Annotated in this window: 78 protein-coding genes and 1 tRNA gene (1 of these 79 only partly in view); 44 read left to right on the top strand and 35 right to left on the bottom strand. The window is 65.2% G+C overall.

What is annotated here, in order from left to right:
• Positions 1-264: 264 nt before the first annotated feature.
• From A5744_RS10415 to A5744_RS10395, 5 genes are all read right to left on the bottom strand, one after another.
• Complete coding sequence (locus tag A5744_RS10415; protein ID WP_076060643.1) at positions 265-2298, bottom strand: cytochrome c oxidase assembly protein; 2034 nt, start codon at positions 2296-2298, stop codon at positions 265-267.
• A gap of 28 nt (positions 2299-2326) precedes the next feature.
• A complete protein-coding gene (locus A5744_RS10410) occupies positions 2327-4693 on the bottom strand; it encodes a glycerol-3-phosphate 1-O-acyltransferase (protein ID WP_076060641.1) in 2367 nt (788 codons plus the stop codon).
• Entirely contained in the window at positions 4690-6384 is a 1695-nt protein-coding gene (locus A5744_RS10405) for an HAD-IB family hydrolase/lysophospholipid acyltransferase family protein (protein WP_076060697.1), read from the bottom strand. The genes A5744_RS10410 and A5744_RS10405 overlap by 4 nt, the downstream gene beginning before the upstream one ends.
• A complete protein-coding gene (locus A5744_RS10400; protein ID WP_076060699.1) occupies positions 6381-7853 on the bottom strand; it encodes a wax ester/triacylglycerol synthase family O-acyltransferase in 1473 nt (490 codons plus the stop codon). Before A5744_RS10400 ends, A5744_RS10405 begins: the two co-directional genes overlap by 4 nt.
• Positions 7854-8002: 149 nt before the next feature.
• Positions 8003-9247 carry an alpha/beta hydrolase gene (locus tag A5744_RS10395; protein WP_076060639.1) on the bottom strand — a complete coding sequence of 415 codons (1245 nt, stop codon included), beginning with the start codon at positions 9245-9247 and terminating at the stop codon, positions 8003-8005.
• Between the two features lie 185 nt (positions 9248-9432).
• On the opposite strand from A5744_RS10395, the gene A5744_RS10390 reads away from it, so the two are divergent.
• The 4 genes from A5744_RS10390 (at position 9433) to A5744_RS10375 (ending at position 12675) form a co-directional block, all read left to right on the top strand.
• Positions 9433-9506: transfer RNA gene (locus tag A5744_RS10390), tRNA-Arg, on the top strand.
• A 221-nt stretch (positions 9507-9727) separates the two neighbouring features.
• Positions 9728-11464 carry an MFS transporter gene (locus A5744_RS10385; protein WP_076060637.1) on the top strand — a complete coding sequence of 579 codons (1737 nt, stop codon included), beginning with the start codon at positions 9728-9730 and terminating at the stop codon, positions 11462-11464.
• Between the two features lie 37 nt (positions 11465-11501).
• Positions 11502-12272 (top strand): enoyl-CoA hydratase, encoded by a 771-nt coding sequence (locus tag A5744_RS10380; protein ID WP_076060636.1) that lies wholly within the window; start codon positions 11502-11504, stop codon positions 12270-12272.
• 112 nt (positions 12273-12384) lie between these two features.
• A complete protein-coding gene (locus A5744_RS10375) occupies positions 12385-12675 on the top strand; it encodes a hypothetical protein (RefSeq protein WP_139331302.1) in 291 nt (96 codons plus the stop codon).
• 9 nt (positions 12676-12684) lie between these two features.
• Here the strand turns inward: A5744_RS10375 and A5744_RS10370 are convergent, their stop codons facing one another.
• The 7 genes from A5744_RS10370 to A5744_RS10340 all read right to left on the bottom strand — a co-directional run bounded on the left by A5744_RS10370 (position 12685) and on the right by A5744_RS10340 (position 18481).
• On the bottom strand, positions 12685-12957 hold the full coding sequence (locus A5744_RS10370; protein ID WP_076060632.1) for a hypothetical protein: 273 nt from the start codon (positions 12955-12957) through the stop codon (positions 12685-12687).
• 39 nt (positions 12958-12996) lie between these two features.
• On the bottom strand, positions 12997-13212 hold the full coding sequence (locus A5744_RS10365; RefSeq protein ID WP_076060630.1) for a hypothetical protein: 216 nt from the start codon (positions 13210-13212) through the stop codon (positions 12997-12999).
• Positions 13213-13233: 21 nt separating this feature from the next.
• Positions 13234-14406 (bottom strand): dihydrolipoamide acetyltransferase family protein, encoded by a 1173-nt coding sequence (locus A5744_RS10360; RefSeq protein WP_076060629.1) that lies wholly within the window; start codon positions 14404-14406, stop codon positions 13234-13236.
• Positions 14403-15458, bottom strand: coding sequence for a 3-methyl-2-oxobutanoate dehydrogenase subunit beta (gene bkdB / locus A5744_RS10355; protein WP_076060627.1), 1056 nt, complete (start codon positions 15456-15458; stop codon positions 14403-14405). Before bkdB ends, A5744_RS10360 begins: the two co-directional genes overlap by 4 nt.
• The gene (gene pdhA / locus A5744_RS10350; RefSeq protein WP_240563011.1) at positions 15455-16537 is read right to left on the bottom strand and encodes a pyruvate dehydrogenase (acetyl-transferring) E1 component subunit alpha; all 1083 of its coding nucleotides are present in this window, start codon (positions 16535-16537) and stop codon (positions 15455-15457) included. Before pdhA ends, bkdB begins: the two co-directional genes overlap by 4 nt.
• A gap of 202 nt (positions 16538-16739) precedes the next feature.
• The gene (locus A5744_RS10345) at positions 16740-17351 is read right to left on the bottom strand and encodes a nitroreductase family protein (protein ID WP_076060696.1); all 612 of its coding nucleotides are present in this window, start codon (positions 17349-17351) and stop codon (positions 16740-16742) included.
• A gap of 44 nt (positions 17352-17395) precedes the next feature.
• Positions 17396-18481, bottom strand: coding sequence for a dihydrodipicolinate reductase (locus A5744_RS10340; RefSeq protein WP_076060694.1), 1086 nt, complete (start codon positions 18479-18481; stop codon positions 17396-17398).
• Positions 18482-18609: 128 nt separating this feature from the next.
• Between A5744_RS10340 and A5744_RS10335 the strand changes: the two genes are divergently transcribed.
• On the top strand, positions 18610-19518 hold the full coding sequence (locus A5744_RS10335; protein ID WP_076060624.1) for an enoyl-CoA hydratase: 909 nt from the start codon (positions 18610-18612) through the stop codon (positions 19516-19518).
• Between the two features lie 100 nt (positions 19519-19618).
• Here the strand turns inward: A5744_RS10335 and A5744_RS10330 are convergent, their stop codons facing one another.
• A complete protein-coding gene (locus A5744_RS10330) occupies positions 19619-20635 on the bottom strand; it encodes an acyl-CoA dehydrogenase (protein ID WP_076060622.1) in 1017 nt (338 codons plus the stop codon).
• 101 nt (positions 20636-20736) lie between these two features.
• On the opposite strand from A5744_RS10330, the gene A5744_RS10325 reads away from it, so the two are divergent.
• Positions 20737-21909, top strand: a complete 1173-nt coding sequence (locus A5744_RS10325) for an acyl-CoA dehydrogenase family protein (protein ID WP_076060620.1) — start codon at positions 20737-20739, stop codon at positions 21907-21909.
• Here A5744_RS10325 and A5744_RS10320 read toward each other — a convergent pair.
• Positions 21898-22686 (bottom strand): TetR/AcrR family transcriptional regulator, encoded by a 789-nt coding sequence (locus A5744_RS10320; protein WP_076060619.1) that lies wholly within the window; start codon positions 22684-22686, stop codon positions 21898-21900. The two genes, A5744_RS10325 and A5744_RS10320, sit on opposite strands and share 12 nt — an antisense overlap.
• 359 nt (positions 22687-23045) lie before the next feature.
• Between A5744_RS10320 and A5744_RS10315 the strand changes: the two genes are divergently transcribed.
• On the top strand, positions 23046-24233 hold the full coding sequence (locus tag A5744_RS10315; protein ID WP_076060617.1) for an amidohydrolase family protein: 1188 nt from the start codon (positions 23046-23048) through the stop codon (positions 24231-24233).
• A 2-nt stretch (positions 24234-24235) separates the two neighbouring features.
• On the opposite strand, the gene A5744_RS10310 is transcribed toward A5744_RS10315, so the two are convergent.
• From A5744_RS10310 to A5744_RS10295, 4 genes are read right to left on the bottom strand one after another with little or no spacing between them, the layout of a single operon-like run.
• Positions 24236-25060 carry an enoyl-CoA hydratase/isomerase family protein gene (locus A5744_RS10310; protein ID WP_076060616.1) on the bottom strand — a complete coding sequence of 275 codons (825 nt, stop codon included), beginning with the start codon at positions 25058-25060 and terminating at the stop codon, positions 24236-24238.
• Entirely contained in the window at positions 25057-26142 is a 1086-nt protein-coding gene (locus tag A5744_RS10305; RefSeq protein WP_076060614.1) for a hydroxyacid dehydrogenase, read from the bottom strand. Before A5744_RS10305 ends, A5744_RS10310 begins: the two co-directional genes overlap by 4 nt.
• A complete protein-coding gene (locus A5744_RS10300; RefSeq protein ID WP_076060613.1) occupies positions 26139-27257 on the bottom strand; it encodes a TauD/TfdA family dioxygenase in 1119 nt (372 codons plus the stop codon). Before A5744_RS10300 ends, A5744_RS10305 begins: the two co-directional genes overlap by 4 nt.
• A 43-nt stretch (positions 27258-27300) precedes the next feature.
• Complete coding sequence (locus A5744_RS10295) at positions 27301-28155, bottom strand: aldolase/citrate lyase family protein (RefSeq protein ID WP_170874460.1); 855 nt, start codon at positions 28153-28155, stop codon at positions 27301-27303.
• Between the two features lie 35 nt (positions 28156-28190).
• Here A5744_RS10295 and A5744_RS10290 point away from each other — a divergent pair, with 35 nt between their 5' ends.
• Both A5744_RS10290 and A5744_RS10285 read left to right on the top strand, forming a co-directional pair.
• Positions 28191-29336 (top strand): acetyl-CoA acetyltransferase, encoded by a 1146-nt coding sequence (locus tag A5744_RS10290; RefSeq protein ID WP_076060611.1) that lies wholly within the window; start codon positions 28191-28193, stop codon positions 29334-29336.
• Entirely contained in the window at positions 29336-29740 is a 405-nt protein-coding gene (locus tag A5744_RS10285; RefSeq protein ID WP_076060609.1) for an OB-fold domain-containing protein, read from the top strand. Before A5744_RS10290 ends, A5744_RS10285 begins: the two co-directional genes overlap by 1 nt.
• Here A5744_RS10285 and A5744_RS10280 read toward each other — a convergent pair.
• The gene (locus A5744_RS10280) at positions 29730-31250 is read right to left on the bottom strand and encodes a class I adenylate-forming enzyme family protein (RefSeq protein WP_083679259.1); all 1521 of its coding nucleotides are present in this window, start codon (positions 31248-31250) and stop codon (positions 29730-29732) included. The two genes, A5744_RS10285 and A5744_RS10280, sit on opposite strands and share 11 nt — an antisense overlap.
• A 109-nt stretch (positions 31251-31359) precedes the next feature.
• Between A5744_RS10280 and A5744_RS10275 the strand changes: the two genes are divergently transcribed.
• Positions 31360-32235 carry an SDR family NAD(P)-dependent oxidoreductase gene (locus A5744_RS10275; RefSeq protein ID WP_076060605.1) on the top strand — a complete coding sequence of 292 codons (876 nt, stop codon included), beginning with the start codon at positions 31360-31362 and terminating at the stop codon, positions 32233-32235.
• Between the two features lie 14 nt (positions 32236-32249).
• On the opposite strand, the gene A5744_RS10270 is transcribed toward A5744_RS10275, so the two are convergent.
• Positions 32250-33086, bottom strand: a complete 837-nt coding sequence (locus tag A5744_RS10270; RefSeq protein WP_076060603.1) for an enoyl-CoA hydratase-related protein — start codon at positions 33084-33086, stop codon at positions 32250-32252.
• 44 nt (positions 33087-33130) lie between these two features.
• On the opposite strand from A5744_RS10270, the gene A5744_RS10265 reads away from it, so the two are divergent.
• The 9 genes from A5744_RS10265 to A5744_RS10225 are packed head-to-tail and all read left to right on the top strand — an operon-like array spanning position 33131 to position 42003.
• Entirely contained in the window at positions 33131-34381 is a 1251-nt protein-coding gene (locus tag A5744_RS10265) for a hypothetical protein (protein WP_076060602.1), read from the top strand.
• 4 nt (positions 34382-34385) lie between these two features.
• On the top strand, positions 34386-35192 hold the full coding sequence (locus A5744_RS10260) for an enoyl-CoA hydratase-related protein (RefSeq protein WP_076060600.1): 807 nt from the start codon (positions 34386-34388) through the stop codon (positions 35190-35192).
• A 6-nt stretch (positions 35193-35198) separates the two neighbouring features.
• Complete coding sequence (locus A5744_RS10255) at positions 35199-36446, top strand: acyl-CoA dehydrogenase family protein (RefSeq protein ID WP_076060598.1); 1248 nt, start codon at positions 35199-35201, stop codon at positions 36444-36446.
• Positions 36443-37258 (top strand): enoyl-CoA hydratase/isomerase family protein, encoded by an 816-nt coding sequence (locus tag A5744_RS10250; protein ID WP_076060691.1) that lies wholly within the window; start codon positions 36443-36445, stop codon positions 37256-37258. The genes A5744_RS10255 and A5744_RS10250 overlap by 4 nt, the downstream gene beginning before the upstream one ends.
• Positions 37255-38055 (top strand): enoyl-CoA hydratase/isomerase family protein, encoded by an 801-nt coding sequence (locus tag A5744_RS10245; RefSeq protein WP_076060597.1) that lies wholly within the window; start codon positions 37255-37257, stop codon positions 38053-38055. Before A5744_RS10250 ends, A5744_RS10245 begins: the two co-directional genes overlap by 4 nt.
• Entirely contained in the window at positions 38052-39503 is a 1452-nt protein-coding gene (locus A5744_RS10240) for a class I adenylate-forming enzyme family protein (RefSeq protein WP_076060595.1), read from the top strand. The genes A5744_RS10245 and A5744_RS10240 overlap by 4 nt, the downstream gene beginning before the upstream one ends.
• Positions 39500-40003, top strand: a complete 504-nt coding sequence (locus A5744_RS10235; RefSeq protein ID WP_076060593.1) for an SDR family oxidoreductase — start codon at positions 39500-39502, stop codon at positions 40001-40003. The genes A5744_RS10240 and A5744_RS10235 overlap by 4 nt, the downstream gene beginning before the upstream one ends.
• The gene (locus A5744_RS10230) at positions 40000-40758 is read left to right on the top strand and encodes an SDR family oxidoreductase (RefSeq protein ID WP_076060592.1); all 759 of its coding nucleotides are present in this window, start codon (positions 40000-40002) and stop codon (positions 40756-40758) included. Before A5744_RS10235 ends, A5744_RS10230 begins: the two co-directional genes overlap by 4 nt.
• Positions 40759-40815: 57 nt before the next feature.
• Positions 40816-42003, top strand: a complete 1188-nt coding sequence (locus tag A5744_RS10225; protein ID WP_076060590.1) for an amidohydrolase family protein — start codon at positions 40816-40818, stop codon at positions 42001-42003.
• Between the two features lie 49 nt (positions 42004-42052).
• Here the strand turns inward: A5744_RS10225 and A5744_RS10220 are convergent, their stop codons facing one another.
• Genes A5744_RS10220 through A5744_RS10205 form a run of 4 tightly spaced genes read right to left on the bottom strand, consistent with a single transcriptional unit; the run spans position 42053 to position 46491 of the window.
• The gene (locus A5744_RS10220; RefSeq protein WP_076060589.1) at positions 42053-43738 is read right to left on the bottom strand and encodes a VWA domain-containing protein; all 1686 of its coding nucleotides are present in this window, start codon (positions 43736-43738) and stop codon (positions 42053-42055) included.
• A 13-nt stretch (positions 43739-43751) separates the two neighbouring features.
• A complete protein-coding gene (locus A5744_RS10215) occupies positions 43752-44582 on the bottom strand; it encodes a CbbQ/NirQ/NorQ/GpvN family protein (protein ID WP_139331300.1) in 831 nt (276 codons plus the stop codon).
• 48 nt (positions 44583-44630) lie between these two features.
• Positions 44631-45839, bottom strand: coding sequence for a cytochrome P450 (locus A5744_RS10210; protein ID WP_076060687.1), 1209 nt, complete (start codon positions 45837-45839; stop codon positions 44631-44633).
• A 49-nt stretch (positions 45840-45888) separates the two neighbouring features.
• Positions 45889-46491: a TetR/AcrR family transcriptional regulator gene (locus A5744_RS10205; RefSeq protein ID WP_076060587.1), complete on the bottom strand. Its 603-nt coding sequence runs from the start codon at positions 46489-46491 to the stop codon at positions 45889-45891.
• Between the two features lie 205 nt (positions 46492-46696).
• Here A5744_RS10205 and A5744_RS10200 point away from each other — a divergent pair, with 205 nt between their 5' ends.
• A complete protein-coding gene (locus A5744_RS10200) occupies positions 46697-47719 on the top strand; it encodes a spirocyclase AveC family protein (RefSeq protein WP_170874459.1) in 1023 nt (340 codons plus the stop codon).
• Complete coding sequence (locus tag A5744_RS10195; RefSeq protein ID WP_170874458.1) at positions 47716-48552, top strand: SDR family NAD(P)-dependent oxidoreductase; 837 nt, start codon at positions 47716-47718, stop codon at positions 48550-48552. The genes A5744_RS10200 and A5744_RS10195 overlap by 4 nt, the downstream gene beginning before the upstream one ends.
• 12 nt (positions 48553-48564) lie before the next feature.
• On the opposite strand, the gene A5744_RS10190 is transcribed toward A5744_RS10195, so the two are convergent.
• The 4 genes from A5744_RS10190 to A5744_RS10175 are packed head-to-tail and all read right to left on the bottom strand — an operon-like array spanning position 48565 to position 53492.
• A complete protein-coding gene (locus tag A5744_RS10190) occupies positions 48565-50124 on the bottom strand; it encodes a class I adenylate-forming enzyme family protein (protein WP_076060584.1) in 1560 nt (519 codons plus the stop codon).
• Positions 50121-51323 carry an acyl-CoA dehydrogenase family protein gene (locus A5744_RS10185; protein ID WP_076060582.1) on the bottom strand — a complete coding sequence of 401 codons (1203 nt, stop codon included), beginning with the start codon at positions 51321-51323 and terminating at the stop codon, positions 50121-50123. The genes A5744_RS10190 and A5744_RS10185 overlap by 4 nt, the downstream gene beginning before the upstream one ends.
• On the bottom strand, positions 51320-52288 hold the full coding sequence (locus tag A5744_RS10180; RefSeq protein ID WP_076060580.1) for an acyl-CoA dehydrogenase family protein: 969 nt from the start codon (positions 52286-52288) through the stop codon (positions 51320-51322). The genes A5744_RS10185 and A5744_RS10180 overlap by 4 nt, the downstream gene beginning before the upstream one ends.
• A gap of 7 nt (positions 52289-52295) precedes the next feature.
• Positions 52296-53492, bottom strand: a complete 1197-nt coding sequence (locus tag A5744_RS10175) for an amidohydrolase family protein (RefSeq protein ID WP_067149734.1) — start codon at positions 53490-53492, stop codon at positions 52296-52298.
• 216 nt (positions 53493-53708) lie between these two features.
• Between A5744_RS10175 and A5744_RS10170 the strand changes: the two genes are divergently transcribed.
• Positions 53709-54824, top strand: coding sequence for an acyl-CoA dehydrogenase family protein (locus tag A5744_RS10170; RefSeq protein WP_076060579.1), 1116 nt, complete (start codon positions 53709-53711; stop codon positions 54822-54824).
• A complete protein-coding gene (locus A5744_RS10165) occupies positions 54821-55723 on the top strand; it encodes a TIGR03619 family F420-dependent LLM class oxidoreductase (protein ID WP_076060577.1) in 903 nt (300 codons plus the stop codon). The genes A5744_RS10170 and A5744_RS10165 overlap by 4 nt, the downstream gene beginning before the upstream one ends.
• A 6-nt stretch (positions 55724-55729) precedes the next feature.
• On the opposite strand, the gene A5744_RS10160 is transcribed toward A5744_RS10165, so the two are convergent.
• Positions 55730-56167, bottom strand: a complete 438-nt coding sequence (locus A5744_RS10160) for a nuclear transport factor 2 family protein (protein ID WP_076060575.1) — start codon at positions 56165-56167, stop codon at positions 55730-55732.
• A gap of 49 nt (positions 56168-56216) precedes the next feature.
• Between A5744_RS10160 and A5744_RS10155 the strand changes: the two genes are divergently transcribed.
• The 3 genes from A5744_RS10155 to A5744_RS10145 all read left to right on the top strand — a co-directional run bounded on the left by A5744_RS10155 (position 56217) and on the right by A5744_RS10145 (position 58592).
• Positions 56217-56846, top strand: a complete 630-nt coding sequence (locus A5744_RS10155; RefSeq protein WP_076060573.1) for a cysteine hydrolase — start codon at positions 56217-56219, stop codon at positions 56844-56846.
• 76 nt (positions 56847-56922) lie between these two features.
• Positions 56923-58116, top strand: coding sequence for an amidohydrolase family protein (locus tag A5744_RS10150; RefSeq protein WP_076060571.1), 1194 nt, complete (start codon positions 56923-56925; stop codon positions 58114-58116).
• Complete coding sequence (locus tag A5744_RS10145; protein WP_076060569.1) at positions 58113-58592, top strand: MaoC family dehydratase; 480 nt, start codon at positions 58113-58115, stop codon at positions 58590-58592. The genes A5744_RS10150 and A5744_RS10145 overlap by 4 nt, the downstream gene beginning before the upstream one ends.
• On the opposite strand, the gene A5744_RS10140 is transcribed toward A5744_RS10145, so the two are convergent.
• Positions 58589-60991, bottom strand: coding sequence for a CoA transferase (locus A5744_RS10140; protein WP_076060567.1), 2403 nt, complete (start codon positions 60989-60991; stop codon positions 58589-58591). The genes A5744_RS10145 and A5744_RS10140 overlap by 4 nt on opposite strands.
• Positions 60988-62448 (bottom strand): aldehyde dehydrogenase family protein, encoded by a 1461-nt coding sequence (locus tag A5744_RS10135; RefSeq protein WP_076060683.1) that lies wholly within the window; start codon positions 62446-62448, stop codon positions 60988-60990. Before A5744_RS10135 ends, A5744_RS10140 begins: the two co-directional genes overlap by 4 nt.
• A 255-nt stretch (positions 62449-62703) precedes the next feature.
• Here A5744_RS10135 and A5744_RS10130 point away from each other — a divergent pair, with 255 nt between their 5' ends.
• From A5744_RS10130 to A5744_RS10095, 8 genes are read left to right on the top strand one after another with little or no spacing between them, the layout of a single operon-like run.
• Positions 62704-63876 carry a cytochrome P450 gene (locus A5744_RS10130; protein ID WP_076060565.1) on the top strand — a complete coding sequence of 391 codons (1173 nt, stop codon included), beginning with the start codon at positions 62704-62706 and terminating at the stop codon, positions 63874-63876.
• Complete coding sequence (locus tag A5744_RS10125) at positions 63876-65078, top strand: acyl-CoA dehydrogenase family protein (RefSeq protein WP_076060564.1); 1203 nt, start codon at positions 63876-63878, stop codon at positions 65076-65078. The genes A5744_RS10130 and A5744_RS10125 overlap by 1 nt, the downstream gene beginning before the upstream one ends.
• Positions 65075-65647 carry a MaoC family dehydratase N-terminal domain-containing protein gene (locus A5744_RS10120; protein ID WP_076060562.1) on the top strand — a complete coding sequence of 191 codons (573 nt, stop codon included), beginning with the start codon at positions 65075-65077 and terminating at the stop codon, positions 65645-65647. The genes A5744_RS10125 and A5744_RS10120 overlap by 4 nt, the downstream gene beginning before the upstream one ends.
• Positions 65647-66060 (top strand): Zn-ribbon domain-containing OB-fold protein, encoded by a 414-nt coding sequence (locus A5744_RS10115; RefSeq protein ID WP_076060560.1) that lies wholly within the window; start codon positions 65647-65649, stop codon positions 66058-66060. The genes A5744_RS10120 and A5744_RS10115 overlap by 1 nt, the downstream gene beginning before the upstream one ends.
• A gap of 21 nt (positions 66061-66081) precedes the next feature.
• Positions 66082-67191 carry an acyl-CoA dehydrogenase family protein gene (locus tag A5744_RS10110; RefSeq protein WP_076060558.1) on the top strand — a complete coding sequence of 370 codons (1110 nt, stop codon included), beginning with the start codon at positions 66082-66084 and terminating at the stop codon, positions 67189-67191.
• Positions 67188-67640, top strand: a complete 453-nt coding sequence (locus A5744_RS10105) for a MaoC family dehydratase (protein WP_076060556.1) — start codon at positions 67188-67190, stop codon at positions 67638-67640. The genes A5744_RS10110 and A5744_RS10105 overlap by 4 nt, the downstream gene beginning before the upstream one ends.
• Entirely contained in the window at positions 67637-68806 is a 1170-nt protein-coding gene (locus tag A5744_RS10100) for a lipid-transfer protein (RefSeq protein ID WP_076060555.1), read from the top strand. The genes A5744_RS10105 and A5744_RS10100 overlap by 4 nt, the downstream gene beginning before the upstream one ends.
• A gap of 23 nt (positions 68807-68829) precedes the next feature.
• Entirely contained in the window at positions 68830-69426 is a 597-nt protein-coding gene (locus A5744_RS10095) for a TetR/AcrR family transcriptional regulator (protein WP_076060553.1), read from the top strand.
• Between the two features lie 11 nt (positions 69427-69437).
• Here the strand turns inward: A5744_RS10095 and A5744_RS10090 are convergent, their stop codons facing one another.
• A complete protein-coding gene (locus A5744_RS10090; RefSeq protein ID WP_076060551.1) occupies positions 69438-70310 on the bottom strand; it encodes a helix-turn-helix domain-containing protein in 873 nt (290 codons plus the stop codon).
• 104 nt (positions 70311-70414) lie between these two features.
• Between A5744_RS10090 and A5744_RS10085 the strand changes: the two genes are divergently transcribed.
• From A5744_RS10085 to A5744_RS10055, 7 genes are all read left to right on the top strand, one after another.
• A complete protein-coding gene (locus tag A5744_RS10085; RefSeq protein WP_076060681.1) occupies positions 70415-71455 on the top strand; it encodes a zinc-binding dehydrogenase in 1041 nt (346 codons plus the stop codon).
• Entirely contained in the window at positions 71455-71862 is a 408-nt protein-coding gene (locus A5744_RS10080) for a nuclear transport factor 2 family protein (protein ID WP_076060550.1), read from the top strand. Before A5744_RS10085 ends, A5744_RS10080 begins: the two co-directional genes overlap by 1 nt.
• Positions 71855-72688, top strand: coding sequence for an SDR family NAD(P)-dependent oxidoreductase (locus tag A5744_RS10075; protein ID WP_076060548.1), 834 nt, complete (start codon positions 71855-71857; stop codon positions 72686-72688). The genes A5744_RS10080 and A5744_RS10075 overlap by 8 nt, the downstream gene beginning before the upstream one ends.
• Before the next feature lie 8 nt (positions 72689-72696).
• Positions 72697-73650, top strand: coding sequence for an LLM class flavin-dependent oxidoreductase (locus A5744_RS10070; protein WP_076060546.1), 954 nt, complete (start codon positions 72697-72699; stop codon positions 73648-73650).
• A 15-nt stretch (positions 73651-73665) separates the two neighbouring features.
• A complete protein-coding gene (locus A5744_RS10065; RefSeq protein WP_076060544.1) occupies positions 73666-74217 on the top strand; it encodes a hypothetical protein in 552 nt (183 codons plus the stop codon).
• 213 nt (positions 74218-74430) lie between these two features.
• Positions 74431-75657 carry a cytochrome P450 gene (locus A5744_RS10060; protein WP_076060542.1) on the top strand — a complete coding sequence of 409 codons (1227 nt, stop codon included), beginning with the start codon at positions 74431-74433 and terminating at the stop codon, positions 75655-75657.
• Positions 75658-75721: 64 nt separating this feature from the next.
• Positions 75722-76831, top strand: coding sequence for a dihydrodipicolinate reductase (locus A5744_RS10055; RefSeq protein ID WP_240563005.1), 1110 nt, complete (start codon positions 75722-75724; stop codon positions 76829-76831).
• Positions 76832-76842: 11 nt separating this feature from the next.
• Here the strand turns inward: A5744_RS10055 and A5744_RS10050 are convergent, their stop codons facing one another.
• Positions 76843-78075, bottom strand: a complete 1233-nt coding sequence (locus tag A5744_RS10050) for a CoA transferase (protein ID WP_076060540.1) — start codon at positions 78073-78075, stop codon at positions 76843-76845.
• A 132-nt stretch (positions 78076-78207) separates the two neighbouring features.
• Entirely contained in the window at positions 78208-78738 is a 531-nt protein-coding gene (locus A5744_RS10045; protein WP_083679257.1) for a nuclear transport factor 2 family protein, read from the bottom strand.
• 115 nt (positions 78739-78853) lie between these two features.
• Here A5744_RS10045 and A5744_RS10040 point away from each other — a divergent pair, with 115 nt between their 5' ends.
• Positions 78854-80467, top strand: coding sequence for a class I adenylate-forming enzyme family protein (locus A5744_RS10040; protein ID WP_076060536.1), 1614 nt, complete (start codon positions 78854-78856; stop codon positions 80465-80467).
• Between the two features lie 67 nt (positions 80468-80534).
• Positions 80535-81614 carry a dihydrodipicolinate reductase gene (locus A5744_RS10035; protein WP_276206963.1) on the top strand — a complete coding sequence of 360 codons (1080 nt, stop codon included), beginning with the start codon at positions 80535-80537 and terminating at the stop codon, positions 81612-81614.
• Here the strand turns inward: A5744_RS10035 and A5744_RS10030 are convergent.
• Positions 81611-82393, bottom strand: coding sequence for an SDR family oxidoreductase (locus A5744_RS10030; RefSeq protein ID WP_076060533.1), 783 nt, complete (start codon positions 82391-82393; stop codon positions 81611-81613). The two genes, A5744_RS10035 and A5744_RS10030, sit on opposite strands and share 4 nt — an antisense overlap.
• An 86-nt stretch (positions 82394-82479) precedes the next feature.
• Here A5744_RS10030 and A5744_RS10025 point away from each other — a divergent pair, with 86 nt between their 5' ends.
• Positions 82480-83204, top strand: partial view of a mycofactocin-coupled SDR family oxidoreductase gene (locus A5744_RS10025; RefSeq protein WP_076060531.1) — the 5' portion only. The gene runs 88 nt beyond the window's last position; only the first 725 of its 813 coding nucleotides appear in the window; the start codon lies at positions 82480-82482; the stop codon falls past the right edge of the window.

Below are 83204 nucleotides of genomic sequence, written 5' to 3'. Positions count from 1 at the left end.
AGAGACAGCCGCGGTGCGCAGCTGAGTGACCGTGGCGACCCGCGCCAACTGCACGTAATGCTCATCAGATCCCGCCCGCCGTCCCGCCATGTCCCGGGCCTCTCGGCGAACGCGCCGACTGGCGGTGGTACGACCCCTTCCAACCCCAACCACCACCCACAAACAACTAGGTCCGCGCGCGGGGCCGGTCGCCTGCCGGCAACACACCGAAACTCAAACGGGCTGGGCCATCAAGGAATTCGGTCGGACCCACACAAAATCCGTCTACCGTGTCTTCGGCGATCCTGGCGTTTCGCGCCGCGCCAGCTCGGCGAGCATCGCGTTGTAGGCGGTCAGGTCGGCGTCGTCGTTGCGTTCGGCCGCGCGGTCCAGCCGCCGCGCGGTGCGCGCATCGCTGCGCGCCCACTGCACCAGCAGCGCGATCATGACGATCACCAGGGGCACTTCCCCTGCCGCCCAAGCGATTCCGCCGCCCAGTCGCTGATCACCCAGCAGATCGGTGTGCCAGGGCAGGCCCAATGACCGGTAATAGGCGGCGCCGAGCACGGTTCGGGTGCCCATCAACTCCACGCCGAAGAACGCGTGCAGCGGGAGCGAGGCGAACACGACGGCCACCTTGGCTATCGGCGGGATCGGCCGCGGCGTCGGGTCCACCCCGATCACGACCCAGTAGAACAAATAGCCGGTGATGAGGAAGTGCAGGTTCATCGCCATATGGCCGGCGTGACTGCTGACCGTGGTGTCGAAGAGGTTCGAGAAGTACAGCCCGTAGAACCCCGCGACGAACAACGCGGTGGCGACCACTGGATTGGTCAGCAGCCGCGAGACCCGGCTGTGCAGCGCGGCCAGGATCCATTCCCGCATTCCCGGCGGATCGCCGCGGCCGGCGGCCGGCAGCGCCCGTAACGCCAGGCTTACCGGCGCGCCGAGCACCAACAGGATCGGAACCAGCATCGACAGGCCCATGTGGGCGACCATGTGCATGCTGAACATGGCGGGCATGTAGCGCCCCACGCCCGACGACGTCACGAACAGCAACACCACGCAGCCGAGCAGCCAGGCCACCATCCGCCCCGGCGGCCACCGATCGCCGCGGCGACGCAGCCGCACCACGGCCGCCACATACAAACCGGCGAGAACTATTGCGGCCGTGCCGAAGATCAGGTCGAAGCGCCAGTCGAACAGGACGCGCGCCAGAGTGGGCGGACCGTCGAGATCGTAGCCGATCTCGGCTTCGGAGATCGACGGCAACCGCGACGGCGGTGGCGGCGGTGGGGTACGCCCCAGCCCGACGGCAACGCCGAAGGTCAGACCGAAAACGACCGCCTCGGTCAGGGCCAGCCGGATCAAGACACGGCGCGCCGGGACCGCGGGACCCGGATCCGCTTGCAGCGCAGCAACTCCGGTGCGTCGCTGGCGCCAACCCACGACACCGAGCACGCACAGCGCGACGAACTTGACGACCACCAGCCGCCCGTACCCGGTGGTGAACAGCTCGGCAGGCGTCACCCGCACCGCGGCGTTGACCAAACCGCTGAGCGCCATCGCCACCCAACACCACAGTGCGATCGCCGAGAAGCGCCGCGCCGCCAGGCCGATGTGTTCACCCGCGCGCAACGCGTGGGTCAACAGCGCCAGCAGCCCGCCGGCCCACAGCGTGGCGGCGACGAGGTGGATCAGCAGGCTGTTGGTGGCCAGGTCGTGTGAGCCGCCCGCCGACGAGTGACCGGTCAGCCCGAGCGGAACCACCGTCAACAACGCCCCGGCGAGCAGCACCGGCGTCCAGGACCAGCGCAGCACCGCCACGCTGGCCAACGTCACCGTTGCGGCCAAGAATGCGGTCCAGCGCCACGCGGACGCGGTGTAGATCAGGTCGGCCAGCCTCCAGATCGTCACCGGGTTGAGGTGCTCGACCAACGGGTGCCCGGACACGTCGGAAATGGTCAGCGGGACCAGCAGGGCCGCACACACCGCCCACACGCCCGATGCGACGGTCCCCAGCCGCAGCGCGCGGTAGCCGCCGGCGTCGAGGACGCCGCTGCCCTGCGGGGGCACCAGAAACGCCGCGAAAAGAAACGATCCGACCGCCAGCGCCGCCGCGATCTCCCCGGCCGCCCGGACGAACGGCAGCCCCACCGTGGTCGCGGGGCCCGGATTGGGCAGACCCGTCAGCGTCAGCGCGTCCGCCAGCGACAGCGCCCCGATTCCGGCCGCCGTGCAGCCGGCCAGCACCGCGACGCCGGCGAGTAGCGGCCACGCCAGCGCGGCGGGCTTGCCGGCGGGCCGGGCAACCGTCATGTACCCAGGGTATGGGCGGGCGCTGCGACTACAGAGGTTGGCTGTCCAGGCGGCCCGACCGGGCCCTGGTCTCGCGGGCGACGAACTGATCGCGCGCGATCCGCCCGACATGATCGGAATCGCGGATGATGTCGCGCAATTCCCGCCGGAACGCGATCCGTCGCTCGGCGAGGTCGGCAGCGGGCGCGATCAGATCCTGGTCGGCGACCACCTGGTAAGCGGTGGCGAACAGCAACGTCGACACCGATTCGCCACTGCGCACCCGGGCCTGCGCCACGTATTGCCGGCCCACCCCCAGCGCCAGCTCCGTCAGTTCCTTCTGGGTGATGTCGGCCGGCGCGTCACGCAACACGTCGGCGACGATCTCATAGGCCTCGAAGAACACCCGCAACATGGCGTCCGCCATCAGCGGGCGTTTGGAGAACAGCATCGCGTCGATCTCGTCACCCCCGGCGGCGACGTGGGCCTCCCAATCGTCGTGCCACGCCATCTCTTCGGCGATGTTGTGCCGAAATGCCGCGGAATCGGCGAAGTAGAAATCGAACTTCAGCAGATCGCGCAACCGCATCGCCTGGGCCCAAAACGCCTCCATGCGATCGCCTTTCGCGCGCCTAGCGTGCGTGAGCGCGAGCTCGACGATCGAGGTCTCCAGGAAGGCATGTATCAGGGAGTTACGGTAGAACGCCGCGGCGTGCTGCTCCTCGGGCGCGATGCGCCACACCGGTTCCCGGCCGCTGTCGACGCGGGTGATCGGGTGACCGTTGGACAATGTGTCGACCGCCGCACGCACCCCGTCGCGGGAGCGCAGCCGCAACAGGCTGGTCGACATCGGGGTCTGCTTGCGCTCCAGGTAGTCCAGCGCATCCTGCAGGGTGTGGTGCAGCTGATCGAGCGTCAACGCCGCGCCCCGGGTGGTCAGCAGCAACGCGCACACCAATCCCGTCGCCGTCACCGGCGTCGCCTGCAAAATCCGCCACGCCACTTCGAACGACATCTTCTGCAGCGCAAGCCGTTTGGCGTCCGGATCCTGGGCCAGCGAGCCGTGCGGCGGACCGAGGTGCTCGCGCATCGATACGGCTTCGGGAAAGCGAACGTAGATCTTCCCGTAGTTGCGTTCGCCCTGCGCCCTGATGAAGTTGTACAGCCACAGGATGCCCTCGGGTGTCTTTTCGCCGCCGCGGGCGTACGCGGCGTATTCGGCGGTCTCGTGTAGCTGGTCGAAGCTGATCGACACTGGCTGCAGCAGGATGTCTTCGCTGCGGCCGTCGAGGTAGGCGTCGGCCACATAGGCCAGCAGACCGAGCTTGGGCGGCAACATCTTTCCGGTGCGCGATCTGGTTCCTTCGATGGACCAGCTCAGGTTGAACCGCTTCTCGGCGATGTAGCCGACATATTCGCGCAGGACGTACTTGTATAGCGGGTTATCGCCGATGTTGCGGCGGATGAAGATGGTGCCGGCACGGCGCAACAGCGGCCCCATCACCCCGAACGACAGGTTGATGCCGGCGAACACATGCACGGGCGGCAGCCGATTCTCCTGCATCGCCACCGGCACCACCGCGCCGTCGATGTAGGACCGGTGCGAGAAGAGCAGTACCGCCGGATGTGCTTCCAGCCCGGTGCGCATCGCCGCGACCTGATACTCGTCGTAGTCGATCTCCGGGTCGAAGCCGCGGCTGAGTGCCCTGCCGAGGACGCCAACCAGGTCGACGGACACCCTGCTCCAGCCGGTGGCGAGTTCGTCGAGCACCCCCGCGGCTTCCTCCACGGTGGCACCCGGGATTTTCTCCAGGCCGGCGCGAAACCGTGTGGACGCCAGGATTTCCGGCTTCACCAACCGCGGAGACTTGTACTGCGGCCCGAGGATTCGGTACTCGGCGCGTTCCATCGCCAAGATCGCGCGGCGGGTGACGAACTGCGCGAAGTCGCGCTTATCCTCACCGACGGTGGTGTCGCGCCACTGCTGTCGGAGTTCGGACACCTTGGCGGGCTCGCCTGCGACCACGCGCGCCCGGTGGGGGGCATCGCGCAGGATGCGTCGTTGCTGACGTTGGTTGGGGTGGTAGGGATCTCGGCCGGGTAGCAACCCGGCCACCTTGGCGATCCTGCCGCGGTCCGCGGGCGGCAGCCAGAACACCCGCACCGGAACGACCAACCGGTCGTCGGCGGATTCGGAGCCGGACTCGAGCTGCTCGGCGAGAGCGGTCAGTGCCGCCGGTGGCGCATCACGCGACGGCAATTTCAGTACGTCGAACCTGGTCTCCGGGTGCCGGGCGCGCTGCTTGCCCAGCCAATCCATCACCAGCTCCCGTTCGACGCCCGTGTGCATGGACGCCAATACCAGCGAGTCCTGCGCGGCCAATACCGCGCTGGTATCTGCGACCGGTTGCGTCACGGCCGCCCTCTGGGACGTGAAGGCTGTTGTACCTCACCGTCTTTGAGAGCGACCTTGGACGCATGCGGCTCAGGCTTGGCCCTACTGGCCGCCTTCTTCGCGGCGGATTTCTTCCCGCTGCTGGTTTTCTTCGCGGTAGCCTTCTTCGCCGGGGCCTTGCGCGCGGCGGATTTGGCGGCCGGCTTGGCTTTTTTTGCCGCCTTCTTCTCCGCGTACAGGTCGACCTCGGGCAGCTCGTCGACGGGCCAATTGGCCAGGGTGTCCAGATAGAGCTGGCGCACCTCGGCGATGCGCTCCGGCAACGTGTCCAATGTCCAGCCATCGACGGGGATCGGCGGGAACACCGCGACGTCGACCGTGCCCGGATTTATCGTTGTCGAGTTTCGGGCCGCGACGATCTCGGCGTTGCGAATCACGATGGGCACGATGGGAATTCCCACCGCTATCGCGATGCGGAAGGGTCCCTTCTTGAAGGGACCGACCTCGGTGGTGTCCACGCGAGTGCCCTCGGGTGCGATCACGATCGAAAGCCCGTTCTTGGCCCGATCTTCGACCGCGTGCATGGTCTCCACCGCGGCGACCGGATCGTCGCGATCGATGAACACCCCGTCGAGCAGCTTGCCAAGCGTGCCCATGATCGGGTCCTTTTCGAGCTCCTTCTTGCCCACGCCGACCCAATTGTCGCGCACCAGCGCCCCGGCGATGACGGGGTCAACCTGGTTGCGGTGGTTGAAGATAAAGACCGCGGGCCGTTGCGCGGTCAGGTTCTCCTTGCCGACGACGTTCAGGTGCACACCCGCGATCGCGAGCGACAACTGGGAAAAAGTGGACGTGAAGAAGTTCACGCCGCGGCGCCGGCTACCGGTCAGCAGACCAATGCCCACCGCGCCGGCCGCGACCGGAAACATCGAACCGAAGCCGGCGAGCGTTCGCACCTGCCGCCGCAGTCCCACGCGACCGCGGCTGTTGAATCTCAGGATCGGCCAGCCGCGACGCTTGGCGACGGCGGCCATCTTGCCCTCGGGGTTCGTCGGCCGCGGATTGCCGACCAGGTACATCAGGGCGACGTCCTCGTCACCGTCGGCGTAGAAGTAGCTGTCTTTGAGGTCGATGTCGTGCTCGGCCGCAAACCGTTGCACCGCAGCGGCTTTGCCCGGGCCCCACAGGATGGGCTTCACTATCCGGCCGGTGAGCAACCCGTCTTCGTTGGTCTCGAACTTGTTGGTCAGCATGTTGGTGATCCCGAGGAAGCGGGCCACCGGATTGACCTGGATGGTCAGCGCCGACGAGCTGAGCACCACGGTGTGGCCGCGGGCGACATGAGCCCGCACCAGCTCGCGCATCTCCGGATAGATCCGCGACTCGATCCGCTGGGCGAAAAGGCGCTCGCCGATCTCCTCGAGGTCGTCGATCAGCCGTCCGGTCAGCGCCGAGCCGGCCTTGCCGATGAGGTCTTCGAACTCGATGCGTCCGAGCGTGTGGCTCAGACCCGCCTGAACCATGCCGAGTAGTTCGCCGACGCCCATGTCGCGGCGCCGCAAGCGCTCCTGGGTGAGGATGACGGCGGTGAACCCGGCAACCAGGGTGCCGTCGAGGTCGAAGAACGCTCCGATCTTCGGGCCGGGCGGACTGGCGAGGATCTCGGCGACCGAGCCGGGCAGCCGCATGTCCCGCTCGTCGGCGGGGCTCATGAGCCGGCCACCGATCGAGGCGCCGACCCGGCCGGCTCGGCGAACGACGCCGGTACGGCGCGCGGTTTCGGGTCGCCGCACAGCGCCAGGATCTCGTCGAAACCGTCGAGCAGGCACCGGGCGAACAACGCCTCGTTTCGCACCGAGGCCCGGTCGTAGCGCACGGTGATCGTGCACCAGCCGCCGCGGGAAATCAGCACGACCATCATCGCCACCCCGGGTAGTGGGCCGATCCCGTACTGCCGCAATATCTTTGCGCCGGCGATGTAGGTGTCCCCCGGATAGACCGGGACGTTGCTGGCCTGCACGTCGGAGCCGATGACCGAACCGGTGATTCCCTCCAGGACCGCCGTCGGCAAGACGCTCAGCACCGGCGCGATGGAACCGATGATGTTCATCGCCGGCTCCTCGCGGCGCTGCGTCATCTGCGCGCGGATCTTCTTCATCCGGGCGACCGGGTCGGCGGTGCCCAACGGGGCCGCCAGGTTGACGCCGGTGAATCGGTTGCCGCCAGCGGTGTCGGCGTCGGCCCGCAGGTTGACGGGCACCGCCATCGGCAGCGTGCTGATCGGGACGCCGAGGGCCTCGTGGTAGCGCCGCAGCGCGCCGGACAGGCCGGCGAGGTAGGCGTCGTTGATCGATCCGCCGCCGCACTTTGCGGCCTTGTGCAGATCGGAGAGCCGGATGTCGATGGCCTCGGTGCGGGTGGCCAGGCTGCGCCGCCGCAGCAGCGGCGAGGGCTCGGCGGCGCGGTTGATCACCCGCATGCCCGACGTGGCGTAGCCCACGATCCCCGAAACCGTGGACACCGGGTCCAAAAGCGCTCGCCCGGTGGCCGATACGGCCCCCGATACCGCACCCAAGACACCGTTCACGATGGCGAAGGGCAAGTGGTTGATGCCTTGCCGCATCAGGTCATTGGGCGTCAGATCCTGCGGAATGGGTTGCGGCGCTGTCGGTCTGGCGGGTGGGTCGCGCTCGAGGTCATAGATCTGCGCGAACATCTCGACGCCGCCGACGCCGTCGGTCACGGCATGGCTGACGTGCAGCAGCGTCGCAGCCTTGCCGTCGGCCAGACCCTCGACCAGGGTGGCGGTCCACAGCGGGCGCGATATGTCCATCGGCGACTGCAGGATCACCTCGGCCAGATCGAATACCTCACGCAGCGTGCCGGGTTCTGACACGCGCACCCTGCGCACATGGAAGTCGAGATTGAAATCGGGATCGACCACCCACCGCGGCGCCGCGGTCGGCAGTGTCGGCACCACAACTTTCTGCCGCAGGCGCAACACCCGTCGTGACGCGTTTTCGAACCGTGACCGGAACCGCTCCCAGTCCGGCGTCGCGTCGAGGAGCTCCAGCGCCATGATTCCCGAGCGGGTCCGGGGGTTCGCCTCCCCCCGGTGCATTAGATAGTCGACCGGTCCAAGTTCGTCGGACAATCCAACCGCCTCGACGGACTCAGCCATGATCGTCAACTCGACGCGCCAACCTTCTCACCGCCGACCAAGCCTCCTGCCTCGGACTTGCCATCCAGTAGCCAACACAACGCTAGTCGGCTCGACGCGCTGGTGAAAGGCGCGACCCCGGCGCGGGGATCGCGTGCGGGTGGCCCGGCTCAGCTGGCCGAAGAAGCCGTCAGCGGCAACGAATCCACGAGCGAGTGGGTGCGCCGCCCGTAGACGACGCCCAGGAAGTCGGCGACGGCGTCGGCGGCCAGCCGTGATCGAACCGTCGGGGTGATGTCGAACGCGTGGTGGGCATTGGCCAGCTCGGCGTAGGCCACCGTCGGCGCCCCGGCCGCACGCAGGGCCGCACAGAACGCGCGGGCCTGGCCGCAGGGAACCAGTTCGTCCTTCTCGCCGTGCAGCAGGAAGAACGGGGGCGCCTCGGCATGCGCGTATGAAATCGGCGATGCCGCCCTGAACTTTTCGGGGGCATCGGCGTAGCGAGCACGCATCACGATCTGCTCGAGGAACGGCATCATCAGCTCATGCATGTTCTCCGTGCTGGTGAAGTCGTAGACGCCGTAATACGGTGCGACCGCCTGCAGCGTCGTGTCGGCATTTTCGAAGCCGGGCTGGAACTCCGGGTCGTTGGGGGTGAGGGCGGCCAACGATGCCAGGTGCGCACCCGCGGACCCGCCGGTGATCGCGATGAAATCGGGGTCGCCGCCGTAGTCGGCGATATTTTCCCGGACCCAGGCGATGGCCCGCTTCACGTCGATGATGTGCGCCGGAAATGTGGACCGCGGACTCCTGCTGTAGTCGATGGAGACGCAGATCCAGCCGAGCTCCACCATCCGGCTCATCAGCGTGTACGCCTGACCGCGTTTGCCGTTGACGGCCCACGCGCCGCCGGGAACCTGGATGAGCACCGGCGCACGGCGCCCCGGGAGAAGATCATGACGCCGCCAGATGTCCAGCAGGTGGCGCCCGCCGGGGCCATAGGAGATGTCGGAAGTGTGCCGCGCGTACTTGCGGTGCGGGCCCGGCATGCGGATCAGCCCGTCGCGGGGCGCGCACTCGGACTGCTCGCAGGTCGGATGGCACACCAGCTCGCGGAAGTCGGGCCCGAAGGACTCCTCGAGCGCGGCGGTGAGCGCTTGATCCGCCCGCTGCGCGGCCCAGCTGGCGCCGACGCGGCCGATGGATGGGCGCGATACGCGAGACAGGGCGTGCCCGGTCACGACGTGCGGGGGAAACTCCGCGGACAGCCAGCCGGCAAACCAGCCAACCGCGAAGGGCGAGCCGCGCAGCAGCAGCGCGCCAGCGCGATAGGTATCTCTGGCATCGGCCGCCAGGCGCAGTGCCTGGGCACCTGCCGACGACCAGCGCGAGGTCAAGTTCATGGCCACGCTCATAGCAACGCCACCCCTCGACGTTATGCACACGCCTCGTTGCGGTTAACGGCTGTTTACCAGCCGATGTTGTGCGTGTGTCGAGGCTCACACCATAACCGATAAGCCCGGCGCGGGAAGACTTTTCGCGTGCGTGGCGGCCAGCTAATCGGATCTGCGGCCCGATTAGATAGACTGACCTGCACATTGCCTCCGTAGCTCAGGTGGATAGAGCAAGGGCCTTCTAATCCCTAGGTCGCACGTTCGAGTCGTGCCGGGGGCACCGGCAAACGCCTTGCCGGGGTTCCAGACAATTCGGCGGTCCGAGTCGCCGGTGTGGTGAACGCGGCATGAAGGCGGTGAGCGGCGCGCTGAGCGCGACGCGGGGGTGCCGCCAGCTAACTCGACCGACAGGTACCGGGAAATCCGGCGGCGCGTGTCAGCCCCTGGGAACACGCGCCCGCACGGCTTCCATTAGTTTGTATGCCTATGCGTTTTGGGTTGATGGGCCCCGCCTCGACGAACCCGACGCTGGCCCCGGCCGAACCGGAGGGTCGTCGCCTCCGATGGGACGTCGACCACCCCCACTACAAGTGGGTCGCGCTGTCGAACACCACGCTCGGCATGCTGCTGGCGATGATCAACGCATCGATCGTGCTGATCTCCTTGCCGTCGATCTTCCGCGGGATCGGATTGGAGCCGCTGGCCCCGTCGAACATCGGCTATCTGCTGTGGATGCTGATGGGCTACCTGGTGGTCACGGCGGTCTTGGTGGTGTTGGTCGGACGACTGGGCGACATGTTCGGCCGGGTGCGCATCTACAACGTGGGCTTCGCGGTGTTTACGTTCGCGGCGATCGCGCTGTCGTTCGACCCTTTCCACGAGGGCGCAGGCGCGATGTGGCTGATCTGCTGGCGCGTAATCCAGGGCATCGGCGGCGCAATCCTCATGGCGTTGTCGGCGGCGATTCTCACCGACGCGTTCCCGAGCAATCAGCGCGGGATGGCACTCGGATTCAACATGGTGGCCGCGGTGGCCGGCTCGTTCCTCGGCCTCCTGCTCGGGGGCCTGCTGGCGGAGTGGGACTGGAAGGCGATCTTCTGGGTCGGTGTGCCGATCGGCGTGCTGGGCACCGTCTGGGGCGTGCGCTCGCTGCACGAGATCGGCGTGCGTACGCCGGGCCCGTTGGACTGGCCCGGCACCGTGACGTTCGCCGTCGGGTTGACCGTCGTCCTGGTTGGTATCACCTACGGCATCCAGCCGTACGGTGGCCGAGCGACGGGCTGGACGAACCCATTGGTTCTGGGCTCGATCGCGGTCGGGCTGCTGTTGCTGGTCGCGTTCTGCGTCATCGAGCTGCGGGCGGCGCAGCCGATGGTCGACATCCGGCTGTTTCGGTCGGCGGGATTCGGGATGGGCAACCTGGCCAACCTCATGGCGTCGAGCGGCCGCGGCGGCCTGCAGTTCATGCTCATCATCTGGTTGCAGGGCATCTGGTTGCCGCTTCGCGGATACAGCTTCGAGTCGACGCCCCTGTGGGCGGGCATCTATATGCTGCCGGCGACGATCGGGTTCCTGATCGCGGCGCCGCTGGCGGGGTGGCTGGCGGATCGGTTCGGCGCGCGGCCGTTCGCGGTCGCCGGGATGCTGCTGATGGCGGCCACGTTCATCGGCCTGGTGCTGATTCCGGTCGATTTCGACTACCCGGTTTTCGCGGTGCTGATTTTCCTCAATGCGCTGGGCGGGGGCATCTTCACCGCGCCCAACACCGCCACGATCATGTCGAGCGTCCCGGCCGACCAACGCGGAGCCGCGTCAGGTGTCCGGGCGACGTTCTTCAACGCCGGTTCGGCGCTGTCGATCGGCGTCTTCTTCTCGCTGATGGTCGTCGGGCTGGCGAACACGCTGCCGCAGGCACTGGACGGCGGGCTGCAGGCCGAGGGTGTGTCGGCAGCGGTGGCGCGGGATGTCGCCGGACTGCCCCCGGTGGGCAGCCTGTTCGCGGCGTTTCTGGGCTACAACCCGATCGCGGAGTTGCTCGCCGGTTCGCATGCACTGCAACAACCCGGGGTCAACGCCGGCGTGCTCACCGGCAAGTCGTTCTTCCCGGCGCTGATCTCGGGGCCATTCCACGCCGGGCTGGTGGTGGTGTTCGTCGCCGCGGCGCTGATGACGTTGACCGGCGCGTTGGCGTCGCTGGTCAGCCCCGGGCGCTACGCCGACGAGGTGGCGGAAATCTAGGAGCGGGCCCGCCGAGGCCGCGACGTAGTCTTTGGCGATGGCCCAGTCCGACCTAGTCCTCTACCGCGTAGACGATCACGTCGCAATCATCACCGTCAACGACCCCGACCGGCGCAACGCGTTCACCGCAGAGATGTCGGCGCTGCTGCGCGGCGCCGTGGAACGGGCCGAAGCCGACGCCGGCGTGCACGCCGTGGTGGTCACCGGGGCCGGCAAGGCATTCTGCGCGGGTGCCGACCTCAGCGCGCTGGGCGCCGCGGGCGGCGGGGCGGCGGAGTCGGGGCTGACGCGGATCTACGACGGCTTCATGGCCGTCGGCAACTGCACGCTCCCCACGATCGCCGCGGTCAACGGCCCCGCCGTCGGGGCCGGGCTCAACTTGGCAATGGCCGCCGACGTGCGCATTGCGGGGCCGGCGGCGTTGTTCGACGCGCGTTTCCAGAAGCTCGGACTGCACCCCGGCGGCGGCGCGACATGGATGCTGCAGCGGGCGGTTGGCCCGCAGGTGGCGCGCGCCGCGCTGCTGTTCGGCATGCGCTTCGACGCCGAATCCGCCGTGCGCCACGGGCTGGCTCTCAGCGTGGCCGACGACCCCGTCGCCGCGGCGCTGGAGCTGGCATCCGGGCCCGCCGGCGCACCGCGCGACGTGGTGCTGGCAACGAAGGCCACGATGCGCGCCACGGCCAGCCCCGGGGCGCTGGACACCGAGCACCACGAACTCGCGATGCGCACCGAACTGGGTCCGCAGGTCTACTCCATCCAGTCACCGGAGTTCGCCGCGCGATTGGCCGCGGCACGCCGCAGATAGCGTTGGGCCCAACCGTCTGTGGTGGGAAATTTTGGGATCGGTAGCAAACCGGCGCGTGTGGACTTGCGAAGACGACACCGAAGAGGTGGCGCACCCGAGCGAAGGAAGCAGCATGATCTACGCCCGCACTCTGAAGCGGCTCATCGCCGGAACGCTGCTGTCCGGCGGTGTCGCGATGGCTGGATTCGGATTGGCCGCAGGGGCAGCGCAGGCCCAGCCGGGCCTTGCGCCGCAGGTTTACTGGTGCCCGAACCAGCCCTGGAACCCGGCATGGGGTGAGAACAAATACTGGAATCAGTGTTGGGACACGGACAACCCGCCGGCGCACCCGCCGCCACCGCCGTTCCACCAGCCGAACTTCAATTGCGGCCTGTTTTGGTGCCCCGTGCCGCCCCACCCGTGACGACGGGGGTCATACCGCGGTAACGCCGTTGGGAGGCACAGACTTTCGCATCCAGAAGTCCCGACAAATCTGGCCCTCCGCTCCGTAATCGGGGCTCGCGTGGCAGTTGCCCTGGTATCCGCGCGCGGGGTCATCGGCCGGGAGCGCGTCGATGCAAGCCTGGTGGGCAGCGGGATCGGTGATGCTGACACAGGGATCGTCGGCGTGTGCTTGTGCCGGTGGAATGAAGAGGGATGCCAGCGCCATCACCGCCACCGCCGACGCGGCCATCAGTGCCTTCATTCGTCCATGCTCTCCTAATTCCCTGATCGCCGGCAGGGTTTACGTGAATAGTTCGGGATGCTCGCGGAGTAACCGCACCTCAGCCGCGGCTACCACCGCCTCCGCCGCCGACACCGCCGCAGCCGCGGCTTCGGCCTCTAACGCTTCGGCGTGGGCGCGCCGCAATTCTCCGCGCCCCAAAAGGGGGCACACGAAGAACAGGCCCAACATGATCCAGCAGATGACGTTGAAGTCTAGTGCGAGTTCGTTTCCCATCGAGTTGCTCGTCCCTGGCAATTAGAGGTCCAGCAGCGCGGTCTGCGGCGACTCGATCAGATCTCTGAGCTCGCAGACGAAATGGGCGGCCTGCGCGCCGTCGGCGACGCGGTGGTCGAACACGCATGTCAGCGTCATCGTCGGACGGACCACTACCTCGTCACCAACGACCACCGGGCGCGGCCTGATCGCTCCCATGCCCAGGATGGCGGCCTCGGGATGGTTGATCACCGGCACGCCGTCGTCGACGCCCAGGGCCCCGAAGTTCGAGACGGTGAACGTCGAGCCGCGCAGCTCGGCGGGCGCCAGCGTGCCGCCGCGCGCGCCGGCGATCAATTCGGCCGTCCGGCTTGCTAATTCGCGGGTGTTCTTGCTTTGGGCATCGGTGATCACCGGAACAAGCAGGCCGCGCTTGGTCGCCACCCCGAAGCCCAGGTGTATGTGACGATGGACACGTACCTGCGGTCCGTCGGGTGCATCGACCCACGTCGAGTTCAGAATCTTGTTGTGGGTCAACGCGACAACCAGCATCCGCAGGGTAAGCACGAACGGCGTGATCTCCTGGTGCACCGCACGGAAACGGTCGCGCAGCCGCAGCAATTCGCTGCAGTCGACACCCACGGCTACCTTTGCGGCCGGAATTTCTTTGTGGGACAACGCCATTCTCTCCGCCATCCGCGCCTGCACGCCGTGTACAGCCCGGATATCGGATTCAGCCTCGGACGCCTTGGCGGCCGACAGCACGTCCCCGCGGGTGATCACCCCGCGGTGCTGGATCGAGGCAAGGTCGACGGAGAGCTCCTTGGCCAGTTTGCGCACCGGAGGAGCGGCGCGCGGCCGGCCCCGTCGGCGGCTGACGTCGATGTCGGCGTCGGCGCCGTAGCCGACCAGCGTGGGCACCGCGGGCTGGCCGTTGGCCGCCGGCGCCTCCCCGCTCGCCGGCACCGTGTCGATCCGGACCAGCACCGCGCCCACGTTGAGCACATCGCCTTCGGCGCCGTGCGTTTCGACGATCCGGCCCGCGTATGGGCTCGGGATCTCCACCTCGGCCTTGGCGGTCTCGACCGAACACAGAACCTGGTTGAGTTCGACTTCGTCGCCGACCGCGACGTTCCAGCATGACACCGTGACCTCTTGGAGTCCCTCGCCAAGGTCGGGCACCCGGAATGACTTGATCCGCTCGTCGGCGCTCATGGCTGCTCCAACACGCGCTCTACGCAGTCCAGCAGCCGGTCGGGGCCCGGCAGCCACAACCTCTCCAGCCGCGCCGGCGGGTAGGGCGTGTCGAATCCGCAGGCGCGCAACACCGGCGCTTCCAGCTCGTAGAACATCTCCTCCTGGATTCGTGCGGCCAAACCGGCGCCGTAGCCCAGGCTGCGTGGCCCCTCGTGCATCACCACGCAGCGTCCGGTGCGATGGATCGATGCGGCGACGGTGTCGAAATCCAAAGGCACCAACGAGCGCAGGTCGATGACCTCCAGGCTCCAACCGTGTTCGCGCTGAGCATCTTCCGCGGTGGCGACGGCGGTATTCACCAGGCTGCCGTAGGTGATGACCGTGACTTCGGTGCCAGGACGGCGCACCATCGCCCGGCCGATCGGGGGTTCGGGCCGATCGAAGTCGACCGCGCCGCGACCCTGATAGCGCCGCTTCGGCTCTAGGTAGATCACCGGATCCGGGCAGGCGATCGCGTGCCGCAGCAGCCAATACGCGTCGGACGGGGTCGACGGGACCACCACCTTCAGACCGGCGGTGTGCGCCCAGTACGACTCCGTGGAGTCCGAATGATGCTCGGCCGCACCGATGCCGCCGAACGACGGTATGCGGACAGTGACCGGCATGTTCACCTCGCCGCGGGTGCGGGTGCGGTACTTCGCCAGGTGGCTGACCACCTGATCGAACGCCGGATAGGAGAAGCCGTCGAACTGGATCTCGGGCACTGGCACGAAGCCGCGCAGGGCCAGTCCGATCGCGATCCCAATCAGCGCGGACTCCGCCAGCGGGGTGTCGAAACAACGGTCCTCACCGAACGTCCGGGCCAGTCCCTCGGTCACCCGGAACACCCCACCCTCGACCGACACGTCTTCGCCGAACACCAGGACCCGATCGTCCGCGGCCATCGCGTCGTGCAGCGCGCGGTTGAGCGCCTGCACCATGGTCAGCTGTTGTGCGCCCAGCGCGACCTCGTCGACGGTCGCCGTCAACGCTTCATCGGGACCGGCCGGACGGTCGGCGAGCTGGGTCATGCGAGCCTCCCCAATTCGGCGCGCAGCTGCTGGCGCTGCGCCTGCAGTCCCGGCGTGATCTCGGCGTAGACGGTGGTGAAGACTTCGTCGATGTCGATGTCGGGCGCGTCGAACACCGCGTCGCGCAGTTCGGCCCGCATTCGCTTCGACCGGGCGGCGACGCGGTCTTCCAGGCGTTCCGACCACAGCCCCTGGCCCTGCAAGTACGTGCGGTAGCGCGGAATCGGGTCCAACGCCTCCCACCGGTCGACTTCTTCCTGCGTCCGGTACCGGCTCGGATCATCGGAGGTGGTGTGCGGGCCAAGCCGGTAGGTGACGGCCTCGATCAACGTCGGGCCGGCCCCGGCCCGGGCGCGGGCGGCGGCTTCGGTCATGACCGCGTAGCACGCCAGCACATCGTTGCCGTCCACCCGGATACCGGGCATCCCATAGCCAATCGCCTTGTGCGCGATCGAAGGTGCGGCGGTCTGTCTGGAGACAGGCACCGAGATCGCCCACTGGTTGTTCTGCACATAAAAGACGCACGGCGTGGTGAACACCGCAGCGAAGTTGAGCGCCTCGTGCACGTCGCCCTCGCTGGTGGCGCCGTCGCCGAGAAAAGCCACCGTCACCGAGTCTTCGCCCAGGCGTTGTGCGGCCATCGCCGCCCCGACGGCGTGCAGCGTCTGGGTACCGATCGGAATCGACATCGGGGCACAGCATTTCTTGGTGAATTCCAGCCCGCCGTGCCAGGTTCCGCGCCATGCGGCCCCGACGTGTCCGGGCGGGATGCCGCGCGCCAGGAACGCGCCCAACTCGCGATACTGGGGAAACAGCCAGTCGGTTTTGCGCAGGCAGGCCGCCGCGCCGACCTGGGCGGCTTCCTGGCCACGGCACGATGCGAACAACGCCAACTGGCCTTGGCGCTTCAGGTTGACGAATTCGGTGTCCAGCTCCCGGGTGACCACCATCGTCTCGTAGAGCCAGCACAGTGTCTCGGCGGGAAGGTCGCGACTGTATCGGCGTTCGGCCGTCGGTGTGCCGTCCGCGGCGAGCAGTTGCACCGGCTCGAGGTCGACGGTCATCGGCATCCGAGACATATCCGCCACAACGCCTCCCTAGCTCAGGGCCGCGTGACGGGTCAGGTCAGCAAACCAGCTGCACGAAAGGCTCCGCTCGCCGCGACACTGGCGCACTCTCCATTATGCGCTTTTGGCCTGTGCGTACCGCTCTGCCGAGAGGCATGTCGCCCGGCGTGTCTCAACGCCGCGGACCGCCCCAATTACCGGACCCGGCGTACCGTCATGCGGTTGTCGGCGGCCACGGCTGATCCCAACGGTCGATCGCCGCCACCGCATCAAGCGGCTTGCGCCGCACCGCGTGGTGCCCACCCTTGGGCCAGCCCACCGTAAGCAGGGTTGCGATCTTCCAGTCGTCAGGAATTCCAATCATTGGCCGCAGCTGGTCCTCGCAAGACCCGTGCCACAGGGTGATCGCCGCACCAAGCCCCTGAGCGCGGGCCGCCAGCAGGAAGTTCTGCACGGCGGGAAAGATCGAACCCCCTTGCTGCAGTTCGGTGGTCCCTCGCTGCGGCTGGACACAGAACAGCACCAGCACGGGCGCCGCGCCACCGACGCGCATGTGCTCAGCCATCGTTCGCAAGACGCGCGATTTGGGGTCATCAGCCCCGTCCTGCGGCATCGAAAACCGATAGAAGTCGGTCATCACGTCCCATGTCTGGTGGGCTGCGGCTGTGACCACGTCGCGCAGGCCATTCGATCTCAGGACGACGAACTTCCACGGCTGCTGATTGCCCCCGGACGGAGCCCAACTCGCCGCGCGCAGGCACGTGTCGATGGCCTCGTCCGAGACAGGTTCGTCGCGATAGCGCCGCACGGCAGACGCGGTTCGCATGACCTCCCACAGGTCCGCTGATGTCCGCGGGACCAGCTGCCCGCTCACGGCGCCGCCGTCGTGGGTAGGACGCCCCGCCATGCCCCACCGCGCACCGGGCCGGTTACCAGGGGTAGGTCCAACGTCGACAACAATCCAGGTGGCGCAGCCATTACCGCGGGAATCGCGTTGAGTTCGCGCATGACGGTCGCGTAGGTCAGGCCGCGCATGTTGTTCCCGCGACCGTGCATCTCTATGTCGACGGAGTAGGTGGGCAGCCCCTCGACGATGACCCGGTAGCCACCATATGGTGACGGATGCCGCGGCCAATCCGGCGCGGAACCTTCTCCCATGCGGGTGACGTGTTCCAGCACCACGCGTTCCTCGCCGCCCACGATGCCGACGAGCCTGAACCGCATACCCCCCACCGTGCCAGGCTCGATCCAGCCCGACGCAACCTCGTACCGCCGCACGGCAAGCCATTTGTCGATGGAAGTGTCGACTCGGTCGAGCGGAAGTCCGACCCCGTCGGCAACGAGGTGGACGATGGGTGCCCACAACGCCGCAAGGCGTTCGGGGTCGAATAGCGGCGCCGGATGGTCCGGCCGGTGTCCGAAGCCCATGAAGTCGAACATGATGTCGGGTTGATTGATCGGGCCGTAGTCGAGTATCTCGAGCATGGTGATGCTGTCGACACGACTGCTGAACCCTGTCATCGTCAGCGCGATCACGTCGTTCGCCCAACCGGGGTCGACACCACTATTGAAGAAGCTGGTGCCGCCCTCCGCGCACGCCGCCGCGAGCAGTTGCACCGTTTCCTTGTCGGCCGCGGGCGGGTAGCACATCGGCACCAGCGAGGTACACACCACATGCTTACCTGCGCGCAGGCAGCGCGCGATGTCCTGCGCCGCTTCGTGGTAGCGATAGTCACCCGTCGCGAAGTAGGCCACCACGTCGGCATCCACCGACAGCGCGGCACCGATATCCCGGGTGGCGATGACGCCGGTTGCGGGCATTCCACACAGGTCGCCGGCGTCCCTACCGGCCTTGGCCTCGCTGTGGACCACCACGCCGGCAAGTTCCAAGCCCGGGTGCGCGATGAGGGCACGCAACGCGCCGACGCCGACCTGGCCCGGACCCCACAGAATCACTCGCGGCTTGCGTTGGCCGTCTGCCATCTGCACCCCTTCCGGTCTTCGCCGACCGACCGTGAGAATATAGCTTCTCATATTGAGATAACACCATTACCACGATGCAGACGAGAGACTGGAGGGCAACGGTGAGCGATTACGAATTCTTGAAGTGGGAAACGCTCGACGACGGGAGGATCGCGCGTATTTCGCTGAACCGTCCCGATCAGCGCAACGCCCAGAATCGCGGCATGCTTGTCGAACTCGATCACGCGTTTGCCCGCGCCGAGGCCGATGACACCGTCCGCGTTGTCATCCTCGCGGGCGAGGGCCCGATGTTCTCGTCGGGTCACGATATCGGTTCCAAGCAGGCGCGCGCCGAGTTCAGCTCGGGCCCGGGCCAACACCCGACCGTGACGATCAACGGCGGGACCCGCGACGGCGCCGAGAGGACCATGCTGCAGGAGTGGCACTACTTCTTCCAAACCAACCTGCGGTGGCGCAACCTGCGCAAGATCACCATCGCCCAGGTGCACGGTGACGTGTTCTCGGCAGGTCTGATGTTGATTTGGGCGTGTGATCTCATCGTCGGAAGCGAAGAGGTGCGCTTCGCCGACGTGGTGGGAACGCGGCTGGGAATGTGCGGGATGGAGTATTTCGGCCATCCCTGGGAGTTCGGGCCGCGGCGCACCAAGGAGCTCATGCTCACCGGCGACGCGATCACGATCGAGGAGGCCTACCGACTTGGCATGGTCAGCAAGATCTTCAAGCGTGGCGAACTCGCCGAGCGCACGCTTGAGCTGGCGCGGCGCATCGCAAAGGTGCCGACCATGGCGGCCCTGCTGATCAAGGAGTCGGTGAACCAGTCCGTTGACAACATGGGTTTTTACAACGCGCTGCAATCGTGTTTCGCGTTGCATCAACTCAACCACTCGCACTGGGCGCAGATTCGAGAGGACAAGGTTCCCACCGCGGGCGAGAAGCAGGGCGTGCCGAATTGGCGGACCGCTCCCCCGGTTGTCCTGGCGGTCAAGGACAAGGTCCGGTCCGACGCGTGACCGATCGCTTCCTCTGACGGCCTGCCTCGATGGTCCGCGTCAGAAAGCGGGGTCACAGTCGTCAGGGTCGGCGTGACTGTGGCTCGACACAGGCTCCGGTTCAGCTGGCGGCCCCGTAGCGTGCGTCGGCTACGCGGTCCAATGCCGCCGCGGGATCGCCGAATACCATTGCCCAGCCCCGGATCCGGCGGTAGTACAACTGGATGTCGCCTTCCATACCAAATCCGTATCCGCCGTGGATATGCAGGCTGCGCCGCGTTGCGTCGCGCGCCGTCTCGTAGGCGAACGCGAAGGACATGGCGGCCAGTTCGCGGACGCGACCGGGCTCGTCGCTGAATGCGCAGGCTGCTTTCAGCCCGAGCAGGCGCGCCCCGTCCGCAGCCGTGGCACTGTCGGCCAGTGGGTGGGACACTGCCTGGAAAGCGCCGATGGCGGTTCCGAAGGCACGTCGTTGTTTGGCATACTCGACGCCGATCTCGATGGCCTTCTTGGCCGCACCCGCCAATGCCACAGCGCTCAGCGCAAGCCATACGTCGAGCGCTTCGGAGAAGAGCGCACTCGCCCGCCCTCCGTCGGCGAGCACGACGAACTCATCACCAATCGTGATGTCCGCCAACGGCATTGATGCAAGATTTTTCACCGCACTGCGATTGTTGCCAATCGGCACCGCCAGCAGCAGTCCCTCAGCGAGGGCGATGACGTGGTCGGCGACGGCACCGGCAGGCACCAGTCCCAGCTTCCCACCGCGCGCGGCGCGGGGCGCGAACGTGACGAGCTGATCGCCCGCGAGAAGAGTGCCCAGCAGCCTTGCGCCAGCCTGTCCGGACTTGGCCAGTACTCGCGCGGCGACGAGCGCTTCGATGACCGGAGCGGAGCCGATCGCGCGGCCGAACTGCTCGGCGATCAGGGCGAGTTCGAGTTCCGATGCACCCCATCCGCCGGCCGACTCGTCTGCCGCCATCTGTACCGTGCCCGTCTCCAGCAGTGCCTTCCACAGCTTGGGGTCAAAACCCGACGGCTCAGCAGCCCGGACACGCTCGGAGTTCGACTCACGCGCAAACAGTGCGGCGAACGATTCCACCAACTGTCTCTGTTCGCTCGTCAAACTCAGGTCCACGATCCTCGATCCCAATGCGGATATGGATACTCTCAGATTTGAGAGTAGCATTATCGATCGCTCAACCACTCGCGCGCCTGACGACAGATTGGCTTGCACAGATGCATTTTCAGCTCGATGCGGACACTGCCACCTACCGCGACGCGGTGCGAGCCCACCTTCAGGACGTGCTGACTCCCGAATTCGAGGAACGCATCTACCGCAGCGGCGTCGCGCACGACGACGAGTTCGCCAAGGGGCTGGTCGAAAAGGGCTACTTCGCGCCTGGCTGGCCGGCGGAGCTCGGCGGGCAGGGCCGCGGCGCATGGGACGAGCAGGTCGTCAAAGAGGAGCTCATGCGGTTTGACGCGCCCGTGTACCTCTCCGAAACGACAAGGATGGTGGCTTCGATCATCCGAGAGATCGGCACCCCGGCGTTGAAGGAACGCATCCTGGCCGGCGCGATCAGCGGCGACATCACCATCGCTCTAGGCTTCACCGAGCCGGAATGCGGGTCGGACGTCGCGGCGGCTGCCACCAAGGCCGTTCGCGATGGCCCGGGAGAAGACGCAGACTGGGTGATCAACGGCTCCAAGATGTTCACCACGAACGGTCACATTGCGGACTTCGTGTTCCTGCTTGCACGCACGAGCCCCGAAAAGCCAAAACATAAGGGCCTGACGATGTTCCTGGTCCCGTGTGACTCCGAAGGCTATGAGGCACAAGCCGTGTGGACGCTTTCCGGCGAGCGCACCAACATCACCTTCTACGGCGACGTCCGCGTCGGCGATGAGTGGCGAATCGGCGAAGTCGACGGGGGCTGGGCGGTGCTTGGGCTGTCCCTGCGCGATGAGCACGCATCCGGTTGGGGGCCACACCTGATCAGGCTGTTGGACCATGCCGAACACTGGGCCGCCGAGACCGTGTCCCACGATGACTCACGCTCCATCGTGAATGCCGACGTCCGGCGCCGGCTCGCTCGAATCGCAATCGAAACCGAGGTGTCGATGCTGTTGCAGCGGCGGTGTGTGTGGATGCTCGAACAGGGCGACATACCGGTGGCCGAGGGATCGATGTCCAAGCTGTTCAGCACCGAGGCGCTCGAACGCGCCAGCCAGGATGTGGTCGAACTCGTCGGCGCGGACGCCTTACGCAGCTATCTCGAGCCGACGGCACCCGAACGTGGGCGGTTCGAACACTCACTCCGCTTCTCGTTGGGCACCACGATCTATGCGGGCACCAGCGAAGTCCACCGCACCATCATCGCGCAGCGTGGGCTCGGCCTACCCCGTTAGCTTCTTTGCCCGGCGGCTCGACGTCGCCCTCGGCGCCGCCTTGCGGGCCGGCCTGGCCTTGATTTCGGCAGCAGGCGGTGTGACCGCCTGCTTGCACCACGCCCACAATTGATCTTCAGTCAGCCTGGAACTCTTGCCGCCCAGGTGGAAAACCCCAATCTGCGCCAGTGCGGTGAGCGTGGTGTTCAGCAACGTGGTCAGCTGGGCTGGGGTCATGTCCGTGCGGACCAGTCCCGCCCGGGCGCACGACGTGATGATCTTTGTCAGCAGCTTCAGATGAGGCTCCCACACCTTGGCGAACGCGTCCGGCCGCTCGATCTCCAGGCTCAGATTGTAGATCGTCATGACTCGGCCGCCGACCGCTTCGGACGACTCCGCGCGGGACAGCACACCGCGGCAGAAGGCCTCGAGTTGCTCCATAGGGCCGTCGGCCGCAGCGACTTCCTGCCGGATGTTCTCGGTGAACTGACTCGTGACGTTCTCGTAAAGCGCCAACAACAGTTCTTCTTTGCCGGCGAAGTGTTGGTAGAACGCCCGCAGGCTCAGATTCGACCTATCGATGAGCGTCTGGATGGTGAAGTCGGCCTTGCCCGACTCTTCCACCAATTCCAGCGCGGTGGCCAGGAACCGCGAACTGCGGGCGAGAGCGCGCGCTCTCGCACTGCTCAGGCGCCGCTCGATCGTGCGCTGCTGCCATGTGCCGGGCAGCTCGGCCTCGGATTCAACCAATTCCAGGCCGGCTTTGGATTCGGTGCCGGCGGGCCTCTTTGCAGACATAGTGCTTAAAGCATACGCGAGCAACATCAATCATGTGGACAGTCTACGTACGCGTGTATGTTGATTGTCACTCTGCGCAAGTGCAAATTTTCAGTCCTCTTGCCGCGCCAGCCGGCAGTCCCAGCGTTCGGCAGAGCAGCTTCCGTGACGACTTGGGGCGCCTCGAGGGGATCCGGGTCGGCACTCGGCATCCCAAGGGCGCATTTGTATTTCAGATCGTCGCGGGCGGTGCACAGGTTACCGGGGATGCCCGGGTATCTCGGAGCAGAATGATGCGGTACCGTGGAAACGGTGATTCTCTTTTCCGAATCAGTGTGCCGCAAACGGAAGCCGCAGGCCATGGTCGAAGGAGCGCAGCGTTGAGTGCAGACATCCTAATCGTCTCGCCGGATGACCACTTGGTGGAGCCGGCCGATCTGTGGACCAGCCGCCTGCCCGAGCGCTACCGGGACATCGGGCCGCGAATCGTTCGCACCCGTGGGCGCATGGATCCGAGCGTGACTTCCGATGTCGCCTTCGTCGAGGACGACGGGGGCCGCGATGCGGACATTTGGCGCTACGAGGATGCAGTCATCCCGATCCCGCTCATCAGCGCGGCTGCCGGCTACGACCTCGACGAGCTCACCACCGATCCGATCACGTACGACGAAATGCGCCCGGGCTGTTACCGTCCGGCGGACCGGCTCGCCGACATGGACATCGCCGGCATCGAGGCCTCGGCATGTTTCCCCAACACCCTTGTCCGCTTCTGCGGTCAACGATTCCTGTACGGCAAGGACAAGGAGCTCGCCAGGCTCTGTGTCGAGGCCTACAACGACTTCCAGATCGACGAGTGGGGAGGCAGCTCGAACGGCCGGCTGATTCCGCTGGGCATCATCCCGCTCTGGGACGTCGAACTCGCCGCGAAAGAGGTCGAAAGAGTCGCCGCCAAGGGCATGCGCGCCGTGTGCTTCTCCGAGCTGCCCTCTCGTCTCGACCTGCCGTCGATCCATAGCGGCTACTGGGACCCGTTCTTCGCTGCCTGCGAGCGAAACCAGGTCGGCATCATGCTGCACATCGGCTCGAGCTCTTCGCTGACAAAGTCCTCTCCGGATTCGCCGCACGTTGTCACCAGCGCACTGATGGCGGTCAATTGCACCATCGCCCTGGTCGATTGGCTGTTCTCCGGCAAGCTCGTTCAGTTTCCCAACCTCAAGCTCGCGTTCGCCGAGGCACAGGCCGGCTGGATCCCCTACTACCTGCAACGAGTCGACGAGGTGTGGGAGGACCGTCGGGCATGGGGCGGTATCCATCCGCTGCTGACGGAACCGCCAAGCAGCCAGGTGCCTGGGCGCGTTTACTTCTCCACCTTCGGCGACCCGGTCGCCTTCCGCATCCTCGATCTCGTCGGGCCCGACCAGCTCATGTTCGAGACGGATTACCCGCACAACGACACCAACTGGCCCCGAAGCCTCGAAGTGGCCAATAAGGCGACGGAAGGCTTGGACGAGGAGACCAAGCGTAAGGTCTTGTCCACCAACGCGAAAAGGTTCTTCGGCCTCACGTAGCGCTACCGTGCCTTCCACTCCGGCTTGCGCTTCTCCAAGAAGGCACGGGGTCCCTCAATGGCATCCTTGGTCAGGGCGACCTTCATGCGGTAGTTCTCGGCGAGCAGTTCCGCCTCGTATATCGGCAGCGTCAGACCCTTGCGCACGGCCATCCGGGATCCCCGGACCGCCAGGGGCGCATTGGAATTCACGATGTCCGCGATTTCCCACGCCCGGGGCATCAATGAGTCGTGCGCGACGACCTCGGTGAAGACACCCAGGTCGTAGGCGCGCTGCGCGTCGAGTTGTTCGTGCTTGCCCATCAAGATCAGACGCATCGCCACGGGCAGCGGCAGGATCCGAGCGAGCCTGACCCCTTCGCGCCCAGAGGTCACGCCGATGCTGACATGAGGGTCCATCAACGTCGCGCGCTCCGACGCGATGGTGATGTCGGCCGTTGTCACCAGGTCCATCCCCGCACCGCAAGCGATGCCGTTGACCGCGCAGATGATCGGCTTGGTCATCTGTAGCCACGGCGGCGTCGCCTCCTGCGGTGCATCCCACTGGCGCATGGAGCTCAGGATCGGTGCGCCCTGGTTGTCGATTCCCGCCGCGTTCTCCATGTCGTGGTCGGCAGCCTTGTTGACGTCCGCTCCGACGCACAATGCCCGGCCGGCACCGGTGACGATCACCGTCCAGATGTCTTGCGATCCCTCGATTTCTTCGTAGGCCATGCCCAATTCGGCGATCATCTCGTCATTGATCGCGTTGAGCACGTCGGGACGGTTGAGGGTCACGCATGCGGTGCGACCCCGAACCTCGACCTCGATCGTTTCATACCGTGTCACCTCGTGTGGCCCTCACTCTCCAAAACCGTTGTGGCGCTGGGGCGAAAGCCGAAAGTGTCGTGGAACCTGTCGCAGTAGTGCGGCCAGACGTCGGGATTGAGCAGGCGCGGCGGCATTCCGCCACTGAAGATGGTTTGCCATTGGGTGGCCGTGGCGACGGCGATGTCGCGGGCGGCCTCGACGGTGATGCCCGCGGTGTGCGGTGTGGCGACGACGTTCTCGAGATGCAAGAGGGGATTGTCCGTGCGCGGCGGCTCTTCGTGAAACACATCGAGGCCCGCGCCCGCGATGCCCCCACTGACGAGCGCATCGAGCAGCGCCGCCTCGTCGTGCACGGGTCCGCGCGCTGTCGTGATGAAGAATGCCGTCGGCTTCATCGCCGCGAACTGGGGCTTGCCGATGAGCCCCTTAGTCTCACTGGTCAACGGGCAGGTCACCTGCACGAAGTCGGAGTGCTCGAGAAGTTCGGCAAGTGGGACGATTTGGACCCCGCGCGCTTGCGCGCTGGCTTCGTCGACGTAGGGGTCGAAGACCAGGACCTTCATGCCGAACGGCGCGCACAACTCAACGAGGCGGCCCCCGATGGCCCCGAGCCCAATGACGCCGAGCGTCTTCCCCAGCAGTTGGCTCCCCCGTAGGACCAACCGGTCGCGGAGCGGACCACCCCGCAGCATCCGGTCGGCGGCCGTGATCTTCTTGGCCAGGTCGAGCATGAAACCCAGAGCATGCTCGGCGACCGCCTCCGCGCCGGGGCCGGAGTTGTTGCACACCGCGATTCCGGCCCGCGTGCACGCATCGACGTCGATGACGTCATACCCGGCGCCGGCCGAGCACACGGCGAGCAGCTTCTCACAACGCCTTACCAACACCGGCCCTGCGAGCCACTGTGCACCATCGGCGTATCCAGCCACGTCGGTCCGGGTGGCGACCTGGTATCCGTGCGCGGATTCCAGTGCGGCCCAACTTTTCTCGTCGACCGCGTTCAGATCGAGCTTGACCAGATCGATATCACCGGCCTCGAGGATGTCTCCGGCGACCGAATCTGTCCACCGCTCATAGACCAGACGCGGACGAACGCTCACGTGTTCTTGACTCTGGGTTTCGCCTGAGCCGCCTTGAACATCTCGGCCAGTTCCGCGTTGACATTCTTATAGTCGTTCCGGGCGATGGTTCCGTCTCGGCCCTCGACGACGTCGTACCCCAGCCGCAGATCCTTGTTCTCCATGTGGAAGTACTCCCTGCCGATCGGCAACCGCCGATCTTCCCGCGGCACCTCCATCCACGCCCGCAGGAAGCAGCGCGCCTTCTTCGGGTCATTGCTGCTGACGAAATCCGATCGCGAATGGCACATCGCGAAGTTATTGGCTACCGCGGCCTCACCGGATTCCAGCCGGAACTCGACCTGCTGCTCGACCAGGATGTTGCGCAGCAGATCCACCGCTTCGGTCTCCTCGGGTGTGAATTCCCGGCCGAGCGCGTGCATGGCGGGCAGGATGCTGCTGTAGGTGAAGTTGATGCAGATCCGTCCGTCGATCTGGGAGAAGACGGGGACATCGTAGGGTGTGACGTCCGGCTGGTCGTCGGGCTGTTCACTGCGCCGATGATGCGGGAAGCCTCGGTAGAGCACCTCGAGCAGATCCGGACGTTCGGCGAGAACCCGATTGTGCGCAGCGGGCCCGCTGGAGAACTGGCTTTCCCCACCCTCAGCGGCCGGATACACACACAACAGCGACAGGATGTCGGCGGCGTCGTTGTGCATTGCCAGTTCTGCGCGGGATTTCGTTCCGCGCGCGGGTTGCACGCCGCCGGGCAGGATCTCCTCCTGGACGCGCACCATCCGGTGCCCGAAGGAGTTGTTCGACACAAGATATCCGAGGTGGGTGCAGAACGCCCAGTAGATACGTTCGAGGTCCTCGATCGAGTGCTGTTCGACGGGGAAGCCGCGTACGCATGCCAGGCCCCTGCCGAACATCAGCTCCCGGTAAAGCCGCGCCAGATCGTCGTCGAGATCGGGGTGCCGGGCATCCTCGGGCGTGATGTCGTCACGGTCCTTGTTGGCGGTCTTGGCCAGGATCGATTCCAGCGCAGCCACATTGCGGGCCGACAGGTCGAACGCGAAGTCTTCCTTGCTCGTGAAGTCGGCGCCTGTCCACGCCATCGAATCGGTGACGGGTTCGGTGTAGATGGCTGTCGGCATCCGGTCCTCCTGATGTCTCGGCTTCGCTTTTCTGCTGTCGGTGTCATTCGTCAAATCGCTTCACAGGGTGACTCACCAGCCCGCGGAGTGCTTGCGCACGGCTTGTGGCCGCCTCGGTCATCATCCCGACATCAGTTCCCGCCGAGATGAATCGCAATCCCAGTCCGACGAACCGATTCAGCAGCTCAAGGGACTTTATTCCGGCCATACCGAGCGCCACGCCGTGACTACGACAAGCCGCCGCCACAGATTCTACTGCACTTTGGAAATGATAATTCTCATACTGGCCGTGGATGCCCATTTCGGCGGTCAGGTCGCTTGGTCCCACAAGGATCATGTCGATGCCGTCGAGCGAGGCGATGGACTCGGCGGCTTCGACGGCCTCCGGGGTTTCGATCATCACAGCCACAACCGTGCGTTGTTCGAGCAGCTCCACCAATTGCGGCGCTGTTCGCGCTTGGTATCCACTGACTGCGTTGGGACCCGAAATGGACCGATGGCCGATCGGCGGAAAACGCGCGGCCGTGACGACAGCTTCCGCCTCTTCTCGCGAATTGATGTGCGGCACAATGACTCCTACCGCCCCTGCATCCAATACCCGCGCTATGACGCTGGGATCGTGGGAGGGGACCCGCACAAGACCGGAAATTCCCGCCCCGAGTGCGCTCACACAGAGCATCTGCGCCGTCTCTAGAGACGTCGGCGTGTGCTCGAGATCCACGTAAACGGCGTCGTACCCGCACGCTGCCGCGACCGCGGGAACGTCCGGGGTACGTGAGTTGAGCAGCGCCAGGCACAGCACCAGCCCTTCTCCTCGCAACGAGATCCGCAGCGTCGGAGTCATAGGCTCACCGTAGCGGACCGAGAATATGGTTTCCATGATTACGTGAACGGCCATTATCAGTCCCGGGGGCGATGTGATAACCATGAGCTATGCCGTCGAACCGCGTCGCCATCGTGGGTGCTGCCCTGTCCGACTGCGGCCGAGTTCCCGATAAGACCGCGATGGCGCTGATGGCCCAGTCGTCGCGGCGGGCGGTCGCCGATGCCGGCCTGACGAAGGAGGACATCGATGGTTTCGGGGGGCACGGGACGTTGCTTCCGCCGGTGGAGGTCAGCGAATACCTGGGCCTGCGGCCCGACTGGGTCGATGCGACCAACGTCGGCGGATCGTCGTGGGAAGTGATGGCCGCTCACGCCGCCGCCGCGATCGCGGCTGGGGAAATCGAGGTCGCACTGTTGACGTACGGCTCCACCGCCCGCTCCGACGTCAAGCGCCGGGTGCGCCAGTCCGCTGCGGCGATGGGCACCGGTGGCGCACTGCAGTACGAGGCGCCCTATGGCGCGACATTGATCGCCAAATACGCCATGGTGGCCAGGCGTCACATGATCGAATTCGGCACCACCGTCGACCAACTGGCTGAGGTCGCCGTCGCCGCCCATGAATGGGCGGCCATGAACGAGAACGCATTTGAGCGCGACCGCATCACCGTGGCCGACGTTGCTGCCGCACCGATGCTGGCCGACCCGTTCACCACCAAGCATGTGTGCCTGCGCACCGACGGCGGCGGCGCTGTCGTGCTCGCCAGCGAGCGCGTGGCCAAGGATTGTGCGAAGGACCCGATTTGGATTCTCGGGGCCGCCGACGCGACCTCACACGTCAGCATGAGCGAATGGGCCGATTTCACGACGTCGGCCGCCGCGCGCTCGGGCCCGCGAGCCTTCGCGCGGGCGGGCATCAGCCCGGCTGACATCGACGTGTGCCAGCTGTACGACTCCTTCACGTCCACCGTGTTGCTGACCGTGGAGGACCTTGGCTTCTGCGCCAAGGGCGAAGGCGGGCCCTTCATCGGGTCCGGTGCGCTTCGCCCGGGTGGGGCGCTCCCGACCAACACGGACGGCGGCGGCCTGGCCTCGTGTCACCCCGGTATGCGGGGAATGTTCCTCATGGTCGAGGCGGTGCGGCAGTTGCGGGGGGAATGCGGGCCGCGGCAGGTCGGCGAGGCCCGCCTGGCGTGTGTCCACGCGATGGGCGGCTTCTTCACCCACAGCGCCACGATGATTCTCGGGAGGCTGTAGTGACGGCTCCAGACCGGCCCACGATCGACGCCGACGGCCAAGCATGGTGGTCGGCAACGCAGGACCGCAGGCTGATGGTCAACGCCTGCCGCTCCTGCGCTCGGACGTCGTTGTACGCGCGGCCGTTCTGTCCACTCTGCTGGAGTGAGGACGTGGAGTTGGTGCCGGCCACCGGACGCGCGCGTCTTTACACGTGGAGCGTCATTCACCAGAATGGCGCACCCTTTGACGCGCGGACGCCCTACGTGCTGGCAATGGTGGATCTCGAGGAGGGACCGCGGCTGATGACGGTCGTGGAGCGTTGCCGCGTCAGTGATCTGCGCGCGGACATGGAATTGGTCCTTGCCTTCCGCGACGACGAGGACGGATTCCTAGTCCCGGTTTTCCATCCGGCTACCGGGTAGTGGCAACTCGGTCGGCCAGGAGCCGCCGGCGCCCCGCCGATCGCGCGTCGAGCTTGGTGCGGTCGACCTTGCCGTTCGCGTTGACGGGAAGCGGCTCGTCCCAGAGCACCAGCTCCTCGGGCAGTTTGTATTTCGGCAGACCCTGCGCGACGAGCGCCCGGGCGACCTCGGCCAGCGAGATCTCGACGTCCGCTTCGAGCACGACCGCCATCGCCAGTCGCTCACCGGTGGTGTCGTCGGCGACGGAGTAGGCGGCACACTCGCGGACTCCGTCCATCCGCGAAACGGCCTCCTCCACTTCGGCGGCCGGAATCTTCAACCCGTTGCGAATCACGATGTCCTTGAGGCGACCGATGATCCGCACCCGCCCGTCGATGACCTCCGCCACGTCGCCGGTGCGGAACCATTCACCCTCGAATCCGTGCTCGTCGTCCGCGGCGTCGGTATACCCGAGAAAAGTGTGCGGGCCCTTGACGCAGCACTCGGTGGGTTCGGCCACGGATCCGACCCGCACATCGACGTCGCCGAGCGCCACTCCGTCGTCCGCGTGACGCACATCTCGGGATTCGGTCCGCAGGCCCGACGTGCTGACCGGGATCTCCGAGGATCCGTAGGCGCGCATGACGACGATGCCGAATTCGTCTTCGACACGTTCGACGATCCGCCGGTCAAGCATCGTGCCGCCCAGATACACCGCGCGTAACGCGACGTCAGCGCCGCGCGCTGCGGCCTCGTCGAGCATTTGGGCCAGCAGCCGGTCGGGGCCCCCGTACCACGTCGCGCCTGAGCTGGTCAGCAAGGCGGAAGTCGCCGACCGATCCCAACGATCCTCGAGAATCACCGGTATCGCGAGCATCGGAGCGATGAACAGCGCTTGCAGCACCCCGGTGACCGACGCCAGCGGACTGATCAGAAAGATCCGGTCGTCCGACCCGAGGCCCGCTGCGGTGATGTAGTTCGCCGACGCCTTGGCCAACGTGCTCAGCGAATGGATCACGCCCTTGGGTCGAGACGTAGTGCCTGAGGTGTAGAGCACGAAGGACGGTTCGTCCGCTGACCGCGCGGGGTGCGGCGGGTCGGCGTCAATTCGGTCGCGGTCACCCAGTTCGATCCAATGACAACCCACGGACAGTTCCGGCTGGTCGATCGCCGTCCAGTTCGGCGCCGCGCCGAACCGCGCCCCGGTGCGGATGAGGATGTCGGCGAGTTGCCTGGGCCCGGCGCTGCGCGGCACGAGCAGCACCACCGCATCGACTCGCAGCGCCGCGTGAACGGCCACCACCGAGTCCACGTCGTTGCCGACCACCAGCACGATCGCGCTGCCCGCAACCACGCCGGAATCGGCCATCGCGAAAGCGGCCGCATCCACCCGCCTGTCCAGTTCGGCGTAGGTCAGTTCGGCGTCGCGATCCGCCACGGCCAGCCGGGTGGCGTGTCGGGCCGCGGCGGATCTCACCACATCGAGCGGTTCCGCCGACCAGAATCCGGCCGCGCGGTACCCGGGTCGCACCCGTTCGGCTCGCCGGCGCGCATGTCGTAACAACTCAGCCGGGCCGGTCATGGCTTTGTCCTCCGATGCAAATGTTCGCTCTCGATTAGGTAAATGTAACCTCTCACCCATGCAGTCAATGACTTTCGACAACCAGGTGGCCATCGTTACCGGAGCCGGCGGCGGACTCGGCCGCTGCCACGCCCTGGAGCTCGCCCGGCGTGGTGCGCGTGTCGTGGTGAACGACCTGGGCAGTTCGGTGGACGGCAGCGGCGCGTCGACGTCGGCGGCTCAAGCGGTGGTCGACGAGATCACAGCCGCGGGGGGCACCGCGATCGCAAACGGCGACTCGGTTGCCACCGAGGAGGGCGGTGCTGCGATCGCGGCGGCGGCGATCGATGCCTTCGGGCGGATCGACGTACTGGTCAACAATGCCGGGATCCTGCGCGACGCCGCGTTCAAGAACATGACCGCCGAGCAGGTGGATGCGGTCATCGCCGTGCACCTGTCCGGCGCCTTCAATGTGACGCGGGCGGTGTGGCCGGTCATGCGGGAGCAGAATTACGGCCGGATCGTTCAGACGACCTCGGGCACCGGCCTTTTCGGCAACTTCGGTCAGGCCAACTATGGCGCGGCGAAAATGGGTCTCGTCGGCATGATGCACGTTCTTGCGATCGAGGGCGCCCGCAACGGCATCGCCGTCAACGCCATTGCGCCCATCGCGCGCACGCGAATGACCGAGGACATCATGGGTGAGGCCGGTAAGAAGATGGACCCCGAACTCGTTACGCCCGTGGTCATCTACCTGGCACACCGCAGCTGCGACCGCACTGCGCACATCTACTCGGTAGGCGCAGGCAAGGTGTCACGGGTGTTCATCGGTGTCACCAAGGGAATCGAGGACACGTCGCTGACTGCGGAGTCGGTGGCGTCGTCGATCGACGAGATCGACGACAGCTCCGCGTTTACCATTCGCGGTGGCCCCCAACGGGTTGAGCAGGGTTGAGCAGGGTTGAGCATTCAGATTCCCTGGAACCGTGGGGGGCGCCGCTCGGCGAACGACCGCAGGCCCTCTTGCAGGTCAGCGGTCCGCGACACCACCTCCTGCGCCCAGGCTTCCTGTTCGAAGGCGCGATCGCGCCCGGACTCCGATGAAACGGACAACAACCGCTTGGTGAGCGCCAGCATCACGGTCGGCCCAGCAGCGAGGCGTCCAGCGATTTCTTCCGCCGTGGCGTCGGTTTCGTCGGCTGCGGTCACCCGGTTGACAAGTCCGAGCCTTTCGCAGGTGACAGCGTCGACAGGCTCGCCGAGCATCAGCAGTTCGGTCGCCTTGCGCAGCCCCACAATTCTGGTCAGCAAGTGAATGGCGCCCGAATCCGGCAGGATCCCGCGGTGCACGAACGCCTCGACAAGCTTTGCCTCCGTTGACATGACGACGAGGTCGCACGCCAGGACCAGGCTGGCCCCGGCGCCCGCGGCGGTGCCCTTGACCGCGGCGACCACGGGTTTGTCGCAATCCAATACCGACGCCACCAACCGCTGCCAGCCCTGCTGGAGCATGCGAGCGATGTCGCCGGGCCGTTTCTCGGCGACGGGTTTCGATTGTGCAACTGCGTCCCCCGTCTGCGGCGCCAAGCCCGCGCCGGTGCAGAAGTGCCGGTCACCCGTGGCGCCCAACAGCACGGCGCGGATCGCGGGATCGTCGTTCGCTCGCGTGAATGCCTCCGTGAGCGCGTCACGCGCCAAGGGCGACAGCGAGTTTCCGACATCGGCGCGGTCGATGGTGATTCGTTGCACCCCGCCGTCGGTGACGCCTACCACGATGCCTGATCGTTCTTCACTCATCTGACTCATCCCTGCGTTAACGGCGTTTCCGCTTTTCGGGTATCTTAATTTCCATGCCGGCGACGGGTCAGATTACCGACGAGGGACTGGCCCGGTTGCGCTCTACCATCGGTATCGCCGTTCCACACACCCAGCCGCCGCACTACTACCGCCCGAACGAGGACTGCTTCCGCCACGTGGCGGAGAGCTACGGCGACGCCAACCCGCTGTGGGCTGATCCGGAGTACGCCGCCAAATCCATCTGGGGTGAGTCCATCGCGCCGCCGGCGCTCGTGGGGGGCGACACGCTGATCGGTGAGGACGAGGTGACCACGCTCTCCGACGAGGACCGAGCGCTGACCAAAGGCGACCCGCTGCGCGGCGTCCACGCCTTCTACGCCTCCTCCGGACGGGAATGGTGGGCGCCGCTGCGGGCGAATCATCGGGTCTTCCGGCGCAACGCTCTGGTTGCGGCGCTGGACAAGAGCAGCGAATTCGCCGAGCGCGCCGTGCACGAATGGTCGGCGCAGGTGTTCCGCGACGACGAGGGCCTCATTCTGGGTGCGCAGTACCGCAACATGATCCGCACCGAGCGCGGCAAGGCCCGCGGACGCAAGAAGTACGAGACCGTCGAACTGAAGTCGTGGACGCCGGACGAGATCGCCGATTTGGACGAAAGATACGCGCGCGAGTCGCCGCGCGGCGCCGAACCGCGATGGTGGGAGGACGTCGATGAGGGCGACGACGTCGGCCCCTTGACCAAAGGCCCGCTGACGGTAACCGACATGGTCTGCTGGCACGTCGGCATGGGCACCGGGATGTATGGCGTACGGCCCCTGCGGCTGGCGTGGCGCAACAGGCAACGCATTCCCCGTTTCTACACGCCCAACGAACACGGTGTCCCCGATGTGCAGCAGCGCGTGCACTGGGAACCGGACGCGGCCCGCAATGCGGGCAACCCCACCACCTTCGACTACGGCCGCATGCGCGAGACCTGGCTGATCCACCTGTGCACGGACTGGATGGGCGACGACGCCTGGCTGTGGAAGCTCGACTGCGAGTTTCGGCTCTTCAACTACGTCAGCGACCTGCACACGATCACCGGCAAAGTGGTACGCAAATATCTCGCCGAGGGCGACCGGCCCGCCGTCGACCTCGAACTTGCGGCGACGAACCACCGTGGCCAGGTCACGGCTCCCGGACACGCCACGATCCTGTTGCCGAGCCGCGAACGCGGCCCCGTCCGGCTACCTGATCCGCCGGGCGGCGCGACCAACCTCGCCGACCTGCTGACCGCGGTGTCGGCAGGGTTCGCCGAGCGCTGAGGCCATGAGTTACGACAGCGTGCCCGGCCTCGGCGCCGAACAACACGGTCAGGTCCTGCACCTGAACTTCGACCGTGCCGAGCGCCGTAACGCGGTCAACGACGTGATGCTCGACGCGATGATCGCGCATTTGGTCGCGGCCGGCACCGACGAGTCCGTGCGTGTCATCCGGGTCGATGCCCAAGGACCGGACTTCTGCGCAGGCTCCGACCTGATCGCCAACAACAGTCGCTCGGAGCGTAAGCCGCGGGTGGGCAGCACACAGCGGAGGCTGCCGAACAAGGCCAACCGGCTCATCCCATTGATGCTCGAGACGCAGGTGCCCATCGTGTGCGTGGTGCGAGGCTGGGCCGCCGGCCTCGGATTCCACATCGCACTGGCTTCCGACTTCTGCGTCGCCGCCGAGGACGCGCGGTTCTGGGAACCTTTCATGGCACGCGGTTTCACGCCGGACAGCGGCGCCGCCTGGCTGCTGCCCCGCGTCATCGGCATGGTCCGCACCCGGCAACTCTTGATGCTCGGCAACGAGATCTCCGGAACCACCGCGGCCGAGTGGGGAATCATTCACGCCGCGGCCCCCGCCGACGAATTGGACGCGGTCGCAAGCGAACTGATCACCGGCCTCGGCGACGCACCCACAGTGGCGCTGGGCCTCACCAAGTGGCTGCTGCACAGTGGCAACGGGCTCGACCTCGACCGTCACCTGCAGAACGAGGCGATGGCGCTCGAGTTGTCGAGCCGCAGTGAGGATTTCAAAGAGGGTTTGGCGGCATTCCGCGACAAGCGCGAGGCGAAGTTCCAAGGGCGCTAGAGGACCATGACACCGCTGCCGATCACCGAGGCCACCAGCACCGCAGACGCCGTCGCGGCCGTCGAGCGATGGGTCGACGCCGAGGTACCGGTCTCCTGGCGCACAGCAGCCGCCGACAGCCCCGCCGCCCTCCGGGAGGTGCGGAGTCCCGCGGAGTACCGGCAGTGGTACCCGGTCTTCGCCGCATCCGGCCTCGTCGTGCCGACCTGGGCGCGCGAATACGGCGGTCTGGGAATCGGCAACGAGGTGGCCCGGGCGATCGATCAGGTGCTGCGTCCGCTGCGGTTGTCCCGGCTGAATCCGTTGGGGCTGAACAACGCTGCCGCAGCGTTGTTCAGCCACGGCACCGAAGAGCAGCGGCTGCGTTTCCTGCCGCCGATCGTGCGCAACGAGGAAAAGTGGTGTCAGCTCTTCAGCGAGCCGGGCGCCGGGTCCGACCTCGCCTCGTTGGCGACGCGAGCCGTCCGGGACGGCGATGAGTGGGTGATCTCGGGCCAGAAGGTCTGGACCACGTGGGCCGACGAGGCCGACTTCGCGATCCTGCTCGCCAGAACCGACCCAGAGGCACCCAAGCACAAAGGCATTACGTACTTCCTGCTCGATATGCATCAAGTCGGCGTCGAGGTGCGTCCTCTGCGCCAGATCACCGGCGAGGCGGAGTTCAACGAGGTCTTCATCGACAATGCGCGGATCCCTGACGCGCACCGCGTGGGCGATGTCAACGACGGGTGGCGTGTCAGCGCATCTACGTTGTCCAGTGAGCGGCAGATGGTTTCGGGTTCCGGGTCGGGAGGCATGGGCCGCCTGGGCGGCTCCGGCGCCGACCGCCTGATAGCTCTGGCGCGCGAGACCGGCCGATGGCACGACCCGGTCGTCCGGAACAAGGTCATGCGGTTGTGGGCCCAGGAGCAGATCCGCGGCTGGACCAATGACCGTGTCCGCGCGGCACTTTCGGCCGGTCAGTCGCCGGGAGCCGCGTCCTCGATCGGCAAAGTGCACCAGGCCACCCTGAACCAGCAAATCCAGGACCTCATGGTGGATCTGCTGGGCACCGACGCGGTCGCCTGGCCGGCCACCGACGATCCGGACGCCCTCCCGCGGGACGTCCACGGAATGATGCGCAGCCTCGCCAACGGCACCGAGGGCGGCACCACCGACATCAACAAGAACATCCTGGGCGAGCGGGTGCTCGGGTTGCCCAAGGAACCGGACCCATGGAAGGGCAAGCCCTGGAAGGAAATTCCGCGCTCGTGAACAACTATCAGCGCCTGGTGGTGGAGAAATCTGATGGTGTCGGTTGGCTGATCCTGAACAGGCCGGACGCGGGCAACGCCTTCGACTCGTTGATGCTCGACGAGCTCGAATCCGCCTGGGCCGACCTCGAGGCCGACCCCACCGTCCGCGTGATCGTCAACACCGCCAACGGCAAGGCCTTCTGCACCGGAATGGATGTGGTGCAGGTGGCGCGCGACAAGGCGGCAATGCGCAGGCATTCACGCCGGACCCGGGACGCCGAGCTGAAGATCTCGTCGTGGCAGTGCGGGGTGTGGAAGCCGGTGATCGCGGCGGTCAACGGTGTTTGCGCGGGCGGCGGACTGCACCTGGTGGCCGACGCCGACATCGTGATCGCCGCCGAGCAGGCCTCTTTCGTCGACCCGCACGTATCGCTCGGCCAAGCCGTCGCCTACGAGGCGATCACCCTGCTTCGCAAGTCCCCGATGGAGGCAATCACCCGAATGGCGTTGAGCGGCAAGGGCGAACGCATCTCGGCGCAACGCGCCTACGAGTTGGGCATCTTGTCCGAGGTGGTAGCCGCCGATCAGCTGCGCACGGCGGCCCGGCGGCTCGCCGCCGCGATCGCCACGAATTCGCCGACCGCGATGCGCGCCACCAAGAAGGCACTGTGGCACTCCCTGGAGGTCGGAATGACGCAGGCCCGCACCGATGCCTCCGACGAGATCTGGCGACTGCGCAATCACCCCGACCACAGCGAGGGCGCCAGGGCGTGGCGCGAAAAGCGCCGGCCGCAATGGCAACCGCTGCCGGACGCGGTGGAGGTTTCATGACCTACCAGAGACTGATCGTTGAGCGACGCGGGCCCGTCGGCTGGATCATCAACGACCGGCCGGACCGCCTCAACGCCTACGACGTGGTGATGCGAGAGGAATTTCCCAAAGCGTGGGCGCAGTTGAACGCTGACCCCGACGTTCGGGTCATCGTGCACACCGGTAACGGGCGGGCCTTCCAGGTGGGCGCCGACGTCGCGGAGCTCGACGGCGAGGCCGTGCTGCAGTTCCAAGAGACCATGCGCACGCTGGACCTGAACCTGACGGCGTGGCACTGCAACGTCGACAAGCCGGTCATCACCGCCGTCAACGGGGTGTGCGCCGGCGGCGGGCTGCACTGGGTGGCCGACGCCGACGTCGTCATCGCGTCATCGGACGCCAGCTTCGTGGATCCGCACGTATCGATCGGTCAGGTCAGCGCGCTCGAAACCATCACGCTGATGCGCAAGATGCCCGCCGAGGCCGTACTGCGGATGGCTCTGGTGGGCAGCCATGAACGGCTCAGCGCCCAGCGTGCATACCAGCTCGGCATGATCAGCCAGGTCGTCGACCCGCCCGAAAAGCTGCGCGAGGTCGCCCAGGAGCTGGGCGAAAAGATCGCCAAGAACTCGCCCGCCGCGATGCGCGCCACCAAGCGGGCGCTGTGGGGCGCACTCGAATACGGCCTGACGGATGCCTGCCGTGAGGGGGCTAAGCACCTGACATCGATGTGGGGGCATCCGGATCAAAACGAAGGCCCGCTTGCCTTCGCGGACAGGCGAACTCCGAACTGGGCTCCGCTAGAGGGTGATTCGTGAGCCTCGCGGAGCTGCTGGACGGCCTGCCTGAAGTCGCAGTACATACGCTCGGCGCTGAGGTGTCACGCGACGAGCTGGCCGCCAGCGCTGACCGGCTCGGCACGCTGCTCGCCGAATGCGGACTGACGACGGGACAAGTGGTCGCCGCGATGCTGCCCAACGACCCGACCACCATCGCCGCGCTGTTCGGCGTGTGGCGTGCCCGTGGCGTGTACACACCGCTGAATCCCAGGGCGGCCGACGCCGAGATCGTGACCCAGTTGGAGACGTTGCAGCCCGTTGCCGTCATCACTACTCCCGCACTTGCGCAACGGTTCTCGGCGTTCCACCTGCCGGTCATCACCGGCGACGCGCTGGCGTGGGCGATTGCCGCCTCCGCGACGCAAGTCGCCGATGCGCGGTCCTATGATGACGATGTTGCGCTGCTGCAGTTCACGTCGGGCACCACCGGCCCGCCGAAGCCGGTGCCGCTCCGGCACAGCACGGTGCTCGATCTGATCGATCGGCTACTCGAGAAACTCCGTGGCGCGAAACCCGCTGGGGACAAGCCTAAGCGGTCGCCCATGCCGAATCTGGTGCCGTTGTCGTTGTCGCTGTGGGCCGGCATCTATCAGGTCCTGTTCGCATTCCGGGCCGGCTCGGGCGTTGTTCTGATGGACCGTTTCTCCCCCAGCGACTTCGCCGCCCTCGTCCGGCGACACCAACTGCGATCCACAGTGCTGCCGCCCGCGGCGCTAACCATGGTGCTGCACGACGATTCGGTCACGGACCTGTCGCCGCTCAAGATCGTGCGGTCCATCACCGCTCCCCTGTCGCCCGTTCAGGCGGCCCGGTTCCGGGACAAATTCGGTGTGATCGTGCTGAACTCCTACGGCCAGACCGAGCTCGGGGGCGAGGTGGTGGGCTGGTCGGCCGCCGACGCCCGCGAGTGGGGCGAGACCAAACTCGGCTCCGTCGGCCGACCCCTGCCCGGCATCCACGTGATGATCGCCGACGACGAGGTGCTGGTCCGCACGCCCACTACCGCCGCCCGCAAGATCGATCCGGCATTCCTGGACCGGCTCACGGATGACGGCTGGTTCCACACCGGTGACCTCGGCTGGTTCGACGACGACGGCTTCCTGTGGCTCGACGGCCGGGTGTCGGACATGATCAACCGGGGTGGGCTCAAGGTGTTTCCTGGGACCGTCGAGGACGTCCTGCTCAGCGCCGACGGTGTCCGCGAGGCCGCGGTGGTGGGGATTCCCGACGAGCGACTCGGCGAAGTTCCATGGGCCTTCGTCGCGCGCACCGACGACGAGCTGTCCGAGGATGGATTGATTGCGTGGTGCCGCGACCGCCTCACGCCTTATCGCGTACCCGTGCGCGTGGTGTTCGTCGAGCAGCTTCCACGCAACGATGTCGGCAAGGTTGTCAAGCGCGAACTGGCAGCGCTGGCCGGCGCGTGACCACAATCGTCGTGGGCGGTCCCGCCGTAGCGCTGTCGAGGGCGCTCGTCGACGAGGTCGGCAGCGTGACCGTCATCGACCGAATCGCAGACGCCGACGACACGATGTGGCACGCACTGGTCGCGCTTCAGACCGCACACTCATCGATGGCGGCACAAGGGGGACGGATCGTCCTGATTCTGCCGACGATCGGCACGGCAGGCGCGGCCGGGCTGGTGGGCTACACGACCGCGATCGAAGGCATCCGAGCGATGGCCAAATCCGCTGCGCGTCAATGGGGATCCGAGGGGATCGCGGTCAACATGGTCGCCGCACCCGTGCGGATCTTCGCGCCCACCCTGGCAATTTCCGACGCACATCTGAGCGCGCCGGCGTTCCAGGACGACAGCACGCTGATCCACTCCATCGTGGCGACGGCGAGATTCCTCCTCCGACGCGACATCAAACACCTTGCCGGCCAAACCGTCATCGTTGACGGCGGCTCGGTGATGCTGCCGTGAGCCTCGACGGCCACACCGTGCTGGTGACCGGCGCAGGGGGTGGCGTCGGGCGGGGTATCGCGATGGCCCTGGCGGCCGAGGGCGCGCACGTCCTCGTCGCCTCCCGGTCCGAGGCGGGGCGCAACGTCGCCGACGAAATCGCCGCGCGAGGACATCGCGCGACGTGGACCCGCTGCGACGTGACCGTACCCGAACAGGTCGCTGACGCCGTGCGCATCGCCCTGGCAGTCACCGGGTGTCTCGACGCGGTAGTGCACAACGCGACGAGCAACAGTTCCAGCCGACCGCATCGGCTCCAGGAGGTAAGCCGCTCGCTGTGGGACGACCACTACTCGGTGTCCGTCGGCGGCGCCCAACACTGCGCCGCCGCGGCGTTCGACGCGCTCAAGGCGCGCGGCGGCACCTTCTTGGTGATGACGTCACCCGCCGGTATCGAGGGCAGCGCGACGCTTCCCCTATATGCGACGATGAAGGGCGCTCTTCGCGGTTTCGCCAAGAGCCTGGCCCGCGAGTGGGCACCCCACGGGATCACGGTCAATGTGGTTTCACCACTTGCCTATTCGCCTGCGATGACGGCCGCGATCGAAGCCGAACCGGCGATGGAGCAGCGCCTTTCACGGCGGGTACCGCTCGGACGAATCGGTGATCCCGAGCGCGATATCGGATCGGCCGTCGCGTTCTTGGTCGGCCCCGCAGCGCGCTATATCACCGGACAGACCCTCGGTGTCGACGGTGGCCACTTCATGAACCTCTAGGCCAGGCCACGAACGAATACGGCTGTTTGCTATGTTTGAGAACACATATTCTCTCGCATGTTGGAGGCGAAAGTGAGCAAGACATTGGAAGTCTGGGACGCCGACAACCACATGTACGAGACGATCGATGCCTACACGCGCTATCTGCCGGAGAAATACTCCGAAGCACTGCAGTTCGTCGACGTCAACGGTCGCAAAAAGCTGCAGATCCTCGGCGTCATCACCGAGACAATTCCGAACCCGACCTACGAGGTGATCCCCACTCCCGGCGCGTGGGCCGACTACTACCGCGGGATCAACCCGGAGGGTAAGACTCTGCGGGAGCTTGCCGAGCCGATCCGCTGTCCGGACGAGTTCCGGCGTCCCGACCTGCGCCTGGCGTTGATGGACCGCCAGGGGGTTGACGGCGCACTGATGTTCCCGACCACGGCGGGCATGCTCGAGGAACGGACCAAGGGCGACGCCGAACTCACCCACGCGGTTACCCACGCCTTCAACCGCTGGCTGCTTGACGACTGGACGTTCAACTTCGAGGACCGCATCTTCCCGGTCCCGGCGATCTCGCTCAACGATCCCGCTAAGGGCGTCGCAGAACTCGAGTGGTGCCTGGAACACGGGGCGAGGACGGTGCTGATCCGGCCGGCGCCGGTACCGAGGGAAGACGGCACGTCCCGCTCGCCGGCGCTACCCGAGTTCGACGACTTCTGGAGGCTGGTTGAGTCATCGGGTATCTCGGTCCAGATGCACAACTCCGACTCCGGTTATGACCGCTATCTCTCCGACTGGGAGGACGGCAACGAGTTCCAGGGCTTCCAGCTGACGAAGTTTCGTGGCTTCATCTACGAGGAGAGCCGCCATATCTTCGACACGCTGGCGGCGTTTATCGCACACGGCGTGTTCGAGCGGTTTCCGGGCCTGCGCATCGGCGTGGTCGAGAACGGCGGGTCGTGGGCGAATCGTCTGATGGAAGCGTTCGATCGGGTGTACCGCAAGAAGCCGCGCGATTTCACCGAGCACCCGGGGGATGTCTTCCGCAGGCACGTGTGGGTGAACCCCTTCCACGAGGAGGACATGTCGCACCTGATCGACATTCTCGGTGCGGATCGGGTGATGTTCGGGTCGGACTACCCGCATCCCGAGGGATTGGCCGCGCCCGCGGACTTCGTCAAGGAACTCGAGAGCCTCCCGGCGGCCACCACAGCACGAGTGATGGGCGGCAACCTCAAGGAGCTGATCGGGGTGTAACCGGGTTCGGCTAAAGCGCTTCAGATACGGCCGGGCGAGGCCGACCGACTCATCCCATCGCCCTGCTCGCGCTTATCAGTGCGCTGTGGATCATCCCGGCAAGGGGCAAGCGAAGATCGCCTATCGCGCGAGCTCGAACGCGCGGCACAGGCCCGAAGACACGGTCGAGAGCACCCTCACTTGTATCGGCTCCGACAGTGACGCACAACGTTGCGATCCCTCGTGTGTTCGCCTCGCGCAATGCGCGCCGGGTGTCGGCTTCGGCGTAACCGCCCTCGTAGGCACTGTCGTAGGCGACACCGTCAGACACCAGGATGAGGACTCGTCGCGCCGCGCCGCCATCCTCATCGATGATGTCGCTCGAGCGCCGTACCACGGCACCTAGTCTCGTGAAACCACAAGGTTCACAAGCGTGTAGCCGACGCCGCGCCGACTCATCCCAGGGCCTGCCGAACGGCAGGATGCGCACTAACTCAACGTTGCGCCGGTCCTGCGAGCGGAAACCGCATAATGCCAGCCGCGCGCCTACCGCGTAAAGGGCATCCGAAATCACTTCTGCCAGTTCGACCTGCCGTCGATGCGTCGATATGCCTGAGGCCGTCGACGACACTGATCCCGACATATCGACGAGCACCATGACGGCAAGGCCCGGACGGCGCGGACGCGGCGCCATCCATACCCGGTCGTCAAACTGGCCCGTCGCCACGAAGTTCGCTCTGGCGTCGAGTGCCGCCTCGACGTCGACCTCGTCGCCGTCATGCCGTCGTCTGCTCGGGGCCGGAGTCAGCACCACCCGCGCCAACCGGCGCCGCAGCTCGGCATCGGCCAACTGCGGCCACGTACTTGAGGTGCTCTCGTCTTTCGCATCGATGTCGTAGACGGTGCAGTGGTCGGGTCGCATCGTCCGACGCTCAATGTCGAACTCGGGATACAGGCGCGATTTGCCGCGTCCGCTTGCCGCCAACCACCCCGGCAGTGGGGAGCGCTCCAGCGACTTGTTCGCTGTGCGCCACACCGTGGCCCCCGGATCACCCGCACGGCGTCGCGCCCTAGAACGCGCCTTCGGCGACGACTCCGGAGACGTCGAGCCCGCCGATCCGCGACGCTTGCGTCGCAGCTTGCGCAACAGCCAGTTCTCGTCGATGTCGGCCGCGAGTTCGGCGATGATTTTCGTCAGCTCCGCCGCCGCGGGGTTGACGTCGGCAGTGTGCGGGGCCGCCAACTCATCATCCGTTTCGCTGGCCGCCAGCTCATGGTGCGCGTTTTCGGCGACCTCTCTTGCGGGCACGGTCGGCGACAGGCGACCGAACCACACCGGGGGCTCGGGCAGCAGCTCGCGGGCCCGGGCCCGCCGCAGGGACTCCTGAGCGCTGCTCGATGAGGGCCAGTCAGCGCCCAACGACGACGCGAGGTCGGCCAACCCGGGCAATTTTGCTGAGCGGTCACGCAACGCGCGCGGTACCTCAAGCGCGACGTAGCGCTCGGCGATCCGGTTACGTCTACCGTGATGCCGTAATCCCGCGGCCCACGCGGTCCGCAGGCTGTCGGCTCCGGCGAGTGCAGCCTGGGCTAGCACCGAGGCGCGCACCTCGGATTCCGCCGTGTTCGAACACAGAATGATCTGGCGGGCTGTGGTATGCGTGGGCAATGTGCTGTCGCTGATCTCCAGCCACTCACCTGCCACCACCGCGGCGACCAGTTCGAGGTCACGATGGGGGGTGCTCGCGAGAGGCATGGCCGACGCTGCTCTACGAGAGAGCGGGGATAAAACTGTCGACGAGTTGCACCAAGGCCGCGGTGAGCGACACATCATCGGTCAGCGGTTCTGCGATGGCTGCGCGGCAGGCCGCCCTTGGTTCCAGACCGGAGACGATCAGATCAGCGGCGCTCACCAAGGTCCGGGTCGAGGCGACCTCACGAAGGCCTGGCACGTCCACGGATCGAACGGCCTGCCCGAGTGCGATCAACTGCTCCAGCAACGTGCCGTCGAGGGTGGTTTCGTGCCGAACTATCTCGGTTTCGATCTCTGGCGGCGGAAAGTCCAAACTGATGCCTACCATCCGCTGACGAGTGGAATCCTTCAGATCCTTGATTGCATTCTGATAGCCCGGGTTGTAGGACACCACCAGCATGAAACCGTCTGGTGCTTTTAGTTGTTGGCCCAATCGATCGAGCGGAAGAATTCGCCGGTAGTCGGTCAACGGATGGATCACCACGGTCACGTCCTGCCGTGCCTCCACGATCTCGTCGAGATATGCCACTGCGCCCTCACGCACGGCCCGGGTCAAAGGCCCATCGACCCAGACGGTTTCGGAGCCCTGTAAGAGATGCCTGCCGACGAGGTCGGCGGCAGTCAGATCCTCATGGCAGGCAACAGTGTGAACACCGATCCCGAGCTGAGCGGCCATCGCCTCCACAAAGCGAGTCTTGCCGCATCCTGTCGGGCCCTTGATCAGAACAGGGCGGCACGCAGCGTGTGCGGCGAGAAAGACTTCACGCTCGTCACCCACCTCGTAGTAGTACGGAACGCGGTGTGAAAAGGTCGAATCCGCCAGGCTGACTGCTCTGGTGTTGCTCAACTAACTGCTCCCTAGGCTCGGTTCATCGTCGAACGGACCTTTCGTCTCTCAGCCAAATAAGACCGGCAACGCGTTCGGGGAGCGGAATATCTGCCCTCGGATGTGCGGGTCGTGGCCGCCGGGGTCCAGCCGCAGATTCGGCAACCGGTCCATCAAGAGATTTACCGCCGTCCGCATCTCCAGCCGTGCTAGGTGCATGCCGAGGCACACGTGGGGGCCGGATCCAAAACCAATGTGTGCGCGCGCTTGCCGCAAGAGGTTGAACATGTCGGGTTCTTCGTAGCGATCCTCTTGCCGGTTAGCGGCACCGAGCATCGGCATCAGTTGCGATCCAGCGGGAATCGGAACACCACCCAACTCGGTGTCCCGCGTCGCCACCCTGGTGATGGCCAACAGCGGCGCCTCCCAGCGCACGGCCTCCTCGATCGCCTGCGGCATCAGCGACCGATCCGCCCGCAAGATTTCGAGCTGGCTGGGATTGGATAACAGCCCGAAAAGCATGTTTCCCAGCGCGCGGTATGTCGTCTCGATTCCCGCGGGTAGGAGCAACCGCATGAACGAGAAAATCTCGTCGTCGGTGAGGCGCTCGCCATCGATCTCTGCAGCCGCCAGGCTGCTGATCAGATCCTCACAAGGTTCTCGACGGCGCGCTGCCAGGATGGGCTTCGCGTACTCGGTGAGCGCCGCGGCCGAGGCACGTCCACGTTCGGGCGCCACCATGAAACTAAGGACGTCGATTGACCAGCGTTGAAACTGGTGGAAGTCTTCCTCGGGTAGGCCGAGTAAGCCGGAGATGATTCGGGTCGGGAAGTCGAAAGTAAATTCCTTCACCAGATCGGCGCGTCCGCGATCGACGAACCGGTCGATCAGGTCATTGCCGATCGCCACCACGAGTTCGTCTTCCCAGCGCTTCAAAGCCTTCTGGGAGAACGCTTTTGAGACTAGGGAGCGAAGCCGGCCATGATACGGCTCATCCATACCGAGCATCACACGTTGCCCGAGGACCTCGCCGAAGGCCGCGATGACCGCTGATGACGAGTACGTCTCACCGTCGCGTAGCACCTGCACAATCTCCTCGTGCCGGTAGACGATGAACATCGGCGCGGATTGGTCGACCGCCAGCCCAGGCATGTCGATGCGCTGAATCGGATTTTTTCGCCGTTGCTCTGCCAGCTCGGCATAGGGATCACGGATATCGCCGGATACGGCATCGTCAAACGCCATCGCCTCCAGGCTGCCGTCCTCGGTCTGTTCCATGCGTGCCTCCATAGCGAATGAGCTTTATGCCCGGTTGGGGATCCTGTGCTTAACGGATGCGCAGACCCGCGACAAGGGTGTTCAGCGCCGCGCTGACTTCGGCTCGTGCAGCGGCCGGATCATCGCTTTTGGCAACGATGATCGCCGCTTCGTCGACGAGCGCCAGTAGCAACTGCGCAAGCGCCGGCACCGATTGCGGCTCAATGGCTCCCTCGGCGATCGCGTGCTCGAGGCCGTCAGATATGGCGTCGAGGCCGCGGCGCGTCTGCATCATGCGCCAACGATCGGCACCGAACACTGCGGGACCGTCGATGAGGATGATCTGTTGCACGGCAGCAATATTGGCAGCACCGGCAAGGAAGCTGAGCAGACCGTGCCGCAGCCGGTCCAGACTGTCGCCCCGGTCGTCGATTAGAGCGTCCGAGATCACCATGAATTCGGACACGACCTCACAGAAGACCTCTTCGAAAAGAGCTTGCTTGCTTTCAAAGTGGTGATAAAGCGCCCCACGTGTGCCGACGCCAGAGCCAGTGACAATGTCTTCGATGCTTGTTCCGTGATAACCGCGTTCAACGAACAGGTTTCGTGCGGTGTCGAGAATCGCCGCCCGGGTGGCCGCCGCTCGATCTTCTCGTGCTCGACTTTTATACATGGTAGCGGTATGTTAACCCACCTACTAGCAGTATGTGAAATCGGCCCGCCAGAGAGGTTCGCTCATGACAGCCACTAATACGGTGCTGGCGCACGGGAAGGGAACACATCCCCGACCATCGGGTGACCCAAGTAGCCCAATATCGGCGCCATGCACGAGCGCCTTGGTAACAACCGTGGTCACGGTCGTAATTCTGTTCGGTTGGATGCTCAGCTTCGCCACTCGCGATGCCGGCGACCGGATCCGTCGACCGGGCCACAATGATCCGACGGAGTTCTCCGTCCAGCCACTCTTCGGGTGGCATTTCTGGCCCTATCTGTTTGAAGTCGGCGCCGTCGTCATGTTCGGAGGAGGATTGATCATCCTCACTGTGCAATCGATCAAGGCCGGCAAGATCACGATGGGCCTGCTGTTCTTCATCGCCGGCAACGCGTTGGTTTGGCTTGATCCATGGGGTAACTGGGGGCCGTACGCCACATACGACTCGCGGCTGCTGCATTGGCCCGAAACCTGGTGGTGGGCCGCTGTTTCGCCGACAGTGGAGCCAGTCTTCAACTTCATCGGCTATTACGCGTTTTACATCGGACCGTCGGCCTTGTCTATCCTGCTGCTCAAACGAGTCATCGGGCCGCGTTTCTCCTCTACCGCTTTCGTGCACCGGCACCCACTGATCTCACTGACGATTCTGACTGTCATCGTCGGGTTCCTCATCGACGCGATCATCGAGATTTTCTTCGTCATGACCGGTCTGTACGGGTACTCGCAGGTGCCCGCGTTCGGCTCCATCAAGGCTGGTCACCCAGATCAGTTCCCGTTGCTCCTCGAGTCGTTGTCGACAACACTTCCCTTCATCGCCGTCAGCCTGCTGTGGTGGCGCAACGACACCGGCTTGACCGGCGCCGAGCGGCTGGCGAATAAGTTCCGCATCACCCGCGCGACGGGCCGCCTGGGGGTCCTCATGACAATGATCGTGGTGATGAGTTTCGGCTATTTCCTCTACCTGGCACCGTTTTTCATCATCCGCTACTTCAACCTCTCCACCGAAACGGCGCGTCCGTGGCGGTGGTGCCACACCCAGGTCTATGACCCCCAGGGCCGCTTCGAGAAGGCCGGTGAGCAGGGGCCATTCTTCGCAGGAATCTGGTCGCACTGGCCTTCCGGGCAGCCCCACGGACGACTGGTAACCCCGCCGGTTGGCGAGCCGCCCCCTAACGCATGCAAGCCGTGAGCAGCGGCACCAATAGTCGTCGTCGAACCGCCGTCATCACCGGAGCCTCACGCGGGCTTGGTCGGCTCTCGGCCGCCGAGCTGGCCCTCCGTGGTTGGCAGGTCGTTGCCGCCATGCGTTCTCCCGAGCGTGACGGTGCATCGCTGGTCCAAGAAGTCGGCCGGGCAGGCGAGATCGAACTACTCAAGCTGGACTTGGTCGATTCGGCCTCCATCGAAGCCGCGGCCCGCCAACTCGCGGACCGGCCCGTCGACGCGCTGGTGCATATCGCTGGGCTAGCCCCGGCAGCGGCCTTCGAAGACACCTCTCGTGAAGAGCGGGTGAGCACCTTCCAGACCAATCTGCTGGGCCCGATGCACCTGACCGCGTTGCTATTGCCCGGCATGCGTGAACGTGGCATCGGCAGGATCGTCGCGGTCGCGAGCCTGGCGGCCAGGGTCGGTATGCCACTGTCATCGGTCTACGGCGCCAGCAAGGCCGCTCTCGAGAAATGGATTGAGAGCCTCGCTGTCGAGATCCATCAGTTCGGTCTCTCCGCGCACGTACTGGAAGCCGGCATGTTCGACACCGAGATGATCCTGAACAATGATGTGCCGGAGGCGGTTGGCCCGTACGGCCCGATGTACGCCAACTTCTCCGAACGCCGCGCAAGCGTTGTCGCAAGAGCCAGGCCGGCAGCCAAATTCGCGACCGCGCTTGCCGACACGCTGGAGAAGCAATCGCCACCCGTACTCGAGCTTGTCGGCGTCGACGCCGTCGCGGTCTATTACCTGCAACGACTCATTCCTCGCAAGGTGATCACCACAGTGATGAAGCGGGCAGTTGCCCCGTAGAAGCGACTTCGCTCATCCCGCTGACGCGAATCTTTTCCGAAGTTCGTTCTTCAACACCTTTCCAGTGAGGTTTCGCGGTAGGGTGTCCACCAGTTCGAGGCGTTCCGGCGACTTATGCCGACTCAATTCCTTTGCCTGGCAATGCTCCACCAGGGCCGACAGGGTTACCTCACTGCCCGGCGCTGGAACGACAACGGCGCAGACGCGCTCGCCGGTCCGCTCGTCGGGCACTCCGATGACCGCGACGTCGGCTACCGCAGGGTGGCTCGCCAACACGCCCTCGATCTCGAGTGCCGAGATGTTCTCCGCATTGCGGATGATCGCATCCTTGATGCGCCCCGTGACGACGACGTTGCCCTGGTCGTCGATGCGCCCCAGATCGCCTGTGCGAAACCACCCCTCGGCGTCGAATGCTTTGGCGTCCAAGGAGGCATCGACGTAGCCGAGGAAGCATTGCGGGCCCTTGAGCCGCAGCTCCCCCTCCTCCCCGGGCACAACCTGCCGCTCGGATTCGTCGACGACTCGCACCGAAACGCCTGGCACGGGCTTGCCCACGGTATGGTCCAGCAGTTCCGGGGGGCCGTTCGGCGCTTGAGAAGTAGCGACCGGAAATTCGGTCAGGCCCCAGGAATTTGCCACACCGTCCACCGAGAAAGTCTGCCGCACTTGATGGCCCAGCTCCGCGGTGATGGGCGCACCACCGCCGACGCAGCCACGCAAATCGGGATAGAGCGGTTCGTCGCCGTGCTTGGCCTGCGCCGCCATGAAGGCGACGAAGAACGGGGTCGCGCTGCCCAACAGTGTCGGGCGGTGCGTAGCGATGGCGAAGGGGGTCTCCACGGGGTCGAAGGCGTCGAATAGCACCAGCCGCATGCCGGTATGCAGGCCGGCAGCGAGCATGGCCGCTCCCCCGATGTGCGACACCGGAAAAGCGATCGGGTTGACGTCACTACTGGAGGCACCGACGATACCGACGACGCCTGCCGAGCCGGCGATCACCGAGCGGTCGCAGTGCCGCGCGCCTTTCGGTGCCGCCGTCGTGCCCGACGTGTAGTAGATCCAGCGCGGGTCCTCGCCCGAGCGCGGCGGTGGAGGCAGCGCTGCCGGATCACCGGCCGGCAGTCGAAGTGCACCGGTGATGGGCGCATTGTGGTCGATGACCACCACCGACATGGACTGGTCACCGTTGATCTTGTGCGCGAGCGCGGTGTGGTCGAAGTTGCGCCACAATCCGGGCACGATGATGACATCCGTCGCGAGTTGCGTTGTCACAAAACGCAGTTCGCTCTCCCGCCATATCGGCAGAACGGGGTTCTGGACTGCACCAAGGCGCGCCAGCGCCACCATGACGACCATCGTCTCCAGCGTCGTCGGCAGTTGCCACGACACCACCGTCCCCGCACCAATTCCCCGTTGCGCCAGTGCCGCTGCACAGGTCAGCGCGGATTCGCGCAGCTCCCCACACGACAGGGTTCGCCCGTAGTCGTCGACGAGAATCACTCGATCGGGATGCGACCGCGCTGCCGTTTCGACGAGGGACCAGTAGGTCCGCGCGGGTGGGTATGCGGTCATCGGCTCGGCAAGTGCAGTCGGCGCTTGGCCAGAATGTTGCGCATCATCTCCGAACTGCCACCGGATATCGTGTAGGCCCGAGACCACAGCCAGCATTCCCGCAGGCGTTGTTTGGCCTGTTCCACATCAGGATTCGCAGTCCCCACGGCAACCACCGACGCGGCCAGCTCGGCGCCATAGGCCGCGACTCGGTGATATGTCTCCGCGAAGCTCAACTTCGCGATCGATCCGTCGCCCGGCCGTTCGTCGCCCGACGTCAGCCGCTCCACATGGTCGTCGATGAACGCCTTGGCCACTTCGACCTCAACCGCCAGCTCGGCCATCTCTTGGCGGATGTCACCCCACTCCAGCGCGGGCGCGCCGTCGATGAACGCGTGACGCGCCACGGTGACCAGATCGTCGATCAAGAGTTCGAGCAAGATGACGTTGCCGCCGATGCCGAATCGTTCAAAGTCCAGGCCGGCCATGATGATCGACCAACCCTGGCCCACCTCTCCGATCAGGCTCTCCGCACCGAGCCTGACTCCGGTCAGGAAGACCTCATTGACCTCGATCGCGTCGCCGATCGTCCGGATCGGACGAACTTCGACACCGTCCGCCGAGAGTGGCACGGCGAAGACCGACAGGCCGTGGTGGCGCGACGCAGCCGGGTCGGTGCGGATCAGGGCGAGGCCCATGTCGGCCCAGTGCCCGTCCGTGATCCAGGTCTTCTGCCCGTCGATGAGCCAGCTGCCATCGTCCTGCTGCGTTCCGCGGCTGCGCACGGCGGCGATATCGCTGCCGGCGTCGGGCTCGCTGAGCAGCTGGCACCAGATGTGCTCGCTGCGCCGGATCGGCGGCAGCAGCGTTCGCTTCTGTTCTTCAGAACCGAAGTGCAACAAGACGTGTGCCGCCAGGTTGACCTGATCAATGGGCCGTGGTGCGCGAGCACGCAAAATCTCCTCGCTCACGATGCGATCATGCAGCGGGTGGTGATCGCCGCGGCCACCGTGCTCGACCGGCCAGTCCGCACCGACGAAACCCGCCGCGAAGAGGCCGGCGAACCATCTGCGAAGCTGGGCTTCCTCTACGGCAGTTTCGGGCGCCCGGTGGCCTTCGCGTGCTTCGATAGCCGGTGCGTGTTCGGCAATGTGGGCCCTGACCCGCTCCCGGAATTCGGTCAGCTGCGCCTGGGTGGGTCGATTCCCGAAAATGCTCACCAGCCGGATACCTCCGCAACGAGCGCCCGACTCGACCGCGCGGTGCCTATCAAATGGCCGTTGGTGAAGACGCGACGCAGTTCGTGGTGCAGGGGATACTCCCAGGTGAATCCGATGCCGCCCGACAGTTGCATGCACTCGTCAACGGCGGCTGCGGCTTTCGCCGCGACGAACGCGTGCGCGGCCGCCGTCAGCACGGTTGCCCTTTCTTCGGCAGACGCGATTGCCCGCGCCGCCCTCATGACGACGGCGCGCGCTTTGACCTGGAAGACCAGTAGCTCGACGAGCCGGTGCTGAATCGCTTGAAAACTCGCGATAGGCACCCCGAACGCAACGCGCTCCTTGAGGTATGCGGTCAACCGTTCAAGGGTCATCGACACCGCGCCCACGGAATCGGCGGCAACAAGCAGCCGGGCCACGGCGACCAACTGGTCGGCCCGTTCGGGAGATCCGATCAAGGCGCTGGGCGCGTTCGCCACGTCGAGGCGCCATACCGTCCTGGTGACGTCCAGCACGTCTGCGTCCAGCTCGAACCGGTCGCGATCCAGGTCACGTAGCAGGTGAATTCCGTTGCGCCCCAGCAGAAGGACGATGTCAACCGCATCGCCGCGGATGACCCGCGCGGGCCCGTCGAGGACGGCGAAGCCCGCCGCCACGGTGCCGTCGAGCAAGCCGGGCAGCAGTTGATCCCTAACCTCCTCGGGCCCGCAGGCAAGCGCCGCGGCGCCCAGCGTGGTTCCGAACCACGCCGAGCCGTCCTGCGCTCGACCGAGCTCCTCGGCCACCACGCACGCCTCGACCGGACGCCAGCCAGCGCCGCCTATAACCTCATCGACAAGCAGCCCGGTCCAGTCCATCGCCGCAAGGTCCTTGACCGTTCCCCTCTCCCCGCGTTCGGCCAGGAACTGACGCGCCGACGCTCGCAACAGATCGAGGTCGACTTCGGCTGAGTCCCCGTCAGCCATGCCGCGATCAGCTCCGGAAGAGCAGCTGCTCGGCGTTGTCGCGCATGATCCGCCGCTTGGTCGCGTCGTCGAGCGGGTCGAGCAGCTTGGCGAACTCGGCCGGTACGGCCAGGCCTTCGGCGTGCGGGTAATCCGAGCCCATCACCAGGCAGTCGTCGTATCCCATGCTTCCGACGATCGCGGGGATGTCGTCTTCGGGGTACGGCACGACACGGACGTGACGGCGGAAGATCGCCGACGGCCGCTCCGTCAGCTTCCCGCCGATCCATGGACCGTTGCGGCCCATGCCCCGGCTCTTGTCCATGTGCCTGACGAAGAACGGCACCCATTCCGCCCCATGCTCGGCAACGAGGACATTCAGACCCGGGAAGCGACCGAACAGGTTGTCGAAGATGAGCGCGGACAACGTGTCCTCGATCGGGCGCTGGCCGTAGATGTTCATCCACTGCCACGCCGACATGTGCCAGGAGGCGGGGTCGGGGTTCTGTCCCCAGGCGGGCGAGATCGCATTGAAGTACCAAAACGGCATGATGTGGAACACCAGGACGCAGCCGGCCTCCTGTAGGCGTGCGTAAATGGGGTCGAAGTACGGGTCGCCGGGTGATCGACCGTAAGCCGGGCCGGTTGGCAGCAGCACGAACTTCGCCCCCTGCGCGATGATCGCCTCTGTTTCTGCGATCGCGGAATCCAAGTCGCGCAACGACATCAGCGCCGTGGCAAAAATCTTATCTTCGTAGTTGAAACCCCACTCTTCGTCGAACCATCGGTTGAACGAGCGGAGATTGGCATAGAGTGCCGCTGTGTCATCGACGTAGTGTTCGCCGGCCAGGGCCATGCCGCTTGGATAGATGACCATGCGCTCGATGTTCTGCTCCGCCATGACGGCAAGGCGCGCAGCACGCTCGACGAATTCCGGTTGCATGGGTTGCGGCTCGTAGGACTCCTCGGGGTTGCCCGAGCCCATTTGCTTGAGCATCTCCTTGAGGGAGCCGGGCCGGTACGCGACATCAAGACCGAGGCCCCCTTCGCTGTTGAAGGTGGCGACGCGATGCCCGGCAAGGATCACTTCCACGCCGTCCGCCCCGCGCACGGTGGTGATCGCGCGGTCCCGAAACTTTTCCGGCAGATAACGGGTGAACGCGTCCCGTGTCTCGTAGCAGTGGGTGTCGCAGTCAAAGATGCCGTAATCGAGTTTCGTCGTCACCGCGTCGCTCCTTTTGACGAGAATGGATATTCTCTATATTTGAAAAACATACTATCCTGGTCCGGCAATGGCTATGTCGGGGCAGTCGGCGGGTGGCGCCGTGAGTTGGTGGCGCCCGCTCGACCGCGACCGCCCGGACGAGGACGTCACCCATCAAACGCACTGACAGGCAACGGGATCGGTGAGCTGAAATGCGGCTGAACAGGGAGGCCGTCAGTGCCGACAAATGAGGTCGACGACCTTCGTAGCGTCGTGCGCGAGTACCTCAGCGCAATGTCGTCGAGTGAAACCGTACGCAAGCTGATGGCGACGGAGACCGGCTACGACGAGACGTCCTGGCGCCAGATGGCCAGTGAATTGGGCCTGCACGGCATCGGTGTGCCCGAGAAATGGGGCGGCGCGGGCGCCGGTGTGGCCGAACTGGCCATCGTCTTCGAGGAAATGGGGCGGGCGCTGCTGTGCTCCCCTTTTTTCGCCACAGTGGCGCTCGCGACACAGGCCATCCTCGCCAGCGGCGACGACGCGGCGGCGGAACGGTTCGTTCCCGGCTTCGTCGACGGCTCTGCCACCGCGACGGTGATCCTCAACGGCCGACTCGACGCATGGGATCCCGCCGCGGTGACATTGAGGGCTATCCGAGACGGCACCGGATATCGGCTCCATGGCGAGGCACCGCTCGTGATCGATGGTCACACCGCGGACGTCCTCTTCGCGGCCGCCATCACGGAGGGGGGAATCTCGTTGCTGGCGGTGCGCGCCGGGTCCGATGGCCTTCGCCGCACGCCGCTGGCCGGGCTCGACCGCACCCGGAAGGTGGCGCGGGTGGAGTTCGACGCCGTGCGCGCAGAACTGATCGGAACGGACGGTGGCGCCGCCAACTTCCTGGCCCGCACATCGGACCTGGCCCTTATCGCGCTGACGGCCGAGCAGGTCGGCGCTGCCCAGCGCTGCCTCGACATGGCCGTCGACTACGCCAAGAACCGAATTCAGTTCGGCCGGCCGATCGGCAGCTTCCAAGCGATCAAGCACCGGTGCGCGGACATGCTCGTCCAGGTCGAAGGTGCGCGTTCGGCCGAGGGACATGCGGCCGACGTGGCGGGCACCGATGACCTGCCGACAGCCGCGTCAGTCGCGAAAATGGTCTGTTCCGAAGCCTTCCTGCAAGTTGCGCTCGACAACATGCGCATCCACGGCGGCATCGGCTTCACCTGGGAACACGATGCCCACCTGTTCGTCCGTCGCGCCAAGGTCAGTCAGTTGATCTTCGGCGACCCCGACTATCACGCCCAACGCCTGGCCACGCTCGTCTCCGGACCGAAAGGACCCTTGTGACTGTTTCCTTCTCCCTCGAACTACCCACCCAGCGTGTCGAGGCGGTCGACGAGTTCGTGACCGCCGAGGCGATTGCCGACGTCGCGCGAGTGGCTGAGGCAAGCGGGTTCGCCGCAGTCCATGTCACCGACCACCCCGCGCCCGACGCGAAGTGGCTCGACCACGGCGGACACCACGCCCTCGATCCGTTCGTCGCGCTGGCGTTCGCCGCCGCCGCAACTACCGAGCTCAAGTTGCTGACCAATGTCTACATCGCCGCGTACCGCAACCCGTTCCTCGGTGCGAAGTCGATCCAAAGCCTCGCCGCGCTGTCGAAGGGGCGGCTCATCCTCGGCACCGCTGCGGGATACCTGAAGCCCGAATTCAAAGCTCTCGGAATCGATTTCGACAACCGTGGCGCTCTGCTCGACGAGGCGCTCGACGTCCTGGACAAGGTGCTCACCGGTGAGGACATCGCCTACGAAGGGACGTCGGTCGCCGCCCGCGGTGTGCGGCTGCGGCCGCTGCCCGCGACGCCGCCACCGGTGTGGGTCGGCGGCAACAGCAAGCCTGCGGTACGCCGGGCAGTATCACGCGCTCAGGGTTGGGCGCCGTTCAATACGTTTGGGTATGCCGCGGCGTCGCGGACCGCAGAGATCTCGACCATCGACGACTTGGAGCTCGCCATCGACTGGGCCAAGCAGTACGCGGCCGAGATCGGTCGCACCGAACCGCTGGACATCTGCTTCTCGGCCGGAAACATGTTGGACGACAGCAGATCGGCCGACGAACGTCGCGCGACCATCGCACGACTCGAGGCGGCAGGTGTCACCTGGTTGACCATCGCGCCGGCGGGCGTCGACCGCGCCGAGGTCATCGACCGGTCGCGCACCTTCGCCAAGGAATTCATCACCGCCTGACTGGCCTCATGCCATCAGACTGCCGGCCGCAAATCCGTCCACGCGGATGCGGCGATGGGCGAACAACCAGCGGCCGTTCACCGGTACCAGCACGTCGCGGTAACGGCCCCAGTGATCGACGCCGATGTCGGTGTGGACAGCGAAGTAACTGCTGACCTCGACCCTGTCACGAGCGACCGCCCCGAACCGGATGCTGGAAACGTGATGCCGGACGTGGGTCGGTGCTCGCCGCCCGGAGCTCGAAGGCTGGGTTACCGCGGCGCCCAAACCGGCCTCGATTTCTGCGCGTCCCGTGAGCGGTTCGGCGCTTCCGGTGAACTCCAAGACGCCGTCGTCGCTAAAGCATGCCGCCACCGCCCGGAGATCGAATCGATCCGTGGCCGCGGTGTAGTCGGCCAGCGTCTGCCGCACCGACTCCCGCACTTCGAGCTCCCAAGCCTCCACCTGACCTCCTGGTGAACGAGCATTTCGGCTCACGATAACGTGTATTCTCATGCCGCAGCCAAGTCTCCAGGACCTGCTCGATCCGGTGACCACCGCGCTCGTCACCCAAGAGTGCCAGGGCGGGGTGATTGGGCCGCAGGCCGGCCTCCCCTTGCTGGCCGAGGAAGCCCGGCGCGAAGCCATTCCCAACATCGCCAAACTGCTTGACGCGGCCAGGGCGGCCGGTGTCACGGTCGTCCATTGCCTGATCCAGCGGCGCGCCGACGGTCGTGGTTCCAATACGAACGCCCGATTGTTCGCGGCGGGGAAATCCTTCACCGCCGACCTGACGCCCGGTAGCGCGGGGGCCTCGCTACTGCCGGAGTTGGGGCCGCTCGATACCGACCTCGTTCTCACTCGCACCCACGGCGTCGGCCCCATGTGCGGCACCGATCTGGACTCGGTGCTGCGCAACCTCGGGATAAAAACCATTGTCGGAGTGGGGGTGTCGGTGAATATCGCCATCACCAACTTTGTCATGGATGCGGTCAACCGTGGCTATCAGTTCGTGCTGCCGCGGGATGCGGTCAGCGGATACCCGCGGGAGTACGCCGATTCGATCATCGACAACACGCTGTCCCTGCTGGCAACCGTCACCGCGTCCAGTGCGGTTATCGGCGTGTGGAGCGCAGTGGCCTGATCCGTTGTGGGGCGATATGATAACGTCGTTCTCAGATAGCGTAAATGATCATATTCGCTGCTCAGGAGGAAGTCTCATGTCTCGCCGTTCATTGCCGTACCCGGTTTTCGACATCGACAACCACATGTACGAGACGACGGACGCGCTCACGAAGTACCTTCCGAAGGAGCACCGCGGAAAGGTCGGTTACGTCGAGGTCAACGGCCGGCCCAAACTGGTTGTCAAGGACCACATCAGCCACATGATCCCCAACCCGACGTTCGCGCGCGTTGCCAGGCCTGGGAGCGCCGAGGACTACTTCCTGGGCAACAATCCCGAAGGCCTCAACTTCCGCGAGTTCGTCGGCGAGGCAATGGATGTCATCCCCGCATACCAGGCGCCCGCCCCGCGACTGGAGCTGATGGATGAACTGGGCCTCGACCAGTGCGTGATGTACCCGACTCTCGCCAGCCTCATCGAGGAGCGCACCACCGACGACGTCATCCTCACCCACGCGATCATCCACGCGCTCAACGAGTGGATGCACGAACACTGGACATTCAACTATCACGAGCGGATCTTTGCGACCCCCGTCATCTGTCTGCCGATCGTGGACGAAGCCATCAGAGAATTTCACTGGTGCCTCGAGCGCGGTATGAAGACATTTCTGGTCCGGCCGGCGCCGGTGCCCAGTCGCTTCGGCGGTTCGCGGTCTATGGGCCTGCCCGAGTTCGACCCGTTCTGGGAAGAAGTGGTCAACGCCGGCATGCCGGTCACCATGCACGCCTCGGACAGCGGCTACCAGAAGCACCTCATGGAGTGGGAAGGCGGCGACGAGTACCTGTCCTTCAAACCGAGTGCCCTCCGGGAGGTCGTGATGGGGCACCGCGCCATCGAGGACACGCTGGCGGCGATGATCTGCCACGGCGCGCTCTCACGGTTCCCCGACCTGAAGATCTTCTGTGTGGAGAACGGGAGCGGCTGGGTGCGCAACCTGCTCGAGCAGCTCAACACGGCGTACAAGATCATGCCCAAGGAGTTCGACGAGCACCCCGTCGAGGTGTTCAAGCGCAACATCTACATCCACCCGTTCCTCGAAGACGACGTCAAGGGAATCGTCGAGATCATGGGCGAGGACCACGTGATGTTCGGCTCCGATTTCCCTCACCCGGAGGGCATCGGCGACCCGCTGAGCTTTGTCGACCGGCTGGACGGCCTCTCGGACGACGTCAAAGCAAAGATCATGGGCGGCAACGCAATTGAGCAATTAGGTCTCAAGGTCGCGGCATGACCCAGGCGTCCACGTCACCGAAGGAGTACGACGGGATCGCCGATTTCGAGGCGCATGTCGGCGAGCACCTCGGCTACAGCGACTGGCTTCGGGTCACTCAAAAGAAGATCGATCTGTTCGCCGAGGCGACCGGTGACCATCAGTGGATTCACGTCGACCCCGAGAAAGCGGCTGCCGGTCCCTACGGCAAGACCATCGCACACGGCTATCTGACCTTGTCGCTGGTGCCCGCTCTCGTCAAACAGATCTACCGGGTGACCGGGCTGTCGATGCAGGTGAACTACGGCTCCGACAAGCTGCGGTTCCCCGCCCCGGTACCGGTGGACTCCCGCATCCGGGCCGGAGCCGAGCTACTCAAGGTTGAGCGCAGCGACCGCGGGGGGCGGGCCACGGTTCGTGTCACCGTCGAGGTCGAGGGAAATGACCGGCCGGCTTGCGTCGTCGACACGATCGCAGCGATGGTCGACGACAGCTAGGCGTTGAGCAGGCGTTGCCCGATCACTTGTTGGTCGCCCAACGCGGCGATCTCCGCATCGGAAAGTCCGAGTGCCCCCAGCACCTCGGCGTTGTGCTGCCCCAGCGTCGGCGCCGCGTTCCTGTGATGGTGCGCCGGACCCGGCGAAATCTGAAATGGCCAGCCCGGAAATCTATGTCGCCCCGTAATCGGGTGGACCAGATCCTGATAGTAACCACGCGCATCGAGCTGCTCGACCCCGTACATCTCGTCGGCTGCAAGCAATCGCGCGGCTGGGACGCCATGCCGGACAAGCGTTGTCACCAGCTCCTCGGCGGGTTGCGTACACGTCCAGTTAGTGACGATCTCGTCGAATTGGTCATGATTTTGCCGGCGAGCTTCTGCGGTCGCGAATCTCGGGTCGTCGCGCAAGTCAGCGCGGTCGATCGCTTCCAGTACGGAAAGCCAGTCGGCGTCGTCGCGCACCGAGAGCGCTACCCACTCGTCGGTGACGCTCGTCGGGTAGACGCCCTGGGCATATTCGCGGTGGCGGTTTCCGTCTCGTGTTCGCACCGCGCCTGTCAGCGAGTACTCGATGACAGGCTCGGCGGTCACCGCCGCGCCAACCTCGATCTGCGCGACCTCGACGAGCTGGCCCTCACCGGTGGACCTCCTGTGCTCGAGCGCGGCCAGCAGCGCCACACCTGCGTGTACACCGGCGATCGGGTCGGCGGGCCCCTGCAGATTGCACGGCGGGCCGTCTGGGTAACCGGTCATGGCCGACATACCGGACACTTGTTCGATGTTCAGCGCCCAGCCCACATAGTCGCGCCACGGCCCCTCCAGCCCGAATCCGGGCATCCGCACCATAATCAGTGCAGGATTGATCTTCGCGAGCGAGTCGTAATCGAGTCCGAACTGCTCAACGACGCGCGGGGAGAAGTTCTCCACCACCACGTCGGCTTCTGCGGCCAACCGCAGAGCCAGGTCGCGGCCGGCGGTCGAAGTGAGATCGAGGGTGATATCGCGTTTGTTGAGATTGGTTCCCTGCCAAAGCGGCCCGCGTTCATACCAGTCGTCCCCCTCACGCAGTAGCGACCCGGAGTAGCGGTGTCCGTCGGGACGCTGAATGGATTCGACCTTGATCACGTCAGCCCCGAACGCGCCGAGGTAGCACGTCAGATACGCCCCCGCCCAGAAGGTGCTCAAGTCGAACACCTTCAATCCGGCGAAGGGCAGGACGTCCGGCGTTTTCTCGACGCCACCGTCCCGGCGGCGCGCGCCGCGCTCGCTCCAGGCAGCCCGCGAGTCTTTTCCGCGGGCTGGGGCAGGAAGTGGCGAAGGAACGGGTGTCTTGGAAAACCGAAACGGCGCTCCGGGTCTGGTGAATCGCCATGCGTCAGCCGCCATCTCGATGAAAAATTCTCGCGCGGCGTACTGCGGACAGTCCAGGATGCTATCGCCTTCGGTGACCGGCGCCGCGGGTATCCGCATTGCCTGACTCAGGTCGACGAGGTCGGCAACGGTCATCGCATCGAAAAACGGTTGTGCCTTCGCAAAAAACTCGTCGCGCTCGGGGCCGCCGAGCATGATCGCAAGCTGGTGCTCGCCGAACTCGGGTAACCCGACCATGGCGCACACGTCGAGCCAGTGCTGGCCGGTCAGGCAGTTGATTCCGATCCAGCCATCGGCGGCACGCACGATACCCAACATCGGTGCAGCCTTCGAATTAGTCGGCAGACCAAGGCTTTTCAGGCGCGCTGCCATCAGCATGGGATAGGGCAGCGTCGACAGCAGCGACTCGAACATCGAGACGTCCACCTCGACCGGCCGGTTCGTCCCCGCCGCGGCGACCCGCAGCGCCGTCAGCGCTCCGAGGGCCGCATACGCGCCGGCTATGTACTCCGGAATCCGGGCGCCGGCTTGGACTGGTGCCCGACCGGGGTCGCGCACATTGACCCAACCTGCTGCCGCCTGCAGGGTCAATGGAGTCGTCACCCGGTCACGCAGCGGTCCGTCCTGGCCGAAGCTCGATATCCGGACCACGACGAGGTTCGGGTTGCTGCGACGAAGGGCGTCCGCGTCCAGACCCCAGTCCCGCCGCTCGGGCGCGGCGGCGTGCAGGTCTTCGATAATCACATCCGCCTGTGCGATGAGCTCGTGAAGGTCCGCGAGGTCGCTATCACGTGCTAAGTCGACTGTGACGCCGGACTTTCCGGCGTTCAGGTACGCGAAAAGCCCGCTTCGTTCCGGATCAGGATCGGCCGACGGAAACGGACCCCATAGGCGCAGCGGATCACCCATTGGGGGCTCGACCTTGCAGACGTCGGCACCAAGGTCGACGAGCAACTTGGCGCAGTACGGACCGGCAATTTCGGAGGCCAGCTCAACAACACGCAAGCCCGCAAGCGGCCGGTTCACGCGGGCACCCCGATGGCCTTGGGCTCCATATAAGCCCGCAGTCCCATCACACCACCCTCTCGGCCGATTCCACTCTGGTTGAAGCCGCCGAACGGGGCATCTCCGGGAATCGTCCCGTTGATCGAGACCTGCCCGGTCCTGATCCGTCGGGCGATCGCCACCGCGCGGTCGACGTCGCTTCCCCACACCGCGCCCCCGAGCCCGTACGCCGAGTTGTTGGCGATGGCCACCGCGTCATCGTCGTCGCGATACCGCAACACCGTCAGCACAGGACCGAACACTTCCTCCTGCGCAATGTACGAATCGGCCGAGGCGTCGGTCAGTATCGTTGGCTCGAAATAGAATCCGTGGCTCAGATCCTTCGGGCGGCCTCCCCCGGCGACCACGGTTGCGCCGTCGGCTTCGGCGCGCTTGACGAATCCCTCGACGCGGTCGAGATGTTCGCGGCTGATCAACGGTCCCATGGTGACCGCGGGGTCGACGGGATCGCCGATTACGACCCCGCGCGACAGCGCGGCGAGCCGATCCACCACGTCGTCATGGATCGCATCGGGCAACAACAGCCTGCTGTTGAGAATGCACGCCTGACCGGCATGCATCGTGCATCCTTCGAACAGCAGCCGCTCCAACAGTTCGTCGGTGATCTCGGCGTCGGGCAGCAAGACGGTCGCGGACTTGCCGCCGCATTCCAGCAGAACGCGCTTCATCGTGGTCGCCGCACCGGCCATCACGTCGCGGCCGACGGCCGAGCTGCCGGTGAAGCTGACCATATTGACCCTGGGATCCAGGGTCAGGCTCCTACTGGCCTCGACGCTGGTCGGGGTAACCACGTTGACGACACCGGCGGGGATATCCGTTTCCTCCTCGACGATTCGAGCCAGCGCGAGCCCGGCCAGGGGCGTCAGCGGCGATGGCTTGAGCACGAGCGTATTTCCCGCCGCCAGCGCCGCACCCAGCTTCATCACGTTGATGGTGTGCGGGAAATTCCACGGGGTCATGGCGGCCACCACACCAAGCGGTTCGTAGCGCAACAGCGTGGTGCCCGCAGCGCCCCACGCGTCCATTGGTTCCTCGGCGGGCTCCATCGCGAGCTCGGCGGCGTGACCGACCATGAATGCCGGGCCTTCGACATGGATGATGCGCTCGTTTGCCGAACAACCCCACTCGGCCTGCGCGAGGGCGTAGAACTCCTCGCTGTTGGCCAGTAGCGCTTCGCTGAGCTGTCGCAGGCATCTGGCGCGGTCCGCCGGCTCCGCCGCCGGCCAGGGGCCCGAATCGAAGGCGGCCCTGGCCGCCGCGACCGCCTGTTGGACCTGCGCAACGCTCGCGTCCGGCGCGGTACCGATCACCGTCTCGGTCGCGGGGTTGACGACGTCGTAGCGCCCGCTGTCCGGTTCGACCCATCGGCCGTCGATGTAATGCCCGTAGGCGTCGCGGAGAGACCGTGAGCCAGCCATCATCTGCCTGCCTTCCTGACTGCTCGATCGCGGCGCGGCCCGGTGACGTAGCCACAACATACACTCTCTGACTGTGTGTACACGGCTCCGAAGAGGCCGTCAACGGCAATCCACCTTTATTTAAGCCAAATAGCCGGTGTTTGACAGGCAAGTCGGGTCTGCTGTAGACACCTTGGAAACGGACATTCTTTATTTATTTGTCCGAACAGCTCTCAGCGTCGAGGAAGGCCTGCGGTGCCCACTACTACGGTTCCCTTGCACTCACCGGACTTCTACGCCGGCGATCCCTACGCGGCCTATCGCGAACTTCGCAACACAACGCCCGTCGTCTGGAACGATGTCACGAACTTCTGGGCGCTGTTGAAGTACGAGGACATCCGCTACGTCTCCGGTCACCCATTGACGTTCTCCTCGACGAAGGGCATCTCGATCCCGGATCCCGCCCAGCCCGAACCCGTTCAGGAGGGAAACCTGATCTTCACCGATCCGCCGCGTCACCGGCAGCTTCGCAAGCTCATCAACTCCGGCTTCACCCGCCGCCAGGTGCAGTTGCTGGAGCCCAAGGTGCGCCAGATCGTGAAGGGCATCGTGGACAGTGTCGACACATCGCGGGAGTACGAGTTCGCAGAGGAGATCGCCGCACCTCTTCCTACCCGGCTGATCGCCGAAATGCTCGGTGCACCACCCGAAGACTGGGAGCGGTTCCGCAGCTGGTCGGACGCTGCGGTTGGCACTGCCGACCCCGATATCGAACTCGATTCCGTAGTCGCACTCGGTGAGCTCTACGAGTACTTCACCAAACTCATCGCTGCACGGCGATCCGGCGAGGTCAGTGGGCAGGACGACCTGCTGAGCATCTTGGCTGCGGCCGAGGTCGACGGTGAGCAGCTCACCGACGCCGATCTACTCAACTTCTCCTTCTTGCTGTTGGTCGCCGGCAACGAGACGACTCGCAACCTCATCGCACTGGGCACGTTGGCGTTGATCGACCATCCCGATCAGTTCGCGCTGCTGCGGTCGAACCCTTCTCTGCTGCCCGGCGCGGTCGAGGAGATGCTGCGATTCACCAGCCCGGTCACCCACATGGCCCGCCGCGCCACCCAGGACGTAGAGATCCGCGGCCAACAGATCAAGGCCGGCGACACCGTCGTCATGCTCTACGGCGCCGCCAACCGCGACGAAGAGATCTTTGGCCCGACCTCCGAAGATTTCGACATCACGCGTAATCCCAACCCGCACATCGCGTTCGGTGCCGGTGAGCACGCCTGTCTTGGCGCACAGCTCGCCCGGCTGGAGGCCAGGGTGATGTTTGAGGTGCTGCTGGGTACATATCCGACGATCGAACTCACCGGTGACGTGTCACGACTTCGCGCCACCATGGTGCCCGGGGTGAAACGCATGCCGATCCGACTGGGAACGGGCAATTGATGGACTTCGACTACACACCTCAGCAGGAACAGCTCCGCAAGGACTACCGCACGCGCCTTGAGGCGGTGATGACCCCGGAGCGCCGCGCCGCTGTTGCCAACCTGCTCGAGGGAGGCCCCGCGATCGCCGAATGCCGGCGCGCGCTCGGCGAAGCCGGCCTACTCGGCGTCGCCTGGCCAGTCGAATACGGCGGTGGCGGGCTGACCGCGCTGGAGCAATACATCTTCTCGGAAGAGGCGCGCCGGGTCAACGCGCCGTTGCCAATGATCACCCTGAACACGGTGGGCCCCACGCTTATTCAGTACGGAACCGAGGAGCAGAAGACCAAGTTCCTCCCCGCGATTCTCAAGGGAACTGTTGAATTCGCGATCGGCTACTCGGAGCCGGGCGCGGGAAGCGATCTCGCGTCACTGCGCACCACCGCAGTACGCGACGGCGACGAGTTCGTCATCAACGGCTCGAAGATGTTCACCAGCGGCGCCGAGTTCGCCGACTACATCTGGTTGGCTGCACGCACCGATCCAACTGCCAAGAAGCACAAGGGCATCACGCTTTTCATCGTGCCGACCGACTCACCAGGGTTCTCGTGGAAGCCGCTGCACACGATGCCGGGCGTGTCCACGTACTACACGTTCTACGACGACGTCCGGGTGCCCGAAAGTGCGATCGTGCTCGGCGAAAACCAGGGCTGGACGCTGGTGACAAACCAGCTCAACCTGGAACGCGCCGCCTTGGGGAACCTCGGCGCGCTGGAGCCGCTGTTCACGAAGACCCTCAAATGGGCATCGACGACGCCGCTCGACGACGGGTTTGTCATCGACAAGCCCTGGGTGCAGCAGGCTCTCGCCCGGGTGGAAGCGCAAGTCGCCGCCTACCGGCTGCTGAACCTGCGGGTGAACGCGACGATGAGTTCTGGCGCACTCGGCATGGGTGAGGCGTCCGCTACAAAAGTATTCGGCACCGAACTCACCCAGCAGGTCGCCCGCGAACTGCTCGAAGTCGTGGGTCAGGCCGGCGTTCGGAAGGACTCGGCGGCTCCCCTCAGGGGCGAGCTGGAGAGCGCATACCGCATGGCGGTCATCAACACATTCGGCGGCGGAGCCAACGAGCTTCAACGCGACATCATCGCTATGGCCGGTCTCGGGATGCCGCGCGCACCCCGGGACATGCGAGCCAGCGCATCGGAGAAAGGAAGCTCGTGACCGAGACAACGAAGGACGAACTGCGCGAGCGCCTCGATGCGCTCATCGGCCAACCCATCAGTTCCGGACAGCCGGTCAAGGCGCCAGATCCCGTGAACGCGGCCATGATCCGACACTGGGCTTACGCGTTGGACGATATGAACCCGGCGTATCTGGATCCGGAGTTCGCCGCCTCCTCCCGCTACGGCGGCCTCGTCTCACCTCCGGTGATGCTGCAGTCGTGGACCATGGCGCCACCCAAACTCGTCGGCATCCACGAGCGAGGCGGAGTCCCAGTCGAGCTCAAGGAAAATCCGCTGCAGTTTCTCACCGATGCCGGCTACACGGGCACAGTCGCCACCAATTCTGAGTTCGAGATCGAGCGATACCCGCGCGTTGGTGACGACATCACGGCCGAAACTGTTTTCGAGACCATCTCCGACGAGAAGAAGACGGCGATGGGTATGGGCTATTTCGTCACCTGGATCACGACCTACCGGGATCAGAACGGTGAAGTGATCGGCCGCCAGCGGTTCCGCACCCTGCGATTCAAGACGGGTGGAGCCCCCGCCGGAACGGCCGGGGACTGATGGCCACCAGACTTGCTCCATCGATCAGCCCCGACACCGAATTCTTCTGGTCGGGCCTGAAGGACCACAAGCTGCTGATCCAGCGGTGCAAGGACTGCAATACGTTGCGGGTGCCGCCTCGGCCGATGTGTGGACACTGTCAGTCCCTGAACTGGGATTCCGTCGAGTCGACCGGGCGTGGCGTTGTTTACAGCTTCATCATGCCGCAATATCCGCCGCTGCCCTTCCTTCAGTATCCCTATGTGGTGGCGCTGATCGAACTCGACGAAGGCGTGCGCATCGTCTCGAACCTTTGCGACATCGAGCCCGAGGCAATCGAAATGGGCCTCCCCGTTGAGGTCTTCTACGAAAAGTTCGAAGCGATCCCGAGCGGCGAGGAGCTGGTTCTGCACCAGTTCCGACCGGCGCGCTGACCAACAAGGATTTAGGCGAGCATGGACTTTTCCTTCACCGAAGAACAAGAGACCGTCGGCAAGGTGGCGCGTCAACTCTTCGAGCACCGTGCCACCCCCGAACGTCTCACGGAACTGGAATCAGGCGAGGTTCGCTTCGACGAAGCGCTGTGGCGCGAGTTGGCATCCTCGGACCTGCTGGGCATCGCGCTGCCCGAGTCCGTTGGCGGCAGTGGCGGCGGCTTCCTCGAGCTCGGCGTGCTGCTCGCCGAGGTCGGCTGGAGCGTTGCACCGGTCCCCGTCCACGCGACCCTCATGCTCGGCGCGGATACTATTGCGCGGCACGGTGATTCGACAATTCAGCAGCGCTACCTTCCGAAAGTCGTAGACGGCAGTGCGATTCTGACCGCCGCACTTGCCGAGCCGGGCAACTCGGATCCGACCATGCCGCGCACCGCCGCACGCGCAGATGGTGACGCTTGGATCCTCGACGGCACAAAAGAACTCGTACCCGCGGCCCAGCTTGCCGACGCCATAGTGGTTTCGGCGCTCGCCGACGACGGACCTGGGTTATTCATCGTCGAGGCGGCGACGGCCGGGGTGATCGTCACGCCGGCGACTGTCACCAACGGTGAGCCCTACGCGGATGTCGAACTCACCGGCGCCGTCGCACACCGGCTCAACAACACCCCCGGTGCGGACGCGGTCGGCTCGCTCTACACCAGGGCGCTCGTCGGGCTGTGCGCGATGCAGGTCGGCGTGGCCGAACGAGCGCTGCAGTTCGCGGCTTCCTACACCACCGAACGCGAGCAATTCGGCAGGCCTATCGGCTCATTCCAGGCGGTGCAGCAGCGGTTGGCCGATGCCTTCATCGACGTCGAGGCGATCCGCTGGACCACCTGGCACGCGGCCTGGCTGATCGATGAGGGCCGGCCCGCGAGCCGCGAAGCGGCGATTGCCAAGTTCTGGGCCGCCGAGGCCGGCGCTCGGGTCGTCGCATCGGCCCAGCAGGTACATGGCGGGATGGGCATCGACGTCACCTACCCGCTCCACCGCTATTTCCTATGGGCCAAGCAGATCGAGCTTTCGCTCGGCTCTGCCTCCCAACAACTCGCCCGCCTCGGCGCCGCATACCCGGAAGGAAGCAAATGACCTCCACCGTCGACCGCACCACCACACGGGCCTGGAACTCCATCAATGTGGGCGACGAAGTCACCCCGATGGACGTACCGGTGACCACCACGCTGATCGTCGCCGGCGCCATTGCATCCCGTGACTACATGCCGGTGCACCACGACCGCGACTTCGCCAATTCCCAAGGCTCCAAAGATATTTTCATGAATATCCTGACGACCAACGGGCTGTGCGTGAAGTTCTTGCACGACTGGGCGGGCCCCGAGGCGATGGTCAAAAAGCTGTCCATTCGACTCGGCGTGCCGGCCTACCCGAATGATCCGATGCGCTTCACGGGTTCCGTCACGGACAAATCATCGGCCGACGGGGAAGGCTTTGTCGAGGTCACCTTCAAGGGCACCAACAGCCTGGGCGACCACGTCTCGGGAACCGCGGTGCTCAGCCTGCTCCAGGGTGTGGATGCATGAGCGACGGTATCGGCGGCAAAACCGCCCTCGCCGGAATCGGGCAAACCGAATTCTCCAAGGAATCTGGCCGCACCGAGATGCAGCTCGCCTGCGAGGCGGTATTGGCGGCGATCCGCGACGCCGGGCTAGAGCCCGCCGACATCGACGGCATGGTCACATTCAGCGTCGACGAGAACGAGGAGATCGAGGTCGCCCGTAACGTCGGAATTCGCGACCTGACCTTCTTCACCAGAGTCCCGCACGGTGGCGGTGCGGCCGCGGGAACCGTAATGCAGGCCGCGATGGCGGTCGCGACGGGCGTTGCGGAGGCGGTGGTCTGCTACCGCGCCTTCAACGAGCGCTCCGGCTTTCGTTTCGGGGGTGCCGGCCGCCAGCCGGGCGTGACGCCGTTGTGGATGGCGCCCTACGCCCCGTTCGGCTTCATGACGCCAGCCGCCTGGGTCGCGTTGCATGCGCAGCGGTACATGACGGCGTACGGCGTCACAAACGCCGATTTTGGCAAGATCTCCGTCATCGACCGCAAGCATGCCGCGAACAACCCGGACGCGTGGTTCTACGGCAAGCCGATAACCATTGAGCAGCACCAGCAATCGCGCTGGATCATCGAGCCGGTGCTCAGGCTGCTCGACTGCTGCCAGGAAAGCGATGGTGGTGTAGCGATGGTGGTGACCAGCCTCGAGCGAGCGCGAGACTTGGCCAAACCGCCCGCCGTCATCACCGCCGCAGCGCAGGGCGCCTCCTACGACGGCGAGGTGATGACGAGCTACTACCGCGAGGACATTACGGGCCTGCCCGAGATGGGTGTGGTCGCCGACAAGCTGTGGCGGGATTCCGGCCTTAAACCGCAGGATATTTCGACCGCGTTCCTCTATGACCACTTCACGCCCTTCGTCTTTACCCAGCTCGAGGAACTGGGATTCTGCGGGCGCGGGGAGGCCAAGGACTTCGTTTCGGTCGACGAGTTGTCGCTCGGGGGCCGGATGCCGATCAACACCAACGGTGGCCTGCTCGGTGAGGCATACATCCACGGCATGAACGGCATCACCGAGGGCGTCCGTCAGGTGCGCGGCACCTCCTACAACCAGCTCGACAACGTCGAACACGTGCTCGTCACGTCCGGCACGGGCGTTCCGACGAGCGGTCTGATTCTCGCGCCGGATCGCTGAGTTCGACGATGCAAGGGAGCCTGATGACCCGCGCGACCGCCGTCGACACCCGCGCGGTGCTCATCTCTGCCGCCTTCACCTGCTTCCGAACGCACGGGCTGCGAAAGACGACGATCGTCGACATCGCCCGTGCCGCCGGGGTGTCCAGGAGCACGTTCTACGAGTACTTCCGGGACAAGGAAACAATTGTCGAGGCCAGTGCGGAGGCGGCGTCGCAGGGCTTCTACCGCAAGCTGGCCAGGGCAATCGAGCGCGACGGCGGCAGCACCCTCGAGGACAAACTGGTCCGGGCAGGCGTTTTCGTCACCCAGGCCCGCCGACTAGTGGAATCCGAGTTGTATTTCGACCAAGAACAAGTCGACCTGATGTTGACGAAGAATGCGTCGACGCTCCTCCGCGAATGTGGCGAATTTCTCGCGCCGTACATTTCGGCGGCGAGGCTGACCGGTGAGGTGCGCAGCGACCTCGACATTCGCTCGGCATCGGAGTGGTTTGCGCGAATCTTGTTCTCGTTGTTCACAACCCCGTCGCCTTATCACGACGCTAACGACGTTGCGGTGGGCGACTTCGTCCGCGCGTACGTCGTGCGGGGATTCGTCCATGACCGACGCAAGAGGTAGCGGCGGATAGCTCACGGCGCTCTGTGGCCTCCCACTCGGTCGATCTCGCGCAGCAGCGGTTTTGCCGCAGCACGGATTTCGCTCATCGTCATAACGCGTAGCGGGTGGAACCCGAGAATGAGCCGCACATGGCCCCTCTCGTCCAAGACGGGCGCCGAGATTGTGGCAACCGGGAGCTCATCACGTGCGCTGTCGCCGGAGAGCAAGTTCGCCGAAATGAATTCGACGCGCAGTTGGTCGACGACGGAGCGCAGATTGTGGGGCACTCTCTCGTTGGACAACGTTTCGATCGCATGAGCCGCCTGCGCCAGCGCCGGGGTCATCCAATCGACGTCATAACCGCGGTCTCGCGTCTGAGCCAACACCGTCCGAAGGCGCTCTGCCAGCGACGTATCCCCTGCCGCGCCGCGCTGAATCCACGATTCTTGTTCGGTTGGGATATCCCAAGCGGCGCAGGCGATCCCGAACGGCGGGGCATACGGGATTCGCTCGTGGGAAGCGACCGGTTTAGTTGACCCGTCAGGAGTCTCGAACGCGGTAATCACCAGTTCATCTCCGGTGCGCTCGACTACCGAGGCCGGCATATGCGTCGTCTCAGCGAGACGGCGGATGGCCTCGCGAGCGACGGCCTGAAGTGGGCGCGTGGCTTCGAACCTCTCCGCGATGAGGGCCACAGTCAGGCCAAGGACAAACTTTTTGGAATTGGGATCCCGGGTCGCCCAACCGCGGTCGCACAGAGTCTTGAGTATGGAGTGCGCCGTCGCCTGAGAAAGGCCGAGTTCGCGAGCGACGTCGGAAAAGCGGTGCCCGCCACTTTCCGGCCGGCTGAGCAACTCAACGACATCGAGGACACGCTCGGCCGGCGCTGAGGCGACTCCGCGCATCTTGACTCCCTTCGCGCCGCATTCTACGGTCGACTCAGTAATCGGATAGAACTTTCTCTAATAGTAGAGATTATCCCATGAGGATGTGAGAGCCAGTGCGTGCCGTGGTGCTGCGGGGCGGTGAGCTTACGGTTCGCGAGACGGCCGATCCCATCCCCGGGCAGGGTGACCTGCTGCTCAAGACGCTCAGCACCGCGATCTGCGCGTCCGATGTGCACTACATGGACCATCCCGAGTTGGCGATCGACGATCCGACGGGCCGCTCGCTCTACGACCCCGACCGCGACATCGTCATGGGGCACGAGTTTGTGGGCGAGGTGATCGGCCATGGCCCCGGATGTAGCGATGCCTTCCCCATCGGGGCCAGGGTGACGTCGATGCCTATCCGGTTGGTTGACGGCGGTGCCGGCGGTTTACGCATCATCGGACAGCACCCCGAGGCCCAGGGCAGTTTCGGTGAGTTGCTCGTCGTACCAGAGGCAACGGCGAAGGTGATAGACGGCGCGGTGTCCAGCGATGCGGTCGCTGTCGTCGACGCCTTCGCCGTCGGCGAGTTCTACGTCCGCGCCTCGAACTTGCAGCCCGGCGAGATCCCGATCGTCCTGGGCGCGGGCGCCATCGGGCTGTCCGCGGTCGCTGCGCTGAGCGCGCGCGGGGTTGATCCGATCATCGTGTCCGACTTCAGCGCCGACCGACGCGAACTGGCCCACACGGGGTTCGGCGCGCACGTTCTGGTCGACCCGGCCCAGCAGTCGGTGTTCGAGGTCTTCCGCAAGGTTCGCGCCGAACGCCACTTGGCCGGCGCCGCCGTGGTATTCGAATGCGTTGGTGCTGCGGGTCTTATCGACACGATTGTCGCGGAGGCGGAGTTCTCGTCGCGCATCTACTGCGCGGGTGGTTGGTACACCGGCGACACCCTCGACATCACCGCAGCCACCCGAAACGGTCTCACTCTGCAGTTCGGTGGTGGGCCGCTACCGCAGGACTGGTACGGCGTTTTGGACGCGGTGGTCGAGGGGAAGCTGGACCCACTGCCCAGCGTCGGCAAGATCATCGGTCTGGACGAGGTGCCCGCGGCGCTGGAGGCGGCGCGGCGGTCCGAAGGGCCACCCCGCGTCGTGATCCACCCGAACGGTGAGCTCTGATGTCGGACCGCGACGACGTTTTCGACCTCACGGTCCGGTACGCAACGGCAATCGACAGCCGGCAATACTCGCTTCTCACGACGGTTTTCACCGACGATGCGCGCGTCGACTACGGTGTGGTCGGCCAGTGGACCGGTGGCGCAGAGGTGGCACAGTTTATGGAGGCAGCCCACGCCGGCGCGGCGCACACGATCCATCGAATGACCAACCAGGCCATAGCAATAGACACCGACACCGCGACGATCCGCACCTACGTCGACGCACTGATCCTGATGGAGGACGGCTCGGGCGCGAACCCCGTCGGTTACTACGACGACCACGCCGTACGGACGCCGGACGGTTGGCGGATCGACCGTCGTACCTACACCTCGGTTCGGCTCGCTGCAGTGGCGGGCGCCCATGGGTGACATCGCACAAAGATACGGACCGTGGGCGTTGATCGTCGGCGCGTCCGACGGATGCGGCGCGCTGTTCGCCGAGCGGCTGGCACAGGAAGGAGTGAACGTTGCGCTCGTCGCTCGTCGCCAGCACCTTCTCGACACGGTAGCCGATGCAATCCACGAGCGCACCGGTGCCGAAACTCGGACGCTCGCCATCGACCTCACCGAGGCCGACGCTTCGCAGTCCATCATCGACGCCACCGCCGACCTCGAGGTCGGCATGCTGGTCTACTGCGCTGGCGGGGATCCGAATTACCAACCCTTTCTTGCCAATCCGGTATCGGCGGCCGAAGCCCTGCTGCAACGCAACTGCCTGGTGCTGATGCGGTTGTGTCACCACTACGCGGGCCTCATGGTTGAGCGAGGACGAGGCGGCATCGTGAACTTTACTTCGGGTGCTGCGCTGGCCGGTGGCCGAAACATGGTGGCATACGGAGGAACCAAGGCCTTCGACATGGTTTTCACTGAGGGGCTGTGGGCGGAGTTGCACGACAAGGGTGTCGACGTCCTGGGTCTGGTCCTCGGCATGACCGACACACCGGCTCTGCGGCAACTGGAGTTCGAGCGCGGCCGACTCAAATCTGTCGACGAGATTCCCCCGGGTGCGGTGACCGCGGCGAGCGTGGTGGATGAGGCATTCGCCAACCTTGGCAACGGACCGACGATCGCCACGGGCGATGACGTCCGGATGGCGTCTGAACTTTTCAAGTCCATGTCACGCAATGAGGTGGTTCGTCTGATCATGCAGGCCAGTGCCGAAGTCATGGGTTCCGACGCACGGCAACTGGATTAGACAGGGCTATGTTCACCCTTCGCTTCGACATGCGAGCGCCCTCCATCGGAGCCCCAGCCACCGAGTTGTACGCCGCGGCCAGTGAGATGTCGGCCTGGGCCGAGCAGCATGGCTGTATCGCCGTCGTACTGTGCGAACACCACTGCGCAGACGACGGTTACCTGCCGTCCCCGTTGCTGCTCGGCGCGGCCATTGCCGCTCGCACGAAGCAACTGATGCTGAACCTGACGATCTTGCTGCCCTTCTACGATCCGGCACGGCTGGCCGAGGACATCGCCGTGCTGGATCACATCAGCGCGGGCAGAGCCACCTACGTATTCGGAATCGGATATCGCCCTGAGGAATACGACCACTTCGGACTCTCTATGTCCGACCGCGGCAGGCTGGCGGACGAGAAGCTCGGCCTCCTACGCCGCCTCCTTGCCGGCGAAGAGATCCAACACGGCGGCAGGCGAATGAAGGTCACCCCACGACCGCGCACGCCGGAAGGTCCGATGATGAGCTGGGGCGGTGCCAGCCTGGCGGCCGCCCGGCGTGCTGGACGCAACGGTCTGGGGTTGCTTGCCAACGGCGGAGTGCCCGGAATGCGGGATGCCTACGAAAAAGCGTGCCGCGACAACGGGTTCGAGCCCGGCTTCGTCCTCATCCCCGACCGTGACGCGGCGACCAACTGCTTCGTCGCCGACGACGTCGACGCGGCGTGGGACGAGATCGGCAAGTACCTCCTGCACGACGCAATGGCCTACTCGGAGTGGAACCCCGACAACACCGTGTCTGCCAACATCACCACCGCCACGACCATCGACGAGCTTCGCAACACCTCGTCACACGTGATCCTCTCGGTCGACGAAGCGCGGAAGCGCGTCGCAGCGGGTGAGGTGTTCAACATCTCGCCGTTATGCGGCGGGATACCGCCCGCGATCGCATGGCCCTATTTAAAGAGATTCGCCGAGCTGCACTAGCCGAAAGGACATGAGATGACCCGGGACCGCGTGGCGCTACACGAAAGGATTGCCTTCGCGAAGTGGGAGGGCTATGCAAAACCGATTGAACGCGGCCGTCATGTCTCGTTCGGCGAAGAGTTCATCTGGGCACCCGATTCCGTGATGATGAGTCCCCTGTTCAACGACGGTGTCCCGCAGTCGGCCACCGATATGCTCTCCGACGAGGTCGCGGCCGCCATCGCCAAGTATGCGCCGGACGGCGATATTCTCACCCCGGAGTGGCGCATGTGGTGGAAACACATGCCGGACTACCGGCTGATCAGCCCATTCGAATGTGTGGCTGGCGATTGGGGCTTCTCCTCCTGCGACACCTATGCGGGGACACTTCCCGACGGGACCCGGTTGGAACTGCGGGAATGGGACTATATCTGGACCGACGAGAAGGGGCGTATCTCGCGCTGGGACTGGTTTGTCGACTCGGCCGAGTGGAAATCGTTGCTGGCGCTGATCGGGCTCGAGCCCGACGGGCTGACGAGCCAGGAGTACACCATCAACTTCCTGAAGGAGGGCGGCGTGGGGGCCTAGCGCTCCAGCCAGGAGTGTTCGTGATTCGTCAGATCATGTGAAGGACAAGGTCAATCGAGGGCGAGGCCGGCCCGCGCTATTACATGAGAAGCTCTATTCTTAATATTGTGAAGAGGTGTTTACGCGCACGAGCGCACAGAGACTACGACCGCTGAACTGACCGGCCACATGACTCAAGATCACGTGGCGCACATGTAAACGTAAAGGAGGGCAATGAACGATCAATCCCGCACGTCTCCGGGATCCGTTCACTTCGATCCCTTCTCGGATGAATTCTTCAACGATCCGTTCGAGACTTACCGCCAACTACGCGATCGGGCGCCGGTCTACCACAGCACGCAGTACGACTTCTGGGCCCTTTCCCGCTATGAGGATGTCGCGCCCGCGATGCGTGATCACGAAACATATTCCTCGGCGAAGGGAGTGACCCTCGATCATTTCATCGATCCTGACGCGATGGTCCCGCACGGGGTGATCATCATGATGGACCCTCCGCAGCACACCAGAATGCGGTCGCTGGTGAACAAGGTATTCACCCCCCGTGCAATCGCCAAGCTCGAGCCGATGATCCGGAATGTGATCGACACAATCGCGCAGACCATCGATGTCACGTCGTTCGACATGGTCGAGGACTTCTCGGCGCTGTTCCCCGTCGAGATCATCACCACGATGCTGGGGGTGCCGCCGGACGGTCGCCAGCAGATCCGGCACTGGCTCGATGCGCTGCTGGAACGCGAGCCGGGAAACATCAGCACGACGCCGCACGGCCGCGAGTCGGCGGTGACCATGTGGCGGTATTACTACGACCTTGTCGTCGAGAAACGCGCCAACCCGCAAGACGACATGATTTCGCGGCTCACCCAGGTCGAGGTCGAACGCGATGACGGCACCATGACCCGCCTTGACGACACGGAGATTTCGGCCTTTGCGTCGATGCTCGGCGGTGCGGGCGCCGAGACGGTGACCAAGCTGGTCGCCAGCGCCGCAGTGGTGTTTGCCCGACACCAGGACCAGTGGCAGGCACTAAGGCGAGACCGAAGCCTCATCCCCGCCGCCTTCGAAGAGCTGCTGCGTTACGAGGGACCATCGCAATACGACATCCGTTGGAGCAAAGTCGATGTCGAGCTTCATGGCACAGTGATACCCAAGCACAGGCCGGTGATGCTCATCAATGGTTCGGCCACCAGGGACGAGCGTGCGTTCGTCGATGCCGATCGCTTCGACATCTATCGTCGGCACTCCGGCCACAACCTCGGATTCGGCTACGGAATACACAGCTGTCTCGGCGCGGCACTGGCGCGCATGGAGGGCCGCATCGCCATCGATGTCCTGCTGGACTTGATCCCCGAGTTCGAGGTAGACGTCGCGGGCCTGCAACGGGTCAAGATGCCGAATGTCTTCGGTTGGGGACGCGTACCCGTGCGTGCGGTAGCGCAATGATCCGCCGTAACCGTGGAGCACGACGACGTCGGCTCCTGGCACAACGCACATAGGAGATTGAACGGTGGCAACTGAGAAATCTGGAAGGTATCGCGTTGTTCACGTAGGTACGGGACTGACCGGGAAGGAGGCACTCCGGGCAATCATCAATGATCCGGCGCTGGAACTCGTCGGTGTCAAAGTTTCCACGGCCGAGAAGGCCGGAGTCGACGCGGGTCGCCTGTGTGGCGGAGCGGATATCGGTATATCGGCAACCGACGACCTCGACGCGGTGCTGGCTCTCACGCCGGACTGTGTTACCTACTGTGCCACGGCCGTCCGGCGCGAGAACGATGCAATTGCCGACATCGTCACCTACCTCGAGGCGGGGATCAACGTTGTGACGATCTCGACGATTCCGATGGTCTACCCGCCTGCGGCGCCGCCGGAGTGGCGCGCGGCCGTAGAAGCCGCAGCGGCAAAGGGCAATTCGACTTTCTACGCCACCGGCGCCGAGCCGGGTTTCATCAGCCTTAACATCCCTACCGCCCTGCTTGCCGGCGCCGGAGTCATCGAGTCCTATCGGATGGACGAATACGCGATCGACCTCGACAAGTCCTATCCCATTTGGGATGTCCTGCACGAATCCATGGGGTTTGGAAAGCCAGACGGGCACGTGCCCGCTCGAATCGCGTCGGGCAAGGTTAACCACGATTGGGAGACCGTGGTGCGCTACATCGCCGACATCCTCGGTCTGGAGCTAGACGGAGTTGAACTGGATTGGGAAACGTTGCTCGCACCAACGGATCTGGAAACGGCAATCAGCGTGATTCCGGAAGGGACGATTTGCGCGCACCGTTGGCAGCTCGCCGGCGTCATCGATGGTCGGCCAGTGGTCGCGGTGCAGTATTTCGCAACGGTGAGTTCCACACCCTGGCCGCAGCGATGGCCGAGGCCGTCGAGGGAAAACCAAGGTGGCATGGTCATCCGAGTCGACGGACGGCCCAGTATGTGTTTGGAGCTGTACTTCGAGCAATCGGCCTCGGATCGGGTCAATCCGGGTGTCGCGGTGACAGCGCTGGCCGCGGTCAACTCCATACCCGAGGTCGTCGACGCCGCACCTGGTGTGCTCGCGAATCCCTTGGCGGGTCCGGCAGTCGTGACCAGGCAATCGCGAACGAGCGACTTCGTGTGACGTCGTCGCGCTCATAGGATCGCTCCGGTCTCCTTGTAACCCTCGATCGTGTCCCAGTCGAAGCCTGCCTCCATCAACAGTTCTTCGGTGTGCTGGCCGTGCTCGGGCGCCCCCGGCGGGACAACGGCCTGTTCGTCGAACTGGACGGGATTGGTGGGCAGCGAGTACGACGCACCATTCATCGTTGCGGTTCTGGCGATATAGCCATTCGCGGTCACCGCCGGGTCATGACACAGCTCCCCCGGCGTCTGCACCACGCCCCAGGCGCCGGAAAGATCTGCGAGCGCTTCTCGCCATTCGGCGAGTGTGCGTTGAGCGAACGCGTTGTCCATCAATGCAATGAGTTCCGCTCGGTGGGCGAATCGCGTTGCCGCATCAGCGAATCGCTCGTCATCGATCAGTTGGGGCAGGCCGATCGCGCGCATGGCTTCAGGGTAGAACTTCTCGAGTTGCAGCATCATCAGCTGGACGTAGCGGTCATCCTTGGTGCGATAGGTTCCCACCAAGGGATTGGGTGCGTCGGCGTGGCTGTACTTCGGAATGGATGTGCCGCCGTGGATCTGGCTCACGGCGACATCGGGGCTAAGGTTCCAGGCCGCCAGCCCGAGGAGGGAAACATCAACGACCGACCCCTGGCCGGTGGTGGCCTTCTTGTACAGCGCGGCCGCGATCCCGCCCGCGATCGTCATGCCTCCGAGCAGGTCTCCGAAGGCCGGCCGGGAGCGGACCAGCTCGTCACCGTCTTCGGTAAGCATGGTTGCGATTCCGCCGCGCGCCCAGTAGGAGACTCCGTCATAGCCGGGTTTGTCGGCATCGGGCCCCTTCGGACCGTGGCCCGACCCGCGGACGTACACGATGCTGGGGTTAGCGGCTCTGATGTCGTCGACGTCGATGCCCATTTTCTTGCGCCGGCTGGGCAGATAGCTGGTGAGGAACACATCGCAGGTCGCGGCCAGCTTGCGGATAACCTCTTGGCCGCCGGGAGTACGGAGATCGACGCCGATCGACTTCTTCCCCCGATTGGGTATCTCGATCATGTAGTTGACCGTGCCGCCGCCCTCGTCGACGATGCCCATCGTGACCAGTCCACGCTGCGGGTCACCGCCGTCACGCGGCTCGACCTTGATGACCTCGGCCCCCCACTCCGCCAGGACGGCGCCGGCCGACGGCACGAAGGTCCACGCGGCGACCTCCAGCACACGCACGCCGCTGAGTACTTTGTCGACGGAAATGACGGCCTCCATTGGTCGCGGTGGGATGGGTGCGAGCGCACCACCAGGTCAGCAACGGCGATAACGCCTGTTTGCATTGTTTGAGAATGTCAGTTCTATGCGGTTTTGTAAACCGCGCCGACCACAGGCAACCCGGGCCTAGTGCTACGGACGTGCCGACAGCCGTTCGGGCAGCGCCGGATCCCCTTCGGCCCAAAATGCCTGCCAAGTCGGCATGCGTTGGGGCATGGCGGCGCGCAACGGAATGTCAGCCGGCCAGCGCATGAACTCCGGCCCCGGGCGCTCCGTCACATCGACTGAGTACCAGGGATGCTCCCGCCGCTTCACGAAACACCACTGGCCATCGCGGCGCTCGTAGACGTCGTCATAGCGCATCGTGATCACGTACCATCCATCACCGTCTTCGTGTTCGGCGCGGCAGTAGACCGATCCGATCGCGTGCTCGGCGTCGACGAAGTCAAACTGGTGGCCGCAGATCAGGTGGATGCTGCGGTAGAACCGCCGAAGCACACGGTCATACCAACATTTCAACGCATCCCTGCCACGGCCCTCCGCGCCTGCGTCCACGTCGTCGACGAACAACGCCACCAATGTGTCGAGATCGCGGGCGTCGAGGGCCATCGCATACTTGCTGGGCAGCTGACTGATCGCGAGGCTCGATTCGACACGGTCCAATCTGTCGCCGGCCATCGCGCTCCGCAGTTCTGTGGCCATGGCGGATATTGTAAGCGGAGGCGGGTGGTTGAGAACCGGTGTTACCGTTTTCCGGAAATCCTACTATCCTGCGCTCATGCCCTTTCCGAAGATCTCACCCACGATTCCCGCACTGGTGAGATTTTGTGCAGCACGCTTCGGAGACAAGGCTTTCCTTATCGCCGACGGCCAGGTATTGACCTATGCCGATCTCGATCGGCGCTCGGCTGCACTGGCGACTGCCCTGTTGGCGCAGGGCATCGGCAAGGGCGATCATGTCGGAATCCTGATGCCCAACAGCGTCGACTGGGCGCTGGCCTGGTTTGCCACCACACGTATTGGGGCGGTGGCCGTTCCACTCAACACGTTCTACAGGGCGTCCGAACTGGCCTGGACTGCGCGTCATGCCGACCTGAAGACGATCCTCGCCTGGTCGCGATTCCGCAATCAGGACTTCCTCGCCCTCCTTGAGGAGGCGCTGCCGGGATTGGCCGATGAGCGCGAGCCGGACCGCATCGCGGTTCGCGGAGCCCCGTTCCTGCGGACGGTCGCGGTGTGGGGAGCAGCATCCGATCGCGCCTGGACGACGACGATCGAGGCCGATCGCCCGATGTCGCTTCGCGACACCGACTTTCTCGTTGACGTCGAATCGTGTGTAACACCGGCCGACGACGCGATGATCATCTACACCTCAGGCAGCACAGGCGACCCCAAGGGACCCGTGCACAGCCAGGGCACACTGGTCCGCCACACCTACAACCTCACGTTCATGTACGCCGTCACCCAGGACGACGTGATGTTCACCTCCATGCCCTTCTTCTGGGTGGGCGGGCTGATCACCGGATTGCACGCGGTGATCCACCATGGCGCGACCCTGGTCACCCAGCCCGCGTTCGACGCGGCAGAGGCGTTGGAACTCATGGAGCGCCACCACGCGACCATCGCGCTGGGCTGGCCGCAGCAGGGCAAGGCGCTGGCCGAACATCCCGACTTCTCGGCACGCGATCTGAGTTCGGTGCACCGCACCAGCATGCCGGCGATGGTGCCACCGCAGCGTCAGCCCAAGGGCTCGAGCGGGCTGGGAATGAGCGAGCTGTGCGGCAATCACCTGGGCGTCGACCCGTATCTGCCGCAGTCGCCTGATCGGTCCGAAATCGGCGGCCCGCCAATTGAAGGGCTGCACCATCTGATCGTCGACCCCGTCACGGGACAGCCGGCGCCCGTTGGCGCGCAAGGCGAAATATGGGTTCGCGGGTACTCGTTGATGCAACGCTTGCACAAACGCGAGCGGGAAGAGGTGTTCACCCCGGACGGCTACTACCGGACCGGCGACTGCGGCGTCGAGTACGACGACGGTTGGATCAGGTTCACCGGACGCTTGGGCGACCTGATCAAGACGGGCGGTGGCACCAACGTCACCCCCGGGGAAGTCGAACTGGCACTGGCCGAGTGCGACGGCGTACTCGAGGCGTACGTGGTCGGCGCCGAGAGCGATAACGGCACCGTGGTCGCCGCGGCGGTGGTGCCCCGCGGCGAATCGACACTCAATGGCGAATCTCTGCGAGAGCAACTGCGCGCGCGCCTCTCGGCGTACAAGGTGCCGAAGTTCATCTGGGTCACCACAAAACAGGACCTCCCTCTCACCGCGACCGGGAAGGTGAAGAAGTCGGAATTGGCGCGGCAGCTCAGCGGGCTGTTGTCCGCCCGCTAAGGGCCGAATTCATCGCTTCCGATCCCCGATCTGTAGCCAAGAAGCACCGAGCGAAGGAGCAAGGCCCGTGCCAGACAAAGTGTTACGCGTAGCGGTCATATCGACAGGCGGTGTGGGCAGCATCGCGGTGCGGGCGATTCACCGCCGAGCACACCTCGACCTGGTCGGGGTGTGGGTGCACAGTCCCGAGAAGACGGGCCGCGATGCCGGTGAGATCGTCGGCCTTGGCCCCATCGGCGTGACGACCACATCCGACCTCGACGACATCATCAAGCTCAGGCCGGACTGCGTGGTCTACGCGGCTTTGGGCGCCGACATGGATGCGGCCGCAGTCCCCGACTATGTCCGTTTTCTGAAGGCCGGCATCAACGTCGTCACGACCAACACACCGGGAATGATGTTTCCCGACAGATGGATTCCCGATCTGGCAGATCAAGTGCGCGCGGCGGCGCTCGCCGGCGGCGTCACGATATACACCTCGGGTATCGAACCGGGTTTCGCCGGCGATCAGTTCGCCGTCATGCTGTCGACCCTGTCCAACACCATCCGATCGGTCCGCGCGCAGGAGATCATCGATTACTCGGCCTACCCCAATGAGTACTCGATGTTCGACGCGATGGGCTTCGGTCGTCCGTTGGACTTCACGCCGCTGCTCGAGCTGGAAGGCGCACAGCGGTTCGCCTGGGGACCACCGATAGGTCTGGTGGCACGAGCCCTTGGCGTCGAGCTCGACGAGGTGACCGAACGTTACGAGCGGGCGATCACGCCAGGCGACCTCCACGTGGCGTGCGGCTTGATCCCTGCCGGCACGTGTGGGGCGGTGCGCGCCGAGACGACCGGGGTGGTCAACGGCCATCCGGTGATCACCATCGAACACATCAACCGCATGGCCCCCGATCTCGCACCCGAATGGGCGTCGGCGCCGCACGGCACTTACCGCATCATCATCGAGGGCGAGCCACACATCCACTGCGATCTTCGTTTTGGTACCGAACCGACCGCGAAGTCAGCGAACGACGATGCCATGGAGGCGACAGCCATGCGCGTGGTCAACGCCATCCCGTACGTTGTCGATGCCGCCCCGGGCATCGCCACCTCGCTGGATCTGCCGATCACCGCGCCCCGCGACGCATTGGATTTCAGCTAAACGGTGAACATCGGGCCACGCGGCGCACCCCGTACCTCGTTGCCACCGTCGATCGCGAAACTCTGCCCCGTCATCCAACTGGACTCGGGACCTGCGAGATACCGAACGCCGGGCGCGATATCGTCGGATACCCCAAGCCGGCCCAACGGAACTCGCTCCAGAAAGCTTTTCGTCAGCTCCTCTAGGTGGATGTAACCCTGAGTCGTCGCCGCCTCGGTCAAGCCCGGCCGGACGGCGTTGACGCGAATTCCTTTCGGCCCGAGTTCGGATGCCGCCACCCGGATCATCATCTCGAGCGCGGCCTTGCCGGCCGAGTAGTGCCCCAGTCCCTCCATCGGGATCTTCGACGACGTCGACGAGATGAACACGATCGACCCGCCGTTCGTCATCAGCGGCGCCGAGTAGCGCATCGCCAGGAAATTGGACCGCAGATTGCCCATGACGAAGTTGGTGAAGGTCTCAAGGTCCTGCTCGATCAACGGACCTGTGCCCCCGACGGCCACCGTACCGAGGACGATGTCCAGCCGCCCGTTGACGTCAAAGGCCGACTGGGCGGCCGCCGCGACGGTCGCCTCGTCCTCCGGATCGCCCTTCTGGAGCACGATTTCGGCCTCCGGAGCTGCGGCGAGGATGCCCTCGCGGGCCGCTTCCAGGCGCGTGCTCGACCTACCGAGCAGGTATAGCGTGGCACCGTCGGCGGCCAACAGCCGGGCGCTCGCCTGAGCGATTCCGGCCGAGGCGCCCAGAATGAACGCGGTCTGTCCGTCAAGTACACCCATGCGATCGTAGAATACTCATTCTCAGCCAAAGATAAAGGAAGTTCTCGTAAGCGGCGTAACTGATGTAGCGTACCTGTGTGCCAGACATGACCGGCAAGGTTGTATTCATTACGGGGGCCGCCCGCGGCCAGGGCCGTGCCCACGCCGTCAGGTTGAGCGCCGACGGCGCCGACACCATCCTCGTCGACATCGCGGGCCCACTGCCGCCAAGCGTCCCATACGATTCGGCCAGCCCCGAGGAGTTGGCCGAAACCGCCGACCTCGTCGCTGCGAACGGCAGGCGCGCCGTCACCGCCATCGTCGACACCCGCGACTACGACGCACTGTGCGCCGCCGTCGACAAGGGAGTAGCCGAACTCGGCCGGCTCGACGTGATCGTCGCCAACGCCGGCATCTGCTGTCCGGCTCCTTGGGACCAGGTCTCCCCCAGCGATTTTCAGGACACCATCAACATCAACCTGGTCGGCACTTGGAACACGGTGATGGCCGGAGCCAAGCACATCATTGCCGGTGGGCGGGGCGGGTCGATCATTCTCATCGGATCGGTGGCGGGGATAAAGATGGAGCCCTTCATGGTGGCCTATACGGCGAGCAAACACGGCGTCACCGGGCTCGCCAAATCCTTCGCCGTCGAACTCGGCCGCTACGACATCCGGGTGAACAGCCTGCACCCGGGATCGGTCGCGACGCCGATGGGTAGCGGCCGGATGATCGAAGCAATGCAGCACGCCGCCGAGTCGTACTCTCACCCTCAGTACGGATTCAGCAAGCAACTCCTACCCAACGCGGTGACGATGCCCGAGGATATCGC

The sequence above is a fragment of the Mycobacterium sp. IS-1264 genome, assembly GCF_001954195.1.
Lineage (GTDB): Bacteria > Actinomycetota > Actinomycetes > Mycobacteriales > Mycobacteriaceae > Mycobacterium.
The sequence above is the reverse complement of the archived record's forward strand: the minus strand, read 5'-3'. Positions and strand labels throughout refer to the sequence as shown.

Bases quoted from the DNA above. Each gene is read 5' to 3' on its own strand.
- A5744_RS10415 (WP_076060643.1), bottom strand. From the start codon at position 2,298: ATGACGGTTGCCCGGCCCGCCGGCAAGCCCGCCGCGCTGGCGTGGCCG.
- A5744_RS10405 (WP_076060697.1), bottom strand. From the start codon at position 6,384: ATGAGCCCCGCCGACGAGCGGGACATGCGGCTGCCCGGCTCGGTCGCC.
- A5744_RS10400 (WP_076060699.1), bottom strand. From the start codon at position 7,853: ATGGCTGAGTCCGTCGAGGCGGTTGGATTGTCCGACGAACTTGGACCG.
- A5744_RS10395 (WP_076060639.1), bottom strand. From the start codon at position 9,247: ATGAGCGTGGCCATGAACTTGACCTCGCGCTGGTCGTCGGCAGGTGCC.
- A5744_RS10385 (WP_076060637.1), top strand. From the start codon at position 9,728: ATGGGCCCCGCCTCGACGAACCCGACGCTGGCCCCGGCCGAACCGGAG.
- A5744_RS10380 (WP_076060636.1), top strand. From the start codon at position 11,502: ATGGCCCAGTCCGACCTAGTCCTCTACCGCGTAGACGATCACGTCGCA.
- A5744_RS10375 (WP_139331302.1), top strand. From the start codon at position 12,385: ATGATCTACGCCCGCACTCTGAAGCGGCTCATCGCCGGAACGCTGCTG.
- A5744_RS10370 (WP_076060632.1), bottom strand. From the start codon at position 12,957: ATGAAGGCACTGATGGCCGCGTCGGCGGTGGCGGTGATGGCGCTGGCA.
- A5744_RS10365 (WP_076060630.1), bottom strand. From the start codon at position 13,212: ATGGGAAACGAACTCGCACTAGACTTCAACGTCATCTGCTGGATCATG.
- A5744_RS10360 (WP_076060629.1), bottom strand. From the start codon at position 14,406: ATGAGCGCCGACGAGCGGATCAAGTCATTCCGGGTGCCCGACCTTGGC.
- bkdB (WP_076060627.1), bottom strand. From the start codon at position 15,458: ATGACCCAGCTCGCCGACCGTCCGGCCGGTCCCGATGAAGCGTTGACG.
- pdhA (WP_240563011.1), bottom strand. From the start codon at position 16,537: ATGTCTCGGATGCCGATGACCGTCGACCTCGAGCCGGTGCAACTGCTC.
- A5744_RS10345 (WP_076060696.1), bottom strand. From the start codon at position 17,351: ATGCGAACCGCGTCTGCCGTGCGGCGCTATCGCGACGAACCTGTCTCG.
- A5744_RS10325 (WP_076060620.1), top strand. From the start codon at position 20,737: ATGCATTTTCAGCTCGATGCGGACACTGCCACCTACCGCGACGCGGTG.
- A5744_RS10320 (WP_076060619.1), bottom strand. From the start codon at position 22,686: ATGTCTGCAAAGAGGCCCGCCGGCACCGAATCCAAAGCCGGCCTGGAA.
- A5744_RS10300 (WP_076060613.1), bottom strand. From the start codon at position 27,257: ATGCCGACAGCCATCTACACCGAACCCGTCACCGATTCGATGGCGTGG.
- A5744_RS10295 (WP_170874460.1), bottom strand. From the start codon at position 28,155: ATGGCCGTTCACGTAATCATGGAAACCATATTCTCGGTCCGCTACGGT.
- A5744_RS10290 (WP_076060611.1), top strand. From the start codon at position 28,191: ATGCCGTCGAACCGCGTCGCCATCGTGGGTGCTGCCCTGTCCGACTGC.
- A5744_RS10275 (WP_076060605.1), top strand. From the start codon at position 31,360: ATGCAGTCAATGACTTTCGACAACCAGGTGGCCATCGTTACCGGAGCC.
- A5744_RS10270 (WP_076060603.1), bottom strand. From the start codon at position 33,086: ATGAGTCAGATGAGTGAAGAACGATCAGGCATCGTGGTAGGCGTCACC.
- A5744_RS10265 (WP_076060602.1), top strand. From the start codon at position 33,131: ATGCCGGCGACGGGTCAGATTACCGACGAGGGACTGGCCCGGTTGCGC.
- A5744_RS10260 (WP_076060600.1), top strand. From the start codon at position 34,386: ATGAGTTACGACAGCGTGCCCGGCCTCGGCGCCGAACAACACGGTCAG.
- A5744_RS10255 (WP_076060598.1), top strand. From the start codon at position 35,199: ATGACACCGCTGCCGATCACCGAGGCCACCAGCACCGCAGACGCCGTC.
- A5744_RS10245 (WP_076060597.1), top strand. From the start codon at position 37,255: ATGACCTACCAGAGACTGATCGTTGAGCGACGCGGGCCCGTCGGCTGG.
- A5744_RS10225 (WP_076060590.1), top strand. From the start codon at position 40,816: ATGTTGGAGGCGAAAGTGAGCAAGACATTGGAAGTCTGGGACGCCGAC.
- A5744_RS10220 (WP_076060589.1), bottom strand. From the start codon at position 43,738: ATGCCTCTCGCGAGCACCCCCCATCGTGACCTCGAACTGGTCGCCGCG.
- A5744_RS10210 (WP_076060687.1), bottom strand. From the start codon at position 45,839: ATGGAACAGACCGAGGACGGCAGCCTGGAGGCGATGGCGTTTGACGAT.
- A5744_RS10205 (WP_076060587.1), bottom strand. From the start codon at position 46,491: ATGTATAAAAGTCGAGCACGAGAAGATCGAGCGGCGGCCACCCGGGCG.
- A5744_RS10200 (WP_170874459.1), top strand. From the start codon at position 46,697: ATGCTCAGCTTCGCCACTCGCGATGCCGGCGACCGGATCCGTCGACCG.
- A5744_RS10190 (WP_076060584.1), bottom strand. From the start codon at position 50,124: ATGACCGCATACCCACCCGCGCGGACCTACTGGTCCCTCGTCGAAACG.
- A5744_RS10180 (WP_076060580.1), bottom strand. From the start codon at position 52,288: ATGGCTGACGGGGACTCAGCCGAAGTCGACCTCGATCTGTTGCGAGCG.
- A5744_RS10155 (WP_076060573.1), top strand. From the start codon at position 56,217: ATGCCGCAGCCAAGTCTCCAGGACCTGCTCGATCCGGTGACCACCGCG.
- A5744_RS10150 (WP_076060571.1), top strand. From the start codon at position 56,923: ATGTCTCGCCGTTCATTGCCGTACCCGGTTTTCGACATCGACAACCAC.
- A5744_RS10145 (WP_076060569.1), top strand. From the start codon at position 58,113: ATGACCCAGGCGTCCACGTCACCGAAGGAGTACGACGGGATCGCCGAT.
- A5744_RS10135 (WP_076060683.1), bottom strand. From the start codon at position 62,448: ATGGCTGGCTCACGGTCTCTCCGCGACGCCTACGGGCATTACATCGAC.
- A5744_RS10125 (WP_076060564.1), top strand. From the start codon at position 63,876: ATGGACTTCGACTACACACCTCAGCAGGAACAGCTCCGCAAGGACTAC.
- A5744_RS10115 (WP_076060560.1), top strand. From the start codon at position 65,647: ATGGCCACCAGACTTGCTCCATCGATCAGCCCCGACACCGAATTCTTC.
- A5744_RS10110 (WP_076060558.1), top strand. From the start codon at position 66,082: ATGGACTTTTCCTTCACCGAAGAACAAGAGACCGTCGGCAAGGTGGCG.
- A5744_RS10105 (WP_076060556.1), top strand. From the start codon at position 67,188: ATGACCTCCACCGTCGACCGCACCACCACACGGGCCTGGAACTCCATC.
- A5744_RS10100 (WP_076060555.1), top strand. From the start codon at position 67,637: ATGAGCGACGGTATCGGCGGCAAAACCGCCCTCGCCGGAATCGGGCAA.
- A5744_RS10095 (WP_076060553.1), top strand. From the start codon at position 68,830: ATGACCCGCGCGACCGCCGTCGACACCCGCGCGGTGCTCATCTCTGCC.
- A5744_RS10090 (WP_076060551.1), bottom strand. From the start codon at position 70,310: ATGCGCGGAGTCGCCTCAGCGCCGGCCGAGCGTGTCCTCGATGTCGTT.
- A5744_RS10080 (WP_076060550.1), top strand. From the start codon at position 71,455: ATGTCGGACCGCGACGACGTTTTCGACCTCACGGTCCGGTACGCAACG.
- A5744_RS10075 (WP_076060548.1), top strand. From the start codon at position 71,855: ATGGGTGACATCGCACAAAGATACGGACCGTGGGCGTTGATCGTCGGC.
- A5744_RS10070 (WP_076060546.1), top strand. From the start codon at position 72,697: ATGTTCACCCTTCGCTTCGACATGCGAGCGCCCTCCATCGGAGCCCCA.
- A5744_RS10065 (WP_076060544.1), top strand. From the start codon at position 73,666: ATGACCCGGGACCGCGTGGCGCTACACGAAAGGATTGCCTTCGCGAAG.
- A5744_RS10060 (WP_076060542.1), top strand. From the start codon at position 74,431: ATGAACGATCAATCCCGCACGTCTCCGGGATCCGTTCACTTCGATCCC.
- A5744_RS10050 (WP_076060540.1), bottom strand. From the start codon at position 78,075: ATGGAGGCCGTCATTTCCGTCGACAAAGTACTCAGCGGCGTGCGTGTG.
- A5744_RS10040 (WP_076060536.1), top strand. From the start codon at position 78,854: ATGCCCTTTCCGAAGATCTCACCCACGATTCCCGCACTGGTGAGATTT.
- A5744_RS10030 (WP_076060533.1), bottom strand. From the start codon at position 82,393: ATGGGTGTACTTGACGGACAGACCGCGTTCATTCTGGGCGCCTCGGCC.